This window comes from Rhabdaerophilum sp. SD176, assembly GCF_030143245.1.
In the GTDB taxonomy this organism is placed as follows: domain Bacteria; phylum Pseudomonadota; class Alphaproteobacteria; order Rhizobiales; family Beijerinckiaceae; genus Rhabdaerophilum.
The window spans coordinates 56,692-170,303 of sequence record NZ_JARJNS010000002.1 but is presented as its reverse complement, the minus strand read 5'-3'; the positions used below and the strand labels follow the sequence as shown (position 1 = coordinate 170,303).

The following is a 113,612-nucleotide window of genomic DNA, read 5'->3' as shown; positions in this document are numbered from 1 at the left end:
CTGCGCCAGCCAGCCGGCGCCTGGGCGCTCGGCGTGGGCGGGCTCTTCGGCTACCATGCGGTCTATTTCGCCGCGCTGAAATCCGCGCCTCCGGCCGAGGCGAGCCTCATCGCCTATCTCTGGCCGCTGCTGATCGTGCTGTTTTCCGGCCTGCTGCCGGGCGAGAAGCTGGGAATGCGCCCGGTTTTCGGCGCGATTGCCGGGTTTGCCGGCGTGCTGCTGCTGGCCCTCGCCAAAGGCGGGATCGGCGCCGGTGCGGCGGTTCCTTGGCTGGGCTACGGGCTGGCCCTCACCTGCGCCTTCCTCTGGGCCGGGTATTCCGTGCTCTCGCGCCGCTTCGCCGAGGTGCCGACAGAAGCGGTGGTCGGCAACTGCCTCGTGACGGCCCTGCTCGCCGGCCTCGCCCATCTCGCGCTGGAACCGGCCGGCCTGCCGCAGGGTGCGGGCGCGTGGATGGCGATCGTCGCGCTCGGGCTCGGCCCGGTCGGTGCGGCGTTCTTCCTCTGGGATATCGGGATGAAGAAGGGCGATATCCGCTTCCTCGGCACGGCCTCCTATGCGGCGCCGGTCATCTCGACGCTGGCGCTGGTCGCGGCGGGCCGGGCCGAAGCCGGCTGGCCTCTCGCCCTGGCATGCCTGCTCATCGTCGGCGGCGCGGTGATCGCAAGGCCGCGCTGAACCTCAGCGCTTCCGACGCCAGTAGGCGGCCGAATAGACCGGCACGAAACCCAGCGAGCCATAGAGCCCCTGCGCCACCTCGTTTTCGCTGGCGACCTGCAGGAACATCCGTTTCGCCCCGGCCTGGTGCGCCCAGGCAATAATGCCCGCCACCAGCCGGCGGCCATGGCCCTTGCCGCGTTTTTCCGGGTCGACCATGACCGATCCGAATTCCGCCATGCCGCGATCGACCGAAACCAGCGCATAACCCACCGGCTCGCCATCCTCGACCAGCGTGGCGAAGCGGGTCGGCACGCGGATATTGCTGACAATACCCTGCAGGGCCTGCACATCGCGCTTCGCGCCGCTCTGCCAGCGGCAGGCCCCTTCCAGCCAGTCAGCCGCCGGCAGCGTTTCAAGCTTGAGGCCGGAGGGGATTTCCCCGGGCAGGACGTCGCCGATCATGCCGATCGAGCCATCCTCGGCCGCATAGCCATCCTGTTCCAGCATCCGCATCACGGCGGGGCGGACCAGCGGCGAGAGCCGGATCGAAGGCGGCAGGCCGGCCGCATTGTAGAGGCATTCGATATGCCGCAGGGTCTCGGAATCGAGATTGCTGGCCGGCTTGACGCAGCAGGCGGAATTGGCGCGGCCGGAATAGCCCTTCGCGAACCGGCAGAGCCAGTCTCCCACCAGCACGGTCTGGTGGCTCGGCCAGCAATTGATCAGACGTTCCTCGCAGGCCTGCACATCGCCGAGGCCCCCGAACAAAGCCGCGCTCATGCCCGGCCTCCCGGCTTGCGCGGGGTCGGCCGCCAGTCCGGCGGGGCCATCTCGAACCCGTCGAAGGTGAAGCCCGGCGCGACGGTGCAGCCGACAAGCGTCCAGGCGCCCAGTGAGGTCGCGCTCTGCCAATGGCCCTTCGGCACGATGATCTGCGGCCGCTGGCCTGCCTCGAGCACCGGGCCGAGATGCTGCGCCACCGCATCATGGCCGTTCGGGCTGATCGTGATGACCATCGGCGCGCCGGCATAGTAATGCCAGATCTCGGCCGCATCGACGCGGTGCCATTCCGACACCTCGCCCGCCTCGAGCAGGTAATAGATTGCCGTGCCGACGGAGCGCCCCGCCGCATCGGCATCGGGATCGCGGAACGTCTCTCGGAAATGCCCGCCTTCCGGGTGCGGCTGCAGCCCGAGCTGGGCAATGATCGCGCGTGCGGTGAGCACCGTCTGGCTACCGTCGGACATGCCCGCCCCTCAGAACCGGTTCTTGGCTTCGCGCAGGGCGGCGAATTCCGCGAGGTCCTTCGCCCTGACGAACACATTCGTCGCCCGCTCCGCGCCGATCGTCGTCGGCAGCGTGAAGTCACCCGCCGCGCGCTGCGCCTCGACCTGCGCGAGGCGGGCGGCGATGGCCTCGTTCTCCGGAGCGATATGGGCGCAGAAACGGGCATTCGAGAGCGTGTATTCATGCCCGCAATAGACGCGCGTTTCCTCCGGCAGCGCGGCGATCCGCATCACCGAGGCATGCAGCTTCTCGATGGTCGATGTCAGCACCCGGCCGCAGCCCATCGCGAACAGGACATCGCCGGCAAAGAACACGCCATCGCCAGCGAAATGATAGGCGACATGGTCCTCGCAATGGCCTGGAACATGCCAGACCGCCGCCTTCAGTGCGCCGACCTCGACGGTGTCCCCCTCGCCGACATAGCGATAGGCCTGCGGCACGGCCTCGCGCGCCAGCGCCGGCGCGATCACCATGGCGCCATGCGTGGCGACAAGGGCGGGGATGCCGTCGATATGGTCGGCATGCTGGTGTGTCACGAGGATGAGATCAAGCGTCCAGCCCCGCCGCTTCAGCGCCGCCTCGATCGCCCCGGCATCCGGGGCATCGATCGCCGCGACCTTGCCTGTGGCAGGATCGCGGATCAGCACGCCGTAATTGTCCGACCGGCACAGAAACAGTTCGATATCCACGCGTCCAATCCCTCATCGACAGGTCCGTCCCGCTCTGGCAATGCTTGAGCGTCACGGCTTCGCCGTCCCTTATCATAAACCATTCGTAATCATGCAACTCGATGTCGTCGATCTGAAATCCTTCTACGGCAGCCCGCTCGGCACGGTTGCGCGGGAGATGATCCTGCGCCGGGTCCGGCAGCGCTGGGAGGATCTCGCCGGGCTCGCCCTGCTCGGCCTTGGCTATGCGACGCCCTATCTCGACACCCTGCGCACCGGCACCGAACGCACCATCGCCTTCATGCCCGCACGGCAGGGTATCATCGCCTGGCCGCCGGGCCAGCTCTCGGCGGTCAGCCTCGTCGAGGGCACCGACCTGCCCCTGCGCGACCAGGTGGTGGACCGCGTGCTGATGATCCATGCGCTGGAAACCTCGGATGATCCCGCCGCCCTGATGAGCGAGATCTGGCGGATCCTGGCGCCAGGCGGCCATGTCATGCTGGTGGTGCCGAATCGTCGCGGCCCCTGGGCCCGGCAGGACACGACGCCCTTCGGCCATGGCCAGCCCTTCTCGAAGCGACAGGTGACCGAATTGCTGCGCCAGGCCCTGTTCACGCCCACCCATTGGGACGAGGCGCTGTTCGTGCCGCCGATCCAGCGCGGGTTTTTCCTGCGCACGGCGCTGGCCTGGGAGCGGCTGGGCACCAGCCTGCCGCTGCCCTTCGGCGGCGTCTATCTCGTGGAGGCGACCAAGCAGGTCTATCGCCCCGCACTTTCCGGCAAGGCCGCGCGGGTGCGCGGGCTGCTCCAGCCGATCCTCGTGCCAAGCGGCGGCACGGCGGCCGGCTAGGTCCGGTCCCCCTGCCGGGCGAGCCAGAAGATTCCCTGCTCGCCCATCATGTTCCAGAACCACCACGGCATCTTCACGCCCACCGGCTTGCCGGCGGCATCGAGCGCATCCGCCCGGACGATCCGCGCCTGCAGTTCGTCGGCCAGCGCGACGAAATCGCGGATCGTGCAGAAATGGATGTTCGGCGTGTTGTACCAGCTGTCCGGCAGGTTCTCCGTCACCGGCATGCGGCCATTGAACATCAGGTGGGTGCGGATGCGCCAATGCCCGAAATTCGGGAAGGAGACGATGGCGTTCCGGCCGATCCGGAGCATCTGCTCGAGCACGATCTTCGGGTTCCGCGTCGCCTGGATCGTCTGCGACAGGATCACATAGTCGAAGCAATCATCCGGGTAATCGGCAAGGTCGGTATCGGCATCGCCCTGGATCACCGCCAGCCCCTTGGCCACGCAGGCCGCGACGCCCTCGCGCGAGATCTCGATGCCGCGTGCATCGACCTGTTTGTGGCGCGCCAGGAAGGCCAGCAGCTCGCCGTCGCCGCAGCCGACATCCAGCACCCGCGTGCCGGGCCGGACCATTTCGGAGACGAGGCGGTAATCGGAACGCAGGGCTTCGCTGCTCATGCCGCACCTCCGGGAATGCCGCGCGCGCTCGCGGCGGCGTTGAGGAAGCCGCGCGTCGTCGCGAAAAGGTTGGGCTCTTCCAGCAGGAACGCGTCATGGCCCTTGTCGCTCTCGATCTCGACGAAGGAGACCGAAGCGCCGGCCGCGTTGAGCGCATGGACGATTTGCCGGCTATCTGCTGTCGGGAACAGCCAGTCCGAGGTGAAGGACACGAGGCAGAACCGCGTCCGCGTGTTGCGGAAGGCCGCGCCGAGCGAGCCGCCATTATCGGCCGCGAGGTCGAAGTAATCCATGGCCCGGGTCAGGTAGAGGTAGGAATTGGCGTCAAACCGCTCGACGAACGAAATCCCCTGGTGACGCAGGTAGGATTCAACCTGGAAATCCGCATCGAAGGAGAAGGTCGGCGCCTCGCGGTCCTGCAGCTTGCGCCCGAATTTCCGTTGCAGGGCCGGCTCGGAGAGATAGGTGATATGCGCCGCCATCCGCGCCACGGCAAGGCCCTTGACCGGGCGCGCGCCCTCCTGCTGGTAGCGGCCGCGCCGCCATTCCGGATCGGCCATCACCGCCTGCCGGCCCACTTCATGGAAAGCGATGTTCTGGGCCGAATGCTTGGCGGCCGACGCGATCGGCATCGCCGCGAACACGCGGTCCGGGAAGAGCGACGCCCAGGCCAGAACCTGCATCCCGCCCATCGAACCGCCAACCACGGCGAGCAGCGTCTCGATGCCGAGATGGTCGATCAGCCGGGCCTGCGCGCGGACCATGTCCGAGATGGTGAGCACGGGAAAGCCGGTGGCGAAGGCCTCGCCCGTCTCCGGATTGGTCGAGGCCGGGCCGGACGAGCCCATGCAGCCGCCGATGACATTCGAGCAGATGACGAAGAAACGATCCGTATCGATCGGCTTGCCCGGGCCGACCATGGAAATCCACCAGCCGGCCTTGCCGGTCACAGGATGGACATTGGCAACATGCTGGTCACCCGTCAGCGCATGGCAGATGAGGATGGCGTTGGTCCGGTCGGCATTGAGCGTGCCGTAGGTCTGGTAGGCGATCTGCACCGGCGCGAGGCTGGCGCCGGATTCAAGCACCAGCGGCGCGTCCGCGCCGAGGCGCAGGACGAGGGAATGCGGTTCATCCGCTTCGTGATGGCGCTGGTTCATGCGCTGGCTGCCCTGCTCCCGTCGGTCGGAAAATTCGATTTTCCGGACTATTCCTGTTTAAAGGATAATATCGTTCGAATAAACGAACAAGAGGGTAGGATGTCTTCCCCGCATCGCCCGCCCGCTTGCTCTGCCGGCAAGAGACGCCTTATGCAACAGGAGAGGCCTTATGCAAGTCCGCCGGCCCTGTCACGGCCGGCAAGGGGAGGAAGTCCATGTCCGCTGCCGCGCCGCCGCTCGCCCATCTGCGCCAGGAGATTGACCGGATCGACGGCGTGATCCATGCCGCCCTTGTCGAGCGCGGCGAGATTGTCGGCCAGGTGATCGCAGCCAAGAACGCGGCCGGCGATACCGGCTCGGCCTTCCGCCCCGATCGCGAGGCCGACCTGATGCGCCGCATCGTGCTGAAGGCGCCGGGACGCTGGCCGATCGACGCGCCGGAGAATATCTGGCGCGTCATCGTTGCCACCTCGACCTTCACGCAGGTGCCCTATCGCGTCCATGCCGATCTCTCGGGGGGCGATGTCGCCATCCGCGAGAGCATGCGCTTCCATTTCGGCTTCACCGTGCCCTTCGTGCCGGCAGAGGATTCCCGCGCGGTGATCGCGGCCGTGGCGGCCTCGCTGGGTGATCTTGGCATGTTCCGGATCGACCAGTCCGCCACGCTCGGCGCCTGGTGGAAAGGGCTGGAACACCCGGCCGCGCCGAAAATCATCGCGCGCCTGCCCTTCGCCGAGCGGGCGGACCACCCGGTCGGCCTGCCGGTCTTCGTGATCGCCCGGCCGCAGAAGGAGGGCCTCGCCCGCGAGACCATCCTCGCCTCGGTCCGGGCGGAACGCTGGCGCCAGCCGGCACTGGAGGCCCTTGCCGCGCTCGGCGCGGAACTGGTTGCCTCGGCCGGCGATGCCAATGGCGCCAATCTTTTGATCGCCCATCCGGCGGAAGTCTCCGCACAAGGATTGACGGACGCGCTGGAAGGGGCGAAATGCGCGCCGTCGCGCTATATCGAGATCGGCTGCCATGCCCGGCGCTTTCGCCTCGGCAGCGGGTCCTGATCCTGCGCATCCCTGAAGGAGTGAAGGCCGTGACCGCTGTTCCCAAGCCCCGCCAGAGCATTCTCGAAATCCAGGCCTATATGCCGGGCAAGAGCAAGGCGCCCGCGGGGGTGAAGCTGCACAAGCTGTCCAGCAACGAGACGCCGCTCGGCCCCAGCCCCCGCGCGATCGAGGCCTTCCGCGCCGCCGGCGCCAGCCTTGAACTCTACCCCGATGGCAGTGCCGAGAAGCTGCGCCAGGCCATTGCCGCCCGCTATGGCCTCGATGCCGGCCGCATCCTCTGCGGCGCCGGCTCGGACGAGCTGCTCTCGCTGCTCGCCTATGGCTATCTCAGCGCCGGCGACGAGGCGATCTATTCGGAATATGGCTTCCTGGTCTACCGCATCGCCACGCTGGCGGCCGGCGCCACGCCGGTCATCGCGAAGGAGAAGAACCACACGGCCGATGTCGATGCCATCCTCGCTTCGGTGACGCCGAGGACGCGCATGGTCTTCCTCGCCAATCCGAACAACCCGACGGGCACCTACCTGCCCTTCGACGAGGTGAAGCGGCTGCATGCCGGCCTGCGCGGCGATATCCTGCTCGTGCTCGACGCCGCCTATGCCGAATATGTCCGTCGGAACGATTATGCCTCCGGGCTGGAACTGGTCGCCACCAGCCAGAATGTCGTGATGACGCGGACCTTCTCGAAGATCCATGGCCTCGCCAACCTGCGTATCGGCTGGCTCTATGGCCCGCCGGCCATCATCGACGTGCTGAACCGCATCCGCGGCCCGTTCAACATGAACGGCCCGGCCATCGCGGCAGGCGTGGCCGCGATGGAAGACGCCGCCCACGAAGACAAGGCGGTGGCGCATAACAATCTCTGGCTCGAAAAAATGACGGCTGCGCTGGAAAGCCTTGGCCTTGAGGTCACGCCTTCCGTCGGGAATTTTGTGCTTGTCCATTTCCCGAAGGAAGCCGGCAAGGGCGCCGCCGATGCCGATGCGTACCTCACCGAGCGCGGCATCATCCTGCGCCGGATGGACGCCTATGGCATGCCCGGCGCCCTCCGCCTGACCATCGGAAACGAGGAATCAAACCGCGCCGTCGTGGCGGCCCTGGCCGGCTTCCTCGGCAAGGACGCGGCGAAAGCCCTGTCATGACGGCTGCCGTGACGAGCCTGCCCTTCGAGCGTGTCGGCATTGTCGGGCTCGGGCTGATCGGCTCCTCGATCGCCCGCGCCCTCCGCCAGTCGGACAGCGCGCGCACGATCGTGGCAATTGACCGTGACGCCGCGGTGCAGGCGCGCGTCACCGCACTCGGCATCGCCGATACCGTGACCGGCGATGCCGCCGCCGGCGTCGCGGGCTGCGATCTCGTCATCCTCTGCGTGCCGGTCCTCGCCAATGCGGCGATTGCCGAGCTGATCGGCCCGCATCTCGCGCCGGGCGCCATCGTCTCGGATGTCGGTTCGGTCAAGGGCGCCGTCGTGCGCGATATTGCCCCGCATCTCCCCGAAGGCGTGCATTTCGTGCCGGCTCATCCGGTCGCCGGGACGGAGCATTCCGGCCCGGATGCCGGCTTTGCGGAGCTCTTCGCCAATCGCTGGTCAATCCTCACCCCGCCGGCCGGCACCGATCCGGTGGCGATCGAGCGGGTTCGTGCGCTCTGGAGTGCTTTCGGCTCGAATGTCGAGATCATGACGCCCGAGCACCATGACCTCGTCCTCGCCATCACCTCGCATGTGCCGCATCTCATCGCCTACAACATCGTCGGCACGGCAGCGGATATGGAAGCCGTGACCGAGAGCGAGGTCATCAAGTTCTCGGCCGGCGGCTTCCGCGACTTCACCCGCATCGCCGCCTCCGACCCGACCATGTGGCGGGATGTGTTCCTCACCAACAAGGATGCGGTGCTGGAAATGCTCGGCCGGTTCAACGAGGATCTCGCCGCGCTCCAGCGCATGATCCGCTGGGGCGATGGCGAGGGGCTTCACGCGCTCTTTACCCGCACCCGGGCAATCCGGCGCGGCATCATCGCCTCCGGGCAGGAAACCGCAGCGCCGGATTTCGGCCGCCATGCCGGCCTTGCCGCCCCGAAGGAGCCTGCCGGCTGAGGCCGGCCATGGCTCAGTAGAGCGGCGCCAGTTCGGCGATCGGGAACGGGCCGAACCGCATCCGGCCGCGTTCGAGGCTGAGCGCGATCGGCATGCCCTGCCCGCCGCTCAGCCGGCCGAGCAGGCCGCCCATATCCACCCCGCCCCGCCGCGTCAGCGAGCCAAGCAACCCGTCGAGCCCGCGCGCGCGGCCCTGCAGGTTGCCTTCCGGCCGCCTTGCCTCGTCAAGGCCGATCTCGCCGGCAAGGTCGATCACGGCCGGGCCCTTGCTGGCTTTCAGCACGATCACCCGCGCTTTCTGCCCGCCGAGGCGCCAGGCCTCCAGCACGTCCTGGAAGCGGGCGCGCGGATCCGGCACAAGCCCCGGCGCGGTTGCCTGGAATTCCATCCGGATCGGATCCTTCGTGCCGGCGAGATGATCGAGCGGGGCAAAGGTCAGGTCCTGCACGAGGGCGACGAGATCGGTCCCGGCAACGTTGCCGGGCGAGCGGCGCATATGGAGGTCAATGCCTTTGGCCAGCGCGCGGATGTCGAGCTGCTGCGGCGCGCCGGCAGCGAGGGTCGGGCCGACAATCTCCACGGAGGCCTCGGTGATGCTCTCCGCCCCGGCCCGCAGGCTCGCCCGGGCCGAGGTCCAGCCGATCTCCATCATGCCGCTTTCGCCCTCGCGCGCGACGAAAGGCGCCCCCAGAATGGCGATGAAATGCCCGGGCGAAAGGATGCGGGCATGCAGGGAGAGCGAGCCGAGCCGGCCCTCGCGCCGGAGGCCATCCGGCTCGACAGTAACAAGCCGCGGCTCGACGCAGGAAATGACAATCCGGAACGGATAGCCGCCGATCGAGCGGTTCGGACAGACCCATTCGCGCCCGCGCTCACCCTCGCGCGCGATAAAGGCCTCTGCGATCGCTTCGGCGCGATTGGCGCTGAAGAACCAGATTCCGGTCCAGATCAGGCAAAGACTGGCCATGCCGATGAAGGGAAGGTAGAGACCCGCACGGAAACGCTTTGATTCCCCGGGCGGGACGATATGTTCGGCCATGTCTCGATCCTGTTCCGGTAAACCCGTCCTGCTGAACCGTCTGGGCTGGCCAGCCGGATCCACCGCCTGAAACCCGATATCGTGTCGCACGCAAATTCGTCAATCGCCACCGAGATCGCCGGGCAGGACCTCTGGGTCTTCGGCTACGGCTCGCTGATGTGGCGGCCCGGCTTCGCCCATGTGGAACGCATCCCGGCCTTGCTGCGCGGCGCCCATCGGGCGCTCTGCGTCTATTCGGTGCGCCATCGCGGCACGGTGGAAGCGCCCGGCCTCGTGCTCGGGCTTGACCATGGCGGCGCCTGCCAGGGCATCGCCTTCCGCGTGGCCGCATCCGAGGTCGAGGCCACCTATGCCTATCTGACCGAGCGCGAACAGCTCAACAAGGTCTATCGCGAGGTGTTCCGCCCGATCCGCCTGGTCGATGGCCGGCAGGTGAAGGCTCTCGCCTATCTGGTGGACCGGAAGCACCCGCAATATGCGCGCGGGCTTGACCATGCCCGCCTGCTCGAACTCGTCCTGCAGGGCCATGGCCTTTCCGGCTCATGCCGTGACTATGTGCTGAACACCCTCGCCTCGATCGAGGAACTGGGCATCCGCGATCACGCACTGGCTTGGCTGGGCGAAGCGTTGCGCTCCGACCCGCTGGTCGGGGTATAGCCGGCCTCCGCCAGCAGGCGGTTGGTATTGTCCTCGATCGTCGCCTTCAGCCGCTCGAAGAAAACCTCCGGCGGCAGTCCGGCCGGGATCGGATCGAGATATTCCACGATGATCCGGCGCGGATAGTGAAGAAGGGTGTTGCGGGGCCAGGCCAGGCCCGAAGTGAGCGCCACCGGCACGCAGGGCACGTTGAGCTGGGCATACATCCGCGCCACGCCGAACTTGTAATCCGGCGGCGCGCCGACTTTCGTCCGCGTCCCCTCGGGGAAGATCATGATTTGCGCGCCACGGTCCACCGCCTCGCGTGCATGGACCTGCATCTTCGCCAGGGCCTGCTGGCGCTGGCCGCGATCGATCGGGATCTGCTTTGCCTTGAGCAGGTGCCAGCCGAACAGCGGCAGGCGCAGCAACTCGCGCTTCAGGATGTAGGTCGCATGGGGCACATGCAGCAGGAGCGCCATGGTCTCCCAGGCACTGTGATGCTTGGCTGCCACAAGAAGCGGGCCGGCAGGGATTCGATCAAGGCCGCGAAACTCGAACCGCGCCCCGGTGGTGATGGCATGAAGCCAGATCGCACCGCGCGCCCAGCCGCGGGCCGTGGCCATGAGAAGGCCAGGCGGAAACGGCCAGGTGCCGATGGCCAGGATGAACCAGAACGCGCAATAGGGGTAGAAGAGCAGGTGGAACAGCACAGAGCGGAGGATGATCAGCGGCACGGTGAAACCCCGGATGGGAGGAAGGCGGCGGGCGCGAGTGATCTTCCTGCCCCATATGCCCGCCCTCCGGCAAGGGAGTCGCGTCACGACCGGCCGGGCAGCCCGACGAGGATGCGCACCCGCGCGGCGGTATACTTGACGAATTCGAGCACGAGGATGCGCGTCAGCACCGGCTCCTGCCACCAGCGATTGATGCGCGAGGCCTCCGGCACGACCGGATAGACCTGCAGCGCCACATGCGGCATGGCGCTCGCGAATTCGAGCTGCGCCCGTGGCACATGGTAGCTGGCAGTCACAAGGATCAGCGAGGAAAAGCTGTGCCGCTGAACCCAGTTCCGCGTCTCGATGGCATTGCCATAGGTGTTGCGCGCCCGGAAATCGAGATCGATGCAGCAGGCGAACAGGGCATCCCGGCCCGGCCATTGCCGCTTCAGCGTCTCGGCCCTGGTCTGTGCATTGACGCCGGATATGAACAGCCTTTCCCCGAGCCTTCTCTCGAGAAGGCCGAGCCCGTCGAGGATGCGATCGGCGCCGCCGGTCAGCACCACGATTCCCTCGGCCGGACTCAGGGCCACCGGCTCGCGCCGGTCGAGCCGCGCCGCGAAGAGGATCGTTCCGAAAACCAGGCAGGCCGCGCCGAGCAGCGCAAGGCGGAAGGTCCAGCGGGCCAGCCCGGCCAGCAGACGCCACCGCCCTCCCGGACCGGTGGCCATCAGTCCTGCCCCTCGAGCGTACGGTAGACCGTGACCCGCGAGACGATCGCCGTGACCGCCGAGACGATGAGCCCGATCAGCAGCACCGAGACATAGCCGCCCATCGGCAGGCTGAACCGGCCGAACAGGGCCTCCACCTGCTCCGCCCCCGGTGTCGAGGCGAAGCGCTCGGACGAAAGCGAGATGAAGAGGTAGAAGAACACCGCCAGCATCCCGCCGGCCAGCCCGCCCCGGAGGCCGAGCCGCAGGAAATGGCGCTGGAATTCGCGCGCGATATAGCGGTCCTCCGCCCCGACAAGATGCAGGACGTCGATGATATGTGCCGTGCCGGCCATGGCGCCGCGTGTGGCGAAGGCCACGGCGAGCCCTGTCGCCACCAGCACCAGCGCAAGGATGACGAGCCCGATCACCACGAGGGAATCCGCCATCAGCTTGAGCCGGCCAAGCCAGAGCCGGTGATCATCGAGCCCGGCATTCGGCACCCGCTCCGCCAAAGCGGCCTTGAGGGCCACGAAATCCGGTGCCGCCCCCGAAGCCAGCTTCAGCACGATCAGCCGCGGCACCGGCAGTTCCGACAGGTCGAGCCCGGCCCCGAGCCAGGGTTCGAGCAGCTTCTCGGCCTCGCTGCGGGCGAAGATCCGGACCGCCTCGATCCCGCGCGTGCGGCGGGCGATCTCGGCCGCCTCCTTGATATCGGCCTCGATATCGCGCCCGGGCAGCGGCCGGACCTGCACCGTCACCTCGCGCGACAGGTCGTTCGACCAGCCGCGCGAGGCATCGGCGATGAGATGGACGGCGCCGGCCGTGACCCCGGCAAGGAAGGTCATGATGACAATGACGAGCACCAGGGCCCGTCCGGCAATCGAGCGGGCCGGCAGCACGGGCGACAGCGCCTCGCCCCGCCCCGGCGCGCTGAACAGGGCGCCGGCCTGCCGGCGCAAAGCGTCCAGCGCCCGTCCGAAGCCCGGCCGCGGAGCCTCTCCTGCCTGGATATCCGGTTCGGCGCTCATCGCTCAATCATAGATGTGCAGGTGCCCCTCGGCGAGGACCATTCGCCGCGCATCCACCAGATCCATCAGCTGCAGGTCGTGCGTGGCGAGCACGATGGCGGTGCCGGTGCGGTTCAGTTCGATGAACAGGCGCAGCAGCCGGCGCGCCAGCGAGGGATCGACATTCCCGGTCGGCTCGTCGGCCAGGAGCATCTGCGGTTGCACGATCAGCGCCCGGGCAATCGCCGCGCGCTGCTTCTCCCCGCCCGACAGGATGACCGGCGGCACATGCATCCGGTCGCCGAGGCCAACCCATTTCAGGAGTTCGATCACCTCCGCCCGGTAGCTCGCCTCCTCGCGCCCCTGAACGACGAGCGGAAGCGCCACATTCTCGTAGGTCGTCAGATGGTCGAGCAGGCGGAAATCCTGGAAGACAATGCCGATCCGGCGCCGCAGCCGCGCGAGTTCCGCCTTGTCGATCGCATTGACGGCATTGCCGAACAGGGTCACCCGGCCGCGCGTCGGCTTCAGCGTCTGCAGGATCAGCTTCAGCAACGTCGTCTTGCCGGCGCCGGAAGGGCCCGTCAGGAACTGGAAGGAATGGGAGGGGATCGAGAAGGAGAGGTCGCGCAGGATTTCCGGCCCGATCCCGTAGCGCAGGCCGACATTCTCGAATCGCACAAGCTCCAGCGATTCGGAAGAATCCCCGGGATTTTGCGCCGGATTCGGCCCGGAATCGATGTTCTGGACCACGGTTTTACCTGCCCTTAACGCTCATCAGCGAGGAATAGCAGGGGGGAGCACATCCCGTGAACCCCCCAGTTCATGCGCGAGCCTCACAATCCCATGGCGTTGATCCGCTGTCCCCAATGCGACACCCTCCATGATCTGGAAGGCTCGTTCTTCGCCAAGGGCCCCCGCAAGGTCCGCTGTGCCGAATGCCGCATGGTCTGGGAAGCCACGGACCCGGATTCGCCGCAGAAGCGCACGATCATCCCGTCGCTTGACCTGAAGATCAATCCGCCGGAATTCCGCGCGGCCGCAGTAAAGGCCGAACCCGAAGCCGAAGATGCGCCGGCACTCGACCAGGCCGCGATCGACGCGATGGATTTTGGGCTTCCCGCCGAGAACCCGGCCGAGGAACGCGCGATCTCGCCCGAGGAACTTGAGGCACTTTTCGCCGAAGAAGCCAGCCCGGCCCCGCTTGCACGGAATACGGCGGACCCGATGTCCGCAGCCGCGAAAGAAGCGCCCGCCGGTTTCGACGAGCCGATCCGCGTGCCGGAAGAATTGGCGGAAAGACTGGCGCCTGCCGGAGCGGCAGAAGCCGGCCCGGAGGACGAACCCGATCGCCGGGCGAACCGTCGCAACCGCCGCCTTGCCGCAGCGGAGGCCCATCACCGCCATGAGGCGAAAGCCGGTCGGACCTCGATGACCGGCATCGTTCTGGCTGCAGGCATCGGCTCGCTGGCCATGCTCGGCATCCTCCGGCACGAGACCGTTCGCCTCTTCCCGCAGACGGCACCGCTCTTCGCTGCGATCGGCCTCGGCGTGAAACAGCACCTGCTCGATATCGACAATGTCCGCTCGCGCCTTTCGCGGGAGAACGGGCTCGAGACGCTGGAAGTCACCGGCACCATCGCCAACCTGTCGAAATCCGTGCAGAAGATCCCGGTCATGCGGCTCTCGATCCGCTCGACGAACGGCCAGGAAATCTACGTCTGGACCGCCACGGCCGACCAGCCCGAACTCGCGCCCGGCGAATCGACCACCTTCCGCCGGCGGCTGGCCAGCCCGCCCGCCGAATCGCATTCGGTGATGGTGCGTTTTGTCGCGAAAGACGATATCGTCGCCGCAATCCGCTGATCGCCGGCGGCACGCATTGTCATAACCGAGGTCTTCTTGTCCGCGACTCCCCTTCCTCCCGGCACCGTTCTGGCCGGTGACGACGACCATATGATCCATGTCCTGTTCGACGAGGCCGCCATCAGCCAGCGGATCGAGGCCCTTGCCGCCGAGATCCGCGATGCCGAGCCCCGCGAATTGCTGGTCATCGCCATCCTGCGCGGCTCCTTCATCTTCGCGGCCGATCTCGTCCGCGCGCTGCATCGCGTCGGCATGGCACCGAGCGTGGAATTCATGCAGCTCGCCAGCTACCATTCCGGCATGGCCTCGTCGGGCCAGGTCACGATCATCAAGGATATCGACAACCAGGTCACCGACCGTGACGTGCTGCTGATCGACGATATCCTCGAATCCGGCCGGACCCTCGCCTTCGCCAAGGACCTCCTGTCGGCGCGCGGCGCCCGCCGTGTCATGGCGGCGGTGCTGATCGAGAAGCCCGTTCCGCGCGCCGTGCAGTTCACGGCCGATTTCGTGGGGTTCCAGGCGCCGGACAAGTTCCTGGTCGGCTATGGCATGGACGTGGCCCACAAGTTCCGCGAATTGCCGTTTGTCGGCATGGTCGAGCCCCGCAACTGACCGGAGGAGATGCCATGGCCCGGATCCTGCTGGTCGATGATGAACCCTCCGTGCGGGCGCCGCTTGTGCGCGCGCTGCAACTTGACGGGCATCACGTGGCCGAAGCCACCGATGGCGCGGATGCCCTCGACAAGCTCGCGCATGCGGATATCGGCTTCGACCTGATGATCTCGGATATCCGGATGCCGGTGATGGACGGCATCGCCCTCACGCTCAGCGTCGCGGCCGAGCGCCCCGGTTTTCCCGTCGTGCTGATGACCGGCTATGCCGAGCAGCGCGAGCGCGCCCGGGAGCTGGAAGGGCTGGTCGAGGATGTGCTGACCAAGCCTTTCCCGCTGGCAGAGTTCCGCGCCGCCATTCGCACCGTGCTGGAACGACGCGGCCTCGGCGGCTGATCACGCGCCCGGGTTGAGGATCACGATGGCCGCATTCAGCGCGGCCGCGAAGGCTACCCAGGCGAGATAGGGATAGAGCGCGAAGGCGGCGGCCCGGTCGAGCGGCTTGAAAACGCGGATTGTCACGGCGATCGACACGAAGAGCAGGCTGACCGCCACCAGCCCGAGAACCGGCGAGCGCTGGCCGAAAAACGCCCAGGACCAGCCGACATTGAAGACGAGCTGGATAAGGAAGGCAGCGATCGCCTTGCCCTTCGCCCCCTGTTCCGGCAACGCGCGGAGGATGCGCCAGAAAGCCATGGCCATCAGCGCGAACAGGAACGTCCAGGCGATCGGGAAAGCGAGGTTCGGCGGCGTGAAGAACGGCTTCACCAGCTGCGGATACCAGCTGATCAGCGCCCCGGCCGTGAGGTAGGAGCCGAGCATGCTCGCCATGACCGGCGGAACAAGCGCCACCGGCAGCAGCAGGGCAGAGCGGGCACTCAGCGCCGGATGGAGATGCGGATCACGCATGATGGACCTTTCGCGGGTGGGATGCCTTGCGGCTTTACCTTACCGGCGCGTGGCAAGGAAGACACCAAACGCCGCAATGGCCATGAACACTCCCTGCATGGGCGTCAGCGTCTCGCCGAACATCGCATAGGCCTGCAGCGCTGCTGTCGGCGGGATGAGATAGATCAGCGCCGCCACACGGCTGACCGCGCCCCGCCGGATCATCAGCAGCATCAGCCCGATCGCGCCGATCGAGAGCACGACGACCGACCAGGCCATCGCCGCCCAGGTTTCGAGGCGCATCTCGAACCGCATCGGTTCAAGCAGGATCGCGAATGGCAGGACGGCGAGGCAGGCGCCGATATATTGCAACACCGTGGTGGTGCGCAGGTCGCCCGAGGCCACGAAATGCTTCTGGTAGTAGGTGCCGGCGGTCACCGCGAACATGGAACCGACATTGATCGCCACGGCGAGACCGAGCCCGGAAAGGCCGGCCACCGAGACCCCGCCAAGCTTGGGCGCGATCACACCCAGCACGCCGGCAAACCCGATCACGATGCCAGCGAGGTTGATCGGCAACAGCTTCTCGCCCATCGTCCGGGCGAGGGCAGCTGTCAGCAGCGGCTGGACCGCTGCAATCAGCGCCGAGACACCCGCCGGCAGGCCCTGGCTGATCGCCCACCACACGCCGCCGAGATAGATGGCATGCAGCAGCACGCCGCTGATGGCGGCATGGATCCGGGTCCGCCGGTCCGGGGGCCAGGGCGCGCCGGTCGCCCAGGCGAGCAGCGCGATGACGGCCGCCGCCAGCGCGAAGCGGATCGCAAGGAAGGTCAGCGGATCGGCATAGGGTGCGGCGTATTTCGCGACGATCCAGCCGGTTGACCAGATCACGACGAAAAGCGCCGGTGCGAGCACCAGGAGGAACATGGGCATTCCGGGCTGGCCCTGGGCCAGACGAGAGAGGACGCGAGTTGCGCCCTCTCTAATTTAGTTGGCCCCGGAAGACCATGCCTCTCCGTGCAGATCGGATTCGCATCAGTTGAGGCGAACCCCTTTCGGCGGCGGTTCGACCGTGCCGAGCAGCGAATCGCCGATCACCAGCCCGGCCGGGCTGGCGGTGACGGAGACCTGCTCGCCATCGCGGATCGAGCCCGCCAGCAGCAGCCGCGCCAGCGGATCCTGCAGGCTCTTCTGGATGACCCGCTTGAGCGGCCGCGCCCCGTAGGCCGGGTCATAGCCCTTTTCGGCCAGCCATTCGCGCGCCTCGGGCGCCAGCGTGATCTCGATCTTCCGTTCGTCCAGAAGCTTGCGCAGCCGGGCGAGCTGGATATCGACGATGGCGGCCATATCCGCGCGCTTGAGGCGCTCGAACAGCACGATCTCGTCGATCCGGTTGAGGAATTCCGGCCGGAAATGCGCGCGCACCATGGCCATCACATCCGCCCTGGCCTCCTCGACGTCCTGATCCTCGCCGAGGCTGACCAGGAACTCCGCGCCAAGATTGGATGTCATGATGATGAGCGTGTTGCGGAAATCGACCGTCCGTCCCTGCCCGTCGGTCAGCCGGCCATCATCGAGCACCTGCAACAGCACGTTGAACACATCCGCATGCGCCTTCTCGACCTCGTCGAACAGCACGACCTGGTAGGGCCGGCGCCGCACCGCCTCGGTCAGCACGCCGCCTTCCTCGTAGCCGACATAGCCCGGAGGTGCGCCGATCAGCCGGGCCACCGAATGCTTTTCCATGAATTCGCTCATGTCGATCCGCACCAGAGCCTGGTCATCGTCGAACAGGAACGCAGCAAGCGCCTTGGTCAGCTCGGTCTTGCCCACGCCGGTCGGGCCGAGGAACATGAACGAGCCGATGGGCCGGTTCGGGTCCTGCAGCCCGGCCCGCGCCCGGCGGACCGCCGTCGAGACGGCTTCCACCGCCTCCGCCTGCCCGACGACGCGGCGGCCGAGTTCCACCTCCATGCGCAGGAGCTTGTCCTTCTCGCCCTCCAGCATCCGGTCAACGGGAATACCCGTCCAGCGAGAGACAACCTGCGCCACCATGTCCGGCGTCACCTGCTCGGCCACGAGCGCGCCCTGCTGCTGCGCGCCAGCCGCTTCGATCGCGGCAAGCTTCTTCTCCAGCGCCGGGATAATCCCATAGGCCAGCTCGCCTGCCCGCTGGAACTCGCCCTGCCGTTGCGCCTGGTCGAGGCTGATCCGGGCCTGTTCAAGTTCGCTCTTCAGGCGCTGTGCCTCGCCGAGCTTGTCCTTCTCGGCTTTCCAGGCCGTGGTCAGCGCCGTGGATTGTTCCTCGAGATCGGCCAGTTCCTGCTCGAGCTTGCCCAGCCGGTCCTTCGAGGCCGCATCGGTCTCACGGCGCAGGGCTTCCTGCTCGATCCTCAGGCGGATGATCTCGCGGTCGATCGAATCCAGCTCCTCGGGCTTCGAATCCACCTGCATGCGCAGCCGGGCCGAGGCCTCGTCGACAAGGTCGATGGCCTTGTCCGGCAGGAACCGGTCGGTGATGTAGCGGTTCGACAGGGTCGCCGCCGCCACCAAGGCCGAATCAGTGATCCGGACGCCGTGATGCAGCTCGTATTTTTCCTTCAGCCCGCGCAGGATCGAGATCGCATCCTCGACGGTCGGCTCGGAGACGAAGACCGGCTGGAAGCGCCGGGCGAGGGCCGCATCCTTCTCGACATGCTTGCGGTATTCGTCGAGCGTCGTCGCGCCGACGCAATGCAGCTCGCCGCGCGCCAGGGCCGGCTTGAGGAGGTTCGAGGCATCCATCGCCCCGTCCGCCTTGCCGGCGCCGACCAGCGTATGCATCTCGTCGATGAAGAGGATGACGCCGCCATCGGCCGCCTGCACTTCCTGCAGCACGCCCTTCAGCCGTTCCTCGAACTCGCCGCGATATTTCGCCCCGGCGATCAGCGAGCCCATATCGAGCGCCATCAGCGCCTTGTCCTTGAGGCTCTCCGGCACGTCACCATTGACGATGCGCAGGGCGAGGCCCTCGACAATCGCCGTCTTGCCGACGCCCGGCTCGCCGATCAGCACCGGGTTATTCTTGGTCCGCCGCGACAGCACCTGGATCGTCCGGCGGATTTCCTCGTCACGGCCGATCACCGGGTCGAGCTTGCCCTCGCGGGCCGCCTCGGTGAGGTCTCGCGCGAATTTCTTCAGGGAATCATACGCATTCTCGGCTGTCGCCGTATCGGCGGTCCGGCCCTTGCGGATCGCCTCGATGGCCGTGTTCAGCCCCTGCGGCGTCACACCGCCCGCCGCCAGCGCCTTGCCGGCCGGGTTGTCCTTCTCGATCGCCAGCGCAAGCAGCAGCCGCTCGACCGTGACATAGCTGTCCTTGGCCTTCTCCGCCGCCTTTTCGGCAGCCTCGAACACGCGCGCCAGTTGCGGCGTGAGATAGAGGCCGGAGCCACCCTCGACCTTCGGCATCTTGGCGAGCGCCGCCTCGACGGCGCGCCGCACCTCGGCCGAACGGCCGCCGGCGCGATCGATCAGCCCGGCCGCTGCGCCCTGCTCGTCATCAAGCAAAGCCTTCAGAAGATGCTCGGGCGCGAATTGCTGATGGCCCTCGCGGAGGGCGATGGTCTGGGCTGCCTGCAGGAATCCGCGGGCCCGCTCGGTGTATTTCTCGGTATTCATGGCTCTTCCCTGACATGAGGCGAAGGGGCAGACCGGGCAGGCCCGGTTATGGTTCGGCCCCACTTTGTGGCGACCTTGACGGGAATGTAGGTGTTGCCCTAGCGCAACAAAAGGGGGCAGATCAAAGAACGCGCCCGAAGGAGATGTGAAAATGCGGATCGCCGCCCTCTATCGCCATCCGGTCAAGGGGCTCAGCCCGGAATTGCTCGACGAGACGGTGCTGGAAACCGACGCTCATTTCCCGGAAGACCGGATCCTCGCGCTGGAAAACGGGCCCTCGGGCTTTGACCCGGCGGCAGCTGAACACCTGCCGAAGATGCGCTTCCTGATGCTGATGCGGCAGGAACGGCTGGCCCGGCTGGAAACGCGCTTTGATTCGGCCAGCCGCCGGCTGACGATCCGGCAGGGCGGATCCGTCGTGGCGGATGGCGGCGTCGACAGCCCCGAAGGCCGCGCCGCGATCGAGCGCTTCTTCGAGACCTTCTGCGCCGAGGAACGGCGGGGACCGATCCGGCTGCTGGTGGCGCCGCCGGGTTTCCGCTTCATGGATTCGCGCTCGGGCTATGTCTCGATTCTCAACGCGGCGACGATCGCGGAAATCGGCACGGCGCTCGGCCGTGATTCGCTCGATCCCCGCCGCTTCCGCGGCAATATCCTGCTGGAAGGCCTGCCCGCTTTCGCCGAGAATGACTGGGCCGGCCGAACGCTGAGGGTCGGAACAGCGGAACTGGACATCCTCAAGCGGATCGATCGCTGCGCCGCGACCGATGTCGATCCGCGCCTCGGCCGGCGCGACGCGCGCATCGTCGAGACGCTGGAGCGCCTTTACGGCCATCATGATTGCGGCGTCTATGCGCGCATCCGGACGGGCGGAACGCTCCGCCCGGGCGATGCGGCAATGCTTGTCGATCAGCCCTGATCGACGCCCGGCGTATCCGGCTCGAAAGCCTCCTCGCCACCCTCACGCGCGCCGCGGGGGCGCCGGCGGCGACGGGCCCGGAACGTGCCCCGCATTTCGTCGCTACCACCTTCGCCCTCGACTGACGGCGCCGCTTCGCTTTCGGGTGCATCGATCGGGATGGTCCGCGTCGGCGCGGTCAGGAAGGCCGGGAGGACCGGCTGTTCCGCACCTTCAAGATCGGCCTGCGGCCGGCGCGGGCGATTAGGGTCGAACCGCTCGCGGTTACGGTCCCTGTCGCGGTCGCGATCGCCGCCCTGACGGAACGGGCGATCCTGGTTCCGGTCTTGACGGGGATTGCGGAACTGGCGGTCATTGCGGTTGTTCTGGCGCGGCTCGCCCTGGCCCTGCGGGGCATCGTCGCCCTCGCCTGGATCCATTCCCTCGCCGCCCTCGCCGGGGCCGCGCTCCTGGCCGAAGCCGGGCTGGCCGCCCTGCTGCGGGTTGGTCTGCTGGATCGAGCGGAAGGTGAAGCGGTCCGACGCCGTGTCGAAATCATCATCATCATCGTCGCGGTCATCCGCCGTGCCATTCTGCAGGGCCTGCTGGGCCTGATGGGCGGCTGCGATGATGCGGTAATAATGCTCGGCATGCTGGAGATAGTTCTCCGCCATGACCGGGTCTCCCGAGACATGCGCATCGCGGGCAAGCTGGGTGTATTTCTCGGTGATGTGCTGCGCGGTGCCGCGCACTTTCACATCCGGCCCGTTCGATTCATACGAACGCGTCAACGGGTTGGGGCCACGCCGATTGCGGCCGCGCATGCGCTTGTTCTGTCCTGGTCTCATGAGTGTCTCAGCTGCAAAACCGGATTAATCCGGTGCTCCCCCGGCCCAAATGGGGCCATGCCCCGTGCCACCGGCAAGAAACGACGCTCGCACCGTTTCGCCGGAATTGCGATCCCGCCTCAAGATCCCTGCCTTGGCAGGTCCGGATGTCGGAAAGAATGGCTCTCTGTTCGACCCGCGCGCTCAAAGGGTCGGAACAACCTCGCGCAACTCATCGCTTTCCTTCCCCTTAGCGCGCAGGGGCCTGCAACGCAAGCGCTACAAGGATGACGGCGGCTTCAATCGCGTTCTTTTTCGCGGTCAGGCTGTCGGCCGGCAACCACCCGGGCGATTCCCGCAAGGTCCGCTTGCAGCGATACCGCGAGGAAGCCGGCATGGCGCATCCCTTCCGCGACGGCCGGCGCCTGCCCTGCCCCGACCTCGACGGCCAGCAGCCCGCCCGGCAGCAGCCGGGCCGGGGCATCCGCCAGGATCCGCCGGTAGAAATCCAGCCCGTCCGCGCCGCCATCCAGCGCCAGCACCGGGTCATGCCGCCGGACTTCCGGGTCGAGCCCGGCGAGATCACCGGTGGGGATGTAGGGCGGGTTGGAGACGATGATGTGGAACATCCCGTCCAGCCCCGTCAGGAGATCGCCGGTGCGGAACTCGGCCCGACCGTCAAGGCCGAGGGTCGTGGCGTTGATTCGGGCGGCAGCAACAGCCTCCGCAGCGATGTCGATGCCGAGGCCCGTGGCCTGCGGCAAATGGCTGAGCAGGGCCAGCAGGATGGCGCCCGTCCCCGTACCAAGATCGAGCAGGCGGAGCGACTCGCCGCGCCGACCCTCGGCATCCAGCCAGGCCAGCACGGCATCGACCAGCGTCTCGGTATCGCCGCGCGGATCCAGAGTCGCCGCGTTCAGGCGGAATTCCAGCCCGTAGAATTCGCGCCGGCCGAGAATGCGGGACAGCGGCATCCGGTCGAGCCGCGCGGCGAGAAACCGGGCGATCGCAGCACCCGCTTCGCCGACCGGCATGTCCGGCCGGGCGAGCAAGGTCGCGAGGCCGACGCCGGTCGCCGCCGCGAGCAACAGGCGCGCCTCGCGCCGGGGCTCGTCGATCCCCGCTTCGGCCAGCTGCGCCTCGATCCGCGCCTGTGCCGCCGCCAGCGACAACCCGGGCGGGAAATCGCCGCTCATTCATCCTCGCCGGCGAGGAGCCGCGCCTGATGGTCGGTGATCAGGGCTGCGATCAATTCATCCAGCGCACCGCCCTCGATCACCGCCTCAAGCTTGTACAAGGTCAGGTTGATACGATGATCCGTCACGCGCCCTTGCGGGAAATTGTAGGTCCGGATCCGCTCCGACCGGTCGCCCGAACCCAGCTGCGCCTTGCGATCGGCGGCCCGGAGGGAATCCAGCCGCTGCCGCTCGAGGTCGAACAGCCGTGTACGCAGGATCGACATGGCCCGCGCCCGGTTCTTGTGCTGCGAGCGCTCGTCCTGCACCACGACGACCACACCGCTCGGGATATGGGTGATGCGCACAGCCGATTCGGTCTTGTTGACATGCTGGCCGCCCGCGCCGCCAGCGCGCATCGTATCGATGCGCAGATCGGCTTCGTTGATCGACACATCGACCTCTTCGGCCAGCGGCAGAACGGCGACGGTGGCGGCAGAGGTATGGATGCGGCCCGAAGCCTCGGTATTCGGCACGCGCTGGACCCGATGCACGCCGGATTCGAATTTCAGCCGCGCATAGGCGCCCTCGCCATGGATCTCCGCGATGACTTCCTTGTAGCCGCCAGCCGTTCCCTCGCTCTCGGAGGAAATCTCCACCTTCCAGCCGCGCAATTCGGCATAGCGCGCATACATCCGGAAGAGATCCCCCGCAAAGAGCGCGGCCTCGTCGCCCCCGGTGCCGGCCCGGACTTCCAGGATGACGCTCTTGTCATCGGCCATATCGCGGGGGAGCAATGCGACGCGGATATCCTGCGCCAGCCGGTCGCGCTTCTCCTCGAGATCCGCCTTTTCCTGTTGCGCCAGCGCGCGCATCTCCTCGTCGAGACTGCCATCCTCCAGGATCACGCGGGCATCGGCGAGCTCCTGCACGATCCGGCGATAGGCGCCGATCGCCTCGACCACGGGGCCGAGCTGCGCGGCCTCGCGGCTGAGCGCGATGATTTCCGCCGGCCCGGCCGCTGATTCCAGATCGCGCTGGACCTGGCCATGCCGCGACAGAATCGCGTCGAGCTTGTCCTCGGGAAGGATGATCTCGGCCATGTCGGGCTAGAAGGAAAGATCGTGCGCAGCGGCGAATTCACCGAGTTCGGCCCGGAGATTCCGCGCGCGATCAGGCGAATCGAGGCGTTCCTGGACGAAACGCTCGACGGCACCGAGATCAACGGCCCGGACGAGTGCCTTGATCGGCCCGACATTCGACGGTGACATCGAAAAGGAGCGGAAGCCAAGGCCCAGCAGGGCCAGGGCTTCGAGCGGCTTGCCCGCCATCTCGCCGCAAATGCTCGCCTTCTTGCCTGACCGCCGGGCCGCTTCGGCAACCCGGCGCAGGGGGCGCAGGAAGGAGGGGTGGAGCGCGTCGAACCGGCTGGCGACCAGCGCATTCTCGCGATCCACCGCGAACATGAACTGCATCAGGTCATTCGTGCCGACCGATACGAAATCCACCCGCTCGAAAAGCTGGTCGAGATCAAAGAGCAGCGAGGGCACTTCCAGCATCACGCCGAGCTGGACCTGCCTGGGCTGGCTGCGGTTGAGGCGGCGGAGGCGCTCGCGCTCGCGCGCAAGCATCGCCTGCGCCATGTCGAATTCCTCGAGCGTCGCCACCATTGGCAGCATGATGCGGAGCTCGCGGTCCTGCGCAGCGCCGAGCAACGCACGGAATTGCGTGCGCAGCAGCGCCGGCCGGTCGAGCCCGATCCGGACGGCCCGCCAACCAAGCGCCGGATTCTCCTCGTCGACCTTGCGCAGATAGGGCAGCACCTTGTCGCCGCCGATATCCAGCGTGCGGAAGGTAACCGGCCTTTTGCCGGCAATGTCGATGATCGTCCGGTAGAGCGCTTCCTGGGCCTGTGCCCGCGGCAGCGAGGGCGCCACCATGAAAAGGATCTCGGTCCGGAACAGGCCGACACCGACCGCGCCGGTATCATCGAGATTCGGCAGGTCGACCAGCAGGCCGGCATTCATCTGCAGGTCGATCGGCTGCCCGTCCTTCGAGACAGCCGGCTTGTCGCGCAGGGCGCGGTACTGCTCCTGACGGCGGGCACGAAGCCGCGCCTTCTCGGCATAGGCCGCCTCGATATCCGGCTGCGGCCGAACCTGGATCTCGCCGGTTGTGCCGTCGATGATGACGGCATCGCCCGGCTCAACCAGCCCGATGATCCCCTCCGCCTTGCCGACAGTGGGAATGCCGAGCGCCCGGGCAACGATGGCGACATGGCTGGTCGCGCCGCCCTCCTCGAGGATCAGGCCGCGCAGGCGCAGCCGCTGGTACTCCAGCAGCGCGGCCGGGCCCATGGCACGGGCGACGAGGATGGCGTTTTCCGGCAGGTTCTCCGCCGCCAGCGTGAAGGCGGCACCGGTAAGCTGGTGCAGAAGGCGGTTGGCGAGATCGTCGAGATCATGCAGGCGCTCGCGCAGGTAAGGGTCGGTCTGGCGCAGCAGCCGCGCCCGGACATCCGATTGCACCCGCTCGACTGCCGCCTCGGCGGTCAGCCCGGTATGGATGGCCTCCTGCAGCCGCCGTATCCAGCCGCGATCCTGCGCGAACATGCGGAAGGTCTCCAGCACGTCGCGATGCTCGCCGGCATGGCTGAGCCCGCCAGAATCCATCAGGTCGTCAATGGAGGCGCGGAGCAGTTCAAGCGCGTTATGCAGACGCTTGAGTTCGTGGTCGGGATCATCGGCAACGAGATTCTTGATCTCGACGCGCGGCTCATGCAGCACGACATGGCCGAGCCCGACACCTTCCGCGATCGGCTGCGCCATCAGCGCCAGAGACCGCCGGACCACCGTACCGCCGCTGCCCGGCCGGGCGAGCGCCTCGAGCTCGCCGCCGGCAATCATCTCCGCCACGACCATCGCCGTGGTCTGCAGCGCCTCGATTTCCTCCTCGGAATAGACCCGGGCCGCACGGTTCTGCACGACCAGGACGCCGAGCGCGTTGCCGCCCCGGAGAATCGGCACGCCGAGGAAGGACGCGTAGATTTCCTCGCCCGTCTCCGGCTTGTAGGAGAAGGCCGGGTGGCTCTGGGCATCGGACAGGGCGAGTGGCTGCGCCTCGCGCGCGATCAGGCCGACAAGGCCCTCGTCCAGCCGCATCGTGGTGAGATGGACCGCTTCCCGGTTGAGGCCTTCGGTGGCATAAAGCTCGAGCGTATTGTCAGCGCGCGCGACATAGACCGAGCAGACCTCGGCCACCATGTTGTTGGCGATCAGGACAACGATGCGGTCGAGCCGGGCCTGGGCATTCGCCGGCTCGCTCATCACCTCGCGCAGGCGCCGGAGCAGCACGCGGGGACCGACGAGCGCGCCTCGCATCAACCGTTATCCTTATGCTCGAGCCTGACGGGGAAACCCGGAATCCGAACCATTCCCTTTCCCTGCTACAATGCCGCAGGGCCAGAGCGCAAGTCATGCATTTTCTGCGTGGGAAAAGCCACAAAAGCCGGCCTTCCCGCCTCGGTCAGGCCGCGTCGAGCCCGTAAAGGGAGTGAAGCGTCCGCACGGCCAGCTCCGTATAGGCCACGTCGATCAGCACCGAGAACTTGATCTCGCTGGTGGTGATCGCGCGGATATTGATACCGCGCTCGGCCAGCGCCTTGAAGGCCTTGGCGGCAACGCCGGCATGGCTGCGCATGCCGACACCGATCGCCGAGATCTTCGCGACTTCCTGCGCGCTCTGGACCAGCTTGTACCCGATCTCGTCCTTGCGCTTCTCGATCACATCCATCGCCCGGGCATAATCAGCCGAGGGCACGGTGAAGGTGATGTCGGTCGTCGCGCCGTCGGCGGAGACATTCTGGACGATCATGTCGACCACGATCGAGGCCGCGGCCAGCGGCTCGAACACCGCAGCGGCCACGCCCGGCTTGTCCGCGACCTCGCGCAGCGTGATCTGCGCTTCATCCTTCGAATAGGCGATACCCGTGACGACAGGCTGTTCCATGATGTCTTCCTCGGCGCAGATCAGGGTGCCCGGCATCGGCTGGGCGGGATTGTCGAAGCTCGACCGGACGAAGGTCCGGACATTATGCACCATCGCCAGCTCGACCGAGCGAACCTGCAGGACCTTCGCCCCAAGCGAGGCCATTTCCAGCATTTCCTCGAAGGCCACGCGGTCCAGCCGGCGGGCCTTGCTCACGATGCGCGGATCGGTCGTGTAGACGCCATCCACATCGGTGTAGATGTCGCAGCGCTCGGCCTGCAGGGCAGCGGCCAGCGCGACGGCGCTGGTATCGGAACCGCCACGGCCGAGCGTCGTCAGGCGGCCCGATGGCGCATGGATGCCCTGGAACCCGGCCACCACGGCAACCTCGCGGTCGCGGGCGAAGGATTCAAGCATCCGCGTCCCGTCAATGGCCTTGATCCGGGCCGAACCATGGGCATCATCGGTCTCGAACGGCACCTGCCAGCCCTGCCAGGACCGGGCCTTGATGCCGATCGCCTGCAGCGCGATGGCGAGAAGCCCCGTCGTCACCTGTTCGCCACTGGCGACCACCGCGTCATATTCGCGCGGATCATGCAGCGGCGCCGCTTCCTTGCACCAGCCGACGAGTTCGTTCGTCTTGCCCGACATGGCGGAAACCACGACGGCGACGTCATAGCCGGCCTCGATTTCCCGCTTCACATGCTGGGCCACGTTCTTGATGCGCTCGACATTGGCAACGGACGTGCCGCCAAACTTCATGACGAGCCGGGGACGGGATGAGGACACGGGACACTCGCCTTCGGGATCTTGCGGGGGTGATGACAACCCCCGAGGGTGGAAATTCCGGACCGCGCGCGTATAGAAGGGGGCGGCAGATCGGTCAATCAGGCCTTTCGCCAGACGGAGTTTCCCATGCCCCACCCCGCCGCTTCTGTCGATGCCGGAAATCTCGATCCCGCCGAGATCGGCCGCTTCAACGCGCTGGCCGAGACCTGGTGGGATCCGAACGGGCCGATGAAACCCCTGCACCGGCTGAACCCCACCCGGCTGACCTTCCTGCGCCGGGTGCTCTCGACGCATTTCGGCCGCAACCCGCGCGCCCTTGACGCCTTTTCCGGCCTCCGCCTGCTCGATCTGGGCTGCGGTGCCGGGCTGGTCTCGGAGCCGATGGCGCGGATGGGTTTCACGGTAACCGGCCTTGACCTCGCCGAGGATAATATCCGCGTCGCCCGCCAGCATGCCGAAGCCGGCGGCCTCACCATCGATTACCGCGCCCTGCCGGTCGAAGCGCTCGAACCCGAAGCGCCGTTCGACGCGATCACGATGCTCGAGGTGGTGGAGCATGTGCCGGATGTCCAGGCTTTCGTCGAGGCGGCAGCGCGGCACCTCCGGCCGGGCGGCATCCTCATCGCCTCGACACTCAACCGCACGATGAAATCCTGGGGCCTCGCCATTGTCGGCGCCGAATATGTCCTGCGCTGGCTGCCGCGCGGCACGCATGACTGGAAGCGCTTCGTGACGCCGGACGAACTCGACACGCATTTCGTTGCGGCCGGCCTGGCGCCGACCACCCGCAGCGGCATGGTGTTCCAGCCGCTCACCGGGGCCTGGCAGCTCTCGGAGGATTGCGACGTGAACTATCTCGCAGTAGCGGTGAAACCCGGCGCCTGATCCCTTGGCGGCCCGGGTCTAGTTCCGGTCATCCGGCAGGACAGGGATCGGCATCACCTCGATGCCTTCCTCGTGCAGGGCCGTGGCCTCCTGCACCGAAGTGGTGCCATAGATCGCGCGTTCCTCGGTCTCGCCATAATGGATCTTGCGCGCTTCCTCGGCGAAACGCGGGCCGACATGCTCGGCATTCGCCTCGATCTGCTCGCGCAAGGCGCGAAGCATCTGCCGGATCTCGGCATCGGGCGCCGCCGGCATGACCATGGGCTGGCCAGCCTCTTCCTTCCGGGTCGCGACAGCCGGCGCCATGATCTGCTTGGTAATGCGCGAGGACTGGCAGGTCGGGCAATTGACCTGCCCGCGCTTCACCTGACGGTCGAAGCTCTCGCTGTCGCGGAACCAGCTCTCGAAAGCATGGCCCGCATCGCAGATGAGGGCATAGCGGATCATTCAGCCGCCTGTTCCGCAAGGAACCCCTGCCGCGAGACCGTGATGGCACGCGCATGGCGAAGCGCCGGGATCCGGCTCCGCGCCTCGCGCACGCGCTCGAGATCGATCTCTGCCAGGAAGATGCCCGGTGCATCGCCGCCTTCCGCCAGAACACGGCCCCAGGGATCGACAATGATCGAATGGCCATAGCTCTCGCGGCCATCCTCATGGCGGCCACCCTGCGCCGCCGAGATCATGTAGGAACCGGTCTCGATCGCCCGCGCGCGCTGGAGCACCTGCCAATGCGCCTCGCCCGTCTGGCGGGTGAAGCAGGCCGGCGCGGTCAGGATATCGGCGCCCTCCTTGGCAAGCGCATGGAACAGGGCCGGGAAGCGGAGATCATAGCAGATTCCCATGCCAAGCACCGCGCCCGCCGCCGGCGCGATCACCGCGCAATCGCCGGCCTGGTAGGTCGCGCTCTCGCGCCAGCTCTCGCCGTTCGGCAGGTCGACATCGAACAGGTGCATCTTGCCGTAACGCGCGGTGATCTCGCCCTCGGCATCGACCACGAAACCGCGATTCGCCAGCCGGTCACCGGATTTCACCGCGATCGAGCCGAGATGGAACGTAACCTTGAAGCGCCGCGCGAAATCACGCACCGCCGCCAGCATCGGATCCTCCTCCTCAAGGCAGACGGCCTCGAACAGCCGCGTGCGGTCACGTTCGAGGATATTCGACATTTCCGGCGATTGCAGGAACCGCGCACCCTGTGCGGCGGCATCGCTGGCGAGGCCGATGAGATCATCGATGTTCCGGGCGACATTGCGCCCGGTGCGCATCTGCAGGACGGCGGCGAGGATGCGGCTCATCCGTTGGCTCCCTTTCCGGCAAGCAGCGGATCGAGCCCGCCGCGTGAATCCAGTGCATGGAGATCATCGCAACCCCCGACATGGAACCCGTCGATGAAGATCTGTGGCACAGTTGACCGGCCATCCGCCTTCTGCGCCATGGCCCGCTGGCCCGCCGGATCGCGCGTGAGATCGATCTCCCGGAACGTCACGCCCTTCTGCCGCAGCAGGGCCTTGGCGGCATCGCAATACGGGCAATAGGACTTCGAATAGACAACGATTTCAGCCATCTCATTCCTCAGGGCAGCACCTCGCTGCCGGTGACAAGCGAAAAGGTCAGCACATCAATGCGCCGGGCGCCGGCCTTTCGCAAGATATGGGCACAGGCATTGAGCGTTGCACCCGTCGTCCGCACATCGTCGATCACAACCACGCGATGGCCGGCAAAGCGCTGCGCCCCGTCCGGGCCGATGGCGAAGGCGCCGCTGACATTGCCCTGCCTTTCGGTCCGCCGCAGGCCGACCTGCGGCGCAGTGGCGCGTCGGCGGAGCAGCGCATCATCGATAACCGGGAGCCCTGTCAGCCGCCCGATCTCCCGCGCCAGCAAAGCCGCCTGGTTGTAGCGCCGGCGCCAGAGCCGCCCGCGATGCAGCGGCACCGGCACCAGAACGGTGGCATCGGCGAGGATCGACCGGCCTGCAGAGACCATCAGACGCGCCATCAGCGGCGCAAGGTCAAGCCGCTCGCCGTATTTGAGCCGCGAGACGAGCTGTCGCGCGGCACCGCTATGACGCAGGGCAGCGCGACCGCGATCGAAGGCCGGCGGATCGGCCATGGCGGCGGGCGAGAGCATCTCCGCCCCGAAATTCACCGCAAAGGGCGTGCCAAGCCGCTGGCAAACCGGCTCGTGGATGAAGGCCATCATGCCCCAGCATGCCGCGCAGAGGCCGCCGGGATCCGCCGTTGCCGTCTGGCAGAGGACGCATTGCGGTGGGAGCAGGAAATCGGCGACGGAGCGGGCACCGCGATGGACAGCGCCCTGCAAAAAGGAAAGCAACCGCATCATCTCTATGCTATCGCGCCGTCAGCCGACGCCGGAAAAGGATCAGAACATGGCCACGAGCGTTCCCGAACTCTTCGATCCCGTCAAGGCCGGCCTGGCTCTTGCCCGGGCGCGGAGCCTCGGCGCCGAGACCTTCCTGCTTGAACGCAGCGCCGGAGATCTGGTCGACAGACTGGCCCCTGTCCTGCGGGAATTCGACAGCGGGCTTGATCTCGGCACGCCCGGCGGGTTTCTCGCAGGATGGCTTGCCCGCGAGGGCCGTGCGCGCAATCTCGCCACTGCCAGTCCGGAGGCGCTGCTCGACGACGGCGAAGTGCCCGGCGACCTGCCGCTGGTCGTCTCCGCCCATGCTTTCCACCGCGTGAATGACCTGCCGGGCCTGCTCGCCCGCATCCGTGCCCTGCTGAAGCCGGACGGGCTGCTGGTCGCGACCTTTCCAGGCGGCGACACGCTGCACGAACTGCGCGAATGCCTGATCGCGGCGGAGAGCGAGATCCGCGGCGCGGCAGGCCTGCGTGTCTTCCCGATGGTCGATGTGCGCAGCGCCGGCCAGTTGCTCCAGCGCGCCGGATTCGCGCTGCCGGTTGCCGATCTCGACCGGGTCACCCTGCGCTATGCCACGATGTTCGATCTCGTGCGGGACCTGCGCGCCATGGGTGCCACGGCCCTGCCGCTTCTCCGCCCCGGCCAGCCGCCGCTGACACGGGCCATTCTTCTCAGGGCAGCGGCGCTCTATGCCGAACGCTTTACCGATCCGGACGGGCGCCTGCGCGCCACGTTCGACTTCATCTGGATTTCGGGTTGGACGCCGCATGAAAGCCAGCAGAAACCGGCACGGCGCGGCAGCGGCAGCATGCGGCTCGAGGAAGCGCTGGAGCGGATCCGGGCGCAGGACGCGCCGGAATAAGCTATTTGACCGCGTTCTTGATCACGGTTCCGGCATTGGTCCACGATGCCATGAAGCCTTCATAGAAGCTGGGCCAGGCCGCAAGCAGGGCACCGGCGAGCAGCACCGCGATCAGGCTGTATTCGATGGCTGTCGCGCCCTGTCGATCCTCGACAAACCGCCTCACGAGCGCCTTCATTCCATCCTCCGGCCAGTCCAGCCCTTTCCCGGGCTCAAAGCAGGTCAATGAGCGAGGGGATGAGGGGCTCGTCCGCCGGCGGCATCGGGAATTCCCGAAGCCGGTTGGGCGGCACCCAGCGGATCGCCTGATGCTCAACCGCCTGCGGGAGTCCTTCCCACCGGCGGCAGACATACAATGGCATCAGCAAGTGAAAGTCCGGGTAAGCATATGACGCAAAGTTGAGCGGCGCGAGACACGGCTCCTTAACCGTGATCGCCAGTTCCTCATGCAGCTCGCGGATCAGCGTCTCTTCCGGGCGCTCGCCGGGTTCAACCTTGCCCCCTGGAAATTCCCAGAGCCCGCCAAGGCTTTTGCCGGCCGGCCGCTGGGCGATGAGCACGCGCCGGTCGGCATCGACCAGCGCGGCTGCAACCACGAGAACCAGCTTCAAGAGCGGTAATCCCCGTTGATCTCGACATAGGCCTTAGTCAGATCACAGGTATAGACAGTGGCCTTGCCCCGGCCGAGACCGATCTCGACCCGCACGCGGATATGGTCACCCTGCATGTAGGCGGAAACCGCCGCCTCGTCATAACCGGGATCCCGTGCGCCGAGATGGGCCACACGATGCGGCCCGAAATGGATCGAGAGCAGGTCCCGCTCGGCGGGCTCGCCGGCCTTGCCGACCGCCATGACGATCCGGCCCCAGTTCGCATCCTCGCCGGCCACCGCCGTCTTCACCAGCGGCGAATTGGCGATGGACATCGCGATCCGCTTGGCGGAACGGCTGCTCGTCGCGCCTTCGACCGTCACCTCGATCAGCTTGCGCGCGCCTTCGCCATCGCGGGCGACCTGCACCGCGAGGTCGAGCAGGAGCGCGTTGAGTGCCCGGCGGAAGGCACCCAGACGGGCATCGCCCGGTGCTGTCACCGCCTTCTGGCCCCGTTTCGCCGCCTGGCCTGTGGCGAAAAGCATCAACGTGTCCGAGGTCGACATGTCGCTGTCCACCGTCACCGCGTTGAAGCTGCCGCGCACGCCCTTTGCCAGGCATTCCTGCAGCGCCCCGGCATCGATCGCCGCATCGGTAAAGACGAAGGAGAGCATCGTCGCCATGTCGGGCGCGATCATGCCGGCCCCCTTGGCGATGCCGGAAATTGTCACCTCGACGCCATCGATCTTCGCCTTGCGCGTCGCCACCTTCGGGAAGGTATCGGTGGTCATGATGGCGCGGGCCGCCTCGAGCCAGGCATCGCCCTTCACGCGGGTGGCGCATTCGGCGAGCACGCCGTTGAACTTGGTCGCGTCGAGCGGCTCGCCGATCACCCCGGTCGAGGCAATGGCGATCTCGCCCGGCGTGCAGCCCACGGCCTTCGCGCCGATTTCCGCTGTCAGCTTCACGGCATCGCGGCCCTTGAGGCCCGTGAAGGCATTGGCATTGCCCGAATTGACGATCACCGCCCGGGCCTTGCCGCCCGGCAGGATCTGGCGGCACCAGTCGACCGCCGCCGACGGGCATTTCGACCGGGTGAACACCCCGGCCATGGTGCTGCCCGGGGCCAGCACGGCCAGCAGCACATCCGTCCGCCCCTTGTAGCGGATGCCGGCTTCGGCGGTGGCGAAGGCCACGCCGTCAATCGCTGGCATTTTCGGGGTTTTCTTCGGGGCGAGAGGCGATACGGGAACGTTCTTGCCGGCCATCGGAATTGCCTCAGTTCTTCTTCTGCTCGCCGGGCTTGGCTTCCGCCGGAGCATCCAGCTTCTCGATCTTGGCCGCCTGCCGGAGTTTGGCGAGATATTCCTGCTGCGCGCGCGCCGCGAGCGACTGGGCGACCCTGTCCTTGATCTGGTCGAAGGCCGGCAGCGGGCGCTGGCGGCGCTCCTCGACCTTGATGACATGCCAGCCGAACTGGCTCTTGACCGGGACGGAAAGCTCGCCCGGCTTCATCGCGAAGGCGGCATTGGCGAATTCCGGCACCATGCGGTCCTGCGTAAAGAAGCCGAGATCGCCGCCTTCGGCACCCGAGCCGGGATCCTTCGAAGCTTCCTTGGCAACCTTGGCAAAATCCTCGCCGCCCTTGAGCCGTTCGACGATCTTCTTCGCATCATCCTCGTTCTCGACCAGGATATGACGGGCGCGCACCTCGTCGACGGGTTTGATCTGCGCAACCTGCTCGTCATAGAATTTCTTCACGGCGGCATCGCTGGTCGCGGTGCTCGCCTCGCGCAGGAGCAATTGCTGCATCAGCACGCGTTGCTGGACATAGGCCATGCGACGCTTGAACTCGTCGGTCTGGTCGATCTTGTCGGCCTTGGCCTTCTGCGCGACGATCTTCATCTCGATCAGGAATTCGAGCGTCAGGTTGCGCAGGCCATCCGGCGTCAGGTTGGGATATTCCGAGCCAACATCGTCCATCGCCGTGGTGACGTCCAGTTCGGTGATCGGCTCGCCGTTGACGCGGGCGAGAACCTTGCCGGCAGGGGCCTGGGCCATCGTCACCGGGCCGGAAAGGCCGATGGCCAGGGCGAGCGAAAGAAGGAGCGTCTTGGACATGAGGATCTCCGGGTTGATCCGGCTGGCGGCGCGGCCGGGTGCGTAAAGTTCCGTTATCGCAAAGCGCCCGCATTGGCGAGCCCCCGCGGGGCCCTGCCCGGCGCGTCTTCCGGTCACGGATTGGTGTTCCGGGGCACGTTCCGGAAAGGCTGAACATTGACAATGGCCTGTGCCGATCCTTATCTCCGGCGATCATCCGATCTGATTTCAGGTCATTCCGGGCCGGCTCGTCTCTGTTGCGAACTGCCCGATCCGCCATCCGGCGAGAACAAGGAAGACGGTGCATGTTCGGCGCGCTCGCCAAGACGCTGTTTGGATCGGCCAATGACCGACGTCTGAAAGCCTATCGCCCCAAGGTGGCCGCCATCAACGCGATGGAAGCCGAACTGGCAAAGCTGTCGGATGACGAGCTCCGCGGTCGCACGGAAGCGTTCCGGGCCGAGCTTGCCGCCGGCGGCAAGACGCTGGAGGACCTGCTCGTCCCTGCCTTCGCCACGGTGCGCGAGGCGGCCAAGCGCGTGCTTGGCCAGCGCCATTTCGATGTCCAGCTCATCGGCGGCATGGTGCTGCATGACGGCGACATCGCCGAGATGAAGACCGGCGAAGGCAAGACGCTGGTCGCCACGCTGCCGGTCTATCTCAACGCGCTCAGCAGCAAGGGCGTCCATGTCGTGACGGTGAACGACTACCTCGCCCGCCGCGACGCGGAATGGATGGGGCAGATCTACCGCTTCCTCGGCATGTCCGTCGGCGTCATCGTCCACGGGCTCGACGACGAGCAGCGCAAGGCCGCCTATGCCTGCGACATCACCTACGGCACGAACAACGAGTTCGGCTTCGACTATCTGCGCGACAATATGAAATATGACTTTGCGCAGATGTGCCAGCGCGGGCACGTCTTCGGCATCGTCGACGAGGTTGACTCGATCCTGATCGACGAGGCCCGCACGCCGCTGATCATTTCCGGCCCCACCGAGGACCGCTCGGAACTCTACAACGCGATCGACGCGCTGATCCCCCGCCTCGTGAAGGAGGATTTCGAAGTCGATGAAAAGGCCCGGACAGTTCACCTGACCGAGGTTGGCAACGAGCATATCGAGCAGCTTCTCGCCGAGGCCGGCATCCTCAAGGAAGGCACGCTCTACGACGCGGCCAATTCCAGCCTGGTGCACCACGTCAATTGCGCGCTGCGCGCCCATACGCTCTTCACGCGGGACAAGGATTACATCGTCCGCTTCAACCCCGAGACGCGGATCAACGAAGTCGTCATCATCGACGAGTTCACCGGGCGCATGATGCCGGGCCGCCGTTACTCCGAGGGCCTGCACCAGGCCCTCGAGGCGAAGGAACATGTGCCGATCCAGCCCGAGAACGTCACGCTCGCCTCGATCACCTTCCAGAACTACTTCCGCCTTTATGCCAAGCTTGCGGGCATGACCGGCACCGCCGGCACCGAGGCGGAGGAATTCCAGCAGATCTACGGGCTGGAAGTCGTCGAGATCCCGACAAACGTGCCGGTGGCGCGCCTCGATCAGGATGACGAGGTCTATCGTTCCGCCCGCGAGAAGGATCTCGCCATCGTTGCCGAGATCGAACGGGCCAAGGCGCGGCGTCAGCCTGTCCTGGTCGGCACGACCTCGATCGAGAAATCCGAAGCACTCGGCATCCTGCTCCAGGAACATGGCTTCAAGCAGATCGACCTTGCCGATCCGAATGCCTTCAAGCCGCTGCTGGATGGCGACCAGGGCGGCAAGGAAGAAAAGCTCTTTGCCGTGCTCAACGCCCGCTACCACGAGCAGGAAGCCTTCATCGTGGCACAGGCCGGCATTCCCGGCGCCGTGACGATCGCGACAAACATGGCCGGCCGCGGCACCGACATCCAGCTCGGTGGCAACCTGAAGATGCGGATCGAGCGCGAGCTCGACGGCGTCGAGGGTGACGAGCGCGAAGCGGCCATCGCCCGGATCCGCGACGAGATCGCCCGCAACCGCGAGGTGGTGCTCAATTCCGGCGAGCTGATCGAACTGGAACCCGCCAAGGGCTCCAAGCCGGCCAAGACCTTCCAGACCCCCGGCGGCCTCTATGTCATCGCCGCCGAACGCCATGAGAGCCGGCGCATCGACAACCAGCTCCGCGGCCGTTCGGGCCGCCAGGGCGATCCGGGCCGCACCAAGTTCTTCCTCAGCCTCGAAGATGACCTGATGCGCATCTTCGGCTCCGAGCGCATGGACAGCGTGCTCCAGAAACTGGGCCTCAAGGAAGGCGAGGCCATCGCCCATCCCTGGGTCAACAAGGCGCTGGAAACCGCGCAGAAGAAGGTCGAGGCGCGCAACTTCGACACCCGGAAGAACATCCTCAAATACGATGACGTGATGAACGACCAGCGCAAGGTCGTGTTCGAGCAGCGTCGCGAGCTGATGGCCAAGGAAGACCTGACCGAAACCATCACCGAGATGCGCCATGGCGTGATCGAGGATCTGGTCAGCCGCCACATTCCCGAGGGGGCGTATCCGGAAGCGTGGAGCGTCGATGCGCTCAAGCAGGATGTCGGCCGTTTCCTCGCGCTCGACCTGCCGGTCGACGAATGGGCCCGCGAGGAAGGCATCGCCGACGAGGAAGTGCGTGAGCGCCTGATCAAGGCGGCGGACGAGGCCTATGCTGCCCGCGTCGAGCAGAACACGCCGGACGTGATGCGCTATGTCGAGAAGCAGATCGTCCTGCAGATGCTCGACCATCTCTGGCGCGAGCATCTCGTCACGCTCGATCACCTGCGCCAGGTCATCGGCTGGCGCGGCTATGCCCAGCGCGACCCGCTGAACGAGTTCAAGTCGGAAGCCTTCGAGCTGTACGACAAGCTGCTCGAGACGCTGAGCGAGAATGTGACGGCGCAGCTCATGCGCGTCGAGGTGGTTTTCGAGGCCCCGCCCGCGCCTGAACTGCCCGAGATGCATGCCCGGCACCTCGATCCGACCACCGGCGAGAACATGTTCGAGCAGGCGGCCCTCTCGCTCGGCTTGAGTGCTGACGAACCGGCCGCCGACCGCGACCCGAAGGACCCCTCGACCTGGGGCAAGGTTGGCCGAAACGAGGCCTGCCCCTGCGGCTCGGGCAAGAAATACAAGCATTGCCACGGTCGCTTCGCATGACCGGCGGCAAGCGGCCCGGATCCATGTCCGTCATCAGGCGGCTCAAGGATATCCGCAACGCGGCCCAGATTTTCCGATGGGTGATGGCGGGTATGCCCAACCCGCCGGCGCCGGCCGTGAAGCGTCGGCTGATCCATCGCTATCTCGAGGGCTACGGTTTCGGAACCTTCATCGAGACCGGCACATTCAAGGGCGATACCCTCGCCTCCGTGGCGGCGACCGGCATCCGGTCGATCTCGGTGGAATTGTCGCCGGAATACTTCGACCGGGCCAACCAGCGTTTCGCCGGGCGGAACAATGTCGAGCTGCACCAGGGCGATGCGGCGGATGTCCTCCCGCGGATTGTCGCCCTGCTGAAAGAGCCGGCCCTGTTCTGGCTCGACGGCCATTATTCCGCTGGCGAGACCGCGCATGGAGCCCAGGCCTCGCCGATCAGCACGGAAATCCGCTGCATCCTCGATTCGCCCGTCGACGGGCATGTGGTGCTGATCGACGATGCCAGCGATTTCACCGGTGAGGGCGGCTACCCCGAACTCGGCCAATTCCTGACGACGATCACGCGGCATGGCCGGTTCCGGCCCATCGTGACCGCGAATATCATCATCCTCGAACCCGAAGCCTGATGCGCCGGACCGCGCAAACGGAAAAGCCCCTCATGGGGGCTTTGTGCTGTCGCGACGGACAGGGTGTGGTTCAGCGGCGCGGCGGCGCCTTCGGCGGCAGCGGCGCGGTCACCGCTTGCGGCGCATCCTCGCCGGTTCCGGCCACACTGGCGGTCAGGTTGCCGAGCGAGCCGATCCAGCGCTGGTAAAAGGCCGGCTCCTGCTTCCTTGACGGCTCGGACGACACCAACGCGGTTGCGGTCGAGCGTGGTGGCGCGACAACTCCCGTGGAGGGTGCAGCCGGCGCTGTGGCAACAGCGCGGGCATTGGCGGCCGGGGCCTGCGGCGCTGCCGGCGTCGCGAGCACGCCACTTTCCTGCAGGCGAACCTGCGAGGCCTTGGCGAGCAGCGCCTGCCGGCTCAGGCCGCGGGCCTGCTCGGCCGGCACGTCGACGGGGCCATGATCGAGCGCGTCCGGCTGCGAGACCGCTGCCACGCGGGAGGTTCCCGACGGCACCGGTGTCGCGAGGCGACTTCCCTCGCTGCCACCGACCTGTGCATGGATCGTGTGCTTGAACGAGGGATGCTGGTCGCCATCCTGGTAGATGCGCTTCACGGCCTTGGTGCCTGCGCTGACAAGCGAAGCCACCTGCTGCTCGTCACCGCGCGCCTTGGCATTCACGGCCGCCACCAGAGCCTCGTCCTGCTGGACGGGCGGGCAGGCTGCCTGCGCATCGAACCGGGCGCCATCCTTCGGCTGTGCGTTGAACATATAGCGCCGGCCGCAGACGGAAACCTGCGGCTCGCGCTTCGTCACGTCGAAATGGTCGGCCCCTTCCTTCAGGTTCTTCCAGAAGGGCATATGCTCGTCAGCCCGATAGCGGGCGAGGTTCTGCGGCGTGAACCGGAACGGGAAGCTCTGCAGCTGGACGGATTTCTGGCCGCCGCCGAACGCCTCGCGCGTCAGGGCGTAGATGTCGGCGATCTGCTCGTCCGTCATCGAGAAGCACCCGCGCGACGAACAGGCGCCATGCACCATGATCAGGCTGCCGGTGCGGCCATAGGCGCGGTCATAGGTGTTGGGATAACCCACGTTGAACGAGAGGTAGAAGGCCGAGTTCGGGTTCAGCTGCTGCGGTGTGATGGCATAAAAGCCTTCCGGCACCTGACGGTCGCCTTCGGTCTTCTTGGGACCGAGCTGGCCGGACCAACGGCACATCGGGAAGGTCTTCAGCAGCTTGTATTCCCCCGAGGCATCCTGTTTCCAGACCTCGAGTTCGCTTTCCTTCTTGTAGGCGCGCATCAGGATCGGCGAGCGGGCATTCATGCCCTTCTCCGACATCAGCGCTTCCATCTGGGGCGAGATCGGCACGTAATGGCGGGAATTCGACGGCAGGCGACCATTCTCGTCGCAGGCGGCCAGACCGAGCAGGGCAGCCAAGGCCAACCCATAGCGTGCGCCCTTGCCCGCGACCGGCGACATCCAGGAACCCGACAGACCCAACACGGCATAACCTCACGACAGATTCCGGCCCGTCGAGCCTTTCGGCCCACAGCCCGGCGGAATTAAGGCAATCAGTCTAGACGATTGCCCGGAAGCACTGCATCAAAACCTCGTTATAGGATCAAGGCTTCGTTAACTGCGGTTATCCGAGACGCCGTCCGATGGCGAGAAACTTCTCTGCACGGGCCTCGCGCAGGGCATCGGGGCTCATTCCCGCCATGTCCTGCATCGCACGGGCCACGGCCTCGCCGGCAGCATGGATGGCATCCTGCGGTGCGCGATGGGCGCCGCCTACCGGCTCCGAAATGATCACATCGATCACGTTCATGCGCAGCAGATCCTGCGCGGTGATCTTCATCGTCGTCGCCGCTTCCTGCGCCCGCTGCGAATCACGCCACAGGATCGACGCCGCCGCTTCCGGCGAGATCACGCTGTAGATCGCATGTTCAAGCATCAGCACGCGGTTCGACGTGGCGATGGCGATCGCCCCGCCAGAACCGCCTTCGCCGAGAATGACGGCGACATTCGGCACGCCCAGCGCCAGGCAGGCATCGGTCGAGCGGGCAATCGCCTCGGCCTGGCCCCGTTCCTCGGCGCCGATTCCGGGATAGGCGCCCGCCGTATCGACCAGCGAAATGACAGGAAGGCCGAACCGGTCGGCCAGTTCCATCACGCGCTGCGCCTTGCGATAGCCCTCGGGCCGGGCCATGCCGAAATTGTGTTTCAGCCGGCTTTCGGTGTTCGAGCCCTTTTCCTGCCCGATCACCGCGACAGGCTCTCCCCGGAAGCGGGCGAACCCGGCCACGACGGCGGCATCCTCGCCGAACACGCGGTCGCCGGCGATGGCTGTGAATTCCGTGAAGAGGGATTCGATATAGTCGAGGCAATGCGGCCGTTCGGGGTGGCGCGCGACCTGCGTCTTCTGCCACGGCGTCAGGTTCGCATAGAGGTCACGCAGGGCGGATTCCGCCTTGGCCTCGAGGCGCGTCACATCCTCGCCGATGGCGGTGGCGCCGTCCCGGGCCGCGAGGGCCCGCAATTCGGCAATCTTGCTCTCAAGCTCGGCAACCGGCTTCTCGAAATCCAGATAGGCGCGCATGAACCTTCAACTTGTTTCGGAACTGACAGGCTGCCGGCATGTCCGGGCCGCGGAAAGACGGCCAGACCGGTGCTTGGAATCCCCCGAAAAGGCGCCGCAACCTGACGATTGAGGCGCTTGGCGTCAAGCCCCCCCGCCCTTCGGGCTGTTATTCCGGCCTGTCGTTCAGCGGATGGAGATCCCGCACCATCGCGCGGGCCCTCTCATCCAGCACATGGGTATAGATCTGCGTTGTCGCAATATCGGCATGGCCGAGAAGTTGCTGGACGATGCGCAGATCGGCCCCGTTCTGCAGGAGATGCGTGGCAAAAGCATGCCGGAGCACATGCGGCGAGAGCAGGTCAGCGCGGATGCCGGCGGTACCGGCAAGCCGTTTCAGCTCGCGCGCGAAGACCTGGCGGGGTACGTGCCCAAGTTCGCTCGCAGCCGGGAACAGGAACCGCGAGGCCGCCCCCGGCTTCATCGCCGCCCGGTACTGGCTGACCGCCTCGCGTGCCGCCCCGGTGATCAGGACCAGCCGCTCCTTGTTGCCCTTTCCGCGGACGATCAGCCCCTCGCGGTCCGGCCTGATGCTCTGGGCCGGCAGCGCCACGAGTTCCGACACCCGGAGTCCGGTGGCGTAGAGCAGTTCGATCATCGCCTGCAGGCGAAGCGCCGCCAGCCGGGCATGGGCGGAGAGGCCCGGCTTTCCAGCCTCTGACCGCGCCTGGTCCAGCAGCCGGGTAACGTCATCGATGCTGATCACCTTGGGCAGGGAGGAACCGCGTTTCGGCCCTTCCAGCGTCACGGTCGGATCATCCGGCCGCATCGCCTCGGTATAGAGAAAACCATGGAACTGCCGGATCGAAGAGAGCCGCCGCGCCAGAGTGGCCGGCTTGAAGCCCTCTGCCGCCAGATCCTGGAGATAGGCGCGGATCCGGGCAACGGCCACCGTTTCGGCCGTCTCGGGCACGATGGCCTCGAGATAATGGGCGAGATCGCGCCGATAGGCGTCGAGCGTGTTCTTCGCCGCTCCACGCTCCGCCGCGAGCATCGCCAGGAAGCTCCGCAGCGCCCGCTCGCTCATGACGCTCTCCTGCTCATGGCGCGACGCGCGGCCGGGGTGGATCAACCGGCACCGAGATCTCGCGCTGCTCGGGCTCGACCAGCGTGGCCAGCGCATGAAGCGCGCCATAGGCGAGGCCGACGAGGAGACCGGCCACGATCAGGATCCGGAGCAGGAACAGCATCGATGCACACTCGCGGGCATGAAAATGCGGCAGACACCACCGACAACATCCTTCTGCTTAACGCTTCGTGCCAATTCGCGGTAGAAATTTCTCGCGGTTTTTGCATTAGGTGGCGCGCGACAGGAACCACGCATGACCGAAGCGACTGCCCCGGCCCAAGAATCTGCCCCGGCCCAGGAATCTGCCCCGGCCCAGGAATCCGCCCCGGCCCAGGAATCTGCCCCGGCCCAGGAATCTGCCCCGGCCCAGGAATCTGCCCCGGCCCAGGAATCCCCGCCGCTGATGCTGGCTCCGGCCGTGCGCGAGGCGCTGGCGGGCCGGCATGTCGTGCTGGTCGGCCTGATGGGTGCCGGCAAGACCTCTGTCGGGCGGCGCCTTGCACAGCGGCTGGGTTTGCCCTTCATCGATTCCGACCATGCGATCGAGGAATCGGCCCGGATGACCATTCCCGAAATCTTTGCGCAGCTCGGCGAGTCTGAATTCCGGTCCGGCGAGCGGAAGGTGATCGCCCGCCTGTTAAGCGAGCCGCAGCAGGTCATCGCCACCGGCGGCGGCGCCTTCATGGATGCCGAGACCCGGGCTCGCATCCGCGAGAAGGCCGTCTCGGTCTGGCTCAGGGCGGATCTCGCGATTCTGATGCGCCGGGTTCAGAAGCGCCAGAACCGCCCGCTGCTCCAGACCGCCGACCCGGTGGCGACGATGCAGGCGCTGATTGACAAGCGCTACCCGGTTTATGCCGAGGCGGATCTCAGTGTAACCAGCATGGAAATCCCGCACGACCAGATGGTCCAGTCCGTGCTGGAAGCGATGCAGGCCTTCCTTGCCGGCCCGGCCCCGGCCTCTTCCGAAAGCGCTTCCCCATGACCGACACCCCGCATCGGAAAGTCCGAGTCGACCTCGCCGGCCGCAGCTATGACATCCTCATCGGCCGGCATCTTCTGGCTGAGGCGGGCTCTGCCATTACGGGCGCCACCCGGGCCCGGGCCTGCCTGATCCTGACGGACGGGAATGTCGCAGGCTTCCACCTCGCCCCCTTGCGCGAAGGCCTCGCGGCTGCGGGACTCGGTGTGGCAGAGCTGGTTCTCCCGGCCGGCGAGAAGACGAAGAGCTGGCCGTGGCTGGAAAAAACCGTCGAGGCCATCCTCTCGGCCCGGCTCGAACGGGGCGACGCGGTGGTCGCGCTCGGCGGCGGCGTGATCGGCGATCTCGCCGGTTTCGCGGCCGCCATTGCCCGGCGGGGCATGCATTTCGTGCAGGTCCCGACCTCGCTGCTTGCGCAGGTCGATTCGAGCGTCGGCGGCAAGACGGGTATCAATTCGGCGCAGGGCAAGAATCTCGTTGGCGCCTTCCACCAGCCGCGCCTTGTGCTGGCCGATACGGCCCTGCTCGACACGCTGCCGCTGCGCGAATTGCGCGCCGGCTATGCCGAGGTGGTGAAATACGGGCTGATCGACCGCCCCGATTTCTACAAATGGCTGGAAGCCGGCGCCTGGCGCGGCATCTTTTCCGGTGGCCCGGAGCGCGAGGAGGCCGTGGCGGTCTCCTGTGGCGCCAAGGCCGCAATCGTCGCGCGGGATGAAACCGAAACGGGCGACCGGGCCCTGCTCAATCTCGGCCATACGTTCGGGCATGCCCTGGAAGGGCTCGTCCGGTACGATGCCACCCGGCTCGTCCACGGCGAGGCCGTCGCGCTCGGCATGGCGATGGCGCATCGCTATTCTGCCCGGGCCGGCCTTTGCCCGGCGGATCTGCCGGAACGGGTCGAGCGCCATCTCGTCGAGATCGGCCTGCCGACGCGCCTGAGCCAGATCGACGGGCCCTGGACGCCGGACGGCATGCTGGGGATGATGGCGCAGGACAAGAAGGTCAGCCGCGGCACGCTGACCTTCATCCTCACGCACGGCCTCGGCCAGAGCTTCATCGCCCGCGATGTCTCCGCTGCGGCGATCCGGGACTTCCTCGTGGAGGAATGCGGCTAGGAGGCCGTCTCCGGCGCCTGTGCAGGCGCTGCAGCAACCGGGTTTTGCTGCGCCATGAACTGCGCCCGCGCAAGTTCGGCGAAGCGCCCGTTCGCCGCAACCAGCGTCTCGAAATTGCCGCTCTCGACAATCCGGCCCTTGTCGAGCACGAGGATATGGTCGGCATTGCGGATCGTCGCAAGCCGATGCGCGATCACGAAGGTGGTGCGGTCCTTCATCACCGCCTCGAGCGCCTTCTGGAGCTTCTGCTCTGTGGCCGCATCCAGCGCGGAGGTCGCCTCGTCGAGAATCAGGACCGGCGGGTTCTTGAGCAAGGCTCGCGCGATCGACAGACGCTGGCGTTCGCCGCCGGACAGCGAACGGCCGCGCTCTCCGACCACGGTGTCGAGCCCTTCGGATTGCCGGCCGATGAATTCGAGCGCCTGCGCCCGTTCGAGCGCATCCATCATCTCCGCCTCGGTCGCATCCGCGCGCCCGACCTCGAGATTTTCCCGGATGGTGCGCGCGAAAAGCATCGGCTCCTGAAACACGACAGCGATGTTCCGACGGAGGGATTGCAGCGTGAAATCACGGATATCCTGCCCGTCGATCAGGATGCGGCCGGATTGCGGGTCAAACGCGCGGTGCAGGAGCCCCAGCGTCGTCGACTTGCCCGAACCGGTCGCCCCGACAAGCGCGATCGTCTTGCCCTGCGCCGCCGTGAAGGACAGGTCGGCAATGGCCGGGCGCTTGCCGTCATAGGAAAAGGAGACCTGGTCGAACACGACCTCGCCCTTCAGCGTGCCGGCTTCGACCGCATTGGGCCGGTCCTGAACCTGCGGTGTTGTGTCGAGCACCTCAAAAAAGTCGCGCAGTTTCGGCGCCTGCATGAAGAGCTGGTTCACGAAGCCCACGGCCGCCTCGAGTTTGCCGATCAGCAGGGTGGCATAGCCCATGAAAGTCACGATATCGCCGATCGTCGCGAGATCGCGGATATGCAGCCACGTGCCCAGCAGGAAGATCGCCGTCACTGTGAGGGTGGACGCGGCACGCGTCGCCACGGAGGCGAGCGCCCACCATGAGAGAACGGGGATCTGGGCCGAAAGCAGCCGGTCGATCACGAAGCGCAGCGCGTTCAGCTCGGCCTGGATCCGTGTGAAGCTCTGGATGACCGGGATATTGCCGATCGCGTCCGACGTATGCTCGGCCAATTCCGAATGGAACCCCTCGACCTTCTCCTGCAGCGTGGCGGCGCGGTTGATCACCAGCCCCATCAGGAAGGCGAAGATCACCACCAGAGCAACGAGCAGAAGGCCAAGGCGCCAGTTGATGAGCAAGGTCAGTGGCAGCAGCACAAGCAGCGAGACAAGCGCGGCGCAATGGTCGCGCATGAAGCCCAGCCAGAGCCAGAACATGCCATCGGCGCCATTGAGCATCACTTTCAGGGTGCGGCCGGAATGCGTGGCCGAATGGAAGGAGAGCGGCAGCGTCAGCACATGCTCGAAATAGGTGGCCATCACGCCGAGGCGGCGCCGGTGCGACATCCGGTCGGCATGCAAGGCCACGGTGACCCCGCCGACAATCGAGACCAGCCCGAAAGCGAGCCACAGGCCGATCAGCGGCAGAAGCGATTCGAGCGTCGGCTTGCTGCCCTGCGCCTGCGAACCGGTCAGCAGGTTGATGATCTGCCCGAACAGGTAGGGCTCCGCGAACATCGCGGTCGCGAGCGCCAGATTCGCCATGACGAGCCATAGCCCCAGCCGCAGTTCCGGGCCGAGTTGCATCAGAACACGGAAATACAGGCGCAGCAGCGACATGAAACCCTCGGGGCGAAACTGGGCCGGGCTTATGCGGCCGGTGACATGAACAGGAACTGAGCGGCAGCCTTCTTAAGCTTAACTCTTCCTTTAGCTGCAAGGCCTAACGTGGCGCTCAGGGACCGCAGAATGCGGCGCACAATCTGTGCGACCGGGGACAGGATCACATGGATATCTCTACCATCGTTGGCACCGTGCTGGGCATCGCAGTGGTCGTCGTCCTGATGCTGATGGACGGGCATCTGAGCATCTACGTTTCGGAGCATGCCGCGATCGTCATCTTCGGCGGAGCTATCGCCTCCACCATGATCCGCTTCCCCTTCTCCTCCATGATCCACGGCCTGCCGATGGGCATGCGCTACGTCCTCCAGATGCGCGCCCTCGATCCCCGGGCGCTGATCGAGGAGATCACCAAGATCGCCGAGGTGATGCGGAAGTCCGGTCCGATGGCACTGGAAACGCTGAAGGTGGATGACCCCTTCCTCGCCCAGGGCATCCGTTATGTGGTGGACGGCTATGACGCCGAATTCATCCAGAACACGATGAACAAGGACCGGGACACCTTCCTCGCGCATCTCGACGAGGGGCAGAAGATCTACCGCGCCATCGGCGATTGCGCCCCGGCCTGGGGCATGGTGGGCACCCTGCTCGGGATGGTCGGCATGTTCGCCAACATGGAAGACCCGGCCAAGCTTGGTCCGTTCATGGCCACGGCTCTGCTGGCAACGCTTTACGGGGCGCTTGTCGCCAACCTGTTCTGCCTGCCGATCGCCGACAAGCTGCATGTCAAGCTCGAGGAAGAAGACATTTCGCGCTCGCTGATCATCGACGGGGTCATGCAGATCCGCCAGGCGAAGAGCCCGGGCATCATCCGCGAGATGCTGCTTTCCTATCTGCCGGATCACCACAAGGCGCATTTTGTCGATGCGGAAGCCGCCGCCTGATCGCGGACCAGCGTAACGGAGTTCGAGCATGGCACGCAAACGGGGAGCGGCGCATGGCGGCGGGGGTGGCCACGGCTGGTTTGTGACCTTCGCCGACCTGATGGGTCTGCTGGTCGCCTTCTTCGTCATGCTGGTCGCCTTCTCGACGCCCAACCAGAAGAAGCAGCAGATCGTCGCCGGCTCCATGCGCGAATCCTTCGGCATGCAGAAGCATACCCGCACCACCGGCATCATCGAGACGGATGGCGTGCCCGTTCGCTCAACGATCAAATACACCCGGAAGGTCTCGACCGACTTCGCCGCCGACCAGACCTCGCCCTACGCGAATTCCCAGCGCGACACGGTCGCCAACGGCACCTTCCTCGCCGATCGCGGCTTCACCACCGCCGCCGTCTCGCTTCGCCAGGCCCTGCAGGAAATGCCGGAAATCGCCGAGATTTCCCGCAATGTGGTGATCGAGGAAACCGACGAGGGCCTCGATATCCAGATCGTCGACCAGGATGGACGCTCCATGTTCCCGGAAGCCTCCGCGCTTCCCTATGAGCGGACCCGGAAGATCATCGCCGCCGTTGCGCCGACACTCCGGCGCCTGCCGAACCGGATCCGGGTGACCGGCCATATCTCGTCTGGCCGCAATGCCAGCAAGCAGCGCGGGGCCGGCTGGAAACTCTCGGCCGAGCGGGCCATCTCCGTGCGGGACATCCTCGCCAATAACGGTGTGCCGGATGACCGGTTCGAATCCGTGGTGGGCCGGGGCGATACCCAGCCCGTCTTCCCGGACGATCCGAGCCTCGCGCCGAACCGCCGGATCTCGATCATGCTGGTGCATGAGGCGCCGCCGCTTCCGCCCAAGAAATGACCGGCGCTCACTGTTCCGCGACGAGCACCACCCAATAGACCCGATGGCGTGATTCCGGCCGGGCGACAACGCCGATGCCGTAACGCCGGCCCTTGCCCGCCCGCAAAACCGCATCATGCGCCGGCGAGCCCCGCCAGCCGGAAAAAGCATCGGCGAAACTGTGATAGCCGCCCGAGACGCTCCGTTTCAGCCCCTTGACGGGCCGGTTGCCCGGCAGGGCATCGGTGGATAGCTCACCCCGCGCCGCCAGCCGCGCCGCCTCGCCCCGGGCCTGCTCCGCGAGTGCCGGATCCCATTCCAGAGCCGGCAACCCGAGATTGGTGCGGTAGCCATTGATGATTGTCGTGCTGGTCTGCGGATCAAGCGCTGTGCCCGAGCGGGCGAGATCGACATAGAAGGCCGGCTGAGGTCGCGAAGGCGCCGAATCGGAACAGGCCGCAAGCCCGAGGGCGGAAGCCAAGGCCAGGAAGGCCGGATTGCACATGGCCCTGTTCCTCATGTCGCGCTCTTCGGAGGTTCCGGCGACCGCTCCGTGGCAACAAAGGAACCAGCCCCTGTGCCCGGCATATTGGTGATCTCGAGCCGGCGGGTTGGATAGGGGACTTCGATCTTCGCCGCGCGCAGGCGACGGAAGATATCGAAAAGCAATTCGCTCCTTGTCACCAGCATCGCGTCGACATCGCAGAAGCACCGCAGCTCGAAATCGAGCCCGGATTCGCCGAGATTCTTGAAAATCACGATCGGCGCCGGCTCGCTCATCACCTCGCGATGGGCAAGGGCGGCATCGCGCAACAATTGCTGCACCTGATCCGGATCCGACTCATAGTCGACATTGATCGGAATGATGATGCGGCCGGTTCGATCCGAATGCATCCAGTTCTTGACCCGGCCGCCGATAAACTCGGAATTGGGAATAATCAGGCTCGCCCGGTCAAAGGTCTGGATTTCCGTGGCCCGGACATTGATCCGTTTCACGGTTCCCTGCTCCTCGCCGACGACAATCCAGTCGCCAACGCGGATCGGCCGCTCCCAGAGCAGGATGAGCCCGGAAACAAAATTCCCGACAATCGACTGGAGGCCGAAACCGATCCCCACCGAAAGTGCGCCGGCAACGATGGCGATCTTGTCGAGCGAGAAACCTGCCTGCCCGAGCGCAAGCGACGCGGCGATGATGAAGCCGACATAGCCGAAGATCGTGCGGATCGAGTTCCTGAGGCCGATATCAAGGCCGGTATGCGGCAGGTAATGGGTGTCCAGCCAGTTCTGGATCGCCTTGGTGACAAGGATGCCGCCAAGGAACAGCACCAACGCGAGCGCGATGGTCGAGAGCGAGATCGTCACGCCGCCGACCTCGAAACCGAAAAATGCCGCGCGAAGATTACCGAAAAGGTTGGAGGAATCGACACCCCATGGCGCGAGCGCGAGCATGACCACGGACACATAGACGATCAGACTGGCCAATCCGGAAACCAGGACGCTCGCCTGATCCAGCGAGCCCGCGGCAAGACCGGTCGCCTCCCGCAAGCGGCGGCCCAGAGCCCCGCGTGACGAGAGGCCGGAACCGATCATTTCTTCGATCAGAACAAGGATCAGCGTCGAGACCAGGGTCAGGATCAACAGCCAGGCGATCTGTTGAACAAGGAACGCGGCCAGAGCGACATATCCGAACAAGGCGGCCAGGATTACGACGATGCAGACGATCCAGCCGATCAGACGGGGCAAGATCAGGTGGGAGCCGACGCGATCCTCGATCTCGCCGGTTTTTTCATCGATCTTGGTTCGGAATGCCCTTCGAAGACCGTGCATCAGGCGGGCAGCCAGAAGGACCGCAAACAGGCCCTTGGTGACAACCGTCAGCGGCAAGCTGGCCACGTTCGCCGATTGCACCGCCTCGAAGACTTTCGCAACGGCCAGGATCGTGGCGATGGCGCCGATGGTGCGCCAGAGTTCGATCGCCACCCGGTCCGGCAGCATGAACAAGCGCCATTGACTCCGGAACGGCGAAAGGACTCCAGCGGCAAGACCGCTCATGCCGAAGACAAAGGCGATCCCGTTGGTGATGGACACCATGACCGAATCGGTGCGGCCCGGCAGGAGACCAAAGTTTCGGAACATCTGGAGCAACAGATAGAGAAGGATGGCCGGTGCCACGGCGGTGAGGAGCACTCTCCGCAATCCGACCAGGACCCGGTCTATTCGCTTGGGTTCAACCTCGCTTTCGAGGTCGATGCGCCCGGCAAACGAGCCAGAGCGGATCCAGTTGCGCGCCTTTGGCAATCCGGCAAAAGCCACCGCGAAGAAGACGGCAATCAACACCATCTCGTACCAGTCGAAATGACCAACGATCGCTTCCACCCATTGCCGCATCAGGAACCTGAAGGCAGCCGCGTCCTGAGGGAGCGCCCGGCTGACATCCAGCCAGAGGCTCGGTGCGAGAAGCGAGGGCCCCTGCTTGAGGATGGCACGGGCAAAATTCTCACGCCGGCGCTCCGAGATGGCATCCTGCAATTGCTGGACACGGAGCGCGAGGGCCCGTGCCAGCCGCAGGGGTTCTTCGATTTCCTGCCAGGCTTTCTGTTGCTCGGCTCTATCCTTGACGACATCGGCACTTTCGGTGATGCCCTTGCCGGGCTCCGGGGCCGGACCGAGCCGGTCGAGGCGGGCCTTGACCTCATCGGCGCGTGGCTGTTCGCGCTGGATCAATTGTTCGATCGCCAGTGCAATCGGATCAAGACGGGTGCGGAGTTCGGACAGGCGCTTGTCGTCCAGCGTTTCCCTCTGCAACGCCGCCTCAACCTGGGTCAGTTCCAGGCGTCCGGTTTCCAGCAAGGCACGGGCATCACGGGCCGGCGGCGCCTGCGCGTTTGCCCCGCTCGCCAGCATCAGAGCAAGCAGAAAAAGGATGCCGGAGCGCAACAGAAAGCGGCCAAACATGCAGCAGGAACCCATCTGAATTCATCGGGACGCGCCCGGTCGGTCGAATCGGGCAGCGCGGCGAATACCGGTCTATCTAGCCCGAAAGCACGGCAGCGTCATTTGTGCCGAAAAGGATGAGTACGGAATTTCAGGGCCGGAACCAGCCCCTAGACCACGCTCGTCATGCCGCCATCGACCATGAGAAGATGGCCATTGACATAGCTCGACGCATCCGAGGCCAGGAACACCGCCGCACCGACAAGCTCGCGCACATCGCCCCATCGGCCGGCCGGCGTCCGCTTCTCGACCCAGGCCGAGAATTCGGCATTCTTCACCAGCGCATCATTGAGTTCGGTCTTGAAATAGCCCGGCCCGATCGCATTGACCTGGATGTTGTGCGGTCCCCATTCGGCGGCGAGGCCGCGCGTCATCATTTTCACACCGCCCTTGCTGGCATTGTAGGGCACGATCGAAGCCCGGCCGAGTTCGCTTTGCACCGAGCCGATATTGATGATCTTGCCGCGCTTGCGCGCCAGCATATGCCGCCCCACCGCTTGGCTGACAAAGAAAACACTGTCGAGATTGGTCGCCTGCAGCCGGCGCCAGTCAGCCGGATCATAATCGACCGCGGGGCCGCGGATCTGGATCCCGGCATTGTTGATCAGGATGTCGATTGCCCCGATTTCCGCTTCCACGCGGTCGATAGCGGCCCGGCTGGACGCCGCATCGGTGACATCGAAGGCCACGCCATCGGCAGTGAAGCCGCGGGCCCGCAACGCCGCCAGCGGGGCTTCAAGCGATTCGGCCGCGCGGGCATTGAGCAGAATCGCCGCCCCGGCCTCGGCCAGCCCCTCGGCCAGCGCCAGCCCGATCCCCCGGCTCGACCCGGTGACGAGGGCGCGCCGCCCGGAAAGGGTGAAAAGGGAGAGCGCGCTGGTCATGTCTGCACCTTTGGGTTGCCCTGCCGGCCGCATTGTGCCGTGATAGGGACAAGGATAACAAATTCGGTCCCGGCGCGCGGGACCTTGCGGGGAAACATGTTGAACGGCCAAACATCGCAGCGGTCAACCTTGGGCGTGGTCTGCCACGCCGCACGCGTGCTCAAGGTCGAGCCGGTCCCGGTGCCGGAGATCGGCGAAACGCAGGTCGAGCTGGCTATCGCCGCCGGCGGCATCTGCGGCTCGGACCTGCATTACTATCTCGATGGCCGGATCGGCGCGATCGAGGTCCGTCAGCCCTTCGTGCTTGGCCACGAGTTTTCCGCTACGGTCACCGCCATCGGGCGGGCGGTAACCGCCCTGCAGGTCGGCGATCGCGTGGCGGTCAACCCCGCCCGGGCCTGCGGCACCTGCAGCTATTGTCAGGCCGGCCTGCAGATCCATTGCCTCAACATGCTGTTCTACGGCTCGGCCATGCGCTTCCCCCATGTCAGCGGCGGGTTCCGGCAAATGCTGGTCGCGGAGGCCGCGCAATGCGAGAAGCTTCCGGCTGATTTCGACCTTGCCCGCGCCGCCTTTGCCGAGCCGCTGGCCGTCTGCCTCCATGCCGTGGAGCGGGCTGGCCCGCTTTCCGGCCGCCGCATCCTTGTCACGGGCTGCGGCCCGATCGGGGCGCTGACGATCATGGCGGCGCGCTATGCCGGCGCGAGCGAGATCACCGTGACCGATGTTTCGGACAGCGCCATCGCGATGGGACTGAAGATCGGCGCCGATATCGGCGTCAATGTCTCCCGCGAACCGGAGAAGATGACCGCCTTTAGCGCAAACAAGGGCAGTTTCGACGTGGTTTTCGAATGTTCGGGTCATCAATCAGCGATCCGATCGGCGATGGACGTGATCCGGCCGCGCGGCATCCTCGTGCTGGTGGGCCTTGGCGGCGAGACGCAACTGATGATCAACACGGCCGTGGCCAAGGAGATCGACATGCGCGGCACATTCCGGTTCGGCACCGAATTCCGGACGGCCGTGCAGGCGCTGGTCTCGGGCCGGATCAACCCGATGCCGCTGCTGACCGAAATCATTCCCTTCCGCGAGGCGCAGCGCGCCTTCGATCTCGCGGCAGACAGGAGCCGGGCCATGAAGGTCCAGCTCGCTTTCGCCTGAGCAGGAGCCGGCCCCGGAAAAAAGGTCCGGGGCCGCCGGCCTCAGCCGTTGCGATAGGTGTAGCTGTAGCCGTTGATCGCCGGCGCGCCGCCGAGATGGGCATAGAGGACGTTCGACCCGGCCGGGAAATAGCCTTTCTTCACAAGGTCGATCATCGCCTGCATCGACTTCCCCTCATAGACCGGGTCGGTGATCATCGCTTCCGTGCGGGCAGCGAACCGGATCGCCTCGTTGGTCTCGGCGCTGGGAATGCCATAGGCCGGATAGGCATAGTCGTTGAGGATCACGATCTCGTCGTCGCGCACCGGGCGGCCGAGCTCGACCAGCCCGGCCGTGTTGTCGACGATCGCGCGCACCTGCTCGCGGGTCTGATCCGGTGTGCCCGAGGCATCGATCCCGATCACGCGGTCGGCGCGGTTGTCATCGGCGAAGCCCACGATCATGCCCGCCTGGGTGGAACCGGTGACAACGCAGACGATGATGTAATCGAAGCGGATGCCCATCTCGGCCTCCTGCTTGCGGACCTCCTCGGCGAAACCGACATAACCAAGCCCGCCATAGGGGTGCACCGAAGCGCCGGCCGGAATGCCATACGGTACGCCGCCGGCATCCTTGACGGACTGGATCGCATCCTCCCAGCTCCTGCGGATGCCGATATCGAACCCGTCCGGCACGATGCGGCTGTCGGCGCCCATCAGGCGGGTCAACAGGATGTTGCCAACGCGGTCATAGACGGCATCCTCATGGGGCACCCAGCTTTCCTGCACCACGACGCATTTCAGGCCAAGCTTCGCGGCCGTCGCGGCGACCATGCGGGTATGGTTCGACTGGACTCCGCCAATGGAGACCAGCGTGTCGGCCTTCTTCGCCAGGATATCCGGCACGATGTATTCGAGCTTGCGCAGCTTGTTGCCCCCGAAGGCAAGGCCGGAATTGCAATCATCGCGCTTGGCAAAAAGATTCACTTTGCCGCCGAGGGCGGCACTCATCCGGCGCATCGGTTCGATCGGCGTTGGGCCGAAGGTCAGCGGATAGCGTTCGAATTTGTCGAGTCGGATCATGGCACGGCCTCCTGGCATTGAGGGCAGCAAATTACCATCATCAAAACGAAAGGTGCTCCCGAAGATCAGGCCTTTGCTGATCGTGATTGCAAGTCTTTCACTATTTTGATTGATTGAAATTCCAAAGTCAGTTGTAAAATGAAAGATTCTTTCATGGACGAGAAAATCGACCGTGTCGACCGCCGGATTCTCAAGCTGCTGCAGCAGGACGGGCGGATGTCGAATGCCGAACTGGCAGCCCTGGTCCATACCAGCCCGGCAACCTGCCACCGGCGCACGAAGCGCCTGTTCGATCTGGGCTATATCCGCCAGGTCCGGGCCGAGATCGCGCCGCAGAAGGTCGAGCGCGGGACGCTGGTGATTGTCGGCGTCGAACTGGACCGCTCGACACCGGAAAGCTTCGGCGCGTTCGAGGCCGCGATCCGGAAGCTGGCCTTCGTGCTGGATTGCCACCTTGTTGCCGGCGACTTCGATTTCTTCCTCAAGATCCGCGTGCGCGACATCGCCGATTTCAACCTGCTCCATGGCGACCAGCTGATTCGCCTGCCCGGCGTCAGGCAGACGCGAACCTTCTTCGTCATGAAGGAGGTCATCGACAATGCGGAGCTGGATTTCTGATCATTCCTCGCCGCTGGCGGCATTCTCGGCGGCAATGGTCTGGGAGAGCTGATCGATCAACGGCAGGATGATGGCCTGCTGCTCCGACGACAACGATGCCATGAGGCGCTCGTGCCGCGCGAGCATGACGGGCCGCGTCGCCTTCTCCACATCCCATCCCGCCGGTGTCAGGCTGGCCCAGACAGCGCGGCGATCATCCGGGCGGCGTGTCGTGAGGATCAGCCCCCGCTGTTCGAGGCCGTTCAGTGTCCGGCTGAGAAGGCCCGGATCCAGCCGGGCGAGGCTGCCCAGCTGCCGTCCGTTCATCTCCCCGCCCTTCCCGAGCAGCGACACCACGCGCCATTCCGGAACATTCAGCCCACCGGTCTGCCGCAGCAGGCGGTTGCTCTGCCGGTTCAGCTCCGAGACAAGGCGCGCGAGGCGGAACGTGATCAGGTTCTCGAGATCATGGGTCGACATGGCACAGAACTCGCGCTGGATGGGGCGGATCATATAGTTGATTTGTCAATTATTGACAAATCAACTAAATAAGGCTTCCCTTGAGGGCCGCCTTGCCGGAAAACACCGGTCAGGCTCATGTCTTCAGGAGGGCATCATGGCACATCTTTTATCCGTGTTTCTGGGATTGTTGCTCGCCTTTCCGGGGTTTTCCCCGGCCATGAGCCAGACCCGCTTCCCCGAGAAAACCATCCAGATCATCGCGCCCTATGCGCCCGGCGGCGCGGCCGATATTTTCGCCCGCATGATCGCCGGAGATCTCGAGAAGCGGCTCGGCCAGTCGGTGATCGTGGTCAACCGGCCCGGAGCCGGAACGATCATCGGCGCACAGGCGCTGATCGCTGCCCCGGCGGACGGCTACACCCTGTTCCTCAGCTCCAATTCGACCTTCACGCTCAATCCCGCCGTGATCCCGAAGATTCCTTATGACGCGACGAAGGATTTCGAGCCGATCGCCCAACTCGCGACGATCGGCCTTGTGCTGCTGACCCATGCCGACAACCCGGTCCGGGACGTCGCGGGGCTTGTGGCGGCCGCAAGGGCCGAACCGGACAAGCTCAATATGGCCTCCTTCGGCAATGCCACCGTCTCGCATTTCGGCGGCGAGTGGTTCAAGGCCACGGCGGGAATCCGGATGGTGCATGTTCCCTATCGCGGCAGTGGCCCGGCCATGAATGACCTTGTGGCCCGGCATATTCCCTATCTGGTCGACACGATCGTCGCGGCGAAACCGCAGGTCGAGGCCGGCAAGATCCGGCCCCTCGCCGTCACGATGGCAAGCCGATCGGCCATGATGCCGGACGTGCCGACACTCCGGGAGCTTGGATACAAGGACATCGACCTCTCGTCCTGGGTCGCGCTCGTCACGGCAAAGGGTGTGCCGGCGGATGCCCGCAGGGTGCTTTCGGATGCTGTGGCGGCCATGCTGCAGGACCCGGTCATGAAGGAGAAGATGCTCAAGGCCGGCTTCGAACCCGCCTACAGGACCTATCCGGATTGGTCGGCGACGATCGCCGCCGAGATCGCCGCGATGAAGGCCATCGCAGCCCAGGCCGGCATCAAGGCAGAGTAGGCATCCATGGCCGAACCCTGTGATCTCCCTGCCGTCATTGCGCGGCAGGCGATGGCTTCTCGCGCGCTCTCGCCGGTTGAACTGGTCAAGAGCTGCATCGCCCGGATCGAGGCGGTCGATCCGGCGGTCAATGCCATGATCGCCCGGGATTTCGAGGGCGCCCTGGCGGAGGCCAGGGAAAAGGAAGCCGCGATCATGCGCGGCGATCCGCTGGGCCCCCTCCACGGCCTGCCGCTGGCCGTGAAGGATCTCATCGATGCAAAGGGCCTGCCGACAACGTTCGGCTCGCCACTTTTTGCCGCGAACCGGGCCGCGAAGGACGAGGCGATCGTCGCCATGTTGCGACGGGCCGGCGCGATCGTGATCGGCAAGACCAACACGCCCGAATGGGGTGCCGGCGGAAATACGCGCAATGCCGTGCATGGCGTGACCGGCAATCCGTTTGATCCGTCGCGCTCGGCGGCCGGCTCCTCGGGCGGATCTGCCGTGGCGGTCGCTACCGGCATGGTGCCGCTGGCCACGGGGTCCGATACCGGCGGCTCACTCCGCAACCCGGCCGCCTTCAACGGGATTGTCGGCTACAGGCCCTCGCCGGGGCTGGTCGCCAGTGACAGCCGGAACATGAGCTGGATCCAGCTGGCCCAGCTCGGACCGATGGCCCGGAATGTCGCCGATGCCGGCCTGATGGCCTCCTGCATGATGGAACGGAGCGCAACGGATTCCATCTCGGTCATTGCCCATGAAGGCCGGGTCGAGGCGGCGCTCTTCGCCGATCCGCCACCCGTCGAGCTCCGCGGAATGCGGCTCGCTGTATCCGCCGATCTCGGCTTCGCGCCGACGGAAAGCGCGATCCGGACGGTTTTCGCGACGAAATGCGCGCGCCTTGCGAGGGAAGTCGGATCGATCGAGGAAACGCATCCGGATTGCCGTGATGCGGATGAGGCGTTCGGGATCCTGCGCGGGGTGATGTTCCTGGGCCGGCACCGGGAACTGGCGGAGCGCCATCCCGACCAGGTCGGCCCCAATATCCACCAGCAGATTGCGGAAGGCCTCCGGTACACGGCGGTCGATGTGGCGCGTGCGCTGTCGCTGCAGACGGCAATGTACCGGTCGTGGCAGGGGTTCTTCGAGCGGTTTGACCTGCTCGTGACACCGGCCATCACGATCAGCCCGCGCGCCTGGCGCGAGCTCTATCCGGCAGAAATCGACGGGCAACCGACACGGACCTACTATCAGTGGCTGGCTTTGGCCTATGCCGTCACGCTGACAGGCCACCCGGCAATCGCGATTCCTGTCGGGCGCGATCACGCAGGCATGCCGTTCGGAATCCAGATTGTCGGGCCGAGAGGCGGAGATCTGAAGGTGCTCGCCGCTGCCAGGGCGCTGGAAACGATCTTCGCAGGCTCGGAAGACACCGCCCGGCCGGAGCCGGACATCGAATGGCTGAAGGCGCAGCCACCCCTCGCCATGAGCGAAGGGTTCCGCGCCTTCGATTGATGCGGAAACCGGATCTCAGCGGCGGCCGTTATGCCGTGCGCCGGCACCAGCTTCCGACTGCGCGGGCCGCTGGTGCGGGCTGTTCGGCCGGCGATGCGGCCGGCCACCGCGCGGCTGCTCCTTGCCCTGCCGGCCATGCGGAGCCGGGCGGGCCGGCTGGCTCTCCCGGATGATCGCGGCATCGGCAGGAAGACCCTCCGGCAGCGGCAGGGCCGGGATCGGCAGGCGGGTCAGCTTCTCGATATCCCGCAGGAAGGGCCGCTCGTCCGACGCACAGAAGGACAGGGCGATCCCCGCCGCGCCGGCGCGGGCCGTCCGGCCGATTCGATGCACGTAGGATTCGGGCACATTCGGCAGCTCGAAATTGATGACATGCGAGACGCCCTCGACATCGATGCCACGGGCCGCGATATCGGTGGCGACAAGAACCCGGCAAGCGCCCGAGCGGAACGCGCCGAGGGCCCGTTCGCGCTGCGCCTGGCTCTTGTTGCCATGGATGGCGCTGGCTTCGATGCCCGACTTGACGAGATGCTTCACGACGCGGTCCGCACCGTGCTTGGTCCGGGTGAAGACGAGGACGCGGTCGATGCTTTCATCGCGCAGCACCGCTTCCAGCAGAGCCTGCTTGGCGCCGCCCTGCACGAACATCACACCCTGCGTCACACGCTCTGCCGTGGTCGCAACCGGCGTCACCGCCACCTTGACAGGATCCGTCAGGAAGGCGTCGGCGAGGCCGGAAATCGTGCTCGGCATGGTGGCCGAGAAGAACAGGCTCTGACGCTTCTTCGGCAGCATCGGAATGATGCGCTTGAGGGGCACGATGAAGCCGAGATCGAGCATCTGGTCCGCCTCGTCGAGAACGAGGATCTCGAGATCGCGCAGCGAAAGGGCACGCTGGTCGATCAGGTCGAGCAGGCGGCCCGGCGTCGCCACCAGGATATCCGCACCCGGCTGAAGCCGGCGGATCTGCTTGCCGATCGGCACGCCGCCGAAGACAACATCGATCGAGAGATGCATGAACTTGCCATAGGCACGGAAGCTCTCCGCGATCTGGCTGGCCAGTTCGCGGGTCGGGCTGAGGATCAGCGCGCGGCACGTGCCGGGCTTCCGGGTCGTACCCGACTTGCCGAGCCGATGCAGGATCGGCAGCGCGAAGGCCGCTGTCTTGCCGGTGCCGGTCTGGGCGATGCCCAGGAGATCCCGACCGGCCATCGCCTGCGGAATGGCCTGCGTCTGGATCGGGGTGGGTTGGGTATAGCCCTCGGCGGCAAGCGCACGCTGCAACGGCGCGAGGAGCTGGAAATCGGAGAAACTGGTCAAGGGAAACACTTTCGGAGAAGGTCGCGGCAACGCGACCGGACCCGCGAGCCTTGCTGGCGGGGCCTTCTGGAACAACCCGCGTGATGGGGTTGTCGGATCAACGAACGATTGAAGGGGAAAGCCGGCGCCGCATCTCGCTGAGAGGATCGGCGCAACCACGCTGCTTTGCACACGCGCCGTTCTGGCGCTGACGTTCTGTGCCTGTCATGCGCTTGCTGCACCGCAATGTCAAGGTGCGATACCCCCGCGGCGGGGCATGTCACTCAGCGATCACGGTCTCGACCAGCTGGAAAGGTGAGGAAACCACGGTCCCCAGCGTCCGGAAGACATAGGCGCCCGCCCCGCGGACCGCACCGCTGGATTTCTCGAGCTCCTGCAGGCGGGGCTGGTACTTGGCGAGCATGACGAACCGGTCGTGGTGGAAACTGTCGCCGGAATCGAGCGAGGAGATGTCGACCACGCGCAGCCTGGCCTGCTGGGCAATGTCCAGCAGGCGCTGATCCTTCACATCCATGGCGCCGAGCCGCTGGTAGCCGCCGGCAAGGCGGCTCGAGGCTTTCAGCGCCCGGTCATCCGGCGAGGTCAACACGGTCATGGGTGGATCCAGCGGGCCAATCGCCTGCATCTGCGTCCGGAACACGTCGATATCGATGTCCGGCGCCGCAAGCGTCACCTTCGGCTTCGGCAAGCCGGTCCAACGCCCCGCCAGCCGCAGATCCCGGACCGTTTCAACGGTCAGCCAGGTCCCCATGCTGTGCGCCAGGATGCCGAACGTGCCCGCCTTCCGGCCCCGAGCCGCGAGCTCGATGAGTTCGGCCAGATACTGGCGCGAATAGGTGGAGGAATCCCGATCCGTCAGGTACCCGGTCAATTGTCCCTGCGAGGGCCAGGCAAACAGGACAAGGGTCCCCGGAAAATTGGAATCCGCCTTCATCTGCGCGCCCCGGAAGATCGCATCGCGGAAGCCGGTATTGTAGCCATGGACAAAGATACCGAGCCGGGGATTGCCGGGCTTGGGCCGGATCTCGCGCTCGAATTGCGCCCGGTCGAGCCGCCTTTCGCTGAGAACCGTGAAGCCGTTGGCCGGGTTCAGATGGTCATCGCCCACCTCGATCGCTCCGGACTTGTGTCCGGGCGGGATGGTGACCACATAGGCTGCATAATGCAGCGTAGCGGCACGATTGTTGGAAAATTCTCGCGTGTCCTGCCCGTTCGGCGCGCGTGTTGTCGCAACATGGAGCTCAACTGTCCGCGCCCCTTCCGGCAGTGGCTGCTCGACCACCGCCACGGCGTTGCGGCCGGAACTGGCGCAGCCTGCAGCGCCCAGCGCAATCGCGAGAGCCGCAATCCAACAACGTACCCTGCCCGGCATGACATGCATCGACGCGATATTCCCGCTTGCGCCGGACGGTCCCGCAGACGAGGACGGGAGCGACGGCCCTTGGCCCTGCCCTTCAAGGCATTCCGGTTGTGGAAGAACGCGGGCGCATCGTCAAGCCGGATGCGCCAGCACCCCGACCGGGCTTGACACGAAGAGAAGTTTTACCGTCGATGACAAGCAGGTGAAGCGCTGGCACGCCAGAAGCCGAATTTATTCTAATTTATTGGTACTTAATGCTTTTTTGAATAACGAGACCGCGAATGGTGATCCCGACTGGATTCGAACCAGTGGCCTACAGTTTAGGAAACTGCCGCTCTATCCTGCTGAGCTACGGGACCCCACGGGAAGCGCATAGCAGAATTCGCGACTGAAATGCACCCTGCCCGGCGCCGATATGATGCATTTTTGCGGGCATGCTGCCTCGGCTCGATGGCGGGCTGGATGGTGCTGGCCAATCCTGCCCATGCCACCGACGCGGAGTGCCGCCCGTCCGGCGCGGAGCCGGCGGAGATCGCCATGATCACCCGGCAGGGCACACTTCGCCTGCGCGACGGCCGGGAGCTGACGCTTGCCCATCTCCTGCCTTTCGATAGCACCTTGGCGGAAGACCGCGAATCCGGTCCCGGGAAGCTTCGCGCCTGGCTGGCAGGCCAGATAATGTCCTGGAAACCTGCCGGGGAGCCGGATCGCTGGGGCCGGATTCCGGCCAACCTGTTCCTTCAGGAGCCGGACAGGCGGGAGCCGCCGTTCTGGCTTCAGGCAGGGCTTGCGCAGCAGGGATGGGCCGCGCTCTGGCCGGGCCGCATGCCCGCCGCTTGCTTGGCCCGGCTTCTTGCCGCAGAACGGCGCGCACTCGCCGGAGCCAGGGGACACTGGGCGGCGGGGGTCCAGGCTGGCCATCTTGCCCGCCTCGGCAGCACTCCCGAAGCCGCCATCGGCGAGCGGTTGGTGGTCGTCCTCCGCATCCGGTCAGTCCGCAGCGGCAGACTGGGTGGGTTTGTCAATTTCGTGCCATCATTGCATGGTTCACCTTCCTTGTTCTTGACCACCAGACAGATGGAAGCCTTCCGGCATGCGCAGCGCGACCCGTTTTCTTGGCAGGGCAAACGGGTCCTCCTGCGGTTCGTGGTTCCCGTGCAAGGAGTCGGGCGGATCCGGATCGAAGGCATCGACCATCTTCTCCCGATCGACTAAAGCTCGGGCCATGATGGCCCGCGTGTTCCGCAACCCGCATCCGGACGGTTCTGTCCCGGGCGGATTCCGGAAATCCGGCCTGGCCATCGGCTGCGTGACCGGGCTCGCCCTTGTTCTGTCGGCCTGCATCACCGACACGATTTCCGTGCCACCGGTCGAGCCGCAGCGCGTCCAGATTCCGGGAACGGGGCCGCGGCTCGAGCCCGGATCGCAACTGGAGCGCGAGCATCGCCGCCTTGTTGCCAGCTTCGGCGGGGAATACCGGTCGCAGAAGATCCAGACGCAGCTCAATGCGATTTCCGAACGGCTACGCCTTGTCTCCGACCGGCCCAGCGAACAATACCGCGTCATCGTCCTGAATTCGCCGTCGGTGAATGCGTTCGCACTGCCCAACGGCTATGTCTATCTGACGCGCGGCCTGCTGGCGCTCTCCAATGATACGGCCGAGATCGCCTCGGTCATCGCCCATGAGATCGCCCATGTCACCGCCCGCCATGCCATGGCCCGGGCCGAACTGGAAAGTCGTTCGGTCCTCGTCAGCCGGGTGATGAGCGAAGTGCTCGACAATCCCGGCGCAGGCCAGCTGATGCGTGACCAGTCCCGCGTGGCTTTCGCGAGTTTCTCGCGCCAGCAGGAAATCGACGCCGACGAGATGGGTGTGCGCGCCATCGCGAAGGCGGGGTTCGAGGCGCACGGCGCTACGCGATTCCTGATCGCGCTCGACCGGTCCAGCCGCATGCGCGAGGAAATTGCCGGCGGCGGCAAGGACGACAAGACAGACATCCTCGCCACCCACCCGCAAACGCCGGAACGCATCGCACGGGCGCTGGCGGTCGCGCGGGAATTCGGCGCCCCGGGCATCGGAGAGGCCGATCGGGCGCGCTGGCTGCAGGCTGTCGACGGCATGACCTTCGGCGACGACCCGACCCAGGGTGTCGTGAAGGGCCGCCAGTTTTTCCATCCCAAGCTGCGCTTTGCCATGTCGGCGCCGGAGGGCTTTGTTCTCGAGAATACGGCACAGGCGGTTCTCGGGGTGACGGCCGGCGCCAGGGAAGCTTTCCGGCTGGACTCGACCCGCGTGGATCAGGGGAAGTCACTGGCCGTGCTGCTGGCCGAGAACCCGATCGAAAGCATCGGTGTCACCGATATCCGGGAATTGCAGATCAACCAGCTCCCGGCTGCCACGGGCCTCGCCAAGGGCCCGGACTGGACCTTTCGCGTCTTCCTTATCCGGTCGGGCGATCTTGTCTATCGCATGATTTTCGCGGCCCAGGGCATGAATGCGGCGCAAGACCAGCGCTTTCTCGAGGCGGCCCAGAGTTTCCGCCGTATGACCGATGACGAGGTCCGGGAAATCCAGCCCCAGCGGATCCGTCTTGTCACCGCGCGCACCGGCGACAGGGCCGAGGATCTGGTCGCGTCCCACATGGCCGGGATCAGCCAGGCGCTGGAGCGCTTCTATGTGATCAACGGCCTCGGACCGGAAGACATCCTCCAGCCCGGCACGGCCTACAAGGTCATCGGCACGTAGGCCGATCAACCATAAGCGGAAACGAGCTGCGGGTTGCGCTCGATCAGGGCCTTGCGCAGCTTCTCGAGCGCGCGGTTCTCGATCTGCCGGACGCGTTCCTTCGAAATGCCCAGCTTTGAGCCGAGCGCCTCGAGGGTCTCGCCCTCCTCGCTCAGCTTCCGTTCGCGCAGGATGCGAAGCTCGCGTTCCGAAAGCACCGTCAACGCGCTCTGGAGCCATTCGTAGCGGCGCTCGCTGTCAATCGCCTCGCCCACCAGTTCATCCGGCAAGGGCCCGGTATCGGCAAAGAAATCGCCCCTGTTTGCACTGCCGGCATCCTCATCCGAAACCGGCGCGTTGAGCGACATGTCGGGCCCGCTGAGCCGGGCCTCCATCGTCGCGACATCGGCCTTTTGTACGCCAACGGCGGCCGCGATTTCGGCATGAAGGTCAAGGCCCGGCTCCTGCTCCATCCGCTGCGCGATGCGCATCCGGAGGCGGCGGAGGTTGAAGAACAGCGCCTTCTGGGCCGAGCTGGTGCCACCGCGGACAATCGACCAGTTCCGGAGAACGAAGTCCTGGATCGAAGCCCGGATCCACCAGGTCGCATAGGTGGAGAATCGCACTTCCCTCTCGGGTTCAAATCGCGCGGCGGCCTCGAGGAGGCCGACATGGCCTTCCTGCACAAGATCAGGCACGGGCAAACCATAGTTCCGGAACCGGGCAGCAATCGCGATGACCAGCCGCATATGGGCACGGGTCAATTGCTCGAGAGCGTCCTGATCACCATTGTCGCGCCATCGCACGGCCAACGCATGTTCGTCCTCGCGGGCCAGGTAGGGCGCGTCCATGGCGGCGCGCACGAAAGACCGGCTAATCCCCGATAACTGGGCCATGCACGTCTCCCTGTCATTCTCGTTTCAGGGGATACGCGCAAAATCGGCAACTGGTTCACCGGCACCCTTGGGAATCTCTGCCTCGGGCAGAAGAAAGCCCGCGGGGTCGCCGCGGGCTCCGGAAGGCTGGCGATCGGAACAGCGCTCAGGCTGCTTCCTCGCTCGCATCGTCATTGTCGGCATCGGGTTCGGCAGCGCCATCAGCGCCGCGCGCACGACGCGGGCCCTTGGCAAGGCTGGTCTCGATCCGCTTCATCGCCTCGGTCTCGGTCGAGCCGTCAACAGCGGCAACCTCGTCGACAAGCCGCGCCAGCGCGGTCTCGAACAGCTGGCGCTCCGAATAGGACTGCTCAGGCTGGGCTTCCGACCGGTAGAGATCGCGGACGACCTCCGCCACGGCGAGGATGTCGCCGGAATTGATTTTCGCTTCGTATTCCTGGGCGCGACGGCTCCACATGGTCCGCTTGACGCGGGCGCGGCCGGTCAGCACATCGAGGGCCTTGGCGATGCCAGCCGCTTCGGTGAGCTTGCGCATACCGACGCTCGCGACCTTGGCCACGGGCACGCGGAGGGTCATTTTTTCCTTTGCGAAGCTGACGACAAAAAGCTCAAGTTTGAAACCCGCAATCTCCTGTTCCTCGATCGCCGTCACCTGTCCGACGCCATGGGCCGGATAGACGATGTATTCGCCCGGCTTGAACCCATCGCGCTGTGTCGTCTTCTTTGTGCTCATCATGTCCCTCACTATCGCGCGCGGGTTGATGCAACCGGCGCACGAATTGTGGCAGCCTGTGCCACGCTCAGATCAGGCATACCCTGCCGGTTTGCCTGAACACATTCAGCGAAAAGACGGGGAACCTTGCCCGGAACTGCCCAAGAAACGTGTGTAGCCCGCGCGCGGCTCGCGTGCAGGCCATGAAAAGGTCACGTCAATGGGAAGCTAGGCGCAAGGAAGCGGCCACCTGTTTCGACTGTTAGACAAGACCGTATCACGATTCCAGCCGAAAATCAAAAACTCCCGCTTCCCCGCTCCCGGCGGGGCAATCGGAAGGTTAACGGCGATGGCCGATCAGTCGCCTTGGCCCGGCTTGGGCGAGAAATAGGTCTCGAACTTGTTCGGCTTGCCGTCGAATTCCTTGGAATCGGTTGGCGCCTCGCGCTTGATCGTGATGTTCGGCCAGGTCTTGGCGAATTCCGCATTGACCTTCAGCCAGCTCTCAAGGCCCGGCTCGGTATCCGGCTTGATGGCTTCGGCCGGGCATTCGGGCTCACAGACGCCACAATCGATGCACTCGTCGGGATGGATGACGAGCATGTTCTCGCCTTCGTAGAAACAGTCCACGGGGCAGACTTCCACGCAATCCATGTATTTGCAGCGAATGCAATTGTCGGTGACCACATAGGTCATCGGTCTCTCCTGCAATGCGGAATGGCGGCGGGCGCCATATCAACGGTTTCGCCCTTCGCTAGATCGGATTTGGCCCACATGCAAGCGAAGGGATGTTGCGCCTGCTCAATCACGGGGTCTCGACAGGCCGGTAGAGACGGGCAGCATCGTTGGCGTCGCCGCGCCGTCCGGCCAGGGCCAGCACCTCGATGACGATTGTCCGCCCCGGGAGGGCAAGCGTCAGGATATCGCCCGGCGCCACTGCAGCGCCAGGTTTCTGGACCCGCCGGCCATTAAGCCGCACCCGTCCCGCGCGGACAAGATCAGCACAGGCCTCGCGGGAGCGCTGGAACCTTGCGAACCAGATCCACCGGTCGAGCCGGAGGTCATCGGCCTCGGCCGCAGCCTCCGCATCGGATGACCGGCTGCCGCGCCCCATCGGATCCTGTCAGGACTTGCCTTCGAGCTGGGCCTTGAGGGCAGCCAGCTTGGCGAAGGGCGAATCCGGATCCGGCTGCTTCTCCACCGGCGGCTTCCGCTCCGGCGGCCGGGGTATGGCATCGCGGCCGGGCCGCGGCCGTTCGGGGCGCGGGCCGCGCCCCTCCTGGCCGGCAGGCTTGTCCTGACGCTTGAAAGCATCGAAACGCTTGTTCCGCTCGGCACGGTTCCGGTCATCACGGCGCGGCTGATCCTCGCGCGGCTGCGCAGGGGCTCCCTCGGTCGGAGCTGCCTGGCCCGGGCGCGACCGGCGCTGGTCACGGGGGTTGAACCGGGGCCGCTCGGAGCGCGAGCGTTCCGGGCGGGCAACGCGCCAGATCTCGATTTCGGCAGGCGTGACAACCTCCACAGAGGCGGTATCGCCGCCATCGGCTTCGGCCAGTGTTTCTTCAGCCCGTGTTTCTTCGGCCGCCGCTGTCTCGACGATGTCGGAGGAAGCTGCGGCCATCCCGGAAGACAATACCGCCTCTGCAGCCTCGCCAGTCTCCGGTTCGGGCGCCCCTGCCGTGTCCGGCAGCCCATCTTCCGCAACCCCGGCACCATCCCCTTCCGCGGGAGCCGGAGCGGCAGGTTCGACAGCAACCTCCGCCGGGCCTGTCGCGGCCGGCATTTTCAGCGGGACGGAAATGGCAGGACCCGAGCGCATTTCGGGGCGATAACCAAGCGATTTCAGGATCTCGCCGAACTCCGCCCCGGCACAGCCGACCAGCGACGTCATGGCACCGGTCACGACAAAACCGTCACCATCGGCAGCCCCTGCCGGCGGAGGCCCTTCCGTCACACCCGGCCGGTAGGCAATTGCCGGCCGGATCAGGTCAGCGAGGCGTTCGAGAATGTCGACGCGGATCGCGCGCGGGCCGGCAACGCGAAACCCGGCGATCCGGTAGAGATCCTTGTCGATGCTGGGATCGACCGGGATCGAGGTCCGCCCCGAAAAGGCGAGATGCGAGACATCGCGCAGAGCCGAGGGGTCGCCCCCCTTGGCCAGTGCATAAAGCTGCGCCGCAAGGCTGCGCGGGCCGGGCTTCATCAGCGCCGGCACAAAGATATGATGGGCCCCGAACCGCAGCCCGAGTTTTCGCATCTCGGCGCGCGCGTTCTGGTCAAGCGCGCGGACATCATTGGCCACCAGCGCCCGGTCCAGCACGCCAAGATGCTCGGCGACCTGGAAGGCAATGCCACGGCCGATGCCGGACAGGCTTTCCGGGGCCTCGAGCGCGACAAGCGCCCCGAGCAGTTTCTGGACATGCGCCTTGATCCAGGCGCCGATCCGGGTCTCGACCAGTTCGCGATGGAGGCCGGTCAGGCCCTCATCCGCGAGGATGAGGAAGCGGGGCTCGAGAATGCGCACGCCGGCCTGCAGCACGGCAACAGGCTCACCGACATGCCGGATGATCCCGTCCAGCGAAAGCTGGAACTGGTCATCATTGGCCGTGGACAGCCGCGTCGCGCGCGTTTCCAGTTCCGAGCTCAGGGCCTTGGCCGCAGCCGCGCGCAGGGTCTTCGCCTCCTGCGTATCCGCCGAGGCATCGGGGGCAAAACGGAAGCCTTCGAGGCGCCCGATATGCTGCCCCTCGACCAGAACCTCTCCCGTAGGCTTCACTTCCGTTTCAAGCATCGCATTCTCTTTCAGCCGGCGCATCAGCACGGATGTCCGTCGGTCGACAAAACGCTGCATCAATCGCTCGTGCAGCGCATCGGAGACCTTGTCCTCTAGCGCGCGCGTAACGTTCTGCCAATGAGAAGGATCGCGCAACCAGTCCGGACGATTGGCGCAATAGCTCCAGGTCCGGATCTGCGCCAGGCGCCAGGACAGCGCGTCGATATCGCCGTCCACCCGGTCGCAGGCCTTGATTTCCTTGCCGAACCAGTCTGCATCGATGGCCCCGCGGCGCATGATCGGCTCAAAAAGCGAGACGACGAGGTCGGCGTGGCTTTGCGGCGACACCTTGCGGTAATCCGGCAATTGGCAGAGATCCCAGAGCCGCCGCACGGCCCCCTCGCCCGCCGCCAGATCGCGGACCAACGGACGCATCGTTGCGATCTCGAGCGTGGTCTCGTCCTCGGACTTGCGGATCCGGACAAGGTTGGAATCACCAGGCGCACGCTGGAGCGAGGTTTCCAGCCGGTCGAGGCTGGAAAAATCGAGCATGGTGTTCCGCCATTGCGCCAGTGCGATCGGTTCGAACTGATGGGCTTCCAGCGCCTCGACGAGATCCTCGTCGAAAGCCGGGCATCGGCCGGTGGTGCCGAACGTGCCATCCCGTGTCGCGCGGCCCGCCCGGCCGGCGATCTGCGCCAGCTCGGCCGGGAACAGGCGCCGGTGCCGCCTGCCATCGTATTTCCGGTCGGCGGCAAAGGCGACATGCTCGATATCGAGGTTGAGCCCCATCCCGATCGCGTCGGTGGCAATGATGTGATCAACCTCGCCCGCCTGGAACATCGCAACCTGCGCGTTTCGTGTGCGCGGTGAAAGCGAGCCCATAACCACGGCGGCACCGCCACGCTGGCGGCGGACCAGTTCGGCGATGGCGTAAACCTCTTCGGCAGAGAAGGCGATGATCGCCGACCGCGCCGGCAGCCGGGTGATCTTCTTCTCGCCGGCAAAGCTCAGCTGCGACATGCGCGGGCGCGTTTGCACCATTACGCCTGGCAGCAAACACTGGATGAGCGGCTGTGCTGTCGCGGCCCCCAGCAGCAGGGTCTCGCCCCGGCCACGGCGATGCAGCATTGCGTCGGTAAACACATGGCCGCGCTCGAAATCCGCGATCATCTGCACTTCGTCGATGGCGACGAAGGTGGTGCTGATGTCGCGCGGCATGGCCTCGACAGTCGAGATCCAGTATCGCGGCGATTTCGGCTTGATTTTCTCCTCGCCGGTTACCAGCGCCACCTGTGCCGGACCCACTTTCTCGACGACGCGCTGGTAAACCTCCCGCGCCAGCAGGCGCAGCGGCAGCCCGATCATCCCGCTGTCATGGCCGAGCATCCGTTCAATGGCGAGATGCGTCTTGCCGGTATTGGTCGGCCCGAGAATGGCCGTTACACCGCGTCCGCGAAGGGGTGACCCCGATTTCCGGGCTTCTGCGGGGAGGCTGAAAGGCAGGGTCATCGTCTTCCCCAAGACCGGCGCAAGGGCGGGCTGCGATCAGCCTCGCCGCATTCCATTATGTGGGCGACAGCCAACGGGCCGGCAAGCTGCGCAGAGCCGATTTCTGTGCGTGATCGGCACAGTTCCCGGGGGCGAATCACCTGCATCGAAAGACTTCGAACAGGAAAGGAACGAATCGGCGCCGAATCGGAGACCGCACATGAGTCTGGTTTTGTTCTATCACAAGATGAAGCAGCAGCATGAAGGCAAAACGCAAGATCTTGCGAATCTGACGAGCCAGGAAGGATTCCGGCGCCTGCGCTCATGACTCGCACCCGGTGTCCAGCGGGATTCCCGGTCAAGCGGAAAACATAAAAATCGTGGTTAATTCTTTATGAAGAACCCCCGAGGGTCACCCTGCCGCAATCTTTACGATTGGACGAAGCCGGGAACAAAGCGTCGACGAATCAGCACAGAATGATTCGGACAATGGATCATCCCGTCGATTTCGGCGGCGCGGGGCCGGCACAGAAACCCGCATCGCAGGCGCGGATTCCGCGCCGGCGGGTGGGCTCGTCCCGGTTTGGGGCAGGCTAGGGGACTTGCAGGCCGCGCCGGCGCCACGGCAGCAGGCAGATGGCCGCATCTATCCACCACATGCGCCATACGGCGCCGGAATCAGAAGAACCGGCTGCTGCCCGAACCGGGAAAGAACGCCAGCATGTGAGTATCCGTCCTAGTTCGGCCGGAATGTCTCGGCCTCGATGACGGTGGTGCCGATCATCGTCTTGACCGAAATGCGATAGGGTATCAGCGTCTTGCCGCCATTTACCGGAGCGAGCCAGGCATCCATGTTCCGGTTCTCGGCCATGAATTTGGTCACGCGGCGGTCCGGGCGGTGGCCGGCGACCGGGATATAGCGCGCCTTACAGATCAGCACCGGGCCGGAATAGCCATCCTCGCTGCGTACCTGCCGGGTGCCGGCATAGCTGAGCACCACGTCAAAGCGCTGGTTGCCATCGAAAACCGGCAGGCGGCGGTCGCAATTGGCCTTGTCCATCGGATTGCCGCTGCGGACCGGCATGATCAGCGCGCTGACGGGATCCAGCACACCCACCTTGTGGCTCTCTCGAAGGGGGATCCGTGTGGAATCATCCGGCCGGACGACGAATGGGGGGTCGATCGTCACATTCCGCACCGAGCCGGAAGCGGCCGCGATCTGGATCTTCCGCGTGTCCTTCCCGTTGGTCGCGGAGAGCGAGAAGCCATTGGTGAGAACATTCGCGCCGGAAACATTTCCGCGTGCCGTTGCAGCTCCCCGCCCTTGCGAAACCGCTCCGACGATACCCGTCAGCGCGGAACTGACATTGAGCACATAACCTGAGCCGTTCAGCTGGGCGGAAAGGCTGGCCTTGCCGATCGAAAGGCCCGCCAGCGTGATGGAGTAACGCGCTTCGATATCCGCGGCCAGGGCAGACCCTGCGGCTGCAGGAAGGGTAGCGAGGACCGTCATCGCCAGAAGCCGGGATCGGCCTCGATATACCCAGATCGACATGCCTGCCATTCGAAACCCGATCCCTGTCCTGAATTCGCTGGTCTGTCTATGATGTGAATCGATGGCTGATTCGTGGCAAGTCCTCCGCCGATCCCGGGACCGGATGGGCGCGCTGCTTTTTTCATGGCTCCACGCCTGCCATGATTGACCGCCCGGCTTCCTTGGACTATAGGCTCCGCTTCCGAATTTCCACGTGATCGCAGCCCCTCCGGTCGGAAGGGCCCCGGAGATCGCGCTCCGGGCGAAGAAGGTTGATAACGATGTCTCGTGTTTGCGAATTGACCGGCAAGGGTGTTCAGGTCGGCCACAAGGTCAGCCACTCGAACCGGAAGACGAAGCGCCGCTTCCTGCCGAACCTCGTCAATGTGACGCTGCAGTCGGATGCGCTGAACCGTGCCGTGCGGCTGCGCATCTCGGCCAATGGCCTTCGCTCGGTCGAGCATCGTGGCGGTCTCGACGCGTTCCTCCTGAAGGCGGCCGATGGCGAGCTTTCCTCGAACGCGCTCGATCTGAAGCGCGAGATCTCGAAGAAGCTGACGGCCTGAGCGCGCTCGACGCTCTCACGAAATCAAGGCGGCTCTGGCCGCCTTTTTTGTTGTCTCCGCCATGTCCTCAGCCTCATTCGATTCCCTCGCCCTGTTCGATTTCGACGGCACGCTGGTTGATACGGCGCCCTGGTTCTTCCGCACGATCAACGCGATCGCCGGACACCACGGGTTTCGCACTGTCACGTCGGAAGAAGGCGAGGCCCTGCGCGACCTGCCGCCCCGTGCGATCCTGAACCAGCTGGGCATTCCGGTCTGGAAGCTGCCCGCCATCGCCGCGGACATGCGACGGCGCGTTCTGGCGGATGACGCCGCCACACCGCTTTTCCCGTGGGTGCCGGACCTGTTGTCGAGGCTCTCCGCAGTCGGATGCGTGATCGGAATTGTCAGTTCGAACAGTGAGACGGCCATCTGCAGGAAACTGGGGCCGGCCCTTGCGCATGTGCACCGGATCTCTGCCGGCGCTTCCCTGTTCGGCAAGCCCGCCCGCCTGCGCCATGTCCTGAAGGAGACCGGGTTGTCCGCGGCGAAGACCGTTGTGATCGGCGACGAGATCCGCGATGTGGAGGCCGCCCGGGTGATCGGCGCCCGCTCCATCGCCGTGACGTGGGGCCTGGGCGGTCAGCGGGGCCTTGCAGGCGCCGGGCCGGATCTTCTGGTCCATCGCGCCGAAGAGCTGGTCGAGGCGCTTCTCGCCCCCGTCTGAGGCGTGCCTGTGGCCACCTCAGGCGTCCAGAGCGAAACGCAGCAGCAGGTTCCGCTGCAGGAGCGAGAAATTATTGTCCGAAACAAGCGTAAGGATCGTCCGCCCCTGCGGCGTGCGATGGACCGCGAGCGCTTCCATATTGTCGATCTGCGCAGAGAGGTCGGCCACGATAAGCAGCGGTCCGTCGAGCACCGCGCCAGGCCGGATCATCGCCAGCGGGATGCGGCGGATCCGGAACCCGACCCCGAACAGCGGCACGAAGCGCCGCTCAAGGACCAGAAGATCGCCATCGGGCAGGAAGGCGAGGTCAGTCACGTCGAAATCGCCGATCCGGCGCAGCCAGATCCGGCCAGGCTTCGGACCGATCAGGAAACCGGGAATCTGCCCGGGCGCTTGGCCGCGCGCCTCCTTTTCGGCGAGCGCGAGCATATGCCCGCTCCATTCCGAACCCTGCGGAACCAGCCCGAGTGCCTCGATCCCGCCATTCGGCGCGAGGCCTTTCATCTCGGCAGGGACGGTAGACGGCCGGGCCCGGCCCGTTGGTTCACCGCCGGCATCGAGATCAAACCGGAGGATGTCGTGCACGCGCTCGACGCCGACGAACAGAGTCTGTCCCTGCCTGAAGACGCTCTCGCCGTCGAAATAGCGCGTATCCTTGAGCCGCCGGCCATCGGGCGCCCGGAGCGGGCCGATCCGCGCAGCCTCGATGCCGAGCGGCACGCCCTCTTTCTGCACGATCCGCCCGGCAAGCCAGTGGCCGCGATCAGTGATGATGAGGAAACGCTCGCCATTCGGATCAAGAACAAGCCCGGACAGCCCGCCGAATTCCGGATCCCGGGACCGGAGTTCCAGCCCGCCGAGGAAAGTCAGCCCGCCGAACTGCCGGCGGTCGCGATCACCGGCTGAAAAACTGGCAAAGGGTGCGGCTTCGATCGCGAGCGCGCGCGGCTCCTGGCGGTCGAGGGCCCGGGCCTGCCCGGCGGGAACAGCTCCCGCAAGGCCAGCTCTCGCTAGGCCCGCGAGAACCGCACGGCGGGAGATCAAGCCCGCGCTCCGGCCATCCGGCGGGTGGGCGGAGCGGCCGTCTGGGCCGACGGTCCGTTCTCGCTGAACAATTCGGCCAGCTTCTCGGTCATCACTCCGCCCAGTTCCTCGGCATCGACGATGGTCACGGCCCGCCGGTAATACCGGGTCACGTCATGCCCGATGCCGATCGCGATCAGCTCCACCGGCGAGCGCGTCTCGATCTGCTCGATGATCTGCCGGAGATGCTTTTCGAGGTAATTGCCGGAATTGACCGAAAGGGTCGTGTCATCCACCGGCGCCCCGTCGGAAATCATCATCAGGATGCGGCGCTGCTCGCGGCGGGCAAGCAGGCGTTGATGCGCCCAGTCCAGCGCCTCCCCGTCGATGTTTTCCTTGAGCAGCCCCTCGCGCATCATCAGCCCGAGATTGCGCCGCGCCCGCCGCCAGGGCGCATCGGCACTCTTGTAGATGACATGGCGCAGGTCATTGAGGCGGCCGGGATTCGCCGGCTTGCCGGATTGCAGCCAGTACTCGCGCGATTGCCCGCCCTTCCAGGCCTTGGTCGTGAAGCCGAGGATCTCGACCTTGACGCCGCAGCGCTCGAGCGTGCGGGCAAGGATATCGGCGCAAGTCGCCGCCACAGTGATTGGCCGGCCGCGCATCGAGCCGGAATTGTCGATCAGCAGCGTGACCACCGTATCGCGGAAATTCGTGTCCTTCTCGCGCTTGAACGAGAGCGGGGCAAAGGATCCGCGCATGTCGTCGATCACCACGCGGGTCAACCGCGATGGATCCAGCGATCCTTCCTCGAGGTCGAATTCCCATGAGCGGTTCTGCTGTGCCAGGAGGCGGCGCTGCAGGCGGTTGGCCAGCCGGCCGACAACCCCCTGAAGGTTGCTGAGCTGCTTGTCCAAATAGGCCCTGAGACGGTCGAGTTCCTCGGCATCGCAGAGATCTTCGGCCGCGATCGTCTCGTCGAAGCGCGTTGTGTAGGCCTTGTAGCCTGGGCCGTCGCGCATCGAATCCCGCGAGACCGGCGGGCGCGAGGCCTCGGCCGGCTCCTCGGCATCAGCCATCTCGCTCTCGTCCGGGAAATCGCCCGGCGGTGCATCGGCGGCTTCCTGCGCGCCCTCGCTCATATCGTCCTGGAGGGCGTCCGTCTGCTCGAGGTCGAACCCGTCCTGCTCCTCGGCCTCGCCGCTTTCGCCTTCCTGCGGATCCTGCTCGCCGTCATCATCCTGCTTGTCGTCGTTCCGATCCTCGTCATCAGAGCCGAGCGGGTCGGCCTCGACCATGCCGAGACCGGCCAGGATCTGCTGCACAACCTTGGCAAAGGCCTGCTGGTCCTCGAGGCTGCCGGCCAGCATGTCGAGGGTTTTGCCGGCCTTCTCCTCGATATCCGACCGCCAGAGTTCGGTCAGGCGGCGCGCCGCTTCCGGCGGTTTCGCCCCGGTCAACCGCTCACGCACCATCATGGCGAGGGCATCCTCGATCGGCGCATTGGCGAGATCGTTCACTTCGGCGAGATTGGCCTTGGTGTAGCGATCCTGCAGCATCGCATCGAGATTGGACGCGACCCCCATCATCCGGTTGGAGCCGATGGCATCGCAGCGCGCCTGCTCGACGGCCTCGAACACCTTCCGCGCTTCCAGCCCCTCCGGCATCAGGCGGCGATGCAGCTTCTCGTCATGGCAGGCAAGCTTCAGCGCATAGGAGTCGGCATGCCCCCGCAGGATGGCAATGTCGCGCGCGGTCGGCTTGCGCGGCGGCTCCGGCAGGCGGGCGCGCACCACATCGCCGGCATCGACAAGGCTCGGCCGGTCAGCCGCGAACTGCACCTCGATCTCGTCCTTGCCGGCCATGGCGCGCAGCGCGCCGGCCACGGCCTTCTTGAACGGCTCGACCGGCGAATTCTCGGGCTGGCCCGGCTTGCGGTTGGTGATGGTCATGACAGGAGCTGCTCCGCAAGATGCGCGAGGTCGCGCGCGGCATGATCGACGGAAACCGAAGGCCCGGTTTCGCCGAGCCCGGGGCCGAACTCGTCCGGCCGCGCGATATGGGCAGTCCGGAGGCCAGCCTCGCGCGCCGCGGCGAGATCGGAGGAATGGGCGGCCACCATCAGGCACTCGGAGGGGGCCAGGTCGAAAGCGTCACATCCGGCACGGTAGACGGCGAGATTCGGCTTGTAATCCCGCGCCCACTCGGCACCGAGGATCGCATCCCAGACAAAGCCGTTATGCCGCGCCATGTCAGCCATGAGCGAGACATTGCCGTTGGACATCGGCGCCAGCCGGAACCGGCTCCGCAACCGCGCCAGAGCCGCAGGAACCTCAGGCCAGGCATCGAGCCGGTGCCAGACAAGGTTGAGCGCGGCGCGGTCCGCCTCGGCCATTTCATCGAGCCCGAAACGCGGCAGGATGCGGTCGAGATTCTCGCGATGGAGAATGTCGAGCTTCACGAATCCCCGCCCGCCGCTGCGTACGGCCTCCATGGCCGGCTGGTATTCGGCACGCCAGGCGTCGGCAAAGGCCTCGCCGTCGACGCCGAGGGCCAGCCGACGAACCTCGCGCGCGATGCTGCCGCGCCAGTCCACCAGCGTGCCGAAGACATCGAAGAAAAGGGCGCGGGTTGTTTTCACGTGAACGCCTTGACGAAAAAGATGCTGTCAAACCCGGCCGGGTGGTCCTTCATGCGGCCAAATTCGACGAAGCCCATGGCCTTGTAGAAATCCGGCGCCTGGAAGGACCAGGTCGACAGGTGCATATGCGTGGCGCCGAACCGCCGCGCCTCGGCCTCAGCGAGGTCGATCAGGCGTTTGCCGGCGCCCTGGCCACGCTGGCTCTCGTCGATCCAGAGCAGGTCGACATGGAGGTAATCCATCCGCAATTCGCCGATCAGCCCGCCGATAACGGCGCCGGCTTCGTCCCGGACCGAAAGCGCCAGCGGATGGCGGTCGCGGTCCTGCGGGAGGAACCGGTCATTGTAGCGGGTCAGGCCGGCAGACACCGCCTGCCGGACCTCGTCATAGCGCTGCGTATCGACTCCGATCGCGGCCATCGCCTCAGCTCAGCGCGATATTGACCGCCGATTCCTTCAGCTCCTGCCCGAACGAGCGCTGGTAGAACTCGGCCACCAGGCTCCGTTCCAGTTCGTCGCACTTGTTGAGGAAGGTCAGCCGGAAGGCGAAACCGAGATCGCCGAAGATCGCCGCATTTTCCGCCCAGGTGATGACCGTGCGCGGGGACATGACGGTGGACAATTCGCCGTTGATGAAGGCATTGCGCGTCAGATCGGCCACACGAACCATGCGGTTGACGATTTCACGGCCTTCCTTGCCGGTGAAATGCTTCGCCTTGGCGAGGACGATATCGACTTCCTTGTCATGCGCGAGATAGTTCAGCACCGTCACGATGGACCAGCGGTCCATCTGCGCCTGGTTGATCTGCTGCGTGCCGTGATAGAGGCCCGACGTATCCCCGAGGCCGACCGTATTGGCGGTGGCGAACAGACGGAAGGCCTTGTGCGGGCGGATCACGCGGCTCTGGTCGAGCAGGGTGAGCCGGCCGGAGGCCTCGAGCACGCGCTGGATGACGAACATCACGTCCGGGCGGCCGGCATCATATTCGTCGAAAACCAGCGCGACATTGTGTTGGTAGGCCCAGGGCAGGATCCCGTCCTTGAACTCGGTGACCTGCTTGCCTTCCTTCAGGACGATCGCATCCTTGCCGACAAGATCGATGCGGCTGACATGGCTGTCGAGATTGACGCGGATACACGGCCAGTTCAGCCGCGCGGCGACCTGCTCGATATGCGTTGATTTACCGGTCCCGTGATAGCCGGTCACCATGACGCGACGGTTGAAGGCGAAACCGGAGAGGATGGCCAGGGTCGTGTCGCGATCGAACAGGTAATCCGGATCAAGATCCGGAACATGCTCGGAGCGCGCCTTGTAGGCCGGAACGGTGAGATCGGAATCGATTCCGAACAGGTCGCGGACAGAGACGCGGGTATCCGGCTCACCGGATGTCGGATCGACAGGCTGGGTTTCGGCTAGGGCAGTCACGGACATCGTTCACACGAGAGCAAGCCGGGAGCGGGCTTGTCTTCCTTTCACTGGGGCAAGACCTCAGGCGAGGCCAACGGTTTTGAGATAGTTATAGGCGTCAATGATGGCGCGCAATTTTTCTTCGCGCGAGCGGTCACCCTCATTGAGATCAGGATGCAGCCGCTTGGCAAGCTCCTTGAAGCGTCGTCGGACGGTCGGCTTGTCGGCCGTCTCGTCAAGGCCGAGCGATTCGAGCGCCTTGAGCGCGGCCTTGCCGACCGGCCGGACACGCGCCTCGGCTGCGGCCTCGCGCGCACGCCGCAACCGATCGAGCTTGGCACGCAGCAGCGTCGCGGCATCGACTTTCGATTCCGCACCGAGGCCGGCACCCGTGACACTGATATTCCAGGTCGGCCGGTGACCAGTCAGCGCATCCTTCTGGTAGGATTGCACCGCGGCATCCGTCATGCCGGCGAAGTAATTGTAGGACTGGTTGTATTCCTTCACGTGCTCGAGGCAGAAAAGGTAGAACTCACCCTCGTGGTCACGCCCCTTCGGCGCCCTGAACTCGCCCTTGCGCCGGCAAGCCGGATGCTGACACACCGGCTCCTGCTCGGCGCGCACCTCCTCCGCATTCGGCTTGGACCGGATCCGGTCGAAGAGGGGGGAGTTGAGATTCATCATCGATCAAGTCTAGTTTCTGACCCCGACGGAGGGCAAGACGATGTTTTGCACCCGCGAAGAAATTCGACGAGGCGGATATGGGCAGGAAAGAACGGATCGAACAGGCCCTGCGGGCTCTTTCTCCTGCGGAACTGGTCGTCCTGGACGAAAGCGAGCAGCATCGCGGGCATGGAGGCTGGCGCGAGGGCGGGGAAACCCACTTCCGGGTCCGCCTGCGTGCGGCAGCGTTCGATGGCCTGTCACGCGTCGAGTGTCACCGCCGGATCAATGCGATGCTGGCGGATGAATTTGCCGGCGGCCTGCACGCGCTTGCAATCGAGGCGCGTGGAACGGCCTGAAACGGGCCCCGCATTCGACCGTACTGGACTTTTCGTGGCCGCCATGGTGAATACCGCCCGTGGAGCCCCCTGCTCCGATGGTCTTGTCCTAACGCATGTTAGCGGTTGAACTCCTGATCGTTCTCGGCCTGACGCTGCTGAACGGATTGTTCTCGATGTCCGAAATGGCAATCGTGTCGGCGCGACGTGCGCGGCTCGATGCCATGGCCGAGGCCGGGGACAAAGGCGCTGCGAAGGCGGCAGAGCTGGCCGAGGAGCCGTCGAGCTTCCTGTCCTCCGTCCAGATCGGCATCACCCTTGTCGGCATCGTGGCAGGTGCGTTCGGCACGGCCACCCTGGGCGAGAAGCTCAGCCTCTATCTTGCCAGCCTGACCGTGCCGCCGAATTATGCCGAGCCCATCGCCTATACGATCGTCGTTTTCCTGATCACATTCCTGTCGATCGTGCTCGGCGAGCTTGTGCCGAAGCGGATCGCTCTGGCCTATCCGGAGGTGGTGGCCTCGCGGGTCGCGCGGCCGATCGCCATGATCGGCATGGTCGGCCGGCCGATGGTCAACCTGCTCGGCTTTTCCAGTGCAATGATCCTGACGGCCCTGCGCATTCCCCAGACCCGGGACCAGACCGTCACGGAGGAGGAAGTCGAGACCATCCTCCAGGGCGGAACCGAATCCGGCGTGATCGACCCGGCCGAGCGCGCCATGGTGCGCGAAGTGATCGGCCTGGCCGAACGCCCGGTATCCGACATCATGACCCGCCGGCGCGATGTCTACTGGGTCGATGTCGCCGACGATCCAAAGGTCCTCAAGGCCGAACTGCGCCAGTGCCCCTTCAGCCGCGTGGTCGTGGCCAAGGGCGGCTCGATCGACGAACCGCTCGGATTCGTGCACAAGAAGGACCTGCTCGACCTGCTTCTCGAAGGTAAGGCGCTCGATATCGAGGCCAGCGTCCGCGAGCCGATCTTCGTGCCGGAAGTCTCTTCTGTCCTCGAGGTGCTGGAACTCTTCCGCGAGAAGCGCAACCATTTTGCCTTCGTCCTTGACGAATTCGGCACGTTCGAAGGCGTCGTGACGCTGACCGACGTGCTGGAGGCCATCACCGGCGAGATGCCCGAGGAGCACGAAACCGAAAGCCGCACCATCATCGAGCGCGCGGATGGCAGCTTCCTTGTCGATGGCCGGACGGAGATCGACGAACTGGAAGAGCGGATCGGCATCGAAGTGCCCGAGGATGCGCGGTTCCGGACCGTGGCCGGCCTCGCGCTGGAGGTGTTCGGCCGGATCCCCGGGGACGGCGACATCTCCGAATTCGATGGCTGGCAGCTCGAAGTGATGGATATGGATGGCCGCCGCATCGACAAGTTGCTGTTCCGGCGCAAGGACGCTGCCTGAAGAAGGCCTTGCTGCAGGGAAGGAGCCCCCGGGGCAAGCAACCAGGTCACTCGGGTTTCAGCGCCAGGCAGGTTTGGCCGGCGCCCGGGCATAGACCACCACCGAAACCAGCAGCAGCACCCCGAAAGCAACATGGAGGCTGGCATAGGTTTCGGCGGGCGCCATGCCTGATTTCCGCATCGCCTCGACGGCATGCCCCGAAAGCAGCTGCGCCACGCCCGTCCCGCCGATCGAGACGAAGTTGATGAACGTGATGCCGCGCCCGATGACATGATCGGGGAAGAACAGCCGGCCATGCGCGATCAGCACGGCGTAGCTGACCCCGAAAAGCCCGGCGAGCATCATCAGGACAATCGCCAGCCAGAGCGGCGGCAGGACGAGAAGGCCCAGCGCCAGGAAGGCGATGCCGCAAAGCAGGTTCGACACGAAGACCACGCGCTTGGGGTTGTCGATCCAGCTCGCAATCGGGCCGGAGAAGATCGCCGACCCGGTCATGGCCAGAGCCAGCGCCAGGACGGCATTGCCGCGTTCGATCAGGCCGAGCCCGTAGACCTCGCCGAAAAACGGGCCGACCCAGAGCGAGCGTTCGGTGAAGACGGGCGCGGAAATCGCGAAGCTCATGATGAGGATCGGCCAGAGCGCAGGCATCCGCATGATCGCCCAGAGATCGCCGAGAAGCGATCCGCCCGGCGGGTTCTCGCCCTGCGGCGGATCCCGGAAGACAAGGAAGTTCAGCACCGCCACGGCAAGTGTGACCAGCGCCACGATCCGGATGGCATCGCGCCAGCCCACGGCCTTGACCAGCAGGGCGAGTGGCGTCGCGGCGATCAGACTGCCGATCAGCCCGCAGGCGAGGAAAATGCCGCCGAGGGCTGCGAACCGGGCCGCCGGCTCGGTCTTGGCGAAGAAATAGAGCGCCCCCATCAGCAGCGGCGAGCAGCCCACGCCGACCAGCGCCATGCCGGCAATGGCGACGGTATGGCTCGAAGCGGTGGCGAACAGGAAGGCGCCCGCCACGGCAGCCAGCATCATGCCGGCAATCGTCCGTCGCGGCCCGAGCCTGTCGAGCGCGATCCCGACCGGAAATTGTGAAAGCGAAAACGCGAAGAACCAGGCTGAACCGAGCGCGCCGAACTCGCTCGGCCCGATCCCGAGATCACGCACAAGGTCGTCATGGATCACCGTCAGGAACGAGCGGTAGAACTGGCTCAGCAGATAGCCGCAGGCCGCCGCGAAGAAGATCAGCCGCCGCCGGACAAGCGAAAGGCCCGACAGGCTCGGTGGCGAAGCAGGCGGTGTCGATCGGGGCAAGGCAGCCTCTTGCTCTGGTGGCGCCTGGCTTCAGGCGCCCGCCGGTTCCGGTTCGCTCAGCGGATCCGTTCCAGAACCGAGACATAATTGGCGACCGCGGCACCGCCCATATTGAAGATTCCACCCAGCGTCGCATTCTTGATCTGCATGCCCGCAGGCGCCTCGCCGCAGACCTGCATCGCAGACAGCGCATGCATGGAAACGCCGGTGGCACCGATCGGATGCCCCTTGGCCTTGAGGCCGCCGGAAGGATTGACCGGCAGCTTGCCGGACTTTTCTGTCCAGCCTTCGAGAATGGCGCGTGCACCCTCGCCCGGCTTGGTCAGCCCCATTGCCTCGTATTCGATAAGCTCGGCGATGGTGAAGCAGTCATGCGTCTCCACGAAGGAGAGGTCGTCAAGCGTGAGCCGCGCCTTGTCGAGCGCCTGGCGCCACGCCACCGAGCAGCCTTCAAAGGCAAGGATGTCGCGCTTCGACATCGGCAGGAAATCCTGCGCATGCGCCAGCGAGCGCAGCAGGACCGCGCGCTCCGAGGCCATGGCCGTGTCGAGATCGGCCAGCACCAGCGCTGCGGCGCCGTCCGAAACGAGACTGCAATCGGTGCGCTTCAGCGGACCGGCGACATAGGGGTTCTTCTCGCTCTCGTTCCGGCAGAACTCGAAGCCGAAATCCTTGCGCATCTGCGCATAGGGGTTCTCGACGCCGTTGCGATGGTTCTTCGCGGCAATCCGGGCCAGCGCATCCGACTGGTCGCCATGGCGCTGGAAATAGGCGCCTGCGATCTTGCCGAACACACCGGCAAAGCCGGCCGGCGTCTGGCCATCCTCCGGCAGGTAGGAGGCCTTGAGGAGGTTGGCACCGATCTCCGAGCCGGGCGTCCGCGTCATCTGCTCGACGCCGACAACCAGCACCACGCGGGCAGCTTTCGCAGCGATAGCCTTCGCGGCCTGGTGCACAGCTGCGGAGCCGGTCGCGCAGGCATTCTCGACCCGCGTCGTCGGCTTGAATCGCAGGGCCGGGTCAGCCTGCAACACCAGCGAGGCCGTGAAATCCTGTGGCGAGAAGCCGGCATTGTAATGCCCGAGATAGATCTCGTCGACATCCTCAGCCTCGATCCGGGCATGGGCGAGGGCCTCGCGCGCGACCGCGACCACCATCTCCTCGATGCTTTCCTCCTTCTTGCCGAAGGAAGTATGGGCCCAGCCGATGATCGATGCCGACATGTCGCGTCCTCCAGGCCGGGCCAGCCGGCGCAAATTCAGGCAGAATGTTCAAAGTTTAACAGCAGGCCGCAACGCAGCCATAATTTGCTGGTTCTGGCAAGGTCATTCCCTGACACCCCTTCTCAAAATTTGCAGCCGGGGCTACCAAGGGCAAAGGCTATCGCTGGCGGGCCGAATCAGCCGGCCTGGATGGGGAATCGAGGCTCGCGTGACGTCTTCAACGCTTCTCAGGCTTTCGCTGTCTGCTGCATTGGCAGCGCTGCTCGCAGTGCCTGCCCAGGCCGACCCGATGGTGCCGACCGTCGTGGTCGATGCCGCCACGGGCGAGGTCATCCAGGCCGAGGAAGCCACCCGACCCTGGTTCCCCGCCTCGACCACGAAGCTGATGACGGCCTATGTCGCGCTCAGGGCCGTGGCGAAGGGCCAGATCAAGCTCGAGACGCCGATCGTCGCCTCCGCCGTCGCGGCCAAGCAGCCGCCGAGCAAGATCGGCATCAAGCCAGGGCAGGAAATCACACTCGAGAACGCCCTGAAGCTCCTCATGGTGAAATCGGCCAACGATGTCTCCACCGTTGTCGCGGAAGGCATCGGCGGCTCGACGGCCGGCTTCGCGCGGATGATGAACCAGGAAGCCGCGCGGCTTGGCATGCGCGAAAGCCATTTTGTCAATCCGCACGGGTTGCACCATGAAAGCCACGTCTCCTCGGCCCGCGACATGGCCCTTCTGGCCCGCGCGCTCCTGCTGGAATTCCCGCAATACCGCGAATACTGGACCATCGGCGCCGTGCAACTCGGCAACCGGAAATACAGCAACACCAACGGTCTGATCGGGCGCTATCCCGGCGCGATGGGCATGAAGACCGGCTTTGTCTGCGCCTCGGGCTTCAACCTCGTCTCGGCCGCCGAGCGCAATGGCCGCACGCTGATCGCCGTGGTCTTCGGGGCAACATCGGGCGCGGATCGTACGCTCAAGGCGGCACAGCTGCTCGACCAGGGCTTCTCCTCTGGCGGCGGGCTGTTTACCACCGGCGCCGGCTCAGGTCGCAGCCTCGCACAGCTCACGGCCAGCCCTGAAACGATGGCACCGAACCGTCGCGCCGAGATCTGCGGTCGGCGCGGTCCGCCTGTCGCGGAGGAAGAAGATGCCGGCACTGCGCTGGCCTTCACTTCCAACGCGCCGGACCGGCCGGACATGCTGATTGCCGGCGGCTATCGCTCCGGACAGGCCATCAATGTGGGCCAGCGCGTCGGCGGGCGCATTGCCCTCGGCCCGCGGGACAATTTCGATCCGATCCCGGTTTATCTCGGCCGCGCCCCGGGCAGCACCGAAATCGCCCGCCGGCCCGGCGAGGCTGCGGCTCCCGCCAACGCGACGGCCTTCGCGCCGGCTGCTGCCCGTGCCGGAACAGCCGCTCCGCTTGCCCTGACAGGAACCGCGCCTTTGCGGCCTGGCGCCGCCGGCCGGATCGGGCAAGGCCAGTCGGCCCAGCCGCGCCCCGCATCAGGAGCTTCCCTGGCCACCCGCACCGCGCGGCAGCCTGCGGCAGCGGCGGCACGCCCGGCCCCGACCGAGCCGGGCAAGGCCAAGACGAAAGCCGCTGCTGACAAGAAGAAGGCCACGGCCCGCAAGAAGGAAACTCCGAAGCAGGGCCAGCCGCGCTCGTGACCTTTGATCCTCTCGCCGGCGAGGCCGGTCGTCAGGCACGGCGCACGTTGCTTCTCGGAACCCTCTTTGCGCTGATCGGCGCTTGGCTCTACGGCGCCAACATCCCGGCGGCGCGTGCCGCCTCGCAGGCCGGATTGCCCGGAGCGGAGCTGATCTTCTACCGTTCGCTCATCATGGTGCCAGGGCTCGGCACCATCGCGCTTGCGTTGGGGCATCGCCTGTCGCTTGGCCCGGCGGATCGCGGCCCCGTCCTCCGCCTTTCAATCGCTGCCGGTCTGACCGCGACCTTCTATCTCTCTGCGCTTGATCACCTTTCCGTGCCGCTGACAGTGGTGATCTTCTACACCTTCCCCCTGATGGTTATGCTCCTGTCGAACCGGATCGAAGGCCGGCCGCTGAGCCGCCAGCAAATCCTTGTTTTCAGCGTCGCCTTTGCCGGCCTCGTCATCGCCGTCGGCCCCTCCGCAGACCAGCTGACCGTCAAGGGCGTGCTTTTCGCGCTCGTCGCCGCCATGGCCTGCGCGGCGATGTTCCTCATCGCCGGCCATGTCCAGGGCTCGACCGTGCGCACCCTGTTCTGGATCCAGGTGGTGGTGGCACCAATCTCGCTGGCCTTCCTGCTCGTCAATGGCGGCCCCGCCCCCCTTGATGCGTTCTCAAAGGCTCCCTTCGCCATCGGCATTGCCATGGCGGCCTATGCCGTCGCCTTCGTCTTCCAGCTCATGGCCTCGCGGCGGATCAGCGCCTCGCGCACGAGCCTGCTTTTCCTGTTCGAGCCGGTCACTGCCATTATCTTCGCTGCCTGGTTCATCGGCGAGACGCTCTCGCCAGTCCAGCTCGGCGGCGTGGCGATGATCCTCGCCGCCCTTGCCGGCGAGATCCTGCTCGATTCGGGCCGGAAACCGGCCCCGGTGACAAGCGCCGGCGAGGCCGGATAGCCATGGCCGGCCCGCTGCCGCCGATCCCGCTGGTCATCCTCACCGGGTTTCTCGGGGCAGGGAAAACCACGCGCCTGAACCGCTGGCTGGCGGACCCGGCCCTTGCCGACACCTTGGTGATCATCAACGAATTCGGGTCGGTGGGGCTCGACCACCTGCTTGTCGAGGAAACACCCGGCGAGATGGTCCTCATGGCCGCCGGCTGCCTCTGCTGCACGATTCGCGGCGATCTCGTCGCTACGCTGGAGGATCTGCTCCGCCGCCGCGACAACCGGCGCATCGCGCCTTTCCGGCGGATCCTGATCGAAACGACGGGCCTCGCCGATCCGCTGCCGATTCTTCAATCGGTCCTCCAGCATCCCTATCTTTCGAAGCGCTTCGGGATTGCGGGGCTCGCCACGCTGGTCGACGCCGTGCATGGCGGCGACACGCTGGCGCGCCATGCCGAAGCACGCCGGCAGGTGGCTCTTGCTGACCGCCTCCTGCTGACCAAGCTGGATCTTGCCGGCCCGGGCATGATCGCGGCGCTGGAAGAAGCCGTTTCCGGCCTCAATCCCACCACCCGCCTCCTTCGCGAGGAGCCGCCGGATTTTGCGTCAACCCTTTTCGACAACCGGTTCGAGCCGTGGCGGGAAACCGGCTCCGGGATCGAGGCCTGGCTTGATGCAGCAGAGGGCGCCGGCCCGGCCCATGCACCGGGCCACGAGGCCAACCGGCACGGCCTCGATATCGAGAGTTTCAGCTTCGTGTCGGATCACCCTGTCCGGCCGGAATCGCTGGTCGTCTTCCAGGAAGCGATGCGGATCCTGCACGGCCCGCGCCTGCTCCGGCTGAAGGGGCTCGTCGCCATGGCGGATGATCCCGAGCGACCGGCAGTGATCCATCATGTCCAGTCGGTCACGCATCCGCTGCAGCGTCTTGCCCGCTGGCCGGGCCGCGACCGGCGGACCCGGCTCGTCTTCATCGTGCAGGGTATCCCCCGCGAGACGATCGAGACCTTCTGGTCGGCTTTGGTACGCGCCGAATCCGGGGCTCAGGAGAGCCGCTGACGCAAGTCGCGGCGGATGATCTTGCCCGTGGTCGTGAGCGGCATTTCCGGAATGCAATGCACCTCGCGCGGATATTCATGGGCCGAGAGCCGCTCCCGCACGAAACGCCGGATCTCCTCCGCCAGCGCGTCGCCCGCTTCGAAGCCCGGCTTCAGCACCAGAAAGGCAACCACGATCTCGGTGCGCAGCGGATCCGGCTTGCCGATCACGGCAGCCAGCGCGACAGCAGGGTGCTTGATCAGGCAATCCTCGATCTCGACGGGCCCGATCCTGTAGCCGGAGGAGGTGATGAGATCGTCATCCCGCCCGACGAACCCGATATAGCCATCTGCATCGCGATAGCCCTGGTCACCGGTCGTCATCCAGTCCCCGATGAACTTCGCTTCCGTGGCTTCCGGCTTGTTCCAGTAGCCGAGGAACATCACCGGGTCCGGCCGGCGGATGGCGATCTGCCCCGGCTCGTCGACCGCGCAGGGCGTGCCATCCTCGCGGATGACAGCAACCGAATGGCCCGGCACCGGCCGGCCGATCATCCCGGCCCGGGCCACACCCATGGCATGCGAGGAGGACAGGACGAGATTGCACTCGGTCTGGCCGTAGAATTCGTTGATCGGCAGGCCTAGCACTTCGCGGCCCCATTCGAAGGTCGGCGTGCCCAGCGCCTCGCCACCGGAGCCAAGGCTCCGCAGAGGCATGCCGAACCGCTTCACCGGATCCCGGACGCTGCGCATCAGCCGGAGACCGGTCGGGGGAATGAAGGCATTGCGGACATCGAGCCGCGCCATCATGGCAAAGGCAGCTTCGGGGTCGAATTTCTGGAACGGCCAGGCGACAACCGGAATGCCGAGGCACAGCCCCGGCAGCAGAATGTTGAGCAGGCCGCCGGCCCAGGCCCAGTCCGCCGGCGTCCAGAACCGGTCTCCGGCCTGCGGCGCGAAATCGTGATGCATCTCGACACCGGGCAGGTGCCCGAGCAGGACCCGATGCCCGTGCAGCGCGCCTTTAGGGTGCCCGGTGGTTCCGGAGGTATAGATCATCAACGCTGGATCGTCGGCCCGCGTTGCGACGGGTTCGAAAGGGCCGGAACACCCCTCGGTGAACCGCGCCAGCCCGATTGCCGGGCCATCATCGCCCTCGATCGAAATCACGCGCTCGAGCGCCGGCGTCGAGGCGAGCAGCGGCCGCGTCTTCGCGGCGCCGGCGGCATCGGTGATTATCAGGCGCGAACCCGAATCCTGAAGCCGGTAGGCCAGGGCATCGGCCCCGAACAGGGCGGCCAACGGCACCGCGATCGCGCCGATCTTGTAGATTGCGCAATGCGCGATCGGCACGTGGCGCCCCTGCGGCAGGTGGATCGCCACCCGGTCGCCGGGCTGGATACCGGCACGGACAAGCGCCTGGGCCAGGCGGTTCGATTCCGCCCGGAGATCGCCGTAGCTGACGATGCTCTGGCTGAAATCCGGCCCGACCTCGATCAGCGCCGGCCGGTCGGGCTGCACCTGCGCAAGGGCATCGGCGCAGGCAACCCCGATATTGAACAGGGCCGGCACCTGCCAGCGGAACCGCGAAACCACTTCGCCATAGGCAGAAAAAGGGCCGAGCAGGGGCGCAACAATCGCCATAAAACCAATCCAGTCCCGTTGCGATGCCGCTCTCTGCCCGCGTCTTAGCCAAATTGCAACGATGGTTGCAGCGCGAAACGCGCCCGTCTTGACAAAATGTCGCTGCGCCCTTTATCCACCACGACGGTTGCCGGGCCCCTCTGGCGTGTCGGAAAGACGCGCGATGTCGGAACCATCGTTCTTGGGCTCAAAAATCGGTACCAAATCATGATCGATCTGCTTAGCTATGCCTTTTTGGGCAAGCCCCTCTGGATGTGGGGTGCGTTCCTTGCCGTCATCGTCACGCTGATGGCCTTCGACCTGGGGGTCCTTCATCGCGACGAAAAGGAACTCGGTGTCGCCGAAAGCCTCTGGCTTTCCGCCTTCTATATCAGCGTCGCCATGGCCTTCGGTGGCTATATCTGGTGGTCCTATGAAACCGGCCGCCTCATCACCGAGGACGGCACGCATGCCGGCATTGCCTACTTTACCGGCTTTTTCATCGAGAAGGCCTTGTCCATCGACAATGTCTTCGTCATCTCGCTGATCTTCGGCTTCTTCGCCATCCCGCCGAAATACCAGTACCGCGCCCTCGTCTGGGGGATCCTCGCGGTCATCATCCTGCGCGGCATCATGATCGCCCTCGGCGCGGCCCTGGTGCAGCAATACAGCTGGGTGCTCTACATCTTCGGCGCATTCCTCGTTGCCACCGGCATCAAGATGCTCGTGGTGCCCGAGGCCGATCCGGATGTGTCGAAGAACCCGGTGGTGCGCTTCCTGCGCAAGCGCATGCGTGTGACCGAGCAGCTGCATGGCCAGAAGTTCTTTGTCCGCCAGCCGGACCCGGCGACCGGCAAGATGGTGTCCTTCGCGACACCGCTCTTCCTGGCCCTGATCGTCATCAACGTGGCTGACCTGATCTTCGCGGTCGACTCGGTGCCGGCGATCTTCGCCATCACCACGGACACGTTCATCGTCTACACCGCCAACATCATGGCGATCCTCGGCCTCCGGGCGCTCTATTTCGCCCTGGCCGCCATGGTGCACCGGTTCCACTATCTGAAGTATGCGCTCGCCATGATCCTGGTCTTCATCGGCCTGAAGATCTTCTGGAACGAGCTGGTCGGCAAGCTGAACCCTGCCATATCGCTCGGCGTCACACTGGCGCTGATCGCCGGCGGAATCATCTACTCGCTCTGGAAAACCCGGGACGAACCGACCGCTGGAACCGGCAAGGCCTGACGGCACGCTTGTTGCCAAAACCAAGGAAAGGCGGGCTCAGGCCCGCCTTTTTCGTCAGACCGGCAGGGTCAGCTCGGCCTTCACTTCTTCCATCACCGCATAGGACCGCGATTCGCGCACGCCCGGCAGCGAAAGGATCGTCTGCGTCAGGAAGTTCCGGTAGGCTTCCATATCCTTGACGCGCGTTTTGATCAGGTAGTCGAAGCCGCCCGCCACGAGGTGGCACTCGAGGATCTCGCGCGAGGCGCGAACCGCCACGGCAAACTTGGCGAACACGTCAGGTGTCGTCTTGTCGAGCGTGATCTCGATGAAGACCAGCAGCGCCCGATCAAGCATCGCCGGATCAAGCGCGGCGTGATAGCCTTTTATGTAACCTTCGCGCGTCAGGCGCTTGACGCGTTCAGTGGTTGCGGTTGGACTGAGACCGACATTCTCGGCCAGGGCAACGGTCGAGAGACGTCCGTCCCGTTGCAGGGCCCGCAGGATCTTGATGTCCGCCCGGTCGAGCTGCTCTGCCATCATCCACTCCATATCACACTAGAATGCACTTGTAGTAGTGATTTTCACTAATACAAGTTAAAAACCACTGTGGAAACACCTGTCAACAGGCGATATGTCTTGAGTAATCCCTGGTTGTCCTCTCAGCCCCTCCGGAGCCCGCACCATGTCCCAGTCTCCGCTTCCTCCGTTCCGCGTCCCTTATGCACCGGACGACGAATCACTCGCCGCGGTCCTGCTCGCTTCCGCGATCCAGCCGCCGGAGACGGAGCGGACAGTCGACCGGGAGGCGCGCCGCCTGATCGAGGCAATCCGGGCAGGGTCGGGCGGGATTGGCGGGGTGGAACAGATCCTCCAGGAATATGCCCTCTCGACCAAGGAAGGGCTGGCCCTCATGGTCCTGGCCGAGGCTCTGCTACGGGTGCCGGATTCTTTGACGGCTGACAAGCTCATCGAGGACAAGCTCGGCCAGGGAGACTTCCTCAACCACGAACCGAAATCCGGCGCCCTGCTGATCAACGCTTCCGCCTGGGCGCTCGGCATCGGCGCGCGCATCATCCAGCCCGGCGAGACGCCCGACGGCATCCTCGGCCAGTTGGCAAAACGAATCGGGCTGCCGACGGTGCGCACCGCCGCGCGGCAGGCCATGAAGGTGATGGGCAATCATTTCGTTCTCGGCCAGACCATCGAGGAGGCCCTGAAGCGCGCCGGATCGGGTCCCGGCCGTTCTTTCCGCTATTCGTTCGACATGCTGGGCGAAGGGGCCCGCACGCGGGACGACGCGGCCCGCTATTTCGCGAGCTATGCCAACGCGATCAAGCATATCGGCGCCAGCGCCGGCAATCGCCCCCTGCCGGATCGGCCCGGCATTTCCGTCAAGCTGTCCGCGCTGCATCCGCGCTACGAGGCCACGAACCGTGACGCGGTCCTGCGGGAGCTCGTGCCGATGGTGATCGAGCTTGCGGTATCGGCCAAGAGCTTCGACCTCAATTTCACGATCGATGCCGAGGAGGCCGACCGGCTTGAGCTCTCGCTCGACATTTTCGCCGAACTGGCCCGCGCGCCGGAACTGGCAGGCTGGGATGGCCTCGGCCTCGCTGTCCAGGCCTATCAGAAGCGCGCCGGTGCGGTGATCGAATGGCTGGACCGGCTGGCCGTCGAGAATGACCGCCGCTTCATGGTCCGGCTGGTCAAGGGCGCCTACTGGGATACCGAGATCAAACGCGGCCAGGAACGCGGCCTCGACGATTTCCCGGTCTTCTCCCGCAAGGCGATGACGGACCTGAACTACACGGCTTGCGCCCGCGCGCTTCTCGACGCGCGGCCGCGCCTCTTCCCGCAATTCGCCACTCATAACGCCCTGACCGTGGCCACGATCCGCGCATTGGCGGGGGATGCCGAGGGCTACGAGTTCCAGCGCCTGCACGGCATGGGCGATGCGATCTACAATGCACTGCTGGGCGACCACCCGGATGCGGCCTGCCGCACCTACGCCCCGGTCGGTGGCCATCGCGATCTGCTGGCCTATCTCGTGCGGCGGCTGCTCGAAAACGGCGCCAATTCGTCCTTCGTCCATGAGGCTGCCGATCCGGGGGTTCCTGTCGAAAAGCTGCTCATCCGCCCGGCCGCATTGATCGGCGATGCGCGGAAGGCGCGCCATGCCGGCATTGCCCGGCCGGCCGATTTGCTCGGCGCCGGGCGGCGCAACAGCAAGGGCTATGAGCTCGGCCATGCCGGGACTTTGGCCCGGCTGCTCGAGGTCCGCAACTTCGCCCCCCTCCACGCGACGAGCCTCGTCAATGGCAAGCCCGTATCCGGTGCGGGCGCGCCGGTCCTCTCCCCCATTGATTCGCGGTCGGCCGGCATTGCCGAGACGGCAACGCCGGAAACGGCCGATCTCGCTATCGCTGCAGCGCAATCGGCCTTCCCGGCCTGGAGCCGCACTGCCGTGACGATCCGCTCCGGCGCGCTGCGCCGCGCGGCGGACCTCTTGGAAGAGGAGACGGGGCGCATCCTCGGCCTCCTGCAAGCCGAAGCCGGCAAGACGATCGACGATGCCATCGCGGAACTGCGCGAAGCGGTCGATTTCCTCCGCTACTATTCCGGCGAGGCCGAGAAGCTGTTCGCCGGCCCGATCGTCCTTCCCGGCCCGACAGGCGAAGAGAACCGCCTCGTCTATCGCGCCCGCGGGGTCTTCGTGGCCATCGCGCCGTGGAACTTCCCGCTGGCGATCTTCGTCGGTCAGATCGCCGCAGCGCTGGCCGCTGGCAACACCGTCGTCGCCAAGCCGGCGGAGCAGACCCCGCTGGTCGGCACGCTGGCCGTGCAGCTTCTTCACAAGGCCGGCATTCCCGGTGGCGCGCTGAACCTTGTCCTCGGCGATGGCGCCGTCGGCGCGGCGCTCGTCCACCATGCCCGGGTGGCCGGCGTTGTCTTCACCGGCTCGACCGAAACAGCCCGGAAAATCAACCGCACCCTCGCCGCCAAGGATGGCCCGATCGTGCCGCTCATCGCCGAAACCGGCGGCATCAACGCCATGATCGTGGACGCGACGGCCCTGCCGGAACAGGTGGCCGACGATGTCGTGCTCTCGGCCTTCCGCTCGGCCGGCCAGCGCTGTTCCGCGCTTCGCCTCCTCTGTGTGCAGGAGGATGTCGCCGACCGGATGATCGAGATGATCGTTGGCGCAGCCAAGGAACTTCGCCTCGGCGACCCGCGCGATCCGGCCACCCATATCGGTCCGGTGATCGATGCGGAGGCCAAGGCCAGGCTGGACGCGCATATCGAGAGGATGAAGCGTGAGGCCAAGACGTGGTTTGCCGGCTCCGCGCCGGAGGGGCTCTATGTCGCGCCGCATGTCTTCGAACTGAAGCGCGTCGAAGACCTCCAGGAAGAGATCTTCGGCCCGGTCCTGCATGTCGTGCGCTACCCCGCCGGCAGGCTGGCCGAAGTGATCGAGGCCATCGAGGCCACCGGCTATGGCCTGACCCTCGGCATCCATTCCCGGATTGACGCCGAAATCGACCGGATCACCACCGAGCTTGCGACCGGCAATATCTATGTCAACCGCAACATGATCGGCGCGGTGGTCGGCGTGCAGCCCTTCGGCGGCCACGGCCTGTCCGGCACCGGCCCCAAGGCCGGCGGGCCGAATTACCTGTTCCGGTTTGCGACCGAGCAGGTGCTCTCGGTCAACTCTGCGGCAGCCGGCGGGAATGCCAGCCTGATGGCGCTGTCCGACGGCTGAACCTTCTCAAGCCCGCCGCACCGCGCTAGGTTCCCCGTGCGGGGGAGGCCGGATGCGGCGGCAGGAAATCTGGCTGGAGACAGGGCAGGCAGCCCGGGCAGCGATGCTGCTCGGCATCCTGTTCCTTGTCCGCCCCGCTCTGGGCCAGACGCCGCCGCAGGCAGGCTGGTCGCTTTCGACCCAATTCGGACCAGGCTGGACCAGCAACCCGAATGATCTGCCCGGCCGCCAGAAGGGCGATGCCTATTGGGCCATGCAGCTCGGCCTCGGCTATCGCCAGCCGCTCTGGGACGGCGCCGCCCTGGCGGGTATCCTCGGCACGGGAGCGGACTGGTATGCCCGCGAACGGGATGCCGGCTCCAACCGTCTCTTTGGCTCGCTCTCCTTCACCCAGGCCTGGCGCGGGGCGACACTGTCACTGGGCGTGACTGCCCGGACCAGCATGGACCAGCCGCTTCGGGCCCATGACGACGCCAGTCAGGATGTCTCGCTCGGCCTGTCCAGGGCCATCACCCTCGCCCCTGACTGGACCCTGATCCCCAGCCTCGGCGCGGCGCGGCGCTTCTACCAGAACGGCACAAAGAACGACATCCGCTTCCGTTCCGGCCTCGTCCTCGCACGGAAATGGAATGCCTGGACCTGGCGCCTCGGCGGCACGGCCTCCTATCTCCTCGAGGACAATACGCCCATCCTGCCGCGCATCCGCGACCGGAGCTGGAGCCTGTTCCTCTCTTCGACCTATGAATGGGAGAAGGATCGCGAGATCGGCCTGCGCCTCGCCTATGCCCGGACCTATTCGAGCTATGCGCCGAACCGCTTCCGGTCTATCGCGCTGGCCCCGCAGGTCTCGGCGACGTTCCGGTTCTGACACGAAAAAGGGGCCCGCGGGCCCCTTTGGAACAGCCCGGACGCGCCCTGCTCAGTTGCGGATCGCCGCCATCATGGCATTGAGGCCATCGAGCTTGGCCTGTGCGCGGGTACGGGCCTCGTCGGTCTTCGCATCGCGGAGATCTTCCTCGGCATTGCGGATCTGGCCGCTCAGCGCTTCGGGATTGATCTCGTCTAGCGGGACGGCCTGTTCCGCGAGCACGGTCAGCCCGGCCTGCGAGACATCGGCAAAGCCACCGCGCACGAACAGCCGCTGGCCATTATCAATCGTGACAACACCGCTCCGCAGGGCTGACATGAACGGCGCATGGTTGGCGAGAACCGTGATTTCCCCTTCGGAGGCGGGAACGACGACCTGCGTCGCCTCGCCCGAGAAAAGCACGCGTTCCGGAGAAACGAGTTCGAAGGGGAAAGTGGCCATGGTCAGGCCGCCTCGGCCGCGAGCTTCTGGGCCTTCTGGACAGCTTCCTCGATGGTGCCGACCATGTAGAAGGCCGCTTCCGGCAGGTGGTCATACTTGCCTTCGCAGAGGCCCTTGAAGCCGGCAATCGTGTCCTTCAGCGACACGAGCTTGCCCGGCGAACCGGTGAAGACTTCGGCCACGTGAAACGGCTGGCTGAGGAAGCGCTCGATCTTGCGGGCGCGGGCCACGGTCAGCTTGTCCTCTTCGGAAAGCTCGTCCATGCCCAGGATGGCGATGATGTCCTGGAGCGACTTGTAGCGCTGCAGGATCGACTGAACCTGGCGGGCGACGCCGTAATGCTCCTCGCCGACGATCATCGGGGAGAGCATGCGCGAGGTCGAGTCCAGCGGGTCGACCGCCGGATAGATGCCCTTTTCCGCGATGGAGCGCGACAGAACGGTCGTCGCATCCAGATGGGCGAAGGAGGTGGCGGGCGCCGGGTCGGTCAGGTCATCCGCCGGCACGTAGATCGCCTGCACCGAGGTAATCGAGCCCTTGGTGGTGGTGGTGATGCGCTCCTGCATCGCGCCCATATCGGTCGCGAGAGTTGGCTGATAGCCCACCGCCGACGGAATGCGGCCCAGCAGCGCCGACACTTCCGAGCCGGCCTGCGTGAAGCGGAAGATGTTGTCGACGAAGAACAGCACGTCCTGACCCTTGTCGCGGAAATCTTCCGCAACGGTCAGGCCGGTCAGGGCAACACGCATGCGGGCGCCCGGCGGCTCGTTCATCTGGCCATAGACCAGGGCGCATTTCGAACCCTTGGTCGAGCCGCCATTTTCCTTCGGGTCCATGTTGACCTTGGACTCGATCATTTCGTGATAGAGGTCATTGCCTTCGCGGGTCCGCTCGCCCACGCCGGCGAAGACCGAGTAGCCGCCATGCGCCTTGGCGACGTTGTTGATCAGTTCCATGATCAGCACGGTCTTGCCGACGCCGGCGCCGCCGAACAGGCCGATCTTGCCGCCCTTGGCGTAAGGCGCCATCAGGTCGACGACCTTGATACCCGTTTCAAGGATCTGCGCTTCGGTCGACTGCTCGGAATAGGCCGGCGCTTCCTGATGGATCGCGCGGCGGCCGGCTGTCTGGACCGGGCCGGCTTCATCCACCGGCTCGCCGATGACGTTCATGATGCGGCCGAGCGTTTCCTCGCCCACCGGCACCGAAATCGGCGCGCCGGTATCGGTGACAGGCGCACCGCGAACCAGACCCTCGGTCGAGTCCATCGCGATGCAGCGCACCGAGTTCTCGCCGAGATGCTGCGCGACTTCCAGAACGAGCCGGTTCCCGAGATTGTCGGTTTCGAGCGCGTTGAGAATTTCGGGGAGTTCGCCGTCGAAATGCACGTCGACGACGGCGCCGATAACCTGTGCGATGCGACCCTGCGGCTTGGCCATGACTTTACCCTCGTTTCCTGATCCGATGCTCAGAGCGCCTCGGCGCCCGAAATGATTTCAATGAGTTCCTTGGTGATCATGGCCTGACGCGAACGGTTGTACTTCTGCGTCTGCTTCTTGATCATCTCGCCCGCATTGCGCGTGGCATTGTCCATTGCGCTCATGCGCGCGCCCTGTTCGGAAGCGGCATTCTCGAGCAGGGCCCGGAAGATCTGCACTGCGATGTTGCGCGGCAGCAGCGTCGACAGGATTTCCGCCTCGTCGGGCTCATACTCATAGGCCGCCTTCGTCCCGCCTTCGCCCGAGCCGATCTCGGCCGGAATGAGGCCCTGCGCGGTCGGGATCTGCGAGATCACCGAACGGAAGCGCGAATAGAACAAGGTCGCGACGTCGAATTCACCCTGCTCGAACAGGCCGATCACCTTGGTGGCGATCATCTCGGCCTCGCCATAGCTCAGATGCTTGACGGCGCGGAGATCCACAACCTCGATGATGTGACGCTCGTAATTGCGCTTCAGCTGCTCGAAGCCCTTCTTGCCGACGCAGAGGATCTTCACCGTCTTGCCGGCAGCAAGCAGGCTGTTGATCCTTTCGCGTGCCAACCGGACGATCGACGAGTTGAATGCACCGCACAGGCCGCGCTCGGCCGTGCAGACGATCAGGAGATGGACCTGATCCTTGCCATTACCGGCCAGCAGGGCCGGCGCATCCGAGCCGGAAATGCCAGCAGCGAGATTGGCCAGAACGGCTTCCATCTTGGAAGCATAGGGACGGGCCGCTTCGGCTGCCGCCTGGGCACGACGCAGCTTCGCCGCGGCCACCATCTGCATGGCCTTGGTGATTTTCTGCGTCGCCTTCACCGAGGCGATGCGATTGCGGAGATCCTTCAACGACGGCATGTCAGGTCCTGATCCGGTGAACCATCAGCCGGGCACGGAGCCCAACCGACGGAAATGCCCTTACGCGAAGCTCTTCGTGAACCCGGCGACGATGTCCTTCAGCTTCGCGGCATTCGCGTCCGAAAGGTCCTTCGTCTTGCCGATTTCGGCCAGAAGATCGGCATGCTTGTCACGCAGCAGCGAGAGAAGGCCGTCCTCGTAGGCGCGCACCTTGTTGACCGGCAGGCCGTCGAGATAGCCGTTGACGCCGGCATAGATCACGCAGACCTGCTCTTCCATCTTCAGCGGCGAGAATTGCGGCTGCTTCAGGAGCTCGGTCAGGCGCGAACCGCGGTTCAGGAGGCGCTGCGTCACGGCATCGAGATCCGAGCCGAACTGGGCGAACGCCGCCATCTCGCGATACTGGGCCAGCTCGCCCTTGATCTTGCCCGCAACCTTCTTGGTCGCCTTGGTCTGGGCGGCCGAGCCGACGCGCGACACCGAGAGACCGACGTTCACGGCCGGGCGGATGCCCTGGAAGAAGAGGTCGGTTTCCAGGAAGATCTGGCCGTCGGTGATCGAGATCACATTGGTCGGAATATAGGCCGACACGTCGTTGGCCTGGGTTTCGATGACCGGCAGCGCCGTCAGCGAACCGGCGCCATTGGCGTCGTTCAGCTTCGCCGCGCGCTCGAGCAGGCGGGAATGGAGATAGAACACGTCGCCCGGATAGGCTTCGCGGCCCGGCGGGCGGCGCAGCAGCAGCGACATCTGGCGATAGGCCACAGCCTGCTTCGACAGATCGTCATAGATGATGACGGCATGCATGCCATTGTCGCGGAAATATTCGCCCATGGCGCAGCCTGCGAACGGGGCAAGGAACTGCATCGGCGCCGCATCCGAGGCGGTGGCGGCCACAACGATGGAATATTCCAGCGCACCGCGCTCTTCGAGCACTTTCACGAACTGGGCAACGGTCGAACGCTTCTGGCCGACGGCGACATAGACGCAATAGAGCTTTTGGCTCTCGTCATTGCCGGCATTGAGCGGCTTCTGGTTGAGGATCGTGTCGAGCGCGATCGCGGTCTTGCCGGTCTGGCGGTCACCGATGATCAGCTCGCGCTGGCCACGACCGATCGGGATCAGCGCATCGACGGCCTTCAGGCCGGTCGCCATCGGCTCGTGCACGGACTTGCGGGGAATGATGCCCGGCGCCTTCACGTCCACGCGGGCACGCTGGGTCGCCTTGATCGGGCCCTTGCCATCGATCGGGTTGCCGAGTGCATCGACCACGCGACCAAGCATTTCCTTGCCGACCGGAACGTCCACGATGGCGCCGGTCCGCTTGACGGTCTGGCCTTCCTTGATGTCGCGGTCCGAACCGAAAATGACGACGCCGACATTGTCCGATTCGAGGTTCAGGGCCATGCCGCGCACGCCGTTCTCGAACTCGACCATCTCGCCGGCCTGGACCTTGTCGAGGCCGAAGACACGCGCGATGCCGTCACCGACGGACAGGACCTGCCCGACCTCGGCCACTTCGGCCGAAGCGCCGAAATTCTTGATCTGCTCCTTGAGGATCGCCGAAATCTCAGCGGCGCGGATATCCATCGGTCAAGCCTTTCGTATTAGCCGTTGTTCATCGCGAGTTTCATCGCGTTGAGTTTGGTTTTGAGGGAGGCGTCGATCATCTTGCTGCCCATCTTGACGACGAGGCCGCCGATAATCGCGGGGTCGACCTTTTCGGTCAGCGAAATCGTCTTGCCGGCGCGCGCCTCGAGAGCCTCGATCACGGCCTGGCGGTTCTTGTCCGAAAGCGGCGCGGCCACGGTCACTTCGGCCGGAACGATGCCCTTGGCCTCGGCAACGAGCGCGCGATAGCCGGCGATCATGCCGCGGACGGCAAACAGGCGGCGTTTTGCCGCAACCAGCTGCAGAAAATTGGCGGCGAGACCGCCGATCGTCGCCTTCTTCAGGACGGCGCCAATCGCGGCGGCCTGTTCATCGGCGGTGAAGACCGGGTTACGCACCATCCGGTCGAGATCCTCGCTGCCGTCAAGCAGCGCGGTGAAACGGTCCAGCGCATCGCTGACAGCATCGACCTGCTTCGCCTCGGTGGCGAGTTCGAAAAGCGCGGAGGCATAGCGCCCCGCAATTCCGGAAACGATCGGGCTGGATGAGGCCACGACAAGCGTCTTTCGTTTCTGTCATTCCACCTGGTCGGGCAGCTGCATGCGGAGAACCGCGACAACGAACCGGAGAACCGGGTGGAATGCCCGCAGGGCGGGGTCAATCAACGGATCAGGCCCGTCGGCCAGAGCAACCTGCTCTACAACGGGCTGCCGGTCGCTAACAAAACTTCACCGCCTGCGCAACCCCTTTCACGCCGCACGATCCGCGACCTTCGGCGAGGGCGCAACGTTCGCGGCCATGTGTTGCTGCAACGCACAAGGTTACGCACTGTTTCGCGCCTAAACAGCGGACGCGACTCAGAAAAAATTGATGGGATCAACATCGATATCCAGGCGGGCGCCACCCCGCGGCGGGCCAGCCCGGCCGACCATGGCCCGCAGCAATCCCTGTAGCGGTGCCTGCCGCCCGGCCTTGACGATCAGCCGCACACGATGGCGCCCGCGCAGCATCGCCATGGGCGGCTCTGCCGGACCGAGGAGATGGACGGAAGCCGAGAGATCGCGTTCGCTGATGAGCAGCTGCCCGGCCTGCGCCAACAGCCGCGCATGGGCCTCGGCGGCCGGCTTCTCGCGGGCAGAGACGACGAGGCTGGCCAGCCGTCCGAAGGGAGGCAACCCGGCTGCCCGCCGGGAGGCGATCTCCTCCGCATAGAACCGTTCCTGATCCCCGGCCAGCATGGCGGCAATGACGGGATGCCGCGGCTGGTAGGTCTGGAGCACGCCACGCCCTGCCCTTTCGCCGCGGCCCGCGCGGCCTGTCACCTGCATGAGCAGCTGGAAGCTGCGTTCTGCCGCGCGCGGATCATTCGAGACCAGCCCGATATCGGCATCGATCACCGCGGCCAGCGTGAGATGCGGGAAGTTGTGTCCCTTCGCGATCAGCTGTGTGCCGATCACGATCTGGAAATCGTGCCGGGCCACGGATTCAAGCTCGTCGCGCAGGCGCTGGGCACCGCCGGGGAAATCGCTCGACAGGGTGATGCGCCGATGATCCGGGAAGAGATCGGCGATTTCCTCCGCGATGCGCTCCACGCCGGGCCCACAGGCGGTCAGGCTTTCCTCGGCACCGCAGGCCGAGCAGGTGGTCGGCCGCCGCTCCGTATGCCCGCAATGATGGCAGACCAGAGCCCGCCGGAACCGGTGCTCGACGAGCCAGGCATCGCATTGCGGGCATTGCCAGCGATGGCCGCATTTCCGGCACAGGGTCAGCGGCGCATAGCCCCGGCGGTTGAGGAAGAACAGCACCTGCCCGCCGGATTCGAGCGCCTCGCGCGTCTGGCGCACCAGCTCCGGCGAGAGGAACCGCCCCGGTTCCGGCGCATGGACCCGCATGTCGATGGCCGAGATTTCCGGCATGCTCCGGCCCTGCGCGCGGTTGGGCAGCCGGAGATGCCGGTAGCGCCCCTGCGCGGCATTGACCTGGCTTTCGATCGAGGGCGTTGCCGAGGCCAGCACGATCGGGCAGGGCTCGACCTGCGCCCGGAGCACTGCCATGTCCCGTGCATTATAGCGGACAAGGTCATCCTGCTTGTAGGCTGCCTCGTGCTCCTCGTCGACGACGATCAGGCCGAGAGCCCGGAACGGCAGGAACAACGCCGAACGCGCCCCGACCACGACGCGGGCCTCGCCTTCGGCCACGGCATGCCAGGTCCGGGCCCGCCGGCCCGGCGCGATGCCGGAATGCCACGGGCTGGGCTTGCCGCCGAAGCGACGTTCGAATCGCGTCAGGAATTCGTTGGTCAGCGCGATTTCGGGCAGCAGCACCAGCACCTGCTGCTCCCGCTCCAGTGCAGCAGCGATGGCCTCGAAATAGACCTCGGTCTTGCCGGACCCGGTAACGCCCTCCAGCAGATGCGCGGCAAAGGCGCCGCCCCGGACGGCCTCCCGCAGGGCCGTGGCGGCCTCCTCCTGCTCGCCGGACAAGGCGGGGCGGGCATGGTCCGGGTCGAGCCGGTCCGCCCGACCGGCCGGGGCAAGTTCCACCACCTCGAACACGCCTTCATCGACGAGCGCATCGATGACCCCGCTCGAACACGAGGCCCGCTCGGCAAGTTCGCGCCGGGTTTGCAGCAGGTCGCCCTGCACCGCCGCCATCACCCGGGCACGGGTCGGCGTCAGCCGGGCTGGCTGGCGGCCGGTTGCCCTCAGGGCCAGGCGGGGGCGCTCGTGCATGTCCTCATCCGGATCGCGCACGGCCATCCGCGCCACCATGCCGAGCGGGGCGAGCGTGTAATCAGCGACGCGCTGGATGAAACGGCGCATCGGCCCGGAAAGCGGCGGCAGGCTTGTCTTGCCAAGCAGCGGCTTCAGATTACCGCCCCCGTTTGGACTGACGGACCACACCACGCCGAACGTCTCGCGCGGGCCCAGCGGCACGCGCACGCAATCGCCCGGCGCCACGGACATTCCCTCGGGAATCCGGTAGGAATACGGATGTTCGACCGCCACCGGCAGCGCAACCTCGGCCACCAGGGCCCGCGCATCCCCCACGCTGTCGTCGATGTTCCCGGCATCCATGGGCTCGCTCCTACCATGATTCCGGGCGCTGGCGAGGCCGAGAACCCCGCCTTAACCCGGGCAGGCCACAATCGAGATGGGGAACGGAGACACGGATGTTGCTTGAGGAATGCCGGATCGCCTGGCTGCGCGCGCTCTCGCATGAGCGGCTCTATTCAGCAAAGACGATCGAGGCTTATGGCCGCGACGTTCTGCAATTCCTCGCCTTTCTCGGGCCGGAAAGCCGCTCGCCGGAATCCTTCCTTGCGGTCCGCCCGGCTGATCTGCGCCTGTTTCTCGCAGAGCGTCGCGAGAAGGGCGTGGAAAGCCGCTCGATCATGCGCCAGCTCGCGGGCCTGCGGTCCTTCGCCCGCTATCTCGAGCGCGAGGGCCATGGCCATGCCTCGGCCTTCAAGGCGGTGAAGGGCCCACGCATCCGCAAAGGCCTGCCGCGGCCGCTCGCCCCGCAGGATGCCCGCGCGACCGCGGCAACAGCCACGCGGGCCGGCGAGGCGCGCGAACCGTGGATCCTCGCCCGCGACGCTGCCGTCTTCGCGCTGCTTTATGGCGGCGGACTCCGCATTTCCGAGGCTCTGTCGCTGAAGCGCCGTGATGCCCCGCGTTCGGCTGGCGACGTGCTGACCATCACAGGCAAGGGCGGGAAGGTCCGTCAGGTGCCGGTGCTACCGCTGATCGTCGACAGCATCGCCACCTATCTCGCGCTCTCGCCCTGGAAGACGGGGCCGGAAGGACCGCTCTTCCTCGGAGCGAAAGGCGGGCCGCTCTCACCCCGCATCATCCAGCTGGCCATGGAAAGCCTTCGTGGCGCGCTCGGCCTGCCGGATTCGGCCACGCCGCATGCGCTGCGTCATTCCTTTGCCACCCATCTGCTGGCCCGCGGCGGCGATCTCCGCACCATCCAGGAGTTGCTGGGCCATGCCTCGCTCTCCACGACGCAGGTCTATACCGAGGTCGACACGGCCCGCCTGATGGCTACGTACAAGGCTGCTCATCCGCGGGCGGGATAAGGCCGGACAAGCGGCCGTTCCCCTCAGAGGTGGATCTGCCGCTTCTCGACCGCCATGGCCGCTTCCTTGACGGCTTCGCTCATCGTCGGATGGGCATGGCAGGTGCGGGCCAGATCTTCGGACGAGCCGCCGAATTCCATCAGCACCGCCGCCTCGTGGATCATCTCGCCGGCACCGGCCGCGATGATATGCACGCCCAGCACGCGGTCGGTCGCCTTGTCGGCCAGAACCTTCACGAAGCCATCCGTTGCACGGTTGGCGCGGGCGCGGCCATTCGCCGTGAAGGGGAACTTGCCCACATTGTAGGCGATGCCCGCAGCCTTGAGCTCTTCCTCGGTCTTGCCGACTGTCGCCACTTCCGGCCACGTATAGACCACGCCCGGAATGACGTCGTAATTCACGTGGCCTGCCTTGCCGGCGAGGATCTCGGCCACGGCAACGCCCTCGTCCTCGGCCTTGTGGGCGAGCATCGGGCCGCGCACCACATCGCCGATGGCATAGATTCCCGGCACATTGGTCGCGAAATGATCGTTGATGATCACCCGGCCGCGCTCGAGCGCCACGCCGGCCGCCTCGAGGCCAAGGCCTTCGGTATTCGGCCGCCGGCCGATCGCCACCAGCACGATATCGGCCTGCACCGTTTCGGCCGCACCACCGGCAGCGGGCTCCACCGTCAGCGAAACGCCGGCCTCGGTGCTGGCGCCGGTGACCTTCTTGCCAAGATGGAAGGTGATGCCCTGCTTCTCCAGCATGCGCTGGAACTGCTTGGCCACTTCCGCATCCATGCCCGGCAGGATGCGGTCGAGATATTCGATGACCTCGACCTTGGCACCGAGACGCCGCCAGACCGAGCCGAGCTCCAGCCCGATCACGCCCGCACCGATCACGACCAGCTTGCCCGGGACCTTTTCAAGCTCAAGCGCGCCGGTGGAAGAAACGATCTGCTTCTCATCGATCGTCACGCCCGGCAGCTGCGCCACCTCGGAGCCGGTCGCGATAACGATCGACTTCGTGTCGAGCACCTGCTGGGTGCCATCCGCTGCCGTGACCTGCACCTTGCCCGGCGCCAGGATCGTGCCGAGCCCGTGGAAAGCCTCGACCTTGTTCTTCTTCAGCAGGAAGCCGACACCGGTCACATTGGCATCTACCGTGTCCTGCTTGTGCTTCATCATCGCCGGCAGGTTCAGCTTCGGCGCGGGCACATCGATCCCAAGCGCGGCAAAGCCATGGCCGGCCTCGTCGAACATTTCGGAGGCATGGAGCAGCGCCTTGGAGGGAATACAGCCGACATTGAGGCAGGTGCCCCCATGCGTCTTGCGCTTTTCCACCACCGCAACCTTGAGGCCGAGCTGCGCCGCGCGAATGGCACAGACATAGCCGCCCGGGCCGGTGCCGATGACGATGAGATCATAAGCCATGGTTCTTTTCCTTGTTGGTCTGGTCAGCCTCGGCCGCCCGAAACGTTGAGAATGGCGCCTGTCACGTAGGAAGCCTCGTCCGAAAGCAGCCAGCTGATGGCCTGCGCCACCTCTGCGGCCGTGCCCTCGCGCTTCATCGGCAGGCTGTCACGCACCTGCGCCACCCGGTCGGGCCAGCCGCCGGAAGCGTGGATATCTGTGTCGATAATGCCGGGCCGCACCGCATTGACGCGGATCCCCTCGGCCGCCACCTCGCGGGCGAGCCCGATGGTAAAGCTGTCAATCGCCCCCTTCGAGGCGGCATAATCGACATATTGCCCCGGTGCGCCGAGCGTCACGGCCGCCGAGGACAGGTTGACGATCGCCCCGCCCTGGCCGCCATGCTTGGTCGACATGCGCTTGATCGCCTCGCGGGAAGGCACGAAGGAACCGACGATATTGATCGAGAACATGCGGTTCAGCCGCTCGACGCTCATCTCGTCGACCCGCGCTGGCATATCGACAACGCCGGCATTGTTGACGAGCACCTTCAGCGTGCCGAGCGCATCCGCCGCCGTGAACAGACGCAGCACATCCGCCTCGACCGCCACATCGCCCTGAACCGCCGCGGCAGAGCCGCCAGCGGCCACGATCTCCGCTGCGAGAGACTCCGCTGCCGCCTTGTTGCCGGCATAGTTCACCACCACGGCATAACCCTTGGCAGCCAGAAGGCGGCAGCAGGCCGCGCCAATTCCGCGAGAACCACCGGTGACAAGGGCAACAGGGGCCATAAGCAGTCTCCCTCAGGATTGCGGGACCAGGTCCGCCAGCCGATCGAGGACCGTGGCGAGACCCACCGGGTTGAGTACCTGCTGGCCATCCCAGGGCCAGGCCCAGAGCAAGGTTGCGAGCAGTTCGGTGACCGGGCGCGATGGAGAAGCAGCAACAAGCTGCCGCACCTTCTCGTCGATCTCGGGCCCGAACACGACAGAGCCCCGGAGGATGTCGCGGATCGGGTCCTCGCCGGGCCTTTCGCCGCCCATGACGTTCAGAGATCCATCACCAGCCGGGCCGGATCCTCGAGGCTTTCCTTGACGCGGACAAGGAAGGTCACAGCCTCCTTGCCGTCGACGATGCGGTGATCATAGGACAGCGCCAGATACATCATGGGCCGGATCTCGATCTTGCCGCCGATGGCCACGGGCCGTTCCTGGATCTTGTGCATGCCGAGAATGCCGGATTGCGGGGCATTGAGGATCGGCGTCGACATCAGCGAGCCATAGATGCCGCCATTGGTGATCGTGAAGGTGCCGCCGGCCATCTCCTCGATCTTGAGCTGGCCGTCACGGGCGCGCTTGCCGAAATCGGCGATCGTCTTCTCGATCCCCGCAAGGCCGAGATGATCCGCATCACGCAGGACCGGCACAACGAGGCCCTTCTCGGTGCCAACGGCAATGCCGACATGGTAGTAGTTCTTGTAGATGATGTCCGTGCCGTCGATCTCGGCATTGACGCCCGGCAACTCCTTCAGCGCCTGGACGCAGGCCTTCACGAAGAAGCTCATGAAGCCGAGCTTCACGCCATGCTTCTTCTCGAACAGGTCCTTGTACTGGTTGCGGAGCGCCATGACGGCGCTCATGTCGACCTCGTTGAACGTGGTCAGCATGGCCGCCGTGTTCTGGCTTTCCTTGAGGCGACGCGCGATCGTCTGGCGCAGCTTGGTCATCTTCACGCGCTCTTCGCGGGAGGCATCCGACGGGGCGGAAGCGGCACGCGGCGCGGCAGGGGCGGCAGCCGGGGCCGGGGCCGGAGCGGCAGCGGCACGGAGCACGTCTTCCTTGAGCACCTGGCCACGCTTGCCGGACCCTTCGGTGACCGAAAGGCCGGTTTCCGCCATCATCTTCGCGGCGGAAGGCGCCGGCGGCATCGCCGTGGGCTGCACGGCCGGGGCCGCGACCGGCGCCGGGGCGGCAGCCGGAGCCGGCGCGGCGGCAGGGGCGGCCACAGCCGCTGCACCACCGGCACTGATCATGCCCAGAAGCGCGCCGACGCCAACCGATTCGCCGTCCTTCGCCACGATTTCCGACAGGGTGCCGGCCGCCGGGGCATTGACCTCGAGCGTGACCTTGTCGGTCTCGAGTTCAAGCAGCGGCTCGTCGGCCTTGACGGCATCGCCGGGCTTCTTGAACCACTTGCCGATCGTGGCTTCCGACACGCTCTCGCCGAGGGTCGGGACGCGGATTTCAGTGCTCATAGGAGTGAACCTTTGTTCGGTCTCTGGAAGGGAATTCAGGTGGCGAAAGCTTCGTCGAGGAAGGCCTGCAATTGCTGCATATGCTTCGACATCTGGCCCACAGCCGTCGAGGCCGAGGCCGGGCGGCCGACATAGCGCAGCTTCTTGGCCGAGGAGCCGGACTGGCTCAACAACCATTCCGAATACGGCTCGACGAAGGACCAGGCGCCCATATTCTTCGGCTCTTCCTGGCACCAGACGACATCGGCCTTCTTGAAGCGCGACAATTCGGCGACGATCGACTTGAGCGGGAACGGATAGAGCTGTTCCACGCGCAGCAGATAGACATCGTCGATCCCGCGCTTCTCACGGTCCTCGAGCAGGTCGTAATAGACCTTGCCGGAGCAGAGGATGACGCGACGGATCTTGGCATCCGGCTTGAGCTTGAGCGGCGCGCGCCCGAGTTCGGCATCATCCTTGAGGATGCGGTGGAAGGAGGTGCCTTCGGCGAGTTCCGCCAGGTCGGACACGCAGCGCTTGTGACGCAGCAGGCTCTTCGGCGTCATCAGGATCAATGGCTTGCGGAAGTCGCGCTTGATCTGCCGGCGGAGTACATGGAAATAGTTTGCCGGCGTCGTGCAATTCGCCACCTGCATGTTGTCTTCCGCGCAGAGCTGCAGGAAGCGCTCGAGCCGGGCCGAGGAATGCTCGGGACCCTGGCCTTCATAGCCATGCGGCAGCAGGCAGACGAGGCCCGACATACGCAGCCACTTGCGCTCGCCCGACGAGATGAACTGGTCGAACAGCACTTGCGCGCCATTGGCGAAATCGCCGAACTGCGCTTCCCAGCAGACCAGCGCATTCGGCTCAGAGAGCGAATAGCCATACTCGAACCCGAGCACCGCCTCTTCCGAGAGCATCGAGTTGATGACCTCGTAGCGCCCCTGCCCGGCCTCGACATGGTTGAGCGGGGTGTAGCGCGTCTCCGTTTCCTGGTCGATCAGCACGGAATGCCGCTGGCTGAAGGTGCCGCGCTCGCAATCCTGCCCCGACAGGCGGACGCGATGCCCCTCCGTCACGAGAGTGCCGAAGGCGAGGGCCTCGCCCATCGCCCAGTCGATCCCCTCGCCGCTCTCGACCATTTTCCGGCGGTTCTCGAGGAAGCGCTGGATGGTCTTGTGGATGTTCATTTCCTTCGGAACCGTCGTGATCGCGAGGCCGATCTCCTTCAGGCGATCGATCGCAACACCGGACTGGCCGCGACGCGGATCATCCTCGTTTTCCTTTGTCGACTTCAGACCCGCCCATTTGCCGTCGAGCCAGTCAGCCTTGTTCGGCTTGTAGGCCTGGCCGGCCTCGAACTCGGCCTCGAGGCGCGAGCGCCAGTCCGCCCGCATCTTCTCGACTTCGCCCTCGGTCACGACGCCTTCCGCGACGAGCTTGCGGGCATACATGGCCAGCGTGCTCTCATGGGCGCGGATCTTCTTGTACATGACCGGCTGGGTGAAGCCGGGCTCGTCGCCCTCGTTATGGCCGAAGCGCCGATAGCACCACATGTCGATGACGACCGGCTTCTGGAACTTCATCCGGAATTCGGTGGCGACCTTGGCGGCGAAGACGACGGCTTCCGGATCGTCGCCATTGACGTGGAAGATCGGCGCCTCGACCATCTTCGCCACATCCGAAGGATAGGGCGAGGAGCGCGAATAGCGCGGATAGGTGGTGAAGCCGATCTGGTTGTTGATGATGAAATGCACCGACCCGCCAGTCCGGTGGCCCTTCAGCCCCGAAAGGCCGAAGCATTCCGCCACGACACCCTGGCCGGCAAAGGCCGCATCGCCATGGATGAGCAACGGCAGGACGGCGCGGCGATCATCCGGCGGGCAACCGAGCTGGTCCTGCTTCGCGCGGACCTTGCCGAGCACGACCGGGTTGACGATTTCGAGATGCGACGGGTTCGGCGTCAGCGAAAGATGGACGCGGTTGCCATCGAATTCGCGGTCGGACGAGGCACCGAGATGGTACTTCACGTCGCCCGAGCCTTCCACATCGTCCGGCGCGAAGGAGCCGCCCTTGAACTCGTGGAACAGCGCCCGGTGCGGCTTGCCCATCACCTGCGTCAGTACGTTGAGGCGGCCGCGATGCGCCATGCCGAACACGATATCCTGCACACCGAGATTGCCGCCGCGCTTGATGATCTGCTCGAGGGCGGGGATCAGGCTCTCGCCGCCATCCAGCCCGAAGCGCTTGGTGCCGGTGAACTTGACGTCGAGGAACTTCTCGAACCCTTCCGCCTCGACCAGCTTGTTGAGGATGGCGCGCTTGCCCTCGCGGGTGAAGGTGATTTCCTTGTCCGGCCCCTCGATGCGCTCCTGCAGCCAGGACTTCTCGGCCGGCGAGGAGATATGCATGAATTCGTAGCCGATCGTCTCGCAATAGGTGCGGCGGAGGATCGCCATCATCTCGCGGATCGTCGCGAATTCCAGCCCGAGCACGTGATCGATGAAGATCTTGCGGTCCCAGTCGGCCTCGGTGAAGCCGTAGGAGGAGGGATGCAGTTCCTCGTGGTCCTTCGGACCCTCGATGCCGAGCGGATCAAGATTCGCGTGAAGATGGCCGCGCATGCGATAGGCACGGATCATCATGAGCGCATGGACCGAATCCCGCGCGGCGCGCTGGACATCGGCTTCCGAGATGGCGCTGCCCTTGCCGGCAGCTTCCGCCTTGCCCTTCAGCTTGTCGCCGACGGCCTTCTCGACCGCCGCCCAATTGCCGTCGAGCGCCGAGATCAGCTCGCCATTGGCCGCGACGGGCCAGTTCTTGCGCTTCCAGGACGGGCCGGGCGCGGCCTCGGCATAGAGCGCCTCGAAATAGGCGGCGCTGTCGCCGCCGATGGCGGCCAACTCGTCGGCGTTGTCGAAATCGCGGTCCATCTGAACGTCCCCTGGCGGTTCAATCGACGATGAAAAGTCTGGCGCCGCGCGGCGCAACGGAGCGATGCGGCTCCGCGCCGTCGGCGACCTGGTAGCTCATGCCCGGCCGGAGCACGAAATGGCGGCCATCGGCGAGCGTGGTTTCCAGCTCGCCCTCGAGACAGAGCAGGACATGCCCCTTCTCGCACCAATGGTCCGACACATAGCCGGCCGAATACTCGACCATGCGGACGCGAATGCGGTTTTCCTGCGGCCCGAAGGTCTGCGTGCGCCAGAGCGCCTCGCCGGCCTCGCCGGGATGACGGGTCGGCGGAATCGCCGACCAATCCGTGGTTCCGAAAGGAATCTCCGACATCCGCATCTGGATCAGGCGCCCTTCAGCACCTCGACCAGGGTCTTGCCGAGCCGCGCCGGCGACGGCGAGACGCGGATTCCCGCCTCTTCCATGGCGGCGATCTTGTCTTCCGCGCCGCCCTTGCCGCCGGCGATGATCGCCCCGGCATGGCCCATGCGGCGGCCCGGAGGCGCCGTGCGGCCGGCAATGAACCCGACCATCGGCTTCTTGCGGCCGCGCTTGGCCTCGTCCTTGATGAACTGGGCAGCGTCTTCCTCGGCCGAACCGCCGATCTCGCCGATCATGATGATCGACGCCGTCTTCGGATCCGCGAGGAACTTCTCCAGCATGTCGATATATTCGGTGCCCTTGACCGGGTCGCCGCCGATGCCGACCGCCGTCGTCTGGCCGAGGCCTTCCTGGGTGGTCTGGAACACGGCTTCATAGGTCAGCGTGCCGGAGCGCGAGACGATGCCGACATTGCCCGGCTTGAAGATATTCGCCGGCATGATGCCGATCTTCGATTCGCCGGCCGTCACGACACCCGGGCAATTCGGCCCGATCAGGCGCGACTTCGAGCCCGTCAGGGCGCGCTTCACCTTGATCATGTCCTGCACGGGAATGCCTTCCGTGATGCAGACGATGAGCGGGATCTCGGCCTGGATGGCCTCGCAGATCGCATCCGCGGCGCCGGGCGGCGGCACATAGATCACCGAGGCATCGGCCCCGGTGGCATTGCGGGCCTCGACAACCGTGTCGAAGACCGGCAGGCCGAGATGCGTGGTCCCGCCCTTGCCCGGCGAGGTGCCGCCGACCATCTTGGTCCCGTAGGCAATCGCCTGTTCGGAATGGAAGGTCCCGTTCTTGCCGGTAAAGCCCTGGCAGATGACCTTGGTGTCTTTGTTGATGAGAATGGACATCGTGGTTCCTCTGCCTGACCTTAACCCTGGACGGCCTTGACGATCTTCTGGGCGGCGTCATCAAGGTCATCCGCGGGGATGACGTTGAGGCCGGATTCCCGGATGATGGTCTTGCCTTCCTCGACATTCGTGCCTTCGAGGCGGACGACGAGCGGAACCTTGAGGCCCACCGCCTTGACCGCGCCGATCACGCCGCGCGCGATGACATCGCACTTCATGATCCCGCCGAAAATGTTGACGAGGATGCCCTTCACCTTCGGATCGCCGGTGATGATCTTGAAGGCCGCCGTCACCTTTTCTTCCGTCGCGCCGCCGCCGACATCGAGGAAGTTCGCCGGCTCGGCGCCGTAGAGCTTGATGATGTCGAGCGTCGCCATGGCGAGGCCGGCACCGTTGACCATGCAGCCGATCGTGCCATCGAGCGCGATATAGGCGAGGTCGAATTTCGAGGCCTCGATCTCCTTGGAATCCTCTTCCGTCAGGTCGCGGAGTTCCATGATCTCGGGATGGCGGTAGAGCGCGTTCGAATCGAAGCCGATCTTGGCATCGAGGCACTTCAGCTTGCCATCCTTGGTGATGATCAGCGGGTTGATCTCCAGCATGGCCATGTCCTTCTCGACGAAGGCCTTGTAGAGCTGTGCCGTCAGCACTTCCGCCTGCTTGGCGAGATCGCCGGTCAGGTTGAGCGCCTTGGCCACCGCGCGGCCGTGATGCGGCATCACGCCGGTCGCCGGATCCACCGAGAAGGTGATGATCTTTTCCGGCGTGTCATGGGCGACAGCCTCGATATCCATGCCGCCTTCGGTCGAAACAACGAAGGCTGTCTGGCCGGTCTCGCGGTCGACGAGCATGGAGATGTAGAACTCCTTCTCGATATCCGAGCCATCCTCGATATAGAGGCGGTTGACCTGCTTGCCGGCCTCGCCGGTCTGGATCGTGACGAGCGTGTTGCCGAGCATTTCCTTGGCATGCTTCTCGACCTCGTCGATCGAGAAGGCGAGGCGCACGCCGCCCTTCGCTTCCGCCGGGAGTTCCTTGAACTTGCCCTTGCCGCGGCCACCCGCATGGATCTGGCTCTTCACGACGTAGAGTGGGCCCGGAAGCATCTTCGCCGCTTCCACGGCCTCGGCCACCGTCATGGCCGGAAAGCCGGCCGAGACATTGGCGCCATAGGCCTTGAGGATCGCCTTGCCCTGATATTCATGGATATTCATCGGTTATTCCTTCGGAATGGCATTCGGCATGGGGCAATCGGCAGTCAGGAGGCACAGCCGGCCCATGCCGGCTGCCCTTCGCCGACGGCCTTATTTCAGCGACGGATTGATGGTCTTGCAGGCCTCGACCAGCCCCTGTACCGAGGCGATCGACTTCGCCATCATCTCTTTCTCGGCCGGATTGAGGCGGACCTTGACGATGCGCTCGACACCCTTGGCACCGATCACCACCGGCACGCCGACGAACATGTCCTTCACGCCGTAATCATTCTTGAGATAGGCGGCGCAGGGCAGGACGCGCTTCTGGTCGTTGAGGTAGCTTTCCGCCATGGCAATGGCCGAGGCGGCCGGCGCATAGAAGGCCGAGCCGGTCTTGAGCAGGTTGACGATCTCGCCGCCGCCCTTGCGGGTCCGCTCGACCATCGCGTCGAGCTGTTCCTGGCTGATCCAGCGCATCTTCACGAGGTCGGTCAGCGGGATACCGGCCACCGTCGAATAGCGGGTCAGCGGCACCATGTCGTCGCCATGGCCGCCGAGCACGAAGGCGTTGACGTCCTTCACCGAGACATTGCACGCATCGGCGATGAAATGGCGGAAGCGGGCCGAGTCGAGCACGCCGGCCATGCCGACGATCTTGTTGGGCTTCACGCCGGAGAATTTCTGCAGCGCCCAGACCATGGCATCGAGCGGGTTGGTGATGCAGATCACGAAAGCCTTCGGGGCATATTCCTTGATGCCCTTGCCGACGGCTTCCATCACCTTGAGGTTGATGCCGAGCAGGTCATCGCGGCTCATGCCCGGCTTGCGCGGCACACCGGCGGTAACAATCACCACATCGGCGCCTTCGATGTCCTTGTAATCCTGCGTGCCCTTGTAGGCCGCATCGAAACCGTCCACCGGCGCCGATTCGGCAATGTCGAGACCCTTGCCCTGCGGGATGCCCTCGGCAATGTCGTAGAGAACCACGTCACCGAGTTCCTTGAGACCGGCGAGATGGGCGAGCGTGCCGCCGATTTGGCCTGCACCGATGAGGGCGATCTTGCGACGTGCCATGGGGTCTTCCTGAAGGTCTGCGGACAGATGTCCGGTTGCGGGTCAAGCACCGGAACCAAGGCGGAGCGCCGGCGCGGGAACCGGCTTGCGCCGGGTTGGGTCAAGCGGGTAGCGGGACTTGCGAAGAGCGGCAAGCCACAAACGGTAAAACAGATGATTTTGCTGCTTACCAAACCCCTAATTTGGGAAAGCTCGGAAGTCAGGGATATTCATTCCACGTTTTTTCAATGACTTAATCAAATCGAGATTCAAGGTTTGTCGCCAAACCGTCACAATAGGTTATGTTACAAAAATTAAAATATGTAACTTGTAATCCTATTTCCTGCCGCTCATCGCCCGAACGACCCAGCGCACCACGCGATCACGCCGCGCTTCCGACCCCACGGAATCGGCCTTGCCCAGCCAGACCATTCCGGGATCGCAGAACCGGCAGCCGAGATCGAGCGCCAGCACGGCCATGCGCCGGGAATCTCCGCCCGAAAAGAGGCGGGTCACGTTTCCCTCCTCGATCACCCGCTCCACCAGCCCCTCGACGCGCTTCCGGTGCCGCTCGGCCTCCGCCGGCGCAAATTCCGGCTCCGCGAGCAGGTGAAAGATCGCCGGATCCTGATGGATGGCGTCGGCATAGGCCCGGGCCAGCGTGGAGAGAAAACGCTCGAGCTTGTCATCGGCCGGATCTGGCCCGTCGACAATATCCTGCAGCCGTTGCTCGATGATGCGCAGCCAGCCATTCAGCACGGCCTCGATGAGCGCGATCTTGTCGGCGAAATAGCGGTAGACATTGGCGTGGCTCATGCCGAGCCGGCCGGCAATGCCCGAAATTGTCATCCGGCGCGGGCCGATCTGCCGGATTTCCGTTGCCGCAGCGGCAATCAGGCGGTTCCGGACACTCTCGACCATGCCGGCAGAATTCATGTCTCCACCAGCCCCGTCGTATTGCCGGAAGCCTCGCTGTCCGGCCGCCCATGGGGCAGGGCGAGATAGGATTCCGAGCGCATCTCCATCAGGCGCGAGATCGTGCGGTCAAACTCGAAGGCCTCATGGCCGCGATCCGCGACATAAAGGGCCTCGACCGGCTTCTCGGCCGAACAGACCAGCTTCACATGATGTTCGTAGAGAATATCGATCAGCGTGATGAAGCGCTTGGTCTCGTTCCGCCGGTCGAAAGTGAGGGCGGGAATATCGTCCAGCACCAGCGTATGGAAGGTCCGGGCAATCGCGAGATAATCGAGCGAGCCGAGTGGCCGGTTGCAGAGTTCATCGAAGCTCGCCCGGGCGATAGCGCCCGCCGCCTGCGGCAAGGTCAGTTGCCGGCCGCCGACATCAAGGCCGCGCGGCTTCGGTGCCGCCCCGCCCGAAAGCTCCGCGAACAGGCTGTCGAGGGCCGCCCGCGCCGCATCGCCGTTCGGGCTGTAATAGACCGGATGGCCCTGCAGGCGTTCGAGCCGGTAATCGGTCCGGGCATCCAGCCGGACAACGTCCATCCGCGCCTCGATCAACCCGATGAAGGGAAGGAACAGCGCGCGGTTGAGCCCGTTCCGGTAGAGCTGCTGCGGCTCCACATTCGACGTGGCGAGGATCACAACCCCGCGCGCGAAAAGCGCCTGGAACAGCCGCCCGAGGATCATCGCATCCGCAATGTCCGTGACGGCGAATTCATCGAAGCACAATACCCAGGCTTCCTCGGCCAAAGCCTCGGCGACGGGCTGGATCGGATCGTCGCCCTTGACCAGCCCCTGCTTGGCCTGCTGCCGCCAGGCATGGATGCGCTGGTGGACATCGGCCATGAAGGCGTGAAAATGCGCGCGCCGCTTGCGCTTGACCTGAAGATGCTCGTGAAAAAGGTCCACGAGCATGGTCTTGCCCCGACCGACCGAACCCCAGAGATAAAGTCCGCGGATTGGGTCAGCCGGCGCCTTCCGGCTGAACAGCCAACCGAGCGCCGAGGTTTTGCGGGCCAGGCGATGCGCCTCGAGTTCGGCCGCAAGCGCATCCAGACGGCGGACGATCCGGGCCTGCGCAGGATCGGATTCGAGCCTGCCTTCCTGCACCATCGCGGCATACCTTGCCGCAATCGCTCCCGCCATCTTGCGTCTTCCCGTGCTGTTCCGGTCGCTCTTTCGCATGAGCGGGGGCACCCCGCAAGGCGCAGCCGAAATCGGGAATGCGCGACGGCACAGAACTTGCCATCGAAAAGCCCAAAGCCGGATTTATTGCAGTGCAACAAAAGAACGGGAGAGCGCCTGTCACGCGAAAGCTGAAGGACAATTGCGATGCCCAAGATTGACCTGGACCGGATCACCTACCGGAAGCTTCTGCCGACGGATCATCCGGCCTTCGAAACCCACCTGCTGGCGCTCGATACCGGGAGCCGACGGACCCGCTTCGGCACGACCACCAATGATGCGTTCCTTGAGCAATATGCCGCCCGATGCATCACGCTGAATGCGATCATCCACGGCGCCTTCCTTGATAACAGGATGATCGGCGCGGCAGAGTTGCGCCCCTTGGGCGAACTCTTTACCGGCGAGGCCGAGATCGCCTTCTCCGTCGAAGCCGAATGGCGCAATTGCGGGATCGGCACGGAACTCTTTGCCCGGACTCTCCGCTCCGCCCGCAACCGGGGCTTCGGGCGGCTCTATATGAGCTGCCTCCGGCATAACGCGCCCATGCGGGCTCTGGCCCGCAAATTCGCCGCCGAGATCCTCGTCGAACTGGATGAATCCGTCGCGCTGGTCGAGACCCCGCGCCGGACCATCATCTCGCTGATCCGGGAGGCAATCGACGATGCCACTGCCCGCTCGTCCGGGCATGGCTGGGAATGGTCGCGACTCTGGCTGGCGCGCCGGCCGGCAACGCCGCC

General features: G+C 65.5%; 106 protein-coding genes, 1 tRNA gene and 1 pseudogene (2 of these 108 only partly in view). 36 read left to right on the top strand and 72 right to left on the bottom strand.

Annotated elements, in window-relative coordinates; translation table 11 throughout:
* Positions 1-678, top strand: partial view of an aromatic amino acid exporter YddG gene (gene yddG, locus P0652_RS04520; RefSeq protein ID WP_284177577.1) — the 3' portion only. 204 nt of this gene lie to the left of the window's left edge; only the last 678 of its 882 coding nucleotides appear in the window; the start codon falls outside the window, past its left edge; it ends in the stop codon at positions 676-678.
* A gap of 3 nt (positions 679-681) precedes the next feature.
* Here the strand turns inward: yddG and P0652_RS04515 are convergent, their stop codons facing one another.
* From P0652_RS04515 to gloB, 3 genes are read right to left on the bottom strand one after another with little or no spacing between them, the layout of a single operon-like run.
* Positions 682-1,440: a GNAT family N-acetyltransferase gene (locus P0652_RS04515; RefSeq protein ID WP_284177576.1), complete on the bottom strand. Its 759-nt coding sequence runs from the start codon at positions 1,438-1,440 to the stop codon at positions 682-684.
* Complete coding sequence (locus P0652_RS04510; protein ID WP_284177575.1) at positions 1,437-1,907, bottom strand: cupin domain-containing protein; 471 nt, start codon at positions 1,905-1,907, stop codon at positions 1,437-1,439. The genes P0652_RS04515 and P0652_RS04510 overlap by 4 nt, the downstream gene beginning before the upstream one ends.
* Positions 1,908-1,916: 9 nt before the next feature.
* On the bottom strand, positions 1,917-2,636 hold the full coding sequence (gene gloB, locus P0652_RS04505) for a hydroxyacylglutathione hydrolase (RefSeq protein WP_284177574.1): 720 nt from the start codon (positions 2,634-2,636) through the stop codon (positions 1,917-1,919).
* 91 nt (positions 2,637-2,727) lie between these two features.
* On the opposite strand from gloB, the gene P0652_RS04500 reads away from it, so the two are divergent.
* Positions 2,728-3,465 carry a methyltransferase domain-containing protein gene (locus P0652_RS04500; RefSeq protein WP_284177573.1) on the top strand — a complete coding sequence of 246 codons (738 nt, stop codon included), beginning with the start codon at positions 2,728-2,730 and terminating at the stop codon, positions 3,463-3,465.
* On the opposite strand, the gene metW is transcribed toward P0652_RS04500, so the two are convergent.
* A complete protein-coding gene (gene metW / locus P0652_RS04495) occupies positions 3,462-4,088 on the bottom strand; it encodes a methionine biosynthesis protein MetW (protein ID WP_284177572.1) in 627 nt (208 codons plus the stop codon). The two genes, P0652_RS04500 and metW, sit on opposite strands and share 4 nt — an antisense overlap.
* Positions 4,085-5,248 (bottom strand): homoserine O-acetyltransferase MetX, encoded by a 1,164-nt coding sequence (gene metX, locus P0652_RS04490; RefSeq protein ID WP_284177571.1) that lies wholly within the window; start codon positions 5,246-5,248, stop codon positions 4,085-4,087. Before metX ends, metW begins: the two co-directional genes overlap by 4 nt.
* Positions 5,249-5,463: 215 nt before the next feature.
* Here metX and P0652_RS04485 point away from each other — a divergent pair, with 215 nt between their 5' ends.
* The 3 genes from P0652_RS04485 to P0652_RS04475 all read left to right on the top strand — a co-directional run bounded on the left by P0652_RS04485 (position 5,464) and on the right by P0652_RS04475 (position 8,401).
* Positions 5,464-6,303: a chorismate mutase gene (locus P0652_RS04485; RefSeq protein WP_284177570.1), complete on the top strand. Its 840-nt coding sequence runs from the start codon at positions 5,464-5,466 to the stop codon at positions 6,301-6,303.
* Between the two features lie 80 nt (positions 6,304-6,383).
* Complete coding sequence (locus P0652_RS04480; RefSeq protein WP_284178010.1) at positions 6,384-7,448, top strand: pyridoxal phosphate-dependent aminotransferase; 1,065 nt, start codon at positions 6,384-6,386, stop codon at positions 7,446-7,448.
* Entirely contained in the window at positions 7,445-8,401 is a 957-nt protein-coding gene (locus P0652_RS04475) for a prephenate/arogenate dehydrogenase family protein (protein ID WP_284177569.1), read from the top strand. Before P0652_RS04480 ends, P0652_RS04475 begins: the two co-directional genes overlap by 4 nt.
* Before the next feature lie 13 nt (positions 8,402-8,414).
* Here P0652_RS04475 and P0652_RS04470 read toward each other — a convergent pair whose 3' ends face one another.
* Positions 8,415-9,440, bottom strand: coding sequence for a DUF2125 domain-containing protein (locus P0652_RS04470; protein ID WP_284177568.1), 1,026 nt, complete (start codon positions 9,438-9,440; stop codon positions 8,415-8,417).
* A gap of 81 nt (positions 9,441-9,521) precedes the next feature.
* Between P0652_RS04470 and P0652_RS04465 the strand changes: the two genes are divergently transcribed.
* Positions 9,522-10,097 carry a gamma-glutamylcyclotransferase gene (locus tag P0652_RS04465; RefSeq protein ID WP_284177567.1) on the top strand — a complete coding sequence of 192 codons (576 nt, stop codon included), beginning with the start codon at positions 9,522-9,524 and terminating at the stop codon, positions 10,095-10,097.
* Here the strand turns inward: P0652_RS04465 and P0652_RS04460 are convergent.
* From P0652_RS04460 to ftsE, 4 genes are all read right to left on the bottom strand, one after another.
* On the bottom strand, positions 10,040-10,813 hold the full coding sequence (locus tag P0652_RS04460) for a lysophospholipid acyltransferase family protein (protein ID WP_284177566.1): 774 nt from the start codon (positions 10,811-10,813) through the stop codon (positions 10,040-10,042). The genes P0652_RS04465 and P0652_RS04460 overlap by 58 nt on opposite strands.
* Positions 10,814-10,896: 83 nt before the next feature.
* Positions 10,897-11,526: a YdcF family protein gene (locus P0652_RS04455; RefSeq protein WP_284177565.1), complete on the bottom strand. Its 630-nt coding sequence runs from the start codon at positions 11,524-11,526 to the stop codon at positions 10,897-10,899.
* Entirely contained in the window at positions 11,526-12,536 is a 1,011-nt protein-coding gene (locus P0652_RS04450; RefSeq protein ID WP_284177564.1) for a cell division protein FtsX, read from the bottom strand. Before P0652_RS04450 ends, P0652_RS04455 begins: the two co-directional genes overlap by 1 nt.
* A 3-nt stretch (positions 12,537-12,539) precedes the next feature.
* Entirely contained in the window at positions 12,540-13,205 is a 666-nt protein-coding gene (ftsE, locus tag P0652_RS04445; RefSeq protein WP_284178009.1) for a cell division ATP-binding protein FtsE, read from the bottom strand.
* Between the two features lie 156 nt (positions 13,206-13,361).
* Between ftsE and P0652_RS04440 the strand changes: the two genes are divergently transcribed.
* The 3 genes from P0652_RS04440 (at position 13,362) to P0652_RS04430 (ending at position 15,391) form a co-directional block, all read left to right on the top strand.
* Positions 13,362-14,381, top strand: a complete 1,020-nt coding sequence (locus P0652_RS04440) for a hypothetical protein (RefSeq protein ID WP_284177563.1) — start codon at positions 13,362-13,364, stop codon at positions 14,379-14,381.
* 90 nt (positions 14,382-14,471) lie between these two features.
* Positions 14,472-14,996, top strand: coding sequence for a hypoxanthine phosphoribosyltransferase (gene hpt / locus P0652_RS04435; protein WP_284178008.1), 525 nt, complete (start codon positions 14,472-14,474; stop codon positions 14,994-14,996).
* A gap of 14 nt (positions 14,997-15,010) precedes the next feature.
* On the top strand, positions 15,011-15,391 hold the full coding sequence (locus P0652_RS04430; RefSeq protein WP_284177562.1) for a response regulator: 381 nt from the start codon (positions 15,011-15,013) through the stop codon (positions 15,389-15,391).
* On the opposite strand, the gene P0652_RS04425 is transcribed toward P0652_RS04430, so the two are convergent.
* The 3 genes from P0652_RS04425 to clpB all read right to left on the bottom strand — a co-directional run bounded on the left by P0652_RS04425 (position 15,392) and on the right by clpB (position 19,546).
* The gene (locus tag P0652_RS04425; protein WP_284177561.1) at positions 15,392-15,904 is read right to left on the bottom strand and encodes a TspO/MBR family protein; all 513 of its coding nucleotides are present in this window, start codon (positions 15,902-15,904) and stop codon (positions 15,392-15,394) included.
* Between the two features lie 39 nt (positions 15,905-15,943).
* Positions 15,944-16,813, bottom strand: coding sequence for a DMT family transporter (locus P0652_RS04420; protein WP_284177560.1), 870 nt, complete (start codon positions 16,811-16,813; stop codon positions 15,944-15,946).
* Between the two features lie 108 nt (positions 16,814-16,921).
* The gene (gene clpB / locus P0652_RS04415) at positions 16,922-19,546 is read right to left on the bottom strand and encodes an ATP-dependent chaperone ClpB (protein ID WP_284177559.1); all 2,625 of its coding nucleotides are present in this window, start codon (positions 19,544-19,546) and stop codon (positions 16,922-16,924) included.
* A 151-nt stretch (positions 19,547-19,697) separates the two neighbouring features.
* Here clpB and P0652_RS04410 point away from each other — a divergent pair, with 151 nt between their 5' ends.
* Positions 19,698-20,465, top strand: coding sequence for an MOSC domain-containing protein (locus P0652_RS04410; RefSeq protein ID WP_284177558.1), 768 nt, complete (start codon positions 19,698-19,700; stop codon positions 20,463-20,465).
* Here P0652_RS04410 and P0652_RS04405 read toward each other — a convergent pair.
* The 5 genes from P0652_RS04405 to P0652_RS04385 form a co-directional block, all read right to left on the bottom strand.
* Positions 20,456-21,268, bottom strand: a complete 813-nt coding sequence (locus P0652_RS04405; protein WP_284177557.1) for a DUF4167 domain-containing protein — start codon at positions 21,266-21,268, stop codon at positions 20,456-20,458. The genes P0652_RS04410 and P0652_RS04405 overlap by 10 nt on opposite strands.
* A 302-nt stretch (positions 21,269-21,570) precedes the next feature.
* The gene (gene prmC, locus P0652_RS04400) at positions 21,571-22,467 is read right to left on the bottom strand and encodes a peptide chain release factor N(5)-glutamine methyltransferase (RefSeq protein ID WP_284177556.1); all 897 of its coding nucleotides are present in this window, start codon (positions 22,465-22,467) and stop codon (positions 21,571-21,573) included.
* A complete protein-coding gene (prfA, locus tag P0652_RS04395; protein ID WP_284177555.1) occupies positions 22,464-23,549 on the bottom strand; it encodes a peptide chain release factor 1 in 1,086 nt (361 codons plus the stop codon). Before prfA ends, prmC begins: the two co-directional genes overlap by 4 nt.
* A 6-nt stretch (positions 23,550-23,555) precedes the next feature.
* Complete coding sequence (gene ptsP / locus P0652_RS04390; protein WP_284177554.1) at positions 23,556-25,826, bottom strand: phosphoenolpyruvate--protein phosphotransferase; 2,271 nt, start codon at positions 25,824-25,826, stop codon at positions 23,556-23,558.
* A gap of 145 nt (positions 25,827-25,971) precedes the next feature.
* The gene (locus tag P0652_RS04385) at positions 25,972-27,195 is read right to left on the bottom strand and encodes an aspartate kinase (protein ID WP_284178007.1); all 1,224 of its coding nucleotides are present in this window, start codon (positions 27,193-27,195) and stop codon (positions 25,972-25,974) included.
* A 153-nt stretch (positions 27,196-27,348) separates the two neighbouring features.
* Here P0652_RS04385 and ubiG point away from each other — a divergent pair, with 153 nt between their 5' ends.
* Positions 27,349-28,107 (top strand): bifunctional 2-polyprenyl-6-hydroxyphenol methylase/3-demethylubiquinol 3-O-methyltransferase UbiG, encoded by a 759-nt coding sequence (gene ubiG / locus P0652_RS04380; RefSeq protein WP_284177553.1) that lies wholly within the window; start codon positions 27,349-27,351, stop codon positions 28,105-28,107.
* A gap of 18 nt (positions 28,108-28,125) precedes the next feature.
* On the opposite strand, the gene P0652_RS04375 is transcribed toward ubiG, so the two are convergent.
* From P0652_RS04375 to P0652_RS04360, 4 genes are read right to left on the bottom strand one after another with little or no spacing between them, the layout of a single operon-like run.
* Positions 28,126-28,554: a DUF1178 family protein gene (locus tag P0652_RS04375; protein ID WP_284177552.1), complete on the bottom strand. Its 429-nt coding sequence runs from the start codon at positions 28,552-28,554 to the stop codon at positions 28,126-28,128.
* Positions 28,551-29,402: a carbon-nitrogen hydrolase family protein gene (locus P0652_RS04370; protein ID WP_284177551.1), complete on the bottom strand. Its 852-nt coding sequence runs from the start codon at positions 29,400-29,402 to the stop codon at positions 28,551-28,553. Before P0652_RS04370 ends, P0652_RS04375 begins: the two co-directional genes overlap by 4 nt.
* Positions 29,399-29,671 carry a glutaredoxin 3 gene (gene grxC, locus P0652_RS04365; protein WP_284177550.1) on the bottom strand — a complete coding sequence of 91 codons (273 nt, stop codon included), beginning with the start codon at positions 29,669-29,671 and terminating at the stop codon, positions 29,399-29,401. The genes P0652_RS04370 and grxC overlap by 4 nt, the downstream gene beginning before the upstream one ends.
* An 8-nt stretch (positions 29,672-29,679) precedes the next feature.
* Complete coding sequence (locus P0652_RS04360) at positions 29,680-30,444, bottom strand: ComF family protein (protein ID WP_502947473.1); 765 nt, start codon at positions 30,442-30,444, stop codon at positions 29,680-29,682.
* 49 nt (positions 30,445-30,493) lie between these two features.
* On the opposite strand from P0652_RS04360, the gene P0652_RS04355 reads away from it, so the two are divergent.
* On the top strand, positions 30,494-31,351 hold the full coding sequence (locus tag P0652_RS04355; protein ID WP_284177548.1) for a methyltransferase domain-containing protein: 858 nt from the start codon (positions 30,494-30,496) through the stop codon (positions 31,349-31,351).
* A gap of 1 nt (position 31,352) precedes the next feature.
* Here the strand turns inward: P0652_RS04355 and P0652_RS04350 are convergent, their stop codons facing one another.
* Genes P0652_RS04350 through P0652_RS04335 form a run of 4 tightly spaced genes read right to left on the bottom strand, consistent with a single transcriptional unit; the run spans position 31,353 to position 34,062 of the window.
* Complete coding sequence (locus P0652_RS04350) at positions 31,353-31,529, bottom strand: Flp family type IVb pilin (protein ID WP_284177547.1); 177 nt, start codon at positions 31,527-31,529, stop codon at positions 31,353-31,355.
* 34 nt (positions 31,530-31,563) lie between these two features.
* Positions 31,564-31,962, bottom strand: coding sequence for a (deoxy)nucleoside triphosphate pyrophosphohydrolase (locus P0652_RS04345; RefSeq protein ID WP_284177546.1), 399 nt, complete (start codon positions 31,960-31,962; stop codon positions 31,564-31,566).
* Positions 31,959-33,209, bottom strand: coding sequence for a bifunctional glutamate N-acetyltransferase/amino-acid acetyltransferase ArgJ (gene argJ / locus P0652_RS04340; protein WP_284177545.1), 1,251 nt, complete (start codon positions 33,207-33,209; stop codon positions 31,959-31,961). The genes P0652_RS04345 and argJ overlap by 4 nt, the downstream gene beginning before the upstream one ends.
* Positions 33,210-33,219: 10 nt before the next feature.
* The gene (locus P0652_RS04335) at positions 33,220-34,062 is read right to left on the bottom strand and encodes a peptidylprolyl isomerase (protein WP_284177544.1); all 843 of its coding nucleotides are present in this window, start codon (positions 34,060-34,062) and stop codon (positions 33,220-33,222) included.
* 284 nt (positions 34,063-34,346) lie between these two features.
* On the opposite strand from P0652_RS04335, the gene secA reads away from it, so the two are divergent.
* Positions 34,347-37,208: a preprotein translocase subunit SecA gene (gene secA / locus P0652_RS04330; protein ID WP_284177543.1), complete on the top strand. Its 2,862-nt coding sequence runs from the start codon at positions 34,347-34,349 to the stop codon at positions 37,206-37,208.
* A 23-nt stretch (positions 37,209-37,231) separates the two neighbouring features.
* The gene (locus tag P0652_RS04325; RefSeq protein ID WP_284177542.1) at positions 37,232-37,831 is read left to right on the top strand and encodes an O-methyltransferase; all 600 of its coding nucleotides are present in this window, start codon (positions 37,232-37,234) and stop codon (positions 37,829-37,831) included.
* A 70-nt stretch (positions 37,832-37,901) separates the two neighbouring features.
* Here P0652_RS04325 and P0652_RS04320 read toward each other — a convergent pair whose 3' ends face one another.
* The 4 genes from P0652_RS04320 to P0652_RS04305 form a co-directional block, all read right to left on the bottom strand.
* On the bottom strand, positions 37,902-39,293 hold the full coding sequence (locus tag P0652_RS04320; protein ID WP_284177541.1) for a L,D-transpeptidase family protein: 1,392 nt from the start codon (positions 39,291-39,293) through the stop codon (positions 37,902-37,904).
* A gap of 163 nt (positions 39,294-39,456) precedes the next feature.
* On the bottom strand, positions 39,457-40,413 hold the full coding sequence (locus P0652_RS04315) for an acetyl-CoA carboxylase carboxyltransferase subunit alpha (protein ID WP_284177540.1): 957 nt from the start codon (positions 40,411-40,413) through the stop codon (positions 39,457-39,459).
* Positions 40,414-40,561: 148 nt separating this feature from the next.
* Positions 40,562-41,479 carry a site-specific tyrosine recombinase XerD gene (locus tag P0652_RS04310; RefSeq protein ID WP_284177539.1) on the bottom strand — a complete coding sequence of 306 codons (918 nt, stop codon included), beginning with the start codon at positions 41,477-41,479 and terminating at the stop codon, positions 40,562-40,564.
* 13 nt (positions 41,480-41,492) lie between these two features.
* The gene (locus tag P0652_RS04305) at positions 41,493-41,642 is read right to left on the bottom strand and encodes a hypothetical protein (protein ID WP_284177538.1); all 150 of its coding nucleotides are present in this window, start codon (positions 41,640-41,642) and stop codon (positions 41,493-41,495) included.
* A gap of 132 nt (positions 41,643-41,774) precedes the next feature.
* Here P0652_RS04305 and P0652_RS04300 point away from each other — a divergent pair, with 132 nt between their 5' ends.
* Entirely contained in the window at positions 41,775-42,506 is a 732-nt protein-coding gene (locus P0652_RS04300) for a shikimate kinase (RefSeq protein ID WP_284177537.1), read from the top strand.
* The gene (gene aroB, locus P0652_RS04295) at positions 42,503-43,621 is read left to right on the top strand and encodes a 3-dehydroquinate synthase (protein WP_284177536.1); all 1,119 of its coding nucleotides are present in this window, start codon (positions 42,503-42,505) and stop codon (positions 43,619-43,621) included. Before P0652_RS04300 ends, aroB begins: the two co-directional genes overlap by 4 nt.
* Here the strand turns inward: aroB and P0652_RS04290 are convergent.
* Positions 43,618-45,417, bottom strand: a complete 1,800-nt coding sequence (locus P0652_RS04290) for a glucan ABC transporter ATP-binding protein/ permease (protein WP_284177535.1) — start codon at positions 45,415-45,417, stop codon at positions 43,618-43,620. The genes aroB and P0652_RS04290 overlap by 4 nt on opposite strands.
* A 167-nt stretch (positions 45,418-45,584) precedes the next feature.
* Here P0652_RS04290 and P0652_RS04285 point away from each other — a divergent pair, with 167 nt between their 5' ends.
* Positions 45,585-46,361 carry a motility protein A gene (locus tag P0652_RS04285; protein WP_284177534.1) on the top strand — a complete coding sequence of 259 codons (777 nt, stop codon included), beginning with the start codon at positions 45,585-45,587 and terminating at the stop codon, positions 46,359-46,361.
* Positions 46,362-46,389: 28 nt separating this feature from the next.
* Positions 46,390-47,220, top strand: coding sequence for an OmpA/MotB family protein (locus P0652_RS04280; protein WP_284177533.1), 831 nt, complete (start codon positions 46,390-46,392; stop codon positions 47,218-47,220).
* A 7-nt stretch (positions 47,221-47,227) separates the two neighbouring features.
* Here the strand turns inward: P0652_RS04280 and P0652_RS04275 are convergent, their stop codons facing one another.
* From P0652_RS04275 to P0652_RS04265, 3 genes are all read right to left on the bottom strand, one after another.
* Positions 47,228-47,719 carry a CAP domain-containing protein gene (locus tag P0652_RS04275; protein ID WP_284177532.1) on the bottom strand — a complete coding sequence of 164 codons (492 nt, stop codon included), beginning with the start codon at positions 47,717-47,719 and terminating at the stop codon, positions 47,228-47,230.
* Positions 47,716-50,154, bottom strand: coding sequence for a DUF3772 domain-containing protein (locus P0652_RS04270; RefSeq protein ID WP_284177531.1), 2,439 nt, complete (start codon positions 50,152-50,154; stop codon positions 47,716-47,718). The genes P0652_RS04275 and P0652_RS04270 overlap by 4 nt, the downstream gene beginning before the upstream one ends.
* 149 nt (positions 50,155-50,303) lie before the next feature.
* Positions 50,304-51,077, bottom strand: coding sequence for a glucose 1-dehydrogenase (locus P0652_RS04265; protein WP_284177530.1), 774 nt, complete (start codon positions 51,075-51,077; stop codon positions 50,304-50,306).
* A 96-nt stretch (positions 51,078-51,173) separates the two neighbouring features.
* Here P0652_RS04265 and P0652_RS04260 point away from each other — a divergent pair, with 96 nt between their 5' ends.
* On the top strand, positions 51,174-52,238 hold the full coding sequence (locus tag P0652_RS04260) for an L-idonate 5-dehydrogenase (protein WP_284177529.1): 1,065 nt from the start codon (positions 51,174-51,176) through the stop codon (positions 52,236-52,238).
* 41 nt (positions 52,239-52,279) lie between these two features.
* Here the strand turns inward: P0652_RS04260 and P0652_RS04255 are convergent, their stop codons facing one another.
* Positions 52,280-53,299, bottom strand: coding sequence for a 1-aminocyclopropane-1-carboxylate deaminase (locus P0652_RS04255; RefSeq protein ID WP_284177528.1), 1,020 nt, complete (start codon positions 53,297-53,299; stop codon positions 52,280-52,282).
* Positions 53,300-53,452: 153 nt separating this feature from the next.
* Between P0652_RS04255 and P0652_RS04250 the strand changes: the two genes are divergently transcribed.
* Positions 53,453-53,917: an Lrp/AsnC family transcriptional regulator gene (locus P0652_RS04250; RefSeq protein ID WP_284177527.1), complete on the top strand. Its 465-nt coding sequence runs from the start codon at positions 53,453-53,455 to the stop codon at positions 53,915-53,917.
* On the opposite strand, the gene P0652_RS04245 is transcribed toward P0652_RS04250, so the two are convergent.
* A complete protein-coding gene (locus P0652_RS04245; RefSeq protein WP_284177526.1) occupies positions 53,918-54,409 on the bottom strand; it encodes a MarR family winged helix-turn-helix transcriptional regulator in 492 nt (163 codons plus the stop codon).
* A gap of 103 nt (positions 54,410-54,512) precedes the next feature.
* Between P0652_RS04245 and P0652_RS04240 the strand changes: the two genes are divergently transcribed.
* Together P0652_RS04240 and P0652_RS04235 are read left to right on the top strand one after the other, a co-directional pair.
* On the top strand, positions 54,513-55,487 hold the full coding sequence (locus P0652_RS04240; protein WP_284177525.1) for a Bug family tripartite tricarboxylate transporter substrate binding protein: 975 nt from the start codon (positions 54,513-54,515) through the stop codon (positions 55,485-55,487).
* Between the two features lie 6 nt (positions 55,488-55,493).
* A complete protein-coding gene (locus P0652_RS04235; RefSeq protein WP_284177524.1) occupies positions 55,494-56,984 on the top strand; it encodes an amidase in 1,491 nt (496 codons plus the stop codon).
* Positions 56,985-56,999: 15 nt separating this feature from the next.
* Here the strand turns inward: P0652_RS04235 and P0652_RS04230 are convergent, their stop codons facing one another.
* The 3 genes from P0652_RS04230 to P0652_RS04220 form a co-directional block, all read right to left on the bottom strand.
* A complete protein-coding gene (locus P0652_RS04230; protein ID WP_284177523.1) occupies positions 57,000-58,304 on the bottom strand; it encodes a DEAD/DEAH box helicase in 1,305 nt (434 codons plus the stop codon).
* Between the two features lie 259 nt (positions 58,305-58,563).
* Positions 58,564-59,685 carry an alpha/beta hydrolase gene (locus tag P0652_RS04225; RefSeq protein ID WP_284177522.1) on the bottom strand — a complete coding sequence of 374 codons (1,122 nt, stop codon included), beginning with the start codon at positions 59,683-59,685 and terminating at the stop codon, positions 58,564-58,566.
* A gap of 261 nt (positions 59,686-59,946) precedes the next feature.
* A tRNA-Arg gene (locus tag P0652_RS04220) sits at positions 59,947-60,023 on the bottom strand.
* A gap of 91 nt (positions 60,024-60,114) precedes the next feature.
* On the opposite strand from P0652_RS04220, the gene P0652_RS04215 reads away from it, so the two are divergent.
* Both P0652_RS04215 and P0652_RS04210 read left to right on the top strand, forming a co-directional pair.
* Positions 60,115-60,879, top strand: coding sequence for a hypothetical protein (locus P0652_RS04215; RefSeq protein WP_284177521.1), 765 nt, complete (start codon positions 60,115-60,117; stop codon positions 60,877-60,879).
* Positions 60,880-60,889: 10 nt separating this feature from the next.
* Complete coding sequence (locus P0652_RS04210) at positions 60,890-62,410, top strand: M48 family metalloprotease (protein ID WP_284177519.1); 1,521 nt, start codon at positions 60,890-60,892, stop codon at positions 62,408-62,410.
* Between the two features lie 5 nt (positions 62,411-62,415).
* Here the strand turns inward: P0652_RS04210 and P0652_RS04205 are convergent, their stop codons facing one another.
* The 6 genes from P0652_RS04205 to P0652_RS04180 form a co-directional block, all read right to left on the bottom strand.
* Complete coding sequence (locus P0652_RS04205; protein WP_284177518.1) at positions 62,416-63,285, bottom strand: RNA polymerase factor sigma-32; 870 nt, start codon at positions 63,283-63,285, stop codon at positions 62,416-62,418.
* Positions 63,286-63,430: 145 nt separating this feature from the next.
* A complete protein-coding gene (locus P0652_RS04200) occupies positions 63,431-64,021 on the bottom strand; it encodes a CarD family transcriptional regulator (RefSeq protein WP_284177517.1) in 591 nt (196 codons plus the stop codon).
* Positions 64,022-64,354: 333 nt separating this feature from the next.
* Entirely contained in the window at positions 64,355-64,693 is a 339-nt protein-coding gene (fdxA, locus tag P0652_RS04195; protein WP_284177516.1) for a ferredoxin FdxA, read from the bottom strand.
* A 109-nt stretch (positions 64,694-64,802) separates the two neighbouring features.
* Positions 64,803-65,111, bottom strand: coding sequence for an RNA-binding S4 domain-containing protein (locus tag P0652_RS04190; RefSeq protein WP_284177515.1), 309 nt, complete (start codon positions 65,109-65,111; stop codon positions 64,803-64,805).
* A 9-nt stretch (positions 65,112-65,120) separates the two neighbouring features.
* On the bottom strand, positions 65,121-68,282 hold the full coding sequence (locus tag P0652_RS04185; protein ID WP_284177514.1) for a helicase-related protein: 3,162 nt from the start codon (positions 68,280-68,282) through the stop codon (positions 65,121-65,123).
* Between the two features lie 715 nt (positions 68,283-68,997).
* On the bottom strand, positions 68,998-69,816 hold the full coding sequence (locus P0652_RS04180) for a DUF3108 domain-containing protein (protein ID WP_284177513.1): 819 nt from the start codon (positions 69,814-69,816) through the stop codon (positions 68,998-69,000).
* Between the two features lie 260 nt (positions 69,817-70,076).
* Here P0652_RS04180 and rpmB point away from each other — a divergent pair, with 260 nt between their 5' ends.
* Together rpmB and P0652_RS04170 are read left to right on the top strand one after the other, a co-directional pair.
* Complete coding sequence (gene rpmB / locus P0652_RS04175) at positions 70,077-70,361, top strand: 50S ribosomal protein L28 (protein WP_284177512.1); 285 nt, start codon at positions 70,077-70,079, stop codon at positions 70,359-70,361.
* Positions 70,362-70,422: 61 nt separating this feature from the next.
* Positions 70,423-71,067: an HAD hydrolase-like protein gene (locus P0652_RS04170; protein ID WP_284177511.1), complete on the top strand. Its 645-nt coding sequence runs from the start codon at positions 70,423-70,425 to the stop codon at positions 71,065-71,067.
* 18 nt (positions 71,068-71,085) lie between these two features.
* Here the strand turns inward: P0652_RS04170 and P0652_RS04165 are convergent, their stop codons facing one another.
* The 6 genes from P0652_RS04165 to P0652_RS04140 form a co-directional block, all read right to left on the bottom strand.
* Positions 71,086-72,111 carry an esterase-like activity of phytase family protein gene (locus tag P0652_RS04165; RefSeq protein ID WP_284177510.1) on the bottom strand — a complete coding sequence of 342 codons (1,026 nt, stop codon included), beginning with the start codon at positions 72,109-72,111 and terminating at the stop codon, positions 71,086-71,088.
* Complete coding sequence (gene cobT / locus P0652_RS04160; RefSeq protein WP_284177509.1) at positions 72,108-74,042, bottom strand: cobaltochelatase subunit CobT; 1,935 nt, start codon at positions 74,040-74,042, stop codon at positions 72,108-72,110. The genes P0652_RS04165 and cobT overlap by 4 nt, the downstream gene beginning before the upstream one ends.
* Entirely contained in the window at positions 74,039-74,731 is a 693-nt protein-coding gene (locus tag P0652_RS04155) for a haloacid dehalogenase type II (RefSeq protein ID WP_284177508.1), read from the bottom strand. The genes cobT and P0652_RS04155 overlap by 4 nt, the downstream gene beginning before the upstream one ends.
* The gene (locus tag P0652_RS04150) at positions 74,728-75,150 is read right to left on the bottom strand and encodes a GNAT family N-acetyltransferase (protein ID WP_284177507.1); all 423 of its coding nucleotides are present in this window, start codon (positions 75,148-75,150) and stop codon (positions 74,728-74,730) included. The genes P0652_RS04155 and P0652_RS04150 overlap by 4 nt, the downstream gene beginning before the upstream one ends.
* Positions 75,151-75,154: 4 nt before the next feature.
* On the bottom strand, positions 75,155-76,156 hold the full coding sequence (gene cobS, locus P0652_RS04145) for a cobaltochelatase subunit CobS (protein WP_284177506.1): 1,002 nt from the start codon (positions 76,154-76,156) through the stop codon (positions 75,155-75,157).
* 63 nt (positions 76,157-76,219) lie between these two features.
* A complete protein-coding gene (locus tag P0652_RS04140; protein WP_349774960.1) occupies positions 76,220-76,822 on the bottom strand; it encodes a J domain-containing protein in 603 nt (200 codons plus the stop codon).
* Between the two features lie 77 nt (positions 76,823-76,899).
* Between P0652_RS04140 and P0652_RS04135 the strand changes: the two genes are divergently transcribed.
* Entirely contained in the window at positions 76,900-77,160 is a 261-nt protein-coding gene (locus P0652_RS04135; protein ID WP_284177505.1) for a BolA family protein, read from the top strand.
* Positions 77,161-77,255: 95 nt separating this feature from the next.
* The gene (locus P0652_RS04130) at positions 77,256-78,548 is read left to right on the top strand and encodes a hemolysin family protein (protein ID WP_284177504.1); all 1,293 of its coding nucleotides are present in this window, start codon (positions 77,256-77,258) and stop codon (positions 78,546-78,548) included.
* A gap of 57 nt (positions 78,549-78,605) precedes the next feature.
* Here the strand turns inward: P0652_RS04130 and P0652_RS04125 are convergent, their stop codons facing one another.
* Together P0652_RS04125 and P0652_RS04120 are read right to left on the bottom strand one after the other, a co-directional pair.
* On the bottom strand, positions 78,606-79,859 hold the full coding sequence (locus P0652_RS04125) for an MFS transporter (RefSeq protein ID WP_284177503.1): 1,254 nt from the start codon (positions 79,857-79,859) through the stop codon (positions 78,606-78,608).
* 56 nt (positions 79,860-79,915) lie between these two features.
* Positions 79,916-81,082 (bottom strand): acetyl-CoA acetyltransferase, encoded by a 1,167-nt coding sequence (locus tag P0652_RS04120; RefSeq protein WP_284177502.1) that lies wholly within the window; start codon positions 81,080-81,082, stop codon positions 79,916-79,918.
* A 208-nt stretch (positions 81,083-81,290) separates the two neighbouring features.
* On the opposite strand from P0652_RS04120, the gene P0652_RS04115 reads away from it, so the two are divergent.
* From P0652_RS04115 to P0652_RS04105, 3 genes are read left to right on the top strand one after another with little or no spacing between them, the layout of a single operon-like run.
* Positions 81,291-82,748, top strand: coding sequence for a D-alanyl-D-alanine carboxypeptidase family protein (locus tag P0652_RS04115; RefSeq protein WP_284177501.1), 1,458 nt, complete (start codon positions 81,291-81,293; stop codon positions 82,746-82,748).
* On the top strand, positions 82,745-83,686 hold the full coding sequence (locus tag P0652_RS04110; protein ID WP_284177500.1) for a DMT family transporter: 942 nt from the start codon (positions 82,745-82,747) through the stop codon (positions 83,684-83,686). Before P0652_RS04115 ends, P0652_RS04110 begins: the two co-directional genes overlap by 4 nt.
* 2 nt (positions 83,687-83,688) lie before the next feature.
* Positions 83,689-84,735 (top strand): CobW family GTP-binding protein, encoded by a 1,047-nt coding sequence (locus P0652_RS04105; RefSeq protein WP_284177499.1) that lies wholly within the window; start codon positions 83,689-83,691, stop codon positions 84,733-84,735.
* Here the strand turns inward: P0652_RS04105 and P0652_RS04100 are convergent.
* Entirely contained in the window at positions 84,720-86,339 is a 1,620-nt protein-coding gene (locus P0652_RS04100) for an AMP-binding protein (RefSeq protein WP_502947472.1), read from the bottom strand. The genes P0652_RS04105 and P0652_RS04100 overlap by 16 nt on opposite strands.
* A gap of 225 nt (positions 86,340-86,564) precedes the next feature.
* On the opposite strand from P0652_RS04100, the gene P0652_RS04095 reads away from it, so the two are divergent.
* Positions 86,565-87,578, top strand: coding sequence for a TerC family protein (locus P0652_RS04095; protein WP_284177497.1), 1,014 nt, complete (start codon positions 86,565-86,567; stop codon positions 87,576-87,578).
* A 54-nt stretch (positions 87,579-87,632) separates the two neighbouring features.
* Here the strand turns inward: P0652_RS04095 and P0652_RS04090 are convergent, their stop codons facing one another.
* On the bottom strand, positions 87,633-88,097 hold the full coding sequence (locus P0652_RS04090) for an Lrp/AsnC ligand binding domain-containing protein (protein WP_284177496.1): 465 nt from the start codon (positions 88,095-88,097) through the stop codon (positions 87,633-87,635).
* A gap of 145 nt (positions 88,098-88,242) precedes the next feature.
* On the opposite strand from P0652_RS04090, the gene putA reads away from it, so the two are divergent.
* Complete coding sequence (putA, locus tag P0652_RS04085; protein ID WP_284177495.1) at positions 88,243-91,323, top strand: bifunctional proline dehydrogenase/L-glutamate gamma-semialdehyde dehydrogenase PutA; 3,081 nt, start codon at positions 88,243-88,245, stop codon at positions 91,321-91,323.
* A 52-nt stretch (positions 91,324-91,375) separates the two neighbouring features.
* On the top strand, positions 91,376-92,191 hold the full coding sequence (locus P0652_RS04080; protein WP_284177494.1) for a hypothetical protein: 816 nt from the start codon (positions 91,376-91,378) through the stop codon (positions 92,189-92,191).
* Positions 92,192-92,242: 51 nt separating this feature from the next.
* Here the strand turns inward: P0652_RS04080 and P0652_RS04075 are convergent, their stop codons facing one another.
* The 6 genes from P0652_RS04075 to P0652_RS04050 all read right to left on the bottom strand — a co-directional run bounded on the left by P0652_RS04075 (position 92,243) and on the right by P0652_RS04050 (position 99,658).
* Complete coding sequence (locus tag P0652_RS04075; RefSeq protein ID WP_284177493.1) at positions 92,243-92,632, bottom strand: F0F1 ATP synthase subunit epsilon; 390 nt, start codon at positions 92,630-92,632, stop codon at positions 92,243-92,245.
* Between the two features lie 2 nt (positions 92,633-92,634).
* On the bottom strand, positions 92,635-94,071 hold the full coding sequence (gene atpD / locus P0652_RS04070; RefSeq protein WP_284177492.1) for a F0F1 ATP synthase subunit beta: 1,437 nt from the start codon (positions 94,069-94,071) through the stop codon (positions 92,635-92,637).
* Between the two features lie 29 nt (positions 94,072-94,100).
* Entirely contained in the window at positions 94,101-94,970 is an 870-nt protein-coding gene (locus tag P0652_RS04065) for a F0F1 ATP synthase subunit gamma (protein WP_284177491.1), read from the bottom strand.
* Between the two features lie 60 nt (positions 94,971-95,030).
* Complete coding sequence (gene atpA / locus P0652_RS04060) at positions 95,031-96,560, bottom strand: F0F1 ATP synthase subunit alpha (RefSeq protein WP_284177490.1); 1,530 nt, start codon at positions 96,558-96,560, stop codon at positions 95,031-95,033.
* A 17-nt stretch (positions 96,561-96,577) separates the two neighbouring features.
* Positions 96,578-97,135 (bottom strand): F0F1 ATP synthase subunit delta, encoded by a 558-nt coding sequence (locus tag P0652_RS04055; RefSeq protein ID WP_284177489.1) that lies wholly within the window; start codon positions 97,133-97,135, stop codon positions 96,578-96,580.
* A 303-nt stretch (positions 97,136-97,438) separates the two neighbouring features.
* On the bottom strand, positions 97,439-99,658 hold the full coding sequence (locus tag P0652_RS04050) for a primosomal protein N' (protein WP_284177488.1): 2,220 nt from the start codon (positions 99,656-99,658) through the stop codon (positions 97,439-97,441).
* A gap of 95 nt (positions 99,659-99,753) precedes the next feature.
* On the opposite strand from P0652_RS04050, the gene P0652_RS04045 reads away from it, so the two are divergent.
* Positions 99,754-100,665 (top strand): tyrosine recombinase XerC, encoded by a 912-nt coding sequence (locus P0652_RS04045; protein ID WP_284177487.1) that lies wholly within the window; start codon positions 99,754-99,756, stop codon positions 100,663-100,665.
* Positions 100,666-100,688: 23 nt separating this feature from the next.
* Here the strand turns inward: P0652_RS04045 and lpdA are convergent, their stop codons facing one another.
* From lpdA to zapE, 11 genes and pseudogenes are all read right to left on the bottom strand, one after another.
* Positions 100,689-102,083: a dihydrolipoyl dehydrogenase gene (gene lpdA, locus P0652_RS04040; protein WP_284177486.1), complete on the bottom strand. Its 1,395-nt coding sequence runs from the start codon at positions 102,081-102,083 to the stop codon at positions 100,689-100,691.
* Positions 102,084-102,106: 23 nt separating this feature from the next.
* Complete coding sequence (locus P0652_RS04035; protein ID WP_284177485.1) at positions 102,107-102,853, bottom strand: SDR family oxidoreductase; 747 nt, start codon at positions 102,851-102,853, stop codon at positions 102,107-102,109.
* Between the two features lie 12 nt (positions 102,854-102,865).
* Entirely contained in the window at positions 102,866-103,105 is a 240-nt protein-coding gene (locus tag P0652_RS04030; protein ID WP_284177484.1) for a hypothetical protein, read from the bottom strand.
* Positions 103,106-103,110: 5 nt separating this feature from the next.
* Entirely contained in the window at positions 103,111-104,316 is a 1,206-nt protein-coding gene (gene odhB / locus P0652_RS04025; protein WP_284177483.1) for a 2-oxoglutarate dehydrogenase complex dihydrolipoyllysine-residue succinyltransferase, read from the bottom strand.
* A 35-nt stretch (positions 104,317-104,351) separates the two neighbouring features.
* Positions 104,352-107,204, bottom strand: a pseudogene (locus P0652_RS04020) (2-oxoglutarate dehydrogenase E1 component); the annotation flags it as partial.
* Between the two features lie 43 nt (positions 107,205-107,247).
* The gene (locus P0652_RS04015; protein ID WP_284177481.1) at positions 107,248-107,589 is read right to left on the bottom strand and encodes a DHCW motif cupin fold protein; all 342 of its coding nucleotides are present in this window, start codon (positions 107,587-107,589) and stop codon (positions 107,248-107,250) included.
* 5 nt (positions 107,590-107,594) lie between these two features.
* Positions 107,595-108,482, bottom strand: coding sequence for a succinate--CoA ligase subunit alpha (gene sucD / locus P0652_RS04010; protein WP_284177480.1), 888 nt, complete (start codon positions 108,480-108,482; stop codon positions 107,595-107,597).
* Positions 108,483-108,502: 20 nt separating this feature from the next.
* The gene (gene sucC / locus P0652_RS04005; protein ID WP_284177479.1) at positions 108,503-109,696 is read right to left on the bottom strand and encodes an ADP-forming succinate--CoA ligase subunit beta; all 1,194 of its coding nucleotides are present in this window, start codon (positions 109,694-109,696) and stop codon (positions 108,503-108,505) included.
* 90 nt (positions 109,697-109,786) lie between these two features.
* Complete coding sequence (gene mdh / locus P0652_RS04000) at positions 109,787-110,749, bottom strand: malate dehydrogenase (protein ID WP_284177477.1); 963 nt, start codon at positions 110,747-110,749, stop codon at positions 109,787-109,789.
* 315 nt (positions 110,750-111,064) lie between these two features.
* Entirely contained in the window at positions 111,065-111,664 is a 600-nt protein-coding gene (locus P0652_RS03995; RefSeq protein WP_284177476.1) for a TetR/AcrR family transcriptional regulator, read from the bottom strand.
* The gene (gene zapE, locus P0652_RS03990) at positions 111,661-112,836 is read right to left on the bottom strand and encodes a cell division protein ZapE (protein WP_284177475.1); all 1,176 of its coding nucleotides are present in this window, start codon (positions 112,834-112,836) and stop codon (positions 111,661-111,663) included. Before zapE ends, P0652_RS03995 begins: the two co-directional genes overlap by 4 nt.
* A 186-nt stretch (positions 112,837-113,022) precedes the next feature.
* Here zapE and P0652_RS03985 point away from each other — a divergent pair, with 186 nt between their 5' ends.
* On the top strand, positions 113,023-113,612 hold the 5' portion of the coding sequence (locus P0652_RS03985; protein WP_284177474.1) for a GNAT family N-acetyltransferase. The gene runs 19 nt beyond the window's last position; 590 of the gene's 609 nt are visible here — the first part of the coding sequence; it begins with the start codon at positions 113,023-113,025; the stop codon falls past the right edge of the window.

Coding starts and splice junctions, on each gene's coding strand:
- P0652_RS04270 (WP_284177531.1), bottom strand. CDS start 50,154: ATGTTTGGCCGCTTTCTGTTGCGCTCCGGCATCCTTTTTCTGCTTGCT.
- P0652_RS04035 (WP_284177485.1), bottom strand. CDS start 102,853: ATGGCCCCTGTTGCCCTTGTCACCGGTGGTTCTCGCGGAATTGGCGCG.
- P0652_RS04215 (WP_284177521.1), top strand. CDS start 60,115: ATGGCGGGCTGGATGGTGCTGGCCAATCCTGCCCATGCCACCGACGCG.
- ptsP (WP_284177554.1), bottom strand. CDS start 25,826: ATGCGAGGCGCGCTCGTCGGTCCCCGCGTGCTGCTCCGGCGCCTGCGC.
- P0652_RS04485 (WP_284177570.1), top strand. CDS start 5,464: ATGTCCGCTGCCGCGCCGCCGCTCGCCCATCTGCGCCAGGAGATTGAC.
- odhB (WP_284177483.1), bottom strand. CDS start 104,316: ATGAGCACTGAAATCCGCGTCCCGACCCTCGGCGAGAGCGTGTCGGAA.
- P0652_RS04180 (WP_284177513.1), bottom strand. CDS start 69,816: ATGTCGATCTGGGTATATCGAGGCCGATCCCGGCTTCTGGCGATGACG.
- P0652_RS04075 (WP_284177493.1), bottom strand. CDS start 92,632: ATGGCCACTTTCCCCTTCGAACTCGTTTCTCCGGAACGCGTGCTTTTC.
- P0652_RS04280 (WP_284177533.1), top strand. CDS start 46,390: ATGGCACGCAAACGGGGAGCGGCGCATGGCGGCGGGGGTGGCCACGGC.
- secA (WP_284177543.1), top strand. CDS start 34,347: ATGTTCGGCGCGCTCGCCAAGACGCTGTTTGGATCGGCCAATGACCGA.
- putA (WP_284177495.1), top strand. CDS start 88,243: ATGTCCCAGTCTCCGCTTCCTCCGTTCCGCGTCCCTTATGCACCGGAC.
- P0652_RS04150 (WP_284177507.1), bottom strand. CDS start 75,150: ATGGCCGCGATCGGAGTCGATACGCAGCGCTATGACGAGGTCCGGCAG.
- P0652_RS04500 (WP_284177573.1), top strand. CDS start 2,728: ATGCAACTCGATGTCGTCGATCTGAAATCCTTCTACGGCAGCCCGCTC.
- P0652_RS04300 (WP_284177537.1), top strand. CDS start 41,775: ATGACCGAAGCGACTGCCCCGGCCCAAGAATCTGCCCCGGCCCAGGAA.
- aroB (WP_284177536.1), top strand. CDS start 42,503: ATGACCGACACCCCGCATCGGAAAGTCCGAGTCGACCTCGCCGGCCGC.
- P0652_RS04370 (WP_284177551.1), bottom strand. CDS start 29,402: ATGAGCCGCATCCTCGCCGCCGTCCTGCAGATGCGCACCGGGCGCAAT.
- P0652_RS04185 (WP_284177514.1), bottom strand. CDS start 68,282: ATGACCCTGCCTTTCAGCCTCCCCGCAGAAGCCCGGAAATCGGGGTCA.
- ubiG (WP_284177553.1), top strand. CDS start 27,349: ATGCCCCACCCCGCCGCTTCTGTCGATGCCGGAAATCTCGATCCCGCC.
- P0652_RS04515 (WP_284177576.1), bottom strand. CDS start 1,440: ATGAGCGCGGCTTTGTTCGGGGGCCTCGGCGATGTGCAGGCCTGCGAG.
- P0652_RS04140 (WP_349774960.1), bottom strand. CDS start 76,822: ATGATGAATCTCAACTCCCCCCTCTTCGACCGGATCCGGTCCAAGCCG.
- P0652_RS04130 (WP_284177504.1), top strand. CDS start 77,256: ATGTTAGCGGTTGAACTCCTGATCGTTCTCGGCCTGACGCTGCTGAAC.
- mdh (WP_284177477.1), bottom strand. CDS start 110,749: ATGGCACGTCGCAAGATCGCCCTCATCGGTGCAGGCCAAATCGGCGGC.
- prfA (WP_284177555.1), bottom strand. CDS start 23,549: ATGGCCGAGATCATCCTTCCCGAGGACAAGCTCGACGCGATTCTGTCG.
- P0652_RS04385 (WP_284178007.1), bottom strand. CDS start 27,195: ATGAAGTTTGGCGGCACGTCCGTTGCCAATGTCGAGCGCATCAAGAAC.
- P0652_RS04015 (WP_284177481.1), bottom strand. CDS start 107,589: ATGCGGATGTCGGAGATTCCTTTCGGAACCACGGATTGGTCGGCGATT.
- P0652_RS04065 (WP_284177491.1), bottom strand. CDS start 94,970: ATGCCGTCGTTGAAGGATCTCCGCAATCGCATCGCCTCGGTGAAGGCG.
- P0652_RS04310 (WP_284177539.1), bottom strand. CDS start 41,479: ATGAGCGAGCGGGCGCTGCGGAGCTTCCTGGCGATGCTCGCGGCGGAG.
- P0652_RS04250 (WP_284177527.1), top strand. CDS start 53,453: ATGGACGAGAAAATCGACCGTGTCGACCGCCGGATTCTCAAGCTGCTG.
- P0652_RS03995 (WP_284177476.1), bottom strand. CDS start 111,664: ATGAATTCTGCCGGCATGGTCGAGAGTGTCCGGAACCGCCTGATTGCC.
- sucD (WP_284177480.1), bottom strand. CDS start 108,482: ATGTCCATTCTCATCAACAAAGACACCAAGGTCATCTGCCAGGGCTTT.
- P0652_RS04375 (WP_284177552.1), bottom strand. CDS start 28,554: ATGATCCGCTATGCCCTCATCTGCGATGCGGGCCATGCTTTCGAGAGC.
- P0652_RS04290 (WP_284177535.1), bottom strand. CDS start 45,417: ATGTCGCTGCTGCGCCTGTATTTCCGTGTTCTGATGCAACTCGGCCCG.
- P0652_RS04355 (WP_284177548.1), top strand. CDS start 30,494: ATGGCCACGAGCGTTCCCGAACTCTTCGATCCCGTCAAGGCCGGCCTG.
- P0652_RS04430 (WP_284177562.1), top strand. CDS start 15,011: ATGGCCCGGATCCTGCTGGTCGATGATGAACCCTCCGTGCGGGCGCCG.
- P0652_RS04135 (WP_284177505.1), top strand. CDS start 76,900: ATGGGCAGGAAAGAACGGATCGAACAGGCCCTGCGGGCTCTTTCTCCT.
- P0652_RS04440 (WP_284177563.1), top strand. CDS start 13,362: ATGGCGTTGATCCGCTGTCCCCAATGCGACACCCTCCATGATCTGGAA.
- P0652_RS04030 (WP_284177484.1), bottom strand. CDS start 103,105: ATGGGCGGCGAAAGGCCCGGCGAGGACCCGATCCGCGACATCCTCCGG.
- P0652_RS04350 (WP_284177547.1), bottom strand. CDS start 31,529: ATGAAGGCGCTCGTGAGGCGGTTTGTCGAGGATCGACAGGGCGCGACA.
- P0652_RS04205 (WP_284177518.1), bottom strand. CDS start 63,285: ATGGCCCAGTTATCGGGGATTAGCCGGTCTTTCGTGCGCGCCGCCATG.
- P0652_RS04360 (WP_502947473.1), bottom strand. CDS start 30,444: ATGCGGTTGCTTTCCTTTTTGCAGGGCGCTGTCCATCGCGGTGCCCGC.
- argJ (WP_284177545.1), bottom strand. CDS start 33,209: ATGGCCGGCAAGAACGTTCCCGTATCGCCTCTCGCCCCGAAGAAAACC.
- metX (WP_284177571.1), bottom strand. CDS start 5,248: ATGAACCAGCGCCATCACGAAGCGGATGAACCGCATTCCCTCGTCCTG.
- P0652_RS04315 (WP_284177540.1), bottom strand. CDS start 40,413: ATGCGCGCCTATCTGGATTTCGAGAAGCCGGTTGCCGAGCTTGAGAGC.
- P0652_RS04190 (WP_284177515.1), bottom strand. CDS start 65,111: ATGGGGCGCGGCAGCCGGTCATCCGATGCGGAGGCTGCGGCCGAGGCC.
- P0652_RS04325 (WP_284177542.1), top strand. CDS start 37,232: ATGTCCGTCATCAGGCGGCTCAAGGATATCCGCAACGCGGCCCAGATT.
- P0652_RS04240 (WP_284177525.1), top strand. CDS start 54,513: ATGGCACATCTTTTATCCGTGTTTCTGGGATTGTTGCTCGCCTTTCCG.
- P0652_RS04260 (WP_284177529.1), top strand. CDS start 51,174: ATGTTGAACGGCCAAACATCGCAGCGGTCAACCTTGGGCGTGGTCTGC.
- P0652_RS04285 (WP_284177534.1), top strand. CDS start 45,585: ATGGATATCTCTACCATCGTTGGCACCGTGCTGGGCATCGCAGTGGTC.
- P0652_RS04425 (WP_284177561.1), bottom strand. CDS start 15,904: ATGCGTGATCCGCATCTCCATCCGGCGCTGAGTGCCCGCTCTGCCCTG.
- P0652_RS04405 (WP_284177557.1), bottom strand. CDS start 21,268: ATGCGCGGCCGCAATCGGCGTGGCCCCAACCCGTTGACGCGTTCGTAT.
- clpB (WP_284177559.1), bottom strand. CDS start 19,546: ATGAATACCGAGAAATACACCGAGCGGGCCCGCGGATTCCTGCAGGCA.
- P0652_RS04335 (WP_284177544.1), bottom strand. CDS start 34,062: ATGTCCAAGACGCTCCTTCTTTCGCTCGCCCTGGCCATCGGCCTTTCC.
- P0652_RS04410 (WP_284177558.1), top strand. CDS start 19,698: ATGCGGATCGCCGCCCTCTATCGCCATCCGGTCAAGGGGCTCAGCCCG.
- P0652_RS04120 (WP_284177502.1), bottom strand. CDS start 81,082: ATGTCGGCATCGATCATCGGCTGGGCCCATACTTCCTTCGGCAAGAAG.
- P0652_RS04265 (WP_284177530.1), bottom strand. CDS start 51,077: ATGACCAGCGCGCTCTCCCTTTTCACCCTTTCCGGGCGGCGCGCCCTC.
- P0652_RS04225 (WP_284177522.1), bottom strand. CDS start 59,685: ATGCATGTCATGCCGGGCAGGGTACGTTGTTGGATTGCGGCTCTCGCG.
- P0652_RS04105 (WP_284177499.1), top strand. CDS start 83,689: ATGGCCGGCCCGCTGCCGCCGATCCCGCTGGTCATCCTCACCGGGTTT.
- P0652_RS04170 (WP_284177511.1), top strand. CDS start 70,423: ATGTCCTCAGCCTCATTCGATTCCCTCGCCCTGTTCGATTTCGACGGC.
- P0652_RS04510 (WP_284177575.1), bottom strand. CDS start 1,907: ATGTCCGACGGTAGCCAGACGGTGCTCACCGCACGCGCGATCATTGCC.
- hpt (WP_284178008.1), top strand. CDS start 14,472: ATGATCCATGTCCTGTTCGACGAGGCCGCCATCAGCCAGCGGATCGAG.
- metW (WP_284177572.1), bottom strand. CDS start 4,088: ATGAGCAGCGAAGCCCTGCGTTCCGATTACCGCCTCGTCTCCGAAATG.
- P0652_RS04045 (WP_284177487.1), top strand. CDS start 99,754: ATGTTGCTTGAGGAATGCCGGATCGCCTGGCTGCGCGCGCTCTCGCAT.
- prmC (WP_284177556.1), bottom strand. CDS start 22,467: ATGAGCGGCGATTTCCCGCCCGGGTTGTCGCTGGCGGCGGCACAGGCG.
- P0652_RS04235 (WP_284177524.1), top strand. CDS start 55,494: ATGGCCGAACCCTGTGATCTCCCTGCCGTCATTGCGCGGCAGGCGATG.
- P0652_RS04095 (WP_284177497.1), top strand. CDS start 86,565: ATGATCGATCTGCTTAGCTATGCCTTTTTGGGCAAGCCCCTCTGGATG.
- rpmB (WP_284177512.1), top strand. CDS start 70,077: ATGTCTCGTGTTTGCGAATTGACCGGCAAGGGTGTTCAGGTCGGCCAC.
- P0652_RS04245 (WP_284177526.1), bottom strand. CDS start 54,409: ATGATCCGCCCCATCCAGCGCGAGTTCTGTGCCATGTCGACCCATGAT.
- atpD (WP_284177492.1), bottom strand. CDS start 94,071: ATGGCCAAGCCGCAGGGTCGCATCGCACAGGTTATCGGCGCCGTCGTC.
- P0652_RS04455 (WP_284177565.1), bottom strand. CDS start 11,526: ATGGCCACCGGTCCGGGAGGGCGGTGGCGTCTGCTGGCCGGGCTGGCC.
- P0652_RS04480 (WP_284178010.1), top strand. CDS start 6,384: ATGCCGGGCAAGAGCAAGGCGCCCGCGGGGGTGAAGCTGCACAAGCTG.
- grxC (WP_284177550.1), bottom strand. CDS start 29,671: ATGGCTGAAATCGTTGTCTATTCGAAGTCCTATTGCCCGTATTGCGAT.
- cobT (WP_284177509.1), bottom strand. CDS start 74,042: ATGACCATCACCAACCGCAAGCCGGGCCAGCCCGAGAATTCGCCGGTC.
- P0652_RS04210 (WP_284177519.1), top strand. CDS start 60,890: ATGATGGCCCGCGTGTTCCGCAACCCGCATCCGGACGGTTCTGTCCCG.
- atpA (WP_284177490.1), bottom strand. CDS start 96,560: ATGGATATCCGCGCCGCTGAGATTTCGGCGATCCTCAAGGAGCAGATC.
- P0652_RS04320 (WP_284177541.1), bottom strand. CDS start 39,293: ATGTCGCCGGTCGCGGGCAAGGGCGCACGCTATGGGTTGGCCTTGGCT.
- P0652_RS04450 (WP_284177564.1), bottom strand. CDS start 12,536: ATGAGCGCCGAACCGGATATCCAGGCAGGAGAGGCTCCGCGGCCGGGC.
- P0652_RS04200 (WP_284177517.1), bottom strand. CDS start 64,021: ATGATGAGCACAAAGAAGACGACACAGCGCGATGGGTTCAAGCCGGGC.
- P0652_RS04305 (WP_284177538.1), bottom strand. CDS start 41,642: ATGCTGTTCCTGCTCCGGATCCTGATCGTGGCCGGTCTCCTCGTCGGC.
- zapE (WP_284177475.1), bottom strand. CDS start 112,836: ATGGCGGGAGCGATTGCGGCAAGGTATGCCGCGATGGTGCAGGAAGGC.
- P0652_RS04050 (WP_284177488.1), bottom strand. CDS start 99,658: ATGGATGCCGGGAACATCGACGACAGCGTGGGGGATGCGCGGGCCCTG.
- sucC (WP_284177479.1), bottom strand. CDS start 109,696: ATGAATATCCATGAATATCAGGGCAAGGCGATCCTCAAGGCCTATGGC.
- P0652_RS04470 (WP_284177568.1), bottom strand. CDS start 9,440: ATGGCCGAACATATCGTCCCGCCCGGGGAATCAAAGCGTTTCCGTGCG.
- P0652_RS04255 (WP_284177528.1), bottom strand. CDS start 53,299: ATGATCCGACTCGACAAATTCGAACGCTATCCGCTGACCTTCGGCCCA.
- P0652_RS04090 (WP_284177496.1), bottom strand. CDS start 88,097: ATGGCAGAGCAGCTCGACCGGGCGGACATCAAGATCCTGCGGGCCCTG.
- P0652_RS04475 (WP_284177569.1), top strand. CDS start 7,445: ATGACGGCTGCCGTGACGAGCCTGCCCTTCGAGCGTGTCGGCATTGTC.
- lpdA (WP_284177486.1), bottom strand. CDS start 102,083: ATGGCTTATGATCTCATCGTCATCGGCACCGGCCCGGGCGGCTATGTC.
- fdxA (WP_284177516.1), bottom strand. CDS start 64,693: ATGACCTATGTGGTCACCGACAATTGCATTCGCTGCAAATACATGGAT.
- P0652_RS04420 (WP_284177560.1), bottom strand. CDS start 16,813: ATGTTCCTCCTGGTGCTCGCACCGGCGCTTTTCGTCGTGATCTGGTCA.
- P0652_RS04080 (WP_284177494.1), top strand. CDS start 91,376: ATGCGGCGGCAGGAAATCTGGCTGGAGACAGGGCAGGCAGCCCGGGCA.
- P0652_RS04275 (WP_284177532.1), bottom strand. CDS start 47,719: ATGAGGAACAGGGCCATGTGCAATCCGGCCTTCCTGGCCTTGGCTTCC.